Raw genomic sequence first — 98,315 nt, 5'->3', positions numbered from 1 at the left:
AACGCCAAGCTCATCCAGATGGGATTCTCGTCTCTCGCGGAGAGATACCACGCGCTTAAGTCTGAGTGAACCGCCCGGTGCGGACCCGCATGCCGGGTGGTGTGGGAGGCGGGGCCGGTAACGACCCCGCCTACCCGATTTTTGTCAAGCGGCTCAATCCGTTGACCCTGAGTGTGCCTGATCTCCCGCTTTTCGTCCTCACTGGCGTCCACCATTATCCTTGGGCGCAACGAATTGGCGGCCTCGTCGTCGTCGCACCCAGGCGCCGCGAATCGCTTGTTGCCAACGATAGAGAACGAGGTGGCGATCGGGGCGCCGGCGCTGTCCATCATGTAATCGGACCGCGAGTCGCTGCTCGATGAACACGGGCTCTTGCCGCTGTCGTACCGGAAACCGATCTACCTGAAAAGGATGCTGTCCCGCATGAAACTCCACCTGGTTGTCCCCGTCTTACTGACCTGGCTTACGGCCGGCGTGCCGGCGCACAGTCTCATCGTCAGTAGCCTGAGATGCGAGTACCACGCGAATCCTCAAGGCCTTGATTCCGCGCGGCCGCGGCTGACATGGACCCTGGCGTCCGAGCGACGTGGCGACGTCCAGACCGCGTACCGGATCCTGGTCGCCAGCCGCCCGGCGCTCCTTCGGCGGGGCGTGGGAGACCTCTGGGACTCGGGACGCGTGGCTTCCTCGGAGACTGTCCTCATTGCCTACGGCGGGCGTCCATTGCTGAGCCGGGAGAGGGCGTTCTGGACCGTCCGGGCTTGGGACCGCAACCGCCGCCCCTCCCCATGGAGCGCGACCGCGCAATGGACGATGGGCCTCCTGAAGGCGTCGGACTGGAAGGCGCGCTGGATCAGCGCGCCGGCCCCGCCGGAGAAGCCCGGGCCGGCGAATCCGTTCGCCGGCCTCCGCTGGGTCTGGATGCCGGGCGAGGATGCGCTTTCCGATGTCCCGGCCGAGACACGCTACTTCCGTGGCAGCTTCACGCTGCCGGCGGGACGAGTGGTCAAATCCGCCCGGTTCCTCATCACGGCCGATGACAGATTCCGGCTGTTCGTGAACGGGCGCGTGGCCGGACACGGGGACCTGTGGAGCCACCCGGAGAGGCTCTCCATCGAGCCTATGCTGCGGCCCGGCGTGAACACGCTGGCCATCGAGGCGACCAACAATGCCAGCCAGGCGGGGCTGCTCGGCCGATTGAGCATCGCGTTTTCATCAGGGCAACCGCTCGAAATCCCCGTAGACGAGACGTGGAAGGTCTCCCGCATGGCGCCTTCCGGCTGGACCGACGCCGGGTTCGACGATTCCGGCTGGCCCCGGGCGGCGGTCGTCGCGCCCGTAGGCGAAGGCCCGTGGGGCATCCCCGGCCAGCCAGCGGCGCTGCGCCTGCCGCCGTCCCCGCTGCTCAGGACCGGCTTTCAGGTTGACCGTTCCGTTCGGCGCGCAACCTTGTACATCACGGCGCTTGGCCTTTATGAGGCTCGAGTGAACGGACACGCGGTCGGAGGTTTCTCTTTCACGCCCGGTTGGACCGACTATCGCAAGCGGCTCAGCTACCAGACGTACGACGTGACAGCGCTGATCGGACGCGGCCGCAACGTGCTGGGGGCCGTACTCGCCGATGGTTGGGCATGCGGGTATGTGGCGTTTGGCCGAAGGGACTTGTACGGTGTCGGGCGTCCGCGCCTGCTCGCGCAGTTGGAACTGGAGTACGCGGATGGCTCGCGGCAGACGGTTGGCACCGGCCCCGCATGGAGGGGAGCGTACGGGCCCATCCGTGAGGCGGACATCCTGATGGGCGAGACCTACGACGCCCGTACTGCGCGGCCCGGCTGGGATACGGCTTCCTTCCACGATACGGCCTGGAAGCGCGTGGAGGTGCGACCAGCCTGGCCGGCGCCGCTGACGGCTTATGCGGGAGAGCCGGTGCGCCGAGTGATGGAACTTGCCCCCGTCCGCCGCACGCAGCCCAAACCGGGCGTCTGGGTGTTTGACATGGGCCAGAACATGGATGGCTGGGTCCGGCTGCGCGTCAAGGGCCCGAGGGGGGCGAAGGTCACGCTGCGCTTCGGGGAGTTGCTTAGCCCCGACGGTACGGCTTACACGGGCAACCTGCGCACCGCCCGCGCCACCGATGCCTATACTCTTCGGGGCGTGGGGACCGAAGCCTGGGAGCCGCGCTTCACGTACCATGGGTTCCGGTACGTGGAAGTCGCGGGCTACCCAGGGACGCCCTCATTGAACGCCATTCGCGGCGTCGTCGTCAGCTCGTTCAGCCGGGAAGCCGGTCGGTTCGCGTCCTCGAGCCCGGTGCTGAACAAGCTTTGGAAGAACATCGTCTGGACGCAGCGCGACAACTACATCGAGATCCCGACCGGCTGTGCCCAGCGGGACGAGCGCCTCGGCTGGACGGGAGATGCCCAGCTTTTCGCCCGAACCTCGACGGCCGCCATGGACGCGGCGCCGTTCCTCACCAAGTGGATGGTGGACCTCGACGACGACCAGCTGGCCAACGGCGCCTTCCCGGACGTGGCTCCGGACGTGATGGGCGGGGGCGGTTCCTCGGGCTGGTCGGACGCCGGGCTCATCATCCCGTGGACCGTCTATCAGGTCTACGGCGACAGGGACATCATCCGCCGCCACTGGCCCGCGATGCAGCGGTGGATCGCCGTGCAGGAGAAGCTCAGCCAGGGCCTTCTGCGCCCGGCGGCCGGCTATGGCGACTGGCTCAGCGCCGGTGAGAACACGCCGCTGGACGTGATCTCCACCGCCTGGTTCGCGCATGGCGCTTCGCTGATGGCGAAGATGGCCCGCGTAATCGGACGCCCGGAAGACGCGCTCCGCTACGACGCCCTCGCGGCGCGCGTTCGGGACGCCTTCGTCAACGCCTATGTCACCGCGGACGGTCGCGTGAAAGGTGAGTCGCAGACCGCCTACGCGATGGCGCTCGCCTTTGACCTCCTGCCGGTTGACCGGCGAGCCCGCGCGGTGGAGCGCCTTGTGGCGGATGTTCAAGCCCATAACGGCCACCTGACCACGGGTTTCCTGGGGGCTGGCCTCCTCGCGCCTGTGCTCACCCGCTATGGACACGCGGGCCTTGCCGCCCGCATGGTCCAGCAGCCGACCTATCCGGGGTGGGGCTACCAGATCCGCCAGGGCGCCACCACGCTTTGGGAGCGGTGGGACAGTTGGACGCCGGAGCGCGGCTTCGCCGATGCGTCCATGAATTCGTTCAACCATTTCGCCTTCGGGTCGGTGGGCGAGTGGCTCATCCGGGGGGTCGGCGGGCTCGACACGGATCCCTCGCAGCCCGGCTTCCGCCGCATCATCGTCCACCCGCGCATCGGCACGGGGGTGCGTGAGGCGGCCACCGCCTACGACTCGGTGCGCGGGCCGGTTTCCGTGCACTGGAAGGCTGAATCCGGCCGATTCCGCCTGGACGTCAGCATCCCGGTGAACACCACGGCGATCGTCACCGTGCCGGCCGGCCGGCCGGCCGACGTGACGGAGTCGGGCAAGCCCCTTTCGCGCATCGGGGTGCGCGCAGCGTCGTCGGGCCGCGGCGAAACGACGGTCCGGATCGGCTCCGGCACCTATCATTTCGTGGCGGTGCGGCGGTGAAATCGTGCCCGCGCCGGGAGGAGCGTCCCGTCCCGCCGCCGCCATCATGCCGCTCCGCCACAGCCGTGGAGGCCCCGCCCTGTAGTGTTGTTTAGTCCCACATGATGCATTCCCACGCCCGGCATTCGCGCGGTGGTCGATTCATTGTATAAGCGGCTATGATGGAATCCATAACGCAAACAAGTGAATCTCCTCCGGCCAGGGTGGTCTTTTCCGGATTTTCTTGCCAAGCGCCTGTCTCTTCCATGCCAAGCACAGCGGAAAGGAAATCCGTATGTACCCGAAATATCGTCTGCTCGCCGCCGGCCTCATCTTGACCGGTCTCATATTCGTTTGTCTGCCTGCCTCCGCCCAGGTACTCACCGGCCCCGCCGGAGTGAACATCCAGGGCCGTCTCACGAAGGCGGATGGCACCGCCCTGCCGGATGGTCCCCACACCATCAGCCTTTCTTTGTGGGACGCCGCCTCGGCCGGCGCCCAGAAGTTCACGGAAACCCTCACCGGGGTGTCGACCGTCTCCGGCCTGTTCAGCGCTCAGCTCGCCACGCTCACGCCAGGCGTCGTGAACGGGAGCCTGTGGGTGGAGTTCCAAGTGGATGCCGATCCGCCCATGGCGCCGCGGGCGCCTCTTACCAGTGCGGCCAGCGCCCTGAAGGCGAACACCGTCCCCGATGGCGCCATCGGCTCCGCGCAGTTGGCCTCGGATGCAGCGTCGCTGGCGAAAGCCTCCGGTGGGGCGCTGAACGCGGTCAGCGGCAACATCGGCGTCGGCACCACCAGCCCCGGAGCTCAGCTGCACGTCAATATAGCCGGGGGCCCTGGCGTGGGCATCTTTTCGGGCGACCTAGCGCCGTTTGGAGCCGCACCTTTCGAGACGAACCTGAGCGGACCTGCAACGCACGCATGGTACGCGGAGAAAGGAGCCCGGGTCTACAGCGTCACCGGGGGTGGACAGGGCTACTTCAAGGGCAGCGTCGGCATCGGAACGATATCACCCCTTCAGACGCTCGATGTCATCGGGCGCATGAACATCGCCAACGGTGTCATCCAGAAGGGCGGCGCCGCGATAGACACCACGAGCGACCTCGGCCTCTACTCGCAGGTCGGAGGGGACTCCATCCGCTTCGTGACCACGGCGGCCCCGTTCCAGTTCTACACCGATGGCGGCATCGGAACCACCCCGATCTTCAGCATCGCCGCCAACGGCAATGTCGCAGCCACAGGCTCCCTCTCCGCTAATTCCCTCACTATGTCCTCCGCCACCATACCGACGCTCAATGGAAACGTTTCGGTGACCGGCGCCCTCTCCGCGGGTTCCCTCTCCGTAACCTCCGCCGCCATACCCACGCTCAGCGGAAACGTTTCGGTGACCGGCGCCCTCTCCGTGGGTTCCCTCTCCATGTCCTCCGCCACCATACCGACTCTCCTTGGGAACGTTTCGGTGACAGGCGCCCTCACCGCGGCAGGCGGCCTTAAGGCGAACGCCGCGTCAGGGATCAGTGCCGGCAATACGCTCGAGTTCGGTGCGGGGGTCGCGGGCAAGGACGTGAACGCCGGCAAGATCGGCTACGAGACGTTCACGGCCGACTCCCTCGACATCGTCGGAGCCGGTACCACCGGCCTCAGCCGCAAGATAAAGTTCTGGAACGAGGGCGGGGCAACCTTCGCCGGCGAGGTCTTCGCGCCGGTGGTCACTATCACGGGCGGGTCCGACGTCGCGGAGCCCTACAACGTGGCCAATGCGGGCGATGTGAAGCCCCTGCCCGGCATGGTGGTGGCCCTGGATGCCGACCACATCGGTTGGATGCGCGTCGCCTCCAGTGCGTATGACAAGGCGGTGGCCGGGATCCTCAGCGGCGCCAATGGCATCGCACCTGGCATCACCCTCCGCCAGACCGGGACGATTGCCGATGGCGCCCTTCCCGTGGCCAGCATCGGCCGCGTATGGTGCTACTGCGACGCGGATGCCAACGGCTCCATTGTTGTCGGCGATATGCTGACCACCTCGGACACGCCGGGCCATGCCATGCGAGCGACCGACCGCGAACGCCGCGATGGGGCCGTCATCGGCAAGGCGATGTCACCGCTGGCATCCGGCAAGGGCCTCGTCCTTGTCCTCGTCTCGCTGAAGTAGAGGACATGACGATGACAATCAGGTACTTCCATCCTTCCATTGCGCTGATGGCGCTGGCGGCCCTGCTTTTCGGCGCGCCGGCCGCTCGCGCCGCCGTGTGGTATGTGGCCATCACGGGTAACGACGCCAATGCCGGCACGCTTGCGTCGCCGTTAAGGACCATCGGCAAGGGCATCGCCAAAAGTACCAATGGGGATACCGTGCTTGTGGCCGATGGCACGTACAACGAGACTAACCTGGACTTCGGGTCAACGAACCTCGTGCTGCGGTCCCAGAGTGGCAACCGTGCCGCCTGTATCCTGGACTGCCAGCGGCTCGGGCCGGCCATTCGCATCGCCGGCGGACAGGCCTCGGCGGCCGTCAGCAGTATGACCATCAAGAACGCCTACGCCACGACCAACCATATCGGCGCCGGGTTGTACATACGCTCCAGTACTGTCTCCGTGACCAACTGCATCTTCAGCGGAAACGAGTTCCACGTCTTGGGACTCGGCGCGGATGCGATCTATGTGGATTACGGGGGGAATGCCGCCATCGCGGATTGCGGTTTCTCCGGCAACGGCGGGTATACCGGGACCGTTCTTGCCCTTGCGGCCGGCAACACCACCGTGAAGAACTGCACGTTCTCCAACAACACCACGAGCGCCATCGGCCACTTCGGCGGCGCCTGCACGGCCACGAGATGCACCTTTAGCGGTAACTTCGGGAACGTTGGCGGCGCTATGGACATCCAGGGTGGCAGCATGACGGCCACCGGGTGTTTGTTTCTGAGCAACCAGTCAGTCAACTTCAACTCACAGATCTTCCTCTCCCCTGGCAGTCTGACGCTTAACGACAGCCTGTTCGTGGGAGCCACGAGTACGAGTATGGCGGCGGAAGTGCAGGGCGGTGCAGCCTCCTTCACGAACTGCACCTTTGTTGGAGCCAGCGCTCTCCTGCGGGTCCAGGTTAACGGCCAGATCGCGATGGCGAACTCAATCGTCTGGGGCGCCTCGGTCGCTGTTTCCGGAGTCTACGCATTGTCTGGAACGACAGCCACCGTCACGTACTCAGATGTGAGTGGCGGTTATTCCGGAACCGGCAACTTCACCCGGGACCCCGTTTTCGTGAATGCCGCCGCCGGCAACTACCGCTTGCAGTCCACCTCGCCCTGTATCAACGTCGCCTCCGCGGCCGCGCCCAACCTGCCCGCCATTGACCTGGACGGCGCACCTCGTATTATCGGGGCCGCGCCGGATATGGGCGCTTACGAGTTCCTGTCCTCCACTCCCCCTTTGTGGTTCGTCGACGCGGGCCTCGGCAACGACACCACCGGGACGGGCTCTCCGTCAGCTCCCTACAAAACGGTGACGAAAGTCATCAGCGTGGCCGGTCCCGGGCAAAGCGTCTACATCATGCGGGGCAACTATGGGTCGGACAGGCCCCGCATTACCAAGTCCCTGCGCTTCTATAACTGGTTCGACACGGGATGGGCGCGCATCGGAAAGCCGTGAATTTTGACGATCAGCGGGTATGCGCCGGCGCCTATTTCTGGTACGCCAGGCGAGTTGAGCCCATGGGGATGACATCGCCGGCATCCGGCGAGAGACTCGTCCTTGTCCTCGGCTCGCCAAGGTAAGGGGAACACTGTGATGAAACCATATATCAGGTATTCAACCGCGTTCGCGGCGATGATCGCGCTCGTGGCCGTGCCGGCATCAATGGCTGCGACGTACTACGTGGCCACCACGGGCAATGACGCCAACCCGGGCACCGCCGCGTCGCCGTTCCGGAACATCCAGAAAGGCGTCAACGTGGCCGCGAGCGGCGATTCCGTGCTTGTGGCAGGCGGCACCTATATCGAAAAAGTCTCCTGGGGCAGCAAGAGCCTTTCGCTGGCGCCAAGTGGCTCAGCGGCGCCGGTTCTGGACGGCGGAGGAGCGGTAACCTGCATGACTCTGAACAATGTGCCTGGTACGGCCAGCATCAAAGGGTTCACCATTCAGAATGGCAATGGAACCCTCGCCTATCCTTATCTCGGCGGTGGGATGGCGCTCTTCCACAGCAGCCCGGCGGTGAGCAAGTGCCTTTTCCAGTCCAATCAGGCCGGCCGCGGCGGCGGAATGTACAACGAAGACTCATCTCCCGCGCTGACGGACTGCACGTTCGCGAGCAACTCCGTACCGTTAGCGTCTACACTCCCGAACGGGGGAGCCGTGTACAACGATCGCACAAGCTTGCCACACGTCAATCGGTGCTCCTTCATCGGCAACTATGACGCCGACGGTGGCGCCGGCATCTCCACCACTGGTGCGCTTGTTACGGCCACCAGTTGTCTGTTCGCTTCCAATTTCGGGTCAGCGATAACCAACGTCTCAAATGCCTTGGCCGTGGTGACCAACTGCACCTTCACCGGAAACGGGGCCTACGCGATATACAATCTAAATGGCGGGAGCGATTACCGGACCACCGCGACGGTACTCAACAGCATCATCTGGGGGAACGGCGGCGGAATCCTTGACGACGTTATCGCCAACGGCGCCTCGTTTGTGAACACTTCGGATATCCAGGGCGGTTTCGCCGGAACAGGCAACATCAATGTCGATCCCCAGTTCATAGGCGGATTGAACTACCGGCTGCAGACCACCTCACCCTGTGTGAACAAAGGCAACGCTAACGCTCAGAATCTGCCCGCCACCGACCTCGACGGCGCACCGCGCATCCTTGGCCCGGCGCCGGATATGGGGGCGTACGAACTGTGGACGGCCGGTACGGGCGCCTGGTTCGTGGACACCTCGGCCGGCCTGGATACGAATACCGGCTCGCCACTCGCCCCGTTCAAGACAGTGGTGAAAGCCGTTGGCGTCGCCTACGCCGGAAACAGCGTCTACGTCATGCAGGGCAACTACGGCACGGACAAGCCGCGAATCACCAGGTTCCTGCACCTTCGCAACTGGATGAACACGGGATGGGCGCGCATCGGAAAGCCGTGAATCATCCCGATATGGGGGTATGCGCCCGGGCCCTTTTCTGGTAGACCAGCCGAATCGAGCCAATGGTGATGACATCGCCGGGTTCCAGGCGTGCGCTGGACACGGGACGGCCATTCACGATGGGGAGAGCACCGAGTGTCACATTATGCAATGTGCGCTCGGCTCCGGCAGTCTCGATGACGGCGTGCTCCGGCAGCAGCTCAGGGTCATTTTCGATGACGATCTCGCACCTGGCTGAAGAGCCGATGCGCGTGCGCGGATCCAGGAGTTCATACTGCGTGCCGGCCATCGGTCCCTGCGAGATCGTCAGCCATGCATCCCGCCGCTTTTCATTGGCCCATTGGATCGCGGCGCCTGTTGTGATCCCCATCAGGACTATCGCTGCTCCGCGCGCAGCCGTATCACTACCGAAGACCGCGAATACCGGATTGATGAGAAGGCCGCCGGCGATCCCGCCAAGAGCGCCGCCAATGAGACCGGCCGCCAATCGCGCTCTTCGCGCGCTCCCAAGCCGCTGCGCCAACCCGACGAAGGCGCCGGCCACCGCCCACGCCACGGCCGCGACAGGTATGAACGCCAGCGGACCGGACGCGTGAAGTCGATCGAGCGCCGAGATCGCGGTGTGGCCGATCCATCCCGAGAGGATGCCGCCCAGTGCTCCGAAGCCGAGGCCGACCGCGCCCCGGCGGGCCGCCTTGCGCCAGTCCAGCTCAACAATATGCTCTGCCGCACATAAACAGCACCCCAGGATCGCGAAACAGAGCGGCATCCATGGTCCGGACGTTAGAGTATCGTCGGTACGCCCCGCCACGGCTCCGTGCAGGCTCGACATCTCGGAGACTCCCCACGCTATCAGGCCGGCCGAGAGGCCGTGGAGTCCGGCCTGTCCCGCCGATCGCCGGGAATTGCTTCCCGGCCGCTCCCGGCGGGAGATCGGCGCGACGCCCCAGGGATCAATTCTCGATCCCGCGGCGTCTGCGCGGGGCGAAACCGGACGTGATCGATCCGACTCGCTTAACAGGTCATCGCGATTGACGACGAGACGCGCCCCGGTGCGCCGCTTCGTTCCCGGAAGCGGGCACGGGAGCAGAGGGTTCTCGTCATCCAGCTTTACCTCAACGCGATCGTCACTCATGATGCTGCTCCGAAGCCGCAACCAGGAACAGGACGCATTCGGTTCGGCATCTCACCGTATCGTTATGTCCAGATCATCCTGCCGGATGGTGAGGCCCAGGAAGATGTCCAGGTCCGTGGCTTTCTGCCGGCGGGCCGTGGCGTCGAAGGATATGTCCGGTTCCGCCTGCAGGACATTGAGGTTCCCGATGGGGAACAGATGTCGGTGTTCGGTCGCCCAGCGGCCCGCCGCCAGGTTCAACGCGCTTTGCGGGTTATACACTCGATACTGGATCATGTCACCGATCTGAACGATCACATCCACGAGCGATTCACCGGCGGCCCAGTGATCGCCGATGCAGATGTAGTTTCCGAAGTTGGGATGCCAGATCGGAGTTTTGAGCACGCATTTGGGTTTCTCGCGCGGGTATTCGGCGTGCAGGTATATCTCGGCCGTGTGGAGATCGGCCCGGATCGGGCGCTCCTCGTGGCTGTCCCATCGAAGGCCGGGCACGCGGTAGGTGACGACATAGCGCTCCGGCGGCACTTGTCGGGATGCCGGCTCCACCGTCACGTAGGGGTGTCCAATAAACTCGTCGCGGATTCTCTCATAGTCCGCCGTCAACCGCATCATCCGGGGGTTCACTTCGCGAATATCCTTCTACCTTCGTTCGTGCGCCATTTACCATCCTCTGCTTTCTATCGGCGCTGCGCGCCGGTAGTCAGTCGCCGAAGAGTGCGATGGCGCATTGGGGTCTGAAAGCCCCAGCGTATCACTGCCATTTTGATGGATATACATAATCCAGAAGGCTATTATTGCCACTACGACCATCGCCACCCACAGCAACCTGAGGTCGATACCCGTTGTACCGTCGGTGTAGCGCCAGGCGGGATGGTCCTGAATCGGCTCAGGGTCCGCGAACCGCGGCAGCGGGCGCGGCTCGGGACGGGCGGCGCTGCAGCCGAAAGTGGTGCACCCGCTGTTCCGCCGCCAGCACTCGGCGTGATGACTGACGCCGCATCGCGCACACGAGATCACCTCAGCGCGCGGCTTGATCGTCGTCTGGCAGTAGGGACAGGTCCGGCCGACGACCTTCGTGTCTGCCGCCAGTACCACTTCCAGTCCTGCGAAAGGGCTCGCCGGCGCGCGATAGATGCGTTCAATCTGCGCGTGCACATCCTCTTCCGATGCCTGGGTTACCTTCACCCGGTAGCGGGCGCGGAGCGGTCCAAGCGCCGCATCGACGACCGGGCTGGTCGCGTCGGCGGCAATCACGGCAAGGGTCAAGGAGACTGGCGCCAACATGTATGATTCGCAAAGAGAGGATCGCAACGCGCCGCGAAGTTCATCCGCATCCGTCGGTCCGGTTTCGGCCGCAGGGCCGCCGGCCAAAGGCACGACCGAGCGGGATGGGACCGGCGCTGGGCCCAGTGCGCAGCCCAACGTGGTGCACCCGCCGTTCTGCAACCAGCATTCCCTGTGATGGACGACACCGCAAAGGCGACATTGCAGCGACGGGTCGGACGACCCTATCGTCGACTGGCAAAACGGGCACGTCTCCGCGGCGGAGCGCGCGCCGGCCCGAAGAACTACTTCGACATCCTCTCGCGGCGGGCGCTCTCTCGCGGAATACACCCTTTGAATCTGAGCCCGGACCTCACGGTCGGGCGCCTGGACGACCTTGACCATGTATCGATCGCGGGCCGGGGCCAGCGCTTCTTCCACCGCCCGCCTTGTGGGATCCGTGGCGATAACGGTGAGCGTCAACGAAACCGGTGCGACGCGGCCGGCCTCGCAGAGAGAGGGCGACAACAGGTTGCGGAGAGCACTATCGCTGGATCGGATCATGGTCGTCTATTCGCGTGATGGCTGACGCAGGGCACAGGGTTTACTTCTTTCGTTTGGCGTCGGTGGAGCTTGCTGTTCCCTTGGTATCGGCTTTAGGCGCCGCTTTTCCCCCACCAAGCTGTGCAGCGCCCTTGCCCTTGGACCTTGAGATAACCGGATCTGGAACGAGAGCCGTCAGTTTCGTCTTAAGGTCAGCTTGAAATGGCTTCGGCGCTCCGAACGCTGAAGTCACAAGCGCGTCGCGCACGGCCAGCGCTAGGTTCGACTGATTACCAGCCTGACGAACGGCGTCGCCCAGGAGCGAGGAGGCCTCTTGCTTATACTCCTCCTGGGCGGCCATGTCCTCGAACCTGGTCTTCCGTTGGAGGGCGTTGATCTCACTTGCATACCGATCGAGGTCGCCTGGGTCCAGCAGTCTGGCGCGACGGTACAGCTTAAATGCTGCCTGCTGATCTCCAATGTACTGGAAGGTCTCCCCAAACTCCGCATACCGGTCTGCCTCGCCGCGGGTTGCGAGGACGCCCTGGACGACGAGCGTGAGCGCCAGGGCGAGGATGGCCAGCCAGACCGGGCTCGGAAGCAGCCGGCGCTTCGGTAGCGGCTTCAGAGGTGGTGGTTCGGCAGGGGCCGCCAGTTCCTTGAGGATCTTCTTTCGGGACTTCGGCCCGTAGACATAGTAGCCGGGCATGGGGCGAACCACATACTCCACCCAATGAAAGAGGCCGCGCGCGCCACTGAGGGGATCCACCACCAGGGCGAGGAACCCATCGTGCGCGAAGAAGTTGTTGTGGATGTACACATCGCGATCGGACATGAAAACGCCGAGGCCCGGATGCGTGTGGTACCAGCCGATGATCTGGAGCTCCGGGCAAACGCGGGCCCGCTCTTCGTCCAGTTGCATCCAGGTTTCGTGGGTGAAGGTGAGTTCCGCCCTGCGTTCGCCCGCCGTCCGGGCCGGCAGAACGCCTTCGACCTTGATCTGAATGAACCGCCGACGATGAACGACCGAGCCGAGGAGGATGCCGCCGATCTCCGCGTGCGGCGAAGAGGCGGCGTGCACCAGGATCGAGCGAATCGCTTCCTCGCTGAAATATGCCCTCCGGGTCAGCCTTTTCGGCTTTCCGGACGCCGCCGCGTAGACACCACCTTTGATCGAGGGTGAACGGGGGCCAGGCTCGGCGGCGCCGGTCCGCGTGCCACCCAGACTGATGTCCAACTCTTCGGGTTCGTTCATGGATTCGCAGCCTTGCTTGCCGGCTTTCTGCCGAGAAGCTCCTTTGCCAGATCGTTGCTTGGCAGGCGGAGGTGGTCACCGGGGTGGAGAAGGTTCGGGTCGGCCAGACGGTTCAGAATCCGCACGGATTCCGCGAACCGGGCGTCGCGATACCGGATCTCCGCGATGCGCGAGAGAGTATCGCCAGGTTGAACCACGTAATCGGTGGCCAGGGCGACAGGTTGTTGAACGTTGTTCACAGGCGCTTTCACCGGGTTGACGGGGGGCAGCGCAGAGCCGGGCTCGCCCACATGATGATGGGAAGTGACGGCGGCCGCGCCCACGGCCACCCCAAGGGCGAACCAGGCGGCGGTTGATGCGTACCGCCGCGCCTTTCCGGGCGGTGCGGTCGTGGGAATGTGCGGTGGGTGACCCGCGAGAGAACTGGTTTGCGCGGTATCCTCGGCCGTTTGGTCCACACCCACTACGCTGCCGTCTTCCCAGCGGAACAGCCCGCTCGTGCGGCTGATGGGGTCGACGACGTAGGCGATCTGCCATGGCAGGTTGAAAAAGTGGTGCTGGATGAACAAATCCATGCCCGAGAGGAAAATGCCGAAGCCCGGGTGTGTGTGGAACCAGCCGACGATACGGAGGTCCGGGAACTGCTCATCCTTCACGCGATTGATGTCGTTCCAGGTTTCGTGGGTGAAGGTGACCCTGCTCTTCGCCGAATTCGTGTGTTTTGCCGTGATCGCCGCCACAACGTCCACGCGCGGGTGCGGCCGGTCGTTGGCAAGACCGCCGAGGAGCACGCCTGCCAACTCCCTCGACGTATCCGTGGAGGCGAATCGCTCGATGTAGCGGGCTACGTCCGGCGCCATGTTGATCGCCGGCTTGTCACCCGTCTCGCACGGGTCGGCCGGCGCGACTTTGAGTTCAATCACGGGTTCATCGGACCGCATGACAGCCATACCGCCTCTGTTGAACGAGCCTGAACCTGCGCCGTTTCCCTCTACAGTCTTTACGCATGGGGCGATCCCATCACGGCGTGTTTGTCCCCCGTTAGTTCATAGCAGACTTCCTCCGTGCCGGAGCGAGCGCCGATGATATCGAAGGCCGGAATGCCGATTCCCGCCAGCGTGCGCTGAAGATAGGGCTCGTCGCCGGCGATCATATGTGTCGAGTCCACGGCGCGAACTCCGCCACAGGCAGGGCATCGTGCGTCCCGTTCGGTGATGCGACCCAGCGCGCGGAATACTCCCTCGGCGGTGTTGCATGCCTCACAGCGAAAGGCCACCGCGATCTCGCGGAAGAACGAGAGTGTGGCATCCGGCCCAAGGTCCTGCCTGGCGCGTTCCAGGGCCGCATTGACGGTGGTCTCCCCGGCCCTCCAATCGGTCTCGCGAATATCGGCGTGCGTCTCATGGCTGAGGCAACCTTCGCGGCGCGGGTAGTTTACGACGAAGGAGTCGTGGGTCACGCCATTGAAATAGAAGCCTCTGCCCGCAAGGACGGGGAGTTCCGGGCGTCCGTGGAGCAGTTTCAGCGCTTCCTGGCATTGCATGCCCGCGATCACAGCCGACGTCGTCGGCGTCGTGGGCGTCTTCCCCTCGAGCATCTGATCCCGGGAAAGGAGGTTGCAGGACTTGCGTTTCGCCAGCATGCGGTAGTCGTTTTCGTTCATCGTGCATTCATAACACGCGCTGTCCGGGGGAACGAAGACCCGGACAACGCCGTTGAGCACTTCAATTGCGCCGTCCACCCACGGCCGGTTGACGCGCCAGCAGCTCTGGTTTACCCAGAGCCGCGCCTCGCGATTGTCCAGTCCGCCGATGACAAGGTCCACCGCGCGGAAAACCCCCAGACCGACGTCGTGGACCACATCGCCGACGAAGGGGCGGACTGTGCAGTCCGGGTTCAGATCGGCGGCAGACTCAGCGACGACTTCGGCTTTGAATCGTCCTTCGTCCCGCGAACGGAACAGTACGGACCGCGAGAGGTTGGAGTTCTCGATGCGATCCATGTCCACGACGAAGATGCAGCCGATGCCAAGGAGGGCGAGGTTCTTGACGATCTCGTTGCCGAGCGCGCCCGCACCGACAACCATGACGCGCGCGTTCTTGAGACGTTCCTGATCCCACCACGGAATGAGGCGGAAGCGGCTGTAACGGTCCTCGTCGAATTTCCGGCCAGGCGCCGCCATTTGTTGTGCGGCGCCGAGGCCTTCCGCCGGCGGAGGGTCGCCGCGGAGCTCGATGTGGAGATCGTCGGTCATCGGCCGGCGGTAATCTCGGGCAGAAGTCGCAGCACGTCGTCGTCCCTGACTCCCGCAGCACGAAGGGTCTGCTCGTCGGCGAGTTGGGTGCCGGAGGCCTTGTGCTGGAACTTATAGCTGAGGATCTGGCCGCCAGGATCCGTGGCCGGAAGCTGCATCATATCCACCAGCCGGGCGATGATCCGCCGGACAGGGGCGTCATCGGGAAGAGTCGCCTGCTGTTCCTTGTTGCCGGTTGCGTCCAGTATCGTCACGTTAACTTTGCCCATCGGGTATTCTGCCTTTCAATCGGTGAGATTCAGCGCAATGTGATGTCCAGGTCATCTTCCCTGCGGGGTTCGGATGGCCTGAGCTTGATCGCCAGCTTCGGAGGTCTTCGTTTCAAAGAACGAGTCCGGACCCGGGCGGCGAGAAGAATGACCGCCGCGCCGATGGCGATGGATGGCGCCACCCATTGCGAGCGTGTTCCGTGTTCTAGCGCCGGCGCCGGACCGGCGGCGCGACTTGCCGAAGCGCCGGAGAGATCGATTCCGGCGTGCCGCAGCATGGGATATGCCGCATTGATGGGAACGGCGAACCCCATCCTTTCCCCATTCGTATTGACAAATGTGCGAATGCCAATAACATCCGCCCGCTCATTCAGCAGCGGTCCCCCACAGTCTGCGGTCTTGAGCGCGGCATCCGTCTGGATGTATATCTGGCCGCGGACGAATCGCGGTGCGTTCGACACGACATCGCGCCTTTCGGCGCAGGCAGGCAGAGAGTAAAGCGCCGTAACGATCAGCAGGAGAGAGCGCCCTCGATTCATGTCGGACCTCCCGGAATGTTGCCCAGGTCCAGGTCGTTCGTCTCCGGCGGGATTAGTGGCGTGAGGTCCACAGGCAGCATGGCGCGGTTCTGCTCCGCCCACTGGGCCGCGCGGGTATCCAGTGCGTCCGCGGCGCTGTAATTACGGTACTGAACCATCTCGCTGATACGAAGCAATAGCTGGTCCAACGTTTCCGACGGAGTCCATTGGCCGATGCAGACGCCGCCGTTGTGGTCCGGTGGGAGGATATTCGGGTGAAAGATGGGGGTGAGCCACAGGAGGCGCGGGGGCAGGCGCGGGTAGTCCAGGTGGAGGTATATCTCCATGCGGTGCACGGTCGTAATTGAGGGCGCCGGATCACCGGGCGGCCATACGAGACCGCGACAGCGGAACGTCACCTCGTAACGGTCCGGCACAGTGTTGAGCGGCCGTACTGCTATGGACGGACTGCGGCGCGATAGCTCCAGCAGCCGCTGGAAATCCGCCTGAAGGCGCCGCATCCTTGCGTCGATGCTCATATACTCGTCGCCCCGTGCTAAGCGGACCGTCTACGAACGGACGGCCATTCATCGTGATGTCCGGACCTCACTCAGGAGGCGACGCCATCGCGTCAGAAACACACGGCGGTCCCGGTCTCACGCTTCCTGCGTCAAGGGTCCGTATGTCCCAGGGGAAATTGAAAGTATCGGATAGCGAACCATACCCTATTCCTGATACTATATACTTTATAGCTGACGAGGACAAAGATTCGTCATCCTGGCCCCTGCGAAGCTCACCCGGCGTTACCGGCGGTCCGATTTGCCGGCCTGCAACTGTACGGTGCGCCCACTGCGCGACGAGGGCGCGATCACGAAGACATGGCGCTACTGCGACCTGCCGAAGCGAACCCGGCGAACCTTAAGGTCATCTTTTTACGCGCGCGGCTATGATGGCTATTACGATGTCCGAAGCTTGCGGGCGTACCCGCGGGCGCGATGATCTGAACTGGAGGAAAACAATGGCATTGGAAGAAGTTGGAGAGCGCCTCGAAGGAAAAGGGTGGTTGGGGCTGCTCATCGGCGGCGTGATCCTGGCGCCGGCGGTTCCGGCTGTCGCCAAGCATCTGCGCCCGGCAGCCAAGAAGGCGGTGAAGGGATACTTCACGGCCACGGAGAAGGCTCGCGAATGGTTTGCCGAGACGGGTGAGCAGTGGCAGGACCTGGTGGCGGAGGCTAAGGCCGAGCATGAGCAGGGCGACAACGGCGCCGAAATGATGACGCTGGAACCCGAGCCCGCCCCGAAGCCTGCAGCCCGCCGGCCGCGCGTCAAAGGCCGGTTCATCAAGGCGAAAGAGGAAACTCCGGAGGAACTGCACACCGAACCGGCGTGAGAGTTCTTCCGGCATCGGGTCGTGGGCGCGGTTCGCGTTCACGACCCGTATTCGCGCGCCGGCAACCCGCGGCGACTGATCGGGGCAACTCTATGCCCCAACGTATTATCTACGGACAACTACCATGCCCGACCTCATTTCGCTGATAGTCGAACACGAAGTTCCCGGGCGGATCCGGCTCCAATGTGTGGGGCTGAAGGGTAACCCATCGTTGGCGGAGAGTATCGCTTCGATGGCCGATGTGCTTCCCGGGATTGAAGGTGTCTCCATACGAGCGATGACCGGGTCGGTCGTCTTTCAGTACAGCCTCGAAGAGACATCGCCCCACCATTTTGTGGAATCGCTGCGGCGGCACGCTCACGTTCGGCGCCGACCGCACGCGGCCCGTCCGCCGGAGATGCCTGTCGGCGCCGAGATGATCCACGCTGTTCGGCGGTTCTGGACGCACGCGGACCATCGGCTGGCCGGCGCCTCTTCCGGAAAGGTTGACCTCCGCTCCACCCTGCCCTGGCTTTTCATGTTCGTTGGAATGCGGCAGTTGGCGATCAACCCCGACGTGGCAGCCCTGCCTTGGTACACGGCCTTCTACCATTCCGTGCAGACGATCTTCATGTTCCGCGATGAAACCGAGCCCAATGCGCCGGAAGACGACGCGCTCCTGGAAGAACTGGCCGTGTTGACCGAGGGCGAGTAGCGCCCTTACGCCTCCCAGCCCAGGCTTGGCTTATGCGCCGCCCAGGCGTCCTGATGGCGCAGTACGGGCAGCGTAATCCCGCGCGACCGGCCGAGCCCCCAGACGGTCGGCAAAACAGCGGCAACGGCTGCGATCGCGTAATCCACCAGTCCGAGCGGCGCCACATGCAACAGGCGCTGCGATGGGCCGAAGTGGTTGACGCCGATTTGAAGGGCCACGGTCGCGCCGATGGTGCCCCAGAGGGCGCCGTGCCGGCGGATGTTGTCTTTCTCCGACGACGCGCTCCAGACCGCTGCATATAAAGCCTCTCCGATGGTCACAGCGGCGAAAGCCGTCGTTGTGGCGGCGATGCCATAACCGTGGATACTCGCGGCGGCGAGGAAAGCCGAGAGTGTGCAGGCAGCCAGGACGCCCGCGTCCTGCATCAATCGTTTCCCCTCGTGCCGCCCGATGAGCGGCGTACCCGGGGCACGCGGGGGCTGGCGCATCACATCCTTGTCCGTCGGTTCCAGGACGAGGGCCAGCGCCGGGAAGACATCCGAAATCAGGTTCATCCAGAGAATCTGGATCGGGACGAACGGGAACGGGATGCCGACCAGCAGGGCCACCGCTGCGACAATAAGCTCCGAAACGTTGGACGCGACAAGGTAGCTCAAGGCGCGGCGGATGTTGACGAAGATGGCCCGGCCTTGTTCAATCGCTGCCAGGATCGAACCGAAATCGTTCTGGGTTAGCACGACGTCGGCCAGTTCCTTTGCGACGTCGCTGCTGCCTTCGCCCATGGCGATCCCAATGTCCGCGGCTTTCAACGCCGGGCCGTCGTTGATGCCGTCTCCCGTCATCGCAACTATGTGCCCGCTGGCCTGAAGCGCTCGGACTATCCGCAGCTTGTCCGCGGGAGACACGCGCGCGAATGCCGCGACGCGCCCAACGGCGGCGGTGATCTCCTCCGCGGACATGGTCTCCAGTTCGTGCGCTTCCATCACGGCTTGCCTGCCCTCGGTGAGGCCCAGGCTGCGCGCCACCGACAGTGCAGTCCCGCGCTGGTCGCCGGTCAGGATGATGGTTCGGATGCCTGCCGCGCGGCTGCGCTGGATGGCTTCGATGACCCCGGGGCGGATCGGATCCTCCAGGCCCACGAGACCGAGCCAGACAAGGTCACGCGGTTCTGCATCCGGAGACGCGTCGGCGGGCAGGCCGCCTTGAGCGAAGGCCAGGACACGGAGGCCATTTTCCGCCATGCTGCGGTTCGCGGCTCGGTATCGGTCCCTGTCGTCCGGCGAAAGGGGAACCGGCGCCCCGGAACTATCCATTTTGTGGGTGCAAAGGGCGAGTACCGACTCGGGCGCTCCCTTTACAGCAACCAGCAACCGGCCTTGCGGGTCCTTGTGCACGCTCGTCATACGCGTTTGCCCGGGCTCGCGGCGCGGCGCAAGTGCGAGCGGATACGATGAGCGCAGGTCCTTATACCAGTACCCCGCCGCATGCGCGGCCAGCAGAAGCGCGCCCTCGGTAGAGCTGCCGCTGACCTTGACCCCGTCCGGAGCGTTCCACAGTTTGGCCTCATTGCAGAGGACGCCGACCCGCAGCATCGCATCCAATGGCGTTTGCGATTGCGGGTCTACGCGATGGCCGTCCAGCGAAAACTCACCGGCAGCGTCCCCATTGCGGTAGCGGAAGACGCAGTCTTCCCACCAGTAGCACGACGCGGTCATACGATTCAGCGTGATCGTGCCGGTCTTGTCGACGCACAGGACCGTGACGCTGCCAAGAGACTCGACGGCGGGCAGCCTTCTGATGATCGCCTTCCGCCGGAGCATGCGGCTCATGCCGACGGCCAGCGCCGTTGTTGCGGTTGCCGGAAGACCTTCCGGAACCGCCGAGACCGCAAGCGAGATAACGGTCTGGATCGTCTGGAAGGGTGGCAGCCGGCGCAGCAGGGCGATTGCCAGGAGGCCGAAAGAAACCCCCATGGCGCCGATGGAGAGCACTTTGCCCAAACGATCGAGTTCGTCCTGCAGGTGCGTCCGTGGCGTTACAGCCTCCTGCACCATCCCCTGAATCCGCCCCAGCTCCGTGTCTTTTCCGGTAGCCAGGACCACCGCCCGCCCGCGGCCGTCAATCACGGACGTTCCCTGGAACACAACGTTCTGAAACTCGTGGACGTGCTTCGGCGGCGCAGTCGTATGGCTGTGCTTAGCCACTGGCTCGCCTTCGCCGGTGAGCATTGCCTCGTTGACGAGCACATGGCCCTCAATCAGCCGCGCGTCCGCGGGAACGATGAAGCCGGCCCGCAGACGAATGATGTCCCCCGGCGCCAACCCAGTGGCAGGCACCACCTTACGCTCGCCGTTGCGGACGACATGCGCCTGCGGGAATCCGAGTTTGCGGAGAGCCTCGATCGCGCCTTCGGCGTAACGCTCCGTAACGTAGCCGATGATGCCGTTGATCAAGAGCACGGCCCCGATCGCCAGCGCATCCGCCGCGAAACCGGTGGCGGCAGCGAGGCCCGCCGCGCCGCCCAGCAGCACCGTCGGGACCGATATGAACTGCTCCTTGAGTATCTCGCCGGATGGCCGCCGCCTGCCGATATCCAGGGCGTTATTCGCCTGGGCCGCCAGGCGCCGTGCGGCTTCCTCGGGAGCAAGCCCGGTCTGCCCGCGCACGTCCATCTCGAGCAGCACATCCGGAACAGAGGCGGCGGCGGCCCACTGGTATGTCTCCCGCGGCGGGCGGCGCCTCGCCCTTCCAGCGCGGCGCGGCGACGATCGGTCCCATCCCGGCGCAAGGGTTTGGCCCGGCGCAATCACCAGGTCCACGGGCTCGTCGAGGAGCTCTCCCATGGCCCGCACCAGCGTGCGGATGGTCTGTTCAACCGGATCAAACTCAATCAGCACGGTGCACAGGGCCGTGTTAACTTGAACCTCGCGAACGCCGTGCACGGATACGAGCCCTTCGCCAAGCCGTGCGGCCGCCTTGGGCCGGCGGCGTAGCCATTGGATGCGGAAGCGGGCGCGGCCGGGGACGGCGGCGTGGATGAGTTCCACATGCACGGCTTCAGAGGCGTGAAGCGTGGACGAAGGGTTCGAATGGCCGGGGCGGCGAGCGCCACCGTTGTCGGGATTCGGAATCCTCACGTGAACGGGCTGCGGCGGCGTTGGTTCGCCTACCAGCAAGCCGTGCTCGACGGCGATATCCCGGAGGACGGCATCGTCGAAGCCCACGGCGCAATGTACGACAAGGCTTCGGCTTGTCTCGCGATACTCTACCAGTTGGACGCCCTCCGCCGAGCGGACCCCGTCGAGGAAGCTTTCCGGAGGCGCGCCGGCGCCGGCCCAGCGCAAGCGCAAGCGCCCCGGCGATTGATGTGCTTTCTCCAGCAGGTTGGCGTGTCCGTTTATCACCTGTGTCTCCGGTAGGCGGCCCACGCCAGGGTCGCGCCCGCGGCGACGCCGCGGCCCAGCACTCGCGCGGTCGCCTTTCCACCGCGCCAGGCGCCGCGGGCGATGAGGCGTCCGAACCCCCGCGCCACGGTATTCATCGCGGAGATGTCCCTGTTCAGCTGCGCCTCGGATACGCCGTATTCAGACATCAGCTGTGCTGCCAGGTCTGGAGGGCAGTGCCGAAGCGCCGACCGGATGCCATACAGCAGGACACCAACGTCATCCAGTTGCCCCAGAACCGGTATAATGTTCGGAACCAGGTCGACGGGCGCCAACTGGTAGAGCACGCCACCGAGGAGCCCCGCTTTGTGCCGTCTCGGGATCTCGCTTGAGCGCGCCAATTTCCAGCCGAGGCGGACGTAGTTCGGCATTCGGATCAGGACTTTGGCGAAAACGCGCTTCCAATCCTCGGTGACCGGCGCCGGCTTGCCCCCATGGGTTGCCACGCGTTATACCCCCACGGTCTCAAGCGTCGATGCGTCATCGCTTTTCGCGTCCGCCTGACGGCGAAGCCAGTGGCGGTACAGGTCCATCGCGGTGATCACGATGAGCAGCACCGTGCTCAATCGAAACACGCGATTTACGAGAAGGTCTCGAACCCACGACAGCATCACCACAATAAGTAGCGCGGCTTCAACATCCTGCCACAGAGCGTCTTTGGCGTCATCCGAGCGCCTGGGCTTCGGCTCAAATACGGGCTTTGGCGGCGGCGGGTCTACAATCGTCACGCCAAGTTTGGCGGTGGCCGCCCTCACAGTGTCCGCCGTGAGGGACGAATCCCCGAGCAGCAACACGGAGCGCGTGGCGAAACGACACTGTACCTCACTGACGTGTGGAAGCGCCTCCAACCGGGCCAGGAAGGGATGAGGGGGCGCGTCGTCGCCGCGCCAGCGCAGCCGGATCCTCCCCGGCATGGCATGGGCAAGCTCCATTACGTAGGTATCGGTCATCATTATTCCTTGCGTCACTGCGACCGGCCTGGGCTGCCTAAGAACCGATTAAGCATTGCTTATGCCTGTTCCCCCAGCCCGTCGATGGTGGTATCTTAATTGTGGGAGCGGCGAAAGGCGCGTTCTTGCCCGCCGCAAAGCAATATGACAGAACTATACCCAAATAGGGCAGGCACCGACCATAAGGTAACTTCGGCCCGGCGGAACGGTCGCACAATCGCCGCTGACCGCGGCCGCCTTTCCGCTATCCCATCGTTTTCAGTGCATGCCGCCAACAGGTCGGACGATAGCGGCATCAACGGCGGCAACACCGGCATCCTGACCGGTGCAGCGGCGCCCGTTCGCCAAAACGATCTATTCGCAACCCGTCGCGAAACGCCATATACGCCGGCAGAACGCCAGTACAGCCAGATGGTCCAGGACACGCTGGGGAATCTGCTGGAGGCTAGCACCCGGGAGATCGTCCTGATGCGCCGGTACCACAAGGACGACAAGTTGGCTATGCTGCCGGCCGGAAAGAGCGTTGACCGGTCCGGCCTGCGGCGGCATATGGTTGAGCAAATCCTCTGCGCAACACTCGAGTTTGTGCGCGACACCTCGCCCGGTGGGCCCATCTACCAGCGCGAGACGCGCACGGGTCTGGTCGAAACCCAGCTATTCGGTACCCGTTACCCGCACATCGTTATCGAACGGGAAGACGCATACACCGAGGCGGGGAGCGAGCCCACATATACCGAGTGGCGCCTCCGAAGGACGCAGAACCAGAAGGCCGAAACGCATATGAACCGCTGGCTGGACACGGCGGACCTGGGCGTGAACCTCGTGAAAGCCTTCGCCGGAATCATCTGAGCGGATCACGCCTTCGCCCACCGCGCTATTTCGGGCAACACCATTGGGGTTGACACCCTTGTTCAAGGTCCCCGCAGCACTCGGTGTACCGCCGCCCGGCGTGGTCACGTGCCGTATTGCGCGCCACGGACCGTCCTCGGGCCCGCGACGCTATGCCGCTAAGACGATGAACGCAGGATGTCCGGCGTTCATCAATTAGAACTTCCCATTTCCCTTCAGGGGTTTGCCTCCAGCCCCGCCACCTTGCGCGCGATGCGGACGGCGTCCAAGAAATCGACTACGCCGGCGGGCGAACCGTCCACCACGTTCAAGCGCAATACTTCTGACGGAGTGGTGGGTGAAAGGCCGCCCGCGGCTTTCAGCGCCAGTACAGCGTCGGCGATCGTGAACGGCTGCAATGGTTGCGGCCCCTGGATGATCGTCACATTGTCACTTGTGTAGTTTGCGACGAAGATACGGCCGGTGGTGGTATTGAGAGCCACCGCGTACGGATTGGTCCCTGTCGGAAGGTTTACCGGCAAGATGGTATTGGTAGCGCCATCGATGACAGAAACGGTGTCGCTTCCGTAATTGGCGACATAGATGCGATTAGTGGAACCGTTCACCTGGACGGCATGAGGGTTCAGTCCGACGCCCAGCGTCTTCACCACCGTGTTGTACCCGGGGCTCAATGGGTCTGCATTGATTACGGAGACAGTGTTCCCCGGAGTATTGGCCGTCCCGTAATTCGCCGCGTACAACGTGTTGGTCCTGGAGTTCACGGCGATGGACCGGGGCTGGATGCCCACCGGTATGGTCTTTACCACGGTGTTGAGCGTGGAACTGCCTGGGTTGCCGTCGATCACGGAGATGCTGTTGCTGATATTCGTGTCTGTTCCGGCATCGGCGACGTAGACCTGGTTAGTCGTCGTGTCGGCCGCGATGTCATACGGATTCAGACCGACGGGGATGGTCTTGACAAAGGTGTCGTTGGCGCCATTGATGACGGTTACGCTCGCGCTTCCTTCGTTTGCGACATAGAGGGTATTCGTCGTCGGATTGAGGGTGATATGCCGTGGGTTGGATTCCACGATAATGGTCTTGACCACCGTGTGGAATGTCGCGCTGCCCGGACTGCCGTCGATCACGGAGACGGTTGTCCCCGGCACGCTCGTGGTACCGTAGTTCGCCACGTACACGCGGTTTGTCGCGGGGTTGACCTTAATCGTGCGCGGATGCGGCCCGACGGCGATGGTTGTGAGGACAGTGTTGTAGGTGGGGCTGCTCGGGTCTCCGTTGATCACTGATACGCTGTCGCCGAAGTAGTTTGTCACGTACACCATATGCGTCGCGGCATTCACCGAGACGGAGCGGGGGTGAATCCCTACGGAGATTGTCTTCATGACGGTGTCTGTTGTCGTTGCGCCATCGATTACGGACACCGTAGTCCCGGGCAGCGCGGTTGTGCCGTAGTTGGTCACGTAGGCGCGGTTCGTGACCGAATCCACCGTCACGGAGTGCGGCGCCGCGCCCACGGTAACGGTGGCGACAACGGTTTCTGCGCGCGCGATCCGAGTCTGCAGTATGCAGCCTGCCACCACCGCCATCGCGATGGTCAGGTGCTTCATGTATGTGCTCATTGGAGTCCCTTCGTTCAGAGAGCCCGGACGCCCGGGAGAGCCAGCCTGATCCAGGTGGCGATAGTCGGTCAGGGTAACGGGGCCGGGGGGGCCGGCACAGCCACGCCGGCAGATTTGGCCCCAAACTGAAGCCGATGTAATTTCGCATAGTGTCCGTTCATTGCCAGCAAGTCCTCCGGCGTCCCCGCCTCGGCTATGCGGCCGCGGTCCAGCACTATGATCCGATCCGCGAAGCGCACCGTTGTAAGTCGGTGCGCGATGATGAGGGTTGTGCGTCCCATCGCGGCCCTTTCAAGCGCCTCGATGACGATGCGCTCGGAACTCGCGTCCAGGCCGCTTGTGGGTTCATCCAGAATGAGAACCGGCGCGTCTCGCACGATCGCCCGGGCGATGGCGATGCGCTGCTTTTGCCCTCCGGAGAGCGTGCTGCCACGTTCGGCCACCATCGTTTCATACCCTTCAGGCAGACGGCTGATGAACTCGTCCGCGCTCGCAATAACCGCCGCCGCTTTGATCTCCGCATCGGTCGCATCGGGCCGCGCAAAGGCAATGTTCTCCCGAACGGTGCCGCGGAACAGCAGCGAGTCCTGAAGGACCATGCTGATCTGTTCCCTCAATGTGTTAAGCTGGTACTTCCGGATATCTTCGCCGTCGATCAGCACGGATCCGGAGGTCGGATCGTAGAGGCGTGGAAGCAGGCTGACCAACGTGCTCTTTCCGCCCCCGGTTGATCCAACAATGGCCACCCGCTCTCCCGGCTGTATGCAGAGGTTGATATGGTTGAGCACTGGGCGGCCCGGAATGTACTCGAAGCAGACGTCCTGAAATTCGATGGAGCCCCGCAGGCGAGGCGCGGGATGAGCGCCCTTGTGATCGGTCACTTCGCGCTGGGTGCGCAGCACGTCCGCAACCCTTTCGCCGCCAACACTGGCCTTGTTGAAGGAATAAGACAGACGCGAAAGCGCTTTCATGGGGCTGTAGAGGTTCGTAACATAGGCGAAGAACACAATCACGTCCCCGGTGGTCAGCTCACCGCTCAGCACCCGCGTGGCCCCGTACCACATAACGACGGCGAGCCCAATGGCGGCGAGCATATCCACATAGGGAGCAACTTTCGCCTGGTAGTAAACGCCTACTCTGTAGGCTTCCAGGCTGTTTTCGCTCTGGATGCGGAATCTTTCGTCCTGCTGCTCTTCCTGGGCCAATCCCTGCACCACACGGATCGACGCCAGGGTTTCCTGGGCAACCGAGGCGAGCAGGCCGTCGCTGATGCGACCCTGGCGCGCGGCGATCTTGATCCTGCGGGTGTAGCGGAACACCGTCCAGAACAGCAGTGGCGCCACGGAAAGCGCCGCCAGGGCGAAGCGCCAGTTCAGCCAGAACATCAACACGAGCATCCCGGCCAGCAGGCAGGCATTGCTCATGAGCGTGATCGCGCCGTTCTCCACCAGGTCCTGGATGGACCGCACATCGGATGTGATGCGCGTGATCAGGTCCCCCGTTCGCTGCCGATCGTGGAACCGGAGCGAGAGGCGCTGCATATGGGCGAAGAGATCCCGCCTCAAAATGTAGCCGAATCGTTGGCCGATATCGCCCATCGAGCGGGTATAGAGGTATGTCAAGACCCCGGTAGTCAGAGCGATCAGGAGGGTTGTAGCGCACGCGCCATACAGGATGTGCATCCTGTCAAGAGGAGCATGCTGGAGCCAGTGGCCGATGAACGGCACACGGGTGGCTCTGTGGGAGAGAACACGGTCGGTGACTACCTTAAGCGGCCACGGGCGCAGCGCCGTGACCATCGCGTCGCCCACCATCGCGAGTCCCGCCCAGAATAAGGGGCGCCGAAAAGGCCGCAGCAGCGGGAGGAGGTCCCACCACCACGGAGTCGCCGGGTCGCCTCTTGTCCATCTACGCAGCATTCACGGATGCCTCTTTCGTTATGGCGGTATCGAACGGGAGACGAAGAACGCCGCGGCCACCCTCGATGTTGAGCATTTGCCCCGCGGTTCCTGAAATCCCCTTAAGCCGTCGCAGCACGCTCTCGGCGCCCGCGCCTGTCAGCACCTTGGGCTGGTAGTCTACTCGGGGATCGCGATTCTTCACGTAGAGCGGATACACCGATACGGTGGTAGAAGTCGGATCGAACCGCAGCCCCACCAGCAGACCTTCACCCTTGCTGTTGCCGGATCCGAACGCAAAGTTTCCGACGCTGTAGAAAATGGGCCGGTCCCGGTAGACCTCGAATGGCTGGAGGACGTGTGGATGGCAGCCGATGACGGCGTCGGCGCCGCAGTCGATGACGAATTGCGCCTTGGCGCGGTCTTCCGCCAATGGCTCCCGCTCGTAGGGTACGCCCCAGTGGAACGCCACGACCACGCGGTCAACACGCCCTCGGAGGCGCCGTATATCATCCTCCAGCGATTCCGGCGTGTCCATGGCGCCGCCGGGGAGATCACCTATGGCGGCGCATCGTCGGTTCCAATAATAGCCGAGCAGCCCGATGGTGATGTCGCCCGAATCCATGACTACGGGCAGGTGCGCGGCTTCGGCATCCCTTCCGCCGCCGAGGGGCGCCACCCCTGCCGATTCGAGCGCATCCAGGGTCTCCAGGATGCCTTCCCGGCCGCAATCCGTCAGGTGATTGTTCGCAACAGTAACGACGTTTATGCCGGCCCGTGCGAGGGCGGATCCCGAGCGTGGGTTCGCCTTATAGGAGTAGTTGCGCGACTGCTTCTGCGCCTTTCGCGCCAGCGGCCCCTCCAGATTGGCCAGAACGACGGGGGAGCGGCGCAGGAGCGGGAGCACGGCGGCGAACGGGTGGTCGAACCCGCCGGTCTGGAGTACCGATTTGGCTCGTCCGCCCAGCATCACGTCACCGCCGGCGAGAAGGGACAACGGTGGATCCTCCCAGCGTGCCAAACGGTCCGCCAGGCCCTCCGCCGAAAGCAGATCCCCGTCGCAGGGGATTTCGTCTGCAGGCACGTGCTTCCGGAGTTTGTCTATCGGCGAAACTGCGGATTCAGGCTGCCCGCCCTCCTCGGACGCATGCAGGCGGGCGCGAAGCAGTACGTCTCTCGCGGGAGCGTTCCAGCCCGGATCGGGAGTGATCCCGCGCCGGGCGAACGCGGAGAGGAGGCTGTCGCGATACGCACCACCATACAGATCGTTGTCGGCCTGAAGCAGAGCGGCAAGCCCTGTCGCGAACTCCTGTCTGGCCCTGCATACGCCTTTCACGGTTGCCCTTTCCTTCTCCCCGTACCAGCGCCCCATAAGGTGGAGCGCTTGCAGGACAAGACGGTCGGCGCGACGGCCGTCCCCGGCCTCGGCGAGGGCGACGGCCGTTCGGAAATCCCAAAGCGCCGTTCCCCAGATCGTGCCGTTCGCATGCGCGTCGGCGGTCGGTGACGCGTCAAAATCGGCCATTGTCGCGGAGGAAACAAGGCTTCGGGCGTGAACCTCCTGTTCGTCGTGCCGGCGGTGCCACGCCCAGATGTGGGGCGTTTGAAGCATCACGGCGGCCCAGTAGTCGCACGTTCCCTCGTCCATCGCCGACTTTCGGTTGTTCTGGTTATCCGGCGCACGCAACGAATTCGCCCGGAAATCGGCGGTATGCCTTGTCAGATGGTGGCCGTATTCGTGGTACAGTATCCCGGCGTTGTGCGAGGCGTTGGCACGGTACGCGGTGCCGGCGCAATCCGGCAAAGCCCCGTGTGTCCACAACTGCCAGCCGGGACCGAGATGTATCTCACCATCAGGGGATACGGGTTCGTATTCCTGGATGTCGAACGTTCGGCTGGGCAGCCGGTAGTGTCCGCCCTGAAAAGGCAGCCAACCTTTGCTCTTCAGCACTCCGTCGCGAACCAGATCCGTCTCTGTCGCCGCATGATGGGCGTTGACCACCGCAACGATGGGCGGCAGGGATGGCATGCCCAATTCGTGAAGCAAGCCGTCCATGTACCCAGCGATGAGGTCCAGGTGATAATAGGTGTTCACCTCACCGAAGCGGGACGCTTCGATGTAGCGGGCCCGGCGGAGTGGCCCCGGGACCGGCATCTTGTCTACCCGTCCGCCTCCCCGCACCGGCTCGTACAGGAAATCCCCGTCGGCGTCCGGTTGCGCGCAGCCGACAGGTTCCGGTCGATAGGATTCCCCATCGGGCCCGCTTACGTTCAGCCAGCTCGCGTTCCTTACTCGCACGTATCGACCCCACAGGCGTGGGCGCCCTTCCTGAGAGGGTTCCAGCCGGGGAAGACGCACGATGGCCGACGCCACTCGACCGCCGAGCGGTCGGGTGGCGTCGGGAGCCCATTCGTACACGCGGCCGCGGCTCATACGGCCAGAAGCTCGTGCCGAGGGGAGTCGTCGCACTCAACGCGACCACCATGGGGTACCATGGCGCGAGGCAGGGACAGGAGGGTGTCATTCAGTACCCCGGCCTGGAGTTCCTGGGCGGTGAGACACCGCAGACCCGTCGCTGCCTCCGCTTCCTGGATACCGAGAGGGCTCATTGAAACCAGCCCGGAAACCGCGACTGGTTTCAGCCCCCACCCGTGCATAATCCCAACGCCACCGTGTACGGCCAGGGGGTCGCCGGCGGAGAATATCCACGCGTCCACGGTTGATGTAAAGCAGTGCGACTGAAGCAGCGCGGCTGTTTCACGCTCGAAGAGGCCGTCGGCGATCTCCATGACCACCCACTCCGCCCCGTGGGCGGCCGCCTCGGCGACCAAGCGGTGGTTCAGATCCAGCAGCTCGTCCAGTGAACACATGTAGGTGGACTCGAAGCCGCCATCTACGTGATTCAAAGCGACGCATGCTCCGGCGTCCAGTTGGTGCCAGGTATCTTTGCCGGCGGCGGTTCCTGTGAGTTTCACACCTGCCACTTCGTGCGTCTTTTTGAGGCCGATGACCAGGCTCATGGCGGCATGCGTCTTCCCGGAATCCATCGCCGATCCGCATACGACGACGACGCGGGGTCTTGGGCCGTCGTAAGTCGGCTCAACCGGGAAGTGCCGAAGCGAGGAGGGATAGCCGACCGAGTCGCCAAGCAGTCCAAGTAGTCGGAGCTTGGTTGGGCCGGATACGCCCGCGTGCTTGCTCTTTACCTGGCCGCAGAGGCCGCCGATGGACATCAGGTCACAGCCCTTTGATGTTTTGCCGGCGTAACCCTCGAATTGTTGGGTGGCGTATCTGTTGCCGAATACAACCGCAATCCGATCCCCCACGTGGAGCATTGCGTTGCGCCCCGACGTGAGTTCCAGACGGTTGTTCTTGCCGATCGTCTCCACCTCCGCCAACGCGATGTCCCCCGCATTGATCTTGAGGGGAAGCGGGAGCACGGTTGAGAGGCATTCGGCAGGTACGCGGCGAAGGGCGTAGGGTACTTTGATCTTCCTTTGTGTCTCACTATCGAGATGAATCATACGGGTCCTCCTAAAATCGAACTATTGCGTGCAGACAGCCCAGGAATGTTTGGCCGTTCATTGGAGAGCTGAAATGGTCTGGGGGAAGCCCATACGTCTAACTGACGGACGATCTACAGCCCAAGCTGAGTAGCCTACCGCCACGAAAGCGGTGTCAACGAAACGGCCCAGTGTGGACAGCCCAAACCGGGATGCGACGTCTGCTCCTTCGATGACCTCCCTCATCAATATTCAGTATTCTCTATATTTTCGACACCAATGGGACGATGTATGTTCCATGAGGCATTTCGACGGTGTGTTTCCCGGTTGACGGGCTGTAGACTGACCATATGCGGCAGAAACGCGATTGAACACTGGAGACGAACAATGAAGAGATTGCTGGCGATCCTCGTTATTGGAATATTGGCAGGGGCCGGAACGGCCGCGCGGGCGGATGAGATGGGCGAAGCCATCCTCCGCGGCCTGGTGAGGCGCGGTATCATCACGCAGACCGACGCGGACGCGATTCGCGCCGATGCCCTGAAGGAGGTTGCGTCTGCCCACGCGAGCGCAGAAGCTCCCGTCGGAGCAGTGGGGGGCGCGGCCGCCGCCGGCCAGAACCGCACAACCATCACCGGGTACATCCAGGCCCGCGCGACGTTTCAAAAGAACGTTCAGCCCTCCAGCAATTTCCTCGTGCGAAGGGCGCGCCTGCGTATCAGCCATCGGACGGAGAACGGGCGCTTCGTCCTGTCTCTTGATGGTGGCCAGAATAATACGAAGGTGCGAGATGCCTACTTCGACTGGCACATCACGCCGCGCCGGAACCACGTTGCTGGTTGGACCCTGCGCAGCGGCCAGTTTCTATATCCCTTCGGCGCGGAGATCGAGCGGTCTTCGGCTGACCGGGAATTCCCGGAACTCCCCGCGGGATGGTCCACGCTGTTCCCCCACACACGTGATCAGGGCTTCAATGTCTCCCGAGGACTGTCCAGGACGACGGATTTCGACCTGGCGATCACGAACGGGAGGTCGGTCCGTCAGGCCGGACGGCTTCAGGATACCGACAACTACAAAGACCTCATAGCCCGAATCCACCACTCGCTCAACCCCCGGGCTGAGGCGTCGATATCGCTTTACCAGGGCCAGCAAACCGTGTCCGGGATGCACATCGACCGCAAGCGATGGGCAGTGGCGGCCCATGCGGAAGATGTCGCAGGCGGCGAAGCCCGGGCCGAGTACATCGGTGCGCGCGATATGGCGCTCAACCTTGGGGAGGGGGACCCATACGGCACGGCTCCGGCGCGGGCCTGGTTCGCCTCTTACGAACACCCTCTGTCCAACAGCCTTTCGCTGGCCGCGCGGTACGCCTCATTCGATCCGGACACGGATAACAGATTCCGGCTCGATGGGGACGGGGAGATTCGGAGCTGGGGAATCGCCGCGATTCAGGATGTGGACGACCATATCCGCTTGACAGTGGCCTGGGAGTCACCGAAGCTCACCCTTTATGACCGGGCGTTGCAGCAGGGTCGCTCCCGCACCGACGATCTTCTCACGCTCCAGGGGCAGTATCGCTTCTAGAGCCGCGCGGGCGGCTCTCAGTCGTGCCGGCGGTGAAGTGGGCGTTGAGCCTGGGCTTACCCAGCCAATAGCAACCGCCCCCGTTTCATGCGGGGTAAGTGGAAGCCGGCGAAGCGCGCGTGGCATACTCAGGCAAGACCCGAAAGGGTTTTGCCTCATGCCATGCAAATATCGCTCAACAACGTAAGCAAGTCCTTCGACGGCAAGGTTGCCCTCGCCAACACCACTCTGGAGGTTCCGCCGCAGCGCACGCTTGTGCTCATCGGTCCGAGCGGGTGCGGAAAATCCACATTGCTGCGCCTCGTGGTGGGCCTCCTCACGCCCGATTCCGGCGCCGTCGCGGTCGACGGTGCGGCGATGACGGAGAAGACACGCATGGCGCTGCGACGGCGTATCGGCTATGTGATACAGGACGGCGGACTGTTCCCCCACCTCACGGCCGCCGGCAACATCGCCCTCGTCGCCAGGCACCTAGGCTGGGACGAGCAACGCATCGGCCAGCGCCTATCGGAGTTGTGCGACCTGGCGCGCATCGAGCCGTACCTTCTGGACCGCTACCCCGTGCAACTCTCCGGCGGACAGCGCCAGCGCGTGGGCCTGATGCGCGCCTTGATGCTGGACCCGAAGGCGCTTCTGATGGACGAGCCTCTGGGCGCGCTGGACCCCATCGTCCGCTCCGGCCTCCAGGAGGACCTGAAGGCGATCTTTCAGCGCTTGAACAAGACGGTCCTCTTCGTGACGCACGATATGGGCGAGGCGGGCTACCTGGGGGACGAGATCGCGATGATGCGGGACGGTCGCATCGTTCAGCGCGGGGCCGTCAGGGATTTGCTGGAGCAGCCGGCGGACCCGTTCGTCACGGAGTTCATCCGTGCCCAGCGCCCGCTCTGGAGCGATACCGCGGAGGCTGCCGGATGAGGCGCACCGCGGCGCTTCTGCTGTGGCTTCTGCTCGGCGCCGCCGGCGCCCACGCGCGGCCGGCGGTGACCATCGGCTCGAAGGCGTTCGCGGAATCGTGGATACTGGGCGATGCGCTGGCCCAGCTCGCGCGGCAAACCGGGTCGGCGGAGGTGGAACACCGAAAGAACCTGGGCGGCACGGAGATCGTGTACCAGGCGCTCAAGTCCGGCGGCATCGATATCTATCCAGAGTACACCGGCACGATCGCCGAGGTGCTCATGAAGTCCCGCGGAAGGCCATCCGTCGCCGAAATGCGCGCTTTTCTGAAGCCGCGCGGCATCGGCGTAAGCGATTCCCTCGGGTTCAACGACGGGTACGCGCTCGCCGTGCTGCCGGGTACACAGAAGAAATACGGCCTCTACAAGCTTTCGGACCTCGCCGCGCACCCGGACCTTCGCCTCGCGCTTTCGCACGAGTTCATCGGCCGCAAGGACGGCTTTCCCGGCCTCGCCGGCGTCTACGGGCTGCACATGCGCGACGTGCGGGGCATTCAGCACGACCTGGCCTATGGCGCGCTCGCCAACGGCGAGGCGGATGTGATGGACATCTACACCACGGACGCCCAGATCGCGAAACTGAACCTCAGGGTGCTGGAAGACGATCGGGGCTTCTTCCCCCGGTACGATGCCGTCCTCCTCTACCGGCTGGAACTGCCGCGCCGCGCGCCCGCCGTTTTCGCCGCCATGGGACGGCTCGCCGGCCACGTGGATGAAGCGGCCATGATACGGGCGAACGCCGCGGTCGTCCTGGGGAAGCGCACCTCGGAGGACGCCGCCGCGGCGCTCTTGCGCGATACGCTGGGCCAGGACACCGGCGCGGCGCCCGTTTCCAGCGTGGCGCGGGACATCGCCCGGAACACTCTCACGCATATGGAACTCGTGGCCGTGTCGCTACTGGCTGCGATCCTCGTGGGCGTACCGCTCGGGATACTGGCGGCCCGCTCCCGCTTCCTCGCCGGGCTCACGCTTTCCGGCGCCGGCCTGCTCCAGACGATCCCCTCGCTCGCGCTTCTCGCCTTCCTCATCGCGCTCTTTCACCGCATCGGCATCGTGCCTTCGCTCGTGGCGCTCTTCCTGTACAGCCTGCTGCCCATCGTTCGCAATACCTACACAGGCCTCTCGACCATCCCCGCCAACCTTTCCGAAGCGGCGGAGGCGCTGGGCCTGTCTCCGATGGCGCGGCTGGTGCGGGTTCTCCTTCCGATGGCCACGCCCTCCATCATGGCCGGCATCAAGACCAGCGCCGTCATCAACGTCGGCACGGCGACACTGGCCGCGCTGATCGGCGCCGGCGGCCTTGGCAACCCCATCCTCCAGGGCATTGCCCTGCGGGACAACAACCTCATCCTCCAGGGCGCCATACCGGTGGCTGTCCTCGCCCTGCTTGTCCAGGGCGGGTTCGACCTCCTCGACCGCGTCGTCATCCCGCGCGGCCTGCGCCTTCGAAGCTGAAAGGCAAGGAGCACCGATGTCCGAGCTTGACCGCAACAAAGAGGCCGTTACGGGCTTCTATGATTTGATGTTCAACCGATGCGAACCGCGCGAGGCGGTGGAACGGTATGTGGGAGCGGAGTACATTCAACACAACCCCACCGTCCCCGACGGCAAAGAGGCGTTCATCGAGTACTTCACGCGGATGGCTGCGGAGTACCCCGGAAAGCGGGTCCACTTCGAGAGGGTGATCGCGGAGGCGAACTTCGTGGCCGTGCATTGCCGCCAGGAGTGGCCGGGCGACGCCGACTGGGCGGGCATCGACATTTTCCGACTGGAAGATGGCAAGATCGTCGAGCACTGGGATGTGCTGCAACGGGTCCCCGCCACATCCGCAAACGGCAACACGATGTTCTGACGCCGCAGCGCCTCGCTTCAACCGTCCGCCCCGCCAAAAATAGCAGGGCGGACGTCGATCAGGCATCGATCCGGGGCCGTGCCTCAGAAGGTGAAGACCCGCGCATCGAGGACGCTTCCGGTCTCAACTCCTTCAACGCTTGCCACGTAGGCTCCCGCAACCTCCGCGGCCGGCATCCCGCCCGACGGGTCCATTCCCATTGCGGCCAGGGTCTCGCTCACCCAGGGAGGGCTGACGATGTTCACGCGGATGCCGCGCGGCGCCTCAAGGGCGGCCGCCCGGGCGAAGCCTTCCAGAGCCGCACCCACCATGCTAATGGCCGCGCTGCCGGGCGTCGGCTCGCCGGCGAGAACCCCGCTCGTCAGAGTGATGCTGCCTCCGTCGTTGATGAGCCCCATGGCGATACGGACCGCGTTCACCTGCCCCATCAGCTTGTTGGAGAGGCAGAACTGGAAATCCTCGTCGGAAAGCTCCTCGAGCGGCTTGAACCTCCCCTCGCCCGCCGCGATGACGACGGCGTCAAACGGCGCGACCTGTTTGAACAGGGTTTGAAGGGATTCGTTCGATGTGATGTCCGCGCGATGCTCTCCACTGGAGCGAGCCACGGGAACGATTTGATGGCGCGGTGAGAGCGCCTGAACCACTGCTTTGCCGATGGTGCCGGTGGCACCGATTACGATGATTTTCAAGTAACACCTCCGTGTTGATATGGCCGTTCCGGTGGCTGGTCCACCTTCGTGGCGACAAGGTATTGAACGCTGAACAGGCGGGCCGCGTCGGTCCAGACCCTGCGGACGGTGAATCCGGCTTCGGCTGCCAGGCCGGCGAAGCCTTCCAGGCTGTACTTGTAGGAGCACTCCGTGAAAATGGTCTCGCCCTCACTGAAAGACACGTCGTCCCGGTCGATGCGCACCGTCTGGTTTGCCAGGCTTTGAAGGTGCATCTCGATCCGGCCGCGATCCTCGTTGTAGAAGGCGTGGTGCCGGAACCGGTCCAGGTTGAAATCCGCTCCAAGTTCCCTGTTGATCCGGCGGAGGAGGTTCATATTGAAGGCCGCGGTGACGCCCCGGCGGTCGTTATAGGCGGCCTCCAGGACCTGTGTGTCTTTCCTCAGGTCCACCCCGATGAGGAGGGCGCCGCCGGGCCCGACCACCCGGGCTATCTGCCGCAAGAACCGGACCGCCTCGGGTCTGTGGAAATTCCCGATTGTGGAACCCGGGAAGTAGACGGACCACCGGGCATTCCCCCGGCCGAACGTGGGCAGGCGGAACGGCGCCGTGTAATCCGCACAGACCGGATGAACCGGCAGACCGGCGTATTCGCAGGCGAGACAGTCGGCCGACCGGCAGAGGTGTTCGCGCGAGATGTCGATCGGAACGTAGGCTTCAAGGTCCGGCAGGTTATCGAGCAGGATGCGGCTCTTGGTGCTGCTCCCGCTGCCATACTCCACCAGAACCACGTCCCGCCCCAGGAGAGTGGCCATTTCGCCGGCGTGCGCCTCCATCAGCGCCGTCTCGGTCCGCGTGGGATAGTACTCTTCCAGGCCGCAGATCTCATCGAAGAGCCGGGACCCTTCCTCGTCGTAGAAGTACTTGCACGGAAGGGTCTTGGGCGCCAGCGACAGCCCGTGGAGCACATCATCGAGGAAGGATTCCGTGTCCGGGTGGAAATCCAGCAGGGGGGCGTGGTGCATTATCGCGGTCATGAGGCGTCCTTCGCGAGGCGGATGCCGGTGAACTGCCATCGGGCGTCCGGCGGGAAGAAGTTGCGATAGGTTGCGCGGATGTGGCTCTCCGGCGTGGCGCACGAACCGCCCCGCAGAACGTACTGGTTACACATGAACTTGCCGTTGTACTCGCCGAGAGCCCCCTCGTCCGGCGCGTAGCCTGGATACGGGGCGTAGGAGCTCCGGGTCCACTCCCATGCGTCCCCGTACATCTGGCTCAGGCCGGCATCCCTGCCGGCGGGCGCCGGATGGAAGCGGCCGCACTCCGCGAAGCTCCCGGTCACCGGCAGGCCGGCCGCCGCTTGCTCCCACTCCGCTTCCGATGGGAGCCGGGCGCCTGCCCAGCGCGCATAGGCGTCCGCCTCGTAATAACTGACGTGACAGACCGGTTCATCTTCGTCCACCGGGCGCATCCCGGAAAGCGTGAAATGCCACCAGCGGCCGTCGCGCTCCTCCCAGTACAACGGCGCACTCCAGCCCGCGTCCTGCACCGCGTTCCAACCGGATGAGAGCCACCACTGCGGCTGCCGGTAGCCGCCGGCCTCCACAAAGGCGATGTACTCCGCGTTGGTGACGAGGCGCGTGGCCAGGGCGAAGCCCTCCAGGTATTCCCGATGGCGCGGGCCCTCATTGTCGAAGGCAAATCCGCCGCCATCGTGCCCGATCCACGCGATGCCGGCCGGGAAGTGAACCCACTTCAGGGGCGGCGCCTCAGCATGGGATTCCCTCGATCGGTCCCGGTACGCGGGCCGAATCGGGTTACCCGCCAGCGCGTTTTTCAGGTCGGTGAGAATCAACTCCTGGTGCTGTTGTTCGTGGTGCAGGCCGAGGGTGAGGACCGGCGCCAAGCGCTCCACCAATTCGCCCTCCGAGATCGCCAGGAGGTCGCGCATCGCTTCGTCCACATGCGCGCGGTAACCATAGACCTCCGCCACCGTCGGGCGGGAGAGCAGCCCACGCTTCGGCCGCGGGTGGCGCTCGCCGACGGCGTTGTAGTAGGAATTGAACAGGTATTCGTACAGCGGATCCGGGGAGCGATAGCCGGCAAGGAACGGCGAGAGGACGAAGGTTTCGAAGAACCAGCTGGTGTGCGCGAGGTGCCACTTCGTGGGGCTGGCGTCCGGCATGGACTGGATGACGTAGTCTTCGGTTTCCAGCGGTTCGCACAGTCGCTCGGTGAAGTCCCGGACCTCGCGGTAGCGCGCTGCCATTGTTCCGGCGGTTGCCACGGGCCTTTCGATGACCGGCATGGTCGGCATCAGTGTCTCCTCCTCACGCCATCAGGCGTCGCAATCAAGATGGTGGACGCCAAAGGAAACGCATGCGCATCCCGGATTGTTCCAATTGTAATTCATCATCTCTTCCGCGAAGAGGCGACGGCTTGCAGGTCCATGGCCGGCGTCTGTCAGTCCGCAGGAATCGGATGGTGCCGCCGTCCGCCAACCTTTCGCGGCCCAACTGCTATCAATGGGAGGCTGTGTTGAAGCACGGATTATCTGCGGCGTTAGGCGCAGTGTCGTTTGCCGCCTGGCTGGCGGCGCCCATTAGCGCGGCAATCCCGCAGGCCATCTCGTTTGAGGGGATTCTTGTCAACGCGGCGGGCCAGCCAAAGCCTGCCGGTACGTACAACATCACATTCCGGCTGTATGACGTAGCCAGTGGCGGCAGCCCGCTGTGGACCGAGGCAGCCAAGCCGGTGACGTTGACCGGCAGCCACGGCCTCTTTACGACGCAGCTTGGGGTTCCCACCCCGTTCGGATCGCTGGCGTTCGACAAGCCGTATTTCGTGGAGGTTCAGATTGCCGGGGAAGCGTCTGCAATGGCGCCGCGATACTCTCTGGCGAGCGTCCCGTACGCACTGAACACACCCTCGGCCACCCTGAGCCTGCCGCTTTCGGGCACGGCCAGCGTTGCGTCTCCGGACAACGCGATGTACGTGCGCAACTCCGGGACCGGGGCGGCCATTGAAGGCTCGTCGGACAACAACAGCGGGATCCTCGGATTGAGCATCAACTACGATGCGGTTGCCGGGTATTCGACCACCGGCAACGGCATCCGGGGAGGCAGCACGAGCAACAAAGGCGTGTTCGGCACGAGTACGGACGGTGTCGGAACCCAGGGCAGCAGCACCAACGGCATCGGCCTCTACGGCAGCAGTTCCAAGAGTTACGGCGTCTACGGGATCAGCACGAGCAGCGCCGGGGTGTATGGCGAAAGCGCAAGCTACGAGGCGGTAAACGGCGTGGGGCACGCCGGCGGATTACCGGCTATCTATGGCCAGAACGACAATTCAGCGGGTGACGGCGTCTGGGGCAGCGGCGCGCACGTCGGCGTCTGGGGCGACTCGGGCGCCGGTACGGGCGTCTACGGTTTGTCGGAGCAGGGCGCGTATGGAGTGATTGGCGAAAGCACGCAGGGGTACGCGGGGGTGTGGGGACACGGCGTTCACAACGGGGTCTTCGGCCAGACGTCCAGCTCGGCGGACAGTGGAGTTTTCGGTCGCAATGAGATGTCCGGCACAGGTGTAACGGGTTACAACGCGTTGACGCAGAGCTGGGGCTGGCTTGGTACGGTCATCAGCCCCGGACCGCCGAACTCACTCACGCCCTACGGCGTCGGGGTCTCCGGCGCCGGTCAGTACGGCGTCTACGGCTACGGGCACGACGGTCCCGGCACAAATGGCCACAACTACGGCGTCTTCGGTTACAACGACGCGTCGGCGGATACGAGCGGCATCCCCGGCAACAGCGCCGTGGGCGTCTCTGGTGTGAGCGTCAATGGGGATGGTGTGTACGGGTTCAGCACCAATGGGCCCGCGGTGGCCGGAGTATCGGGTCAGGGCGGCAGTTTCGGCTTCCTCGGCGGCTATCTCGTCGCACCCAGCGGTTCGAAAACCGGGGTGGGAGTCGCCGGACAAGGGGTCAACGGCGGACTCGCCGGGCGGTTTGAAGGGGAAGTTCAGATCAACGGTACCCTTAACGCCCTCACGAAGAACTTCAGGATCGACCACCCGCTGGATCCCGCCAACAAGTACCTTTACCACACGTCTGTCGAGAGTCCGGACATGAAGAACCTGTACGACGGTATCGCTGTCCTGGATGCTGGAGGCCAGGCCGATGTTCACCTTCCGGGGTATTTCGAGGCGCTCAATATGGACTTCCGGTACCAATTGACCGCCATCGGCGCCCCGGCGCCCAACCTCTTCATCGCCAGCAGAGTTCAGGGGAATACTTTCCGTATCGCGGGGGGAATACCCGGGATGGAGGTCTCCTGGCAAGTCACCGGAATCCGGAAAGACGCCTGGGCGCAGGGGCACCGGACCGTTCCAGAGGTGGATAAACCCGCGGGCGACCGCGGACGGTATCTGACCCCGGAAGCCTATGGCCGGCCGACCAGCGCGGCCATCGACAGTCTGCCGGGGCGATGAGCGCAGCTTTCCCGGGTGGGGCTGCAGGAGGAAAGAGGGATGGAGATGACAGATTCACAGGCCGCGACGGGGAACACGGACGCTTCCCGGGACGAAACCTGGCCGCCGCTGCCGCTTTCCGACTGGAAGGACACTTACGCCACACTCCACATGTGGACGCAGGTCGTAGGAAAAGTCCGGCTCGCGCTGGCGCCGAAGATGAATCACTGGTGGCAGGTGCCGCTTTACGTGACATGCCGGGGCCTCACCACTTCGCCGATGCCGTCCGGCACGCGTCTCTGCCAGATTGATTTTGATTTCATCGACCACGTCCTGCGGATCGAGTCCAGCACCGGGGAGGCGCGCACCCTCGGCCTCCAGCCCTGTGCGTGCGCCGATTTCTACGATCAGGTTATAGGCGCTCTCGAGGCGCTGGACATCCGGCCGCATATGTGGCCCGTACCGGTTGAGATCCCGGACCCTATCCCCTTCAAACGCGATCGCGTGCACTCGTCTTACGATCCGGACGCGGCAAACCGGCATTCGCGCATCCTGCAGCAGGCATTTCGCGTCCTCAGCGAATTTCGCGCCCGCTTTACGGGCAAGTCGAGCCCCGTCCATTTCTTCTGGGGCAGCTTCGACCTGACCGTGAGCCGTTTCTCCGGGCGCCCCGCGCCGCGGCATCCCAATGTGCCGGTGATGTCCGACCGGATAACCGTTCCCGCTTACTCCCACGAGGTGTGCAGTGTTGGATTCTGGCCGGGCGGGTATGGATATGAGGACCCCGCGTTCTACAGCTACGTTTACCCCACGCCGTCGGGGTATGCGGATGCGGAAGTGGAACCGGAGGGGGCCTTCTTCAGCCCGGCGCTCGGAGAGTTCGTTTTACCCTACGAAATCGTTCGCACCGCGGCGAACCCGGACGCGACGCTCCTGGCGTTCGCCCAGAGCGCCTACGAAGCGGCGGCGGATCTCGCGGGCTGGGATCGCGCGGCGCTGGAGGATCCGAACGCCCGTGAACTGATGGCGGGGGGGACGGGGGACTGAATTGCGTCCGGTCCGTGATGAAAGGGGCAGTGCAATGGCGAAACAGTGCGCACATGTGAATCAGATTCAGGCGGTCACCCCGAGCGGCGACGGCTGCAAGGAGTGCCTGGAGATGGGCGACCAATGGGTCCACCTGCGGTTATGCGAGACCTGCGGCCACGTCGGGTGCTGCGACAACTCCAAGAACAAGCACGCGACCAAGCACTTCCACTCCACGGGACACCCCATCATCAAGTCTTTCGAACCCGGGGAGGACTGGGGTTGGTGCTACGTGGACGAGGTCATGCTGGACGCCAGCGCGTGGCCATAACAGCACGCCCGCAACCGGAGCCCCCCTTGAAGGGTCAGTGGGCCAACGTGCGGGATTCTTCTTCCACTTCCCGCGGGCCCAGGAAATCGGCGCCCCATTCGACAACCACCCGGACGCGGTCCGACCAGTCGGGCAGCCGGGCCAGATGCGCCATGCGCGCGGCAAGCCAGCCGGGGAGCCCCCTCAGCTTCAGTCCCAGGAACTCCGACACCCCTTCAGCGCCGCCGAGCGTGGCTACCTCGCCCAGATGCTTGTAACGGAACGCGACCAGGGGGCCGCCGCGAATCCCTCCCACGATGTTCGCCGCGACGGTTCGCGCTTCCTGCAGCGCAGCCTGGGCCGTCCAGGGCACGAACTGTTCTCCCTCCCAGGGCGCTGCCGCGCAGTCGCCCAGCGCGTAGATGTCGGGATGCCCTTTCACCTGGAGGCTCTCGTCCACAAGGAGGCTGCCGCGCGGGTCTTTCGAGAGTGGAAGCCCCCGAACCAGATCGTTCGGCTGGATGCCGGCGGTCCAGATCAGCATTTCGGCCGAGATCCGGCCTGTCCGGCCGCTGGGCAGGTCTTTGACGAGGATGGCGCCCGGCTCCCGACCCGTTACCGCCGTGTGCAGCATCACCCGGATATGGCGGCGACGGAAGGCGTCCATCACACTGGCGGCGAGGGCCTCGTCATGGGGGCATAGAACGTGATCGCTCGCCTCCACAACCACCAGCTCGATGTCCCGCACCGGGTCGAGCTCGGGGTATTTCTGCCGCACGCCGTGCATGATCAGATGGTGGAGCTCGCTGACAAGCTCGACGCCGGTGCATCCGGCGCCGGCAAGCACGATCGTCAGGAGGCGGCGCCGCGCGTCCGGGTCCGTTTCGCGGCGGGCGCGCTCGAAAAGGCTCAGGAAGTGGTCGTGCATCTTCAACGCGTCGTCGAGCGTCTTCAACGGCATGCTCTCCGCCTGGACGTTGGGCAGACCGTAGTAGTTTGCTTCGCTGCCCAGCGCGAGGACGAGGGTGTCATATGGCAGCGGGCCGCCATCCAGCGCCACCACGCGCGCGTCCAGGTCCAGACTTTCGACCGTGGCGTTGTGGAATTCAATATCTTTCCCCACGAGGGTGGAGACAGGTCTCGCGACCTCGTATGGCTCCAGCAAACCCGCCGCCACTTCGTGCAGCAGCGGGGTGAAGAGGAAATGGTCCTCGCGGCTGACGAGGTGGATCTCCGCCTCCCCGGGCTTGAGGCGGCTCTTGAGGTGAAGGGCCGTGTACAGCCCGCCGAACCCGCTCCCGAGGATCACCACCTTCTGTGGACTTTTCCCCCCCGGAGTGGTCTTTTTGATGCTCATTGTGTTGACTGCCATGGCTTCTCGTTTCACTTCCCCGCCCGCTCGTCCAGGGCGGCCAACAGCGTGACCGCCATATGTTCGAACAGTGCCGCTTCCGGCGGTTTCGGTACACATGCGACCGCCGGGCGGTTCTCGTCCGTACAGTCCCGGAGGGCAATTGAGATCGGCACCTCTCCGAGATAGCGAACGCCAAGGCGCCGGGCCAGAGCCGGGACCGCGCCGGACGCTTCCGCAGCGTTCCGCTGCCCGCAATGGCGGCATTGGTAGTAGCTCAGGTTCTCGATAAGGCCAAGGATGGGCACGCCGAGTTGCCCGAAGTCAGCGACGGCGGCCTCGGTTACGCCTTCCTGCGCGCCCTGAGGCGTGGCGACTATCACAGTACCTTCCAGCTCAAGCCGTTGGATCAGCAACGCCGCGGCTTCTTTCAGGGAAGGCAGCTCGACGAACAGTATGTCCAGATTGTCCCATGCGACCAGGTGCGCGAACCGGTCAGCCAGGTCGGCGCCGGACGGCCGCCGGCCATCCGATCGTTCCTCTTCGCTGACCAGGTACGCGAGAGCCGTCACCTGGATGCCGTATCTCTCGACGGGGACCAGCCTTCCGTCCCGCCATCGAGGTTCAGCGGCGCCAAGCATTTCCGGGATGATTGGCCCACGGGGATCGGTGCCCGTGAGGCCCACACGCCGGCCGGTGGCGGCCACGGCAGCCGCAAGGTTGATGGCAATCGTCCTGCGGCCCGCGCCGGGGCGTCCACCGGCAATCCCTATAGCGATGGGTGCGGTTCGCGTCAATTCACGTCTCTCCGGGCGACGGTGAGCCCCCTGGGGCCACGCCGCATGAGTGCGCGCCGACGGGCCGGACCCCTGCCTGGAGTGCATCCCGCCGGCAGTGGGATAACCCGAGGAGTAACAGCCCCGTTCCGGGCCGCGGACGCCCGCGGCCGCTCTCAGGTCTCATCGCCCGCCGCGCGAAACGCCCGCCGTGGGATTACACACGGCGGGCGTTCCACGGGGAATTTCGATCAGGCTGTCCTGTAGGATTCCGTGAACTCCTCCGTTTCGGTTTCCGGTGGGAGTATGGCGTAGCGCCCCCGGGCCGCGAACATCCGCAGCGCGAGATAGACGATGGGCAATATTCCACCCACGATGAAGAGCATGTCTCCCGGCATCCGCAGCCACTCGAAGAAGCGCACCATCGGTTGGCTGAAAAACGCCGGCTCGCGCGCGTGCCAGTAGCCGTTGGTGAAGCTGTCGTTCAACTGGAGGATACCGATCGGCACGAGGTTCACGAAGAGCATCATGGCCAGCCCTATGTTCAGGCTCCAGAACGAGATCTTCATCGCCCGCTCAGAGTTCTTGTCCGGCGGGATGAAATAGCGGGCCACGAACATGAAAAAGCCGATGGCGAGCATACCGTAGACGCCCATCATCGCGCCGTGGGCATGGTTCGCGGTGAACTGCGTCCCGATCTCGTAGTAACTCACGATCGGCAGGTTCACGAGGAACCCGAAGACACCTGCTCCGAGGAAATTCCAGAATCCGACCGCGATGAGGAACATCACCGCCCATTTGTGCGGAAACGCGCGGCTCGTTACGTTCATCGCCGAGTTTGCCGACTCGGCGCTCCCCAACCGCATGAAGCGCCACGCTTCGTACGTCAGGAGCACAAGCGGAATGACCTCCATGGCCGAGAAGAAAGCGCCGAGCGACATATGGATGGCGGGCGCGCCGGAGAAATAGAGATGGTGCATTGTTCCGATGACACCGCCGACGGAATAGAGGATGATATCCAGGTACACCACGCGGGTCGCCGTGGGCAGGCGAACGACACCGATCAGGACGAAGATGTACGCGACCATGATCGTGGTGAATAGCTCCAGGAAATCCTCAACCCAGAGGTGTACGACCCAGAAGCGCCAGAAGTCCATCACGGCGAAATTGGCCGTCTTGCCGAACATCATGCCGGCCGCGTAGAAAAGCGGTATCGAGAGCGCGCTGTAGAGGAACAGGTAAGGCAGGTTGCCCGGATGCTCGTGGACGAGGCGGCTGCGCAGCCCCCGCACCAGGATGAAGACCCAGAAGACCATGCCGATGACGAGCAGTATCTGCCAGAACCGGCCCAGGTCCAGGTATTCCCAGCCCTGCGCGCCGACCCAGAACCAGGGGCCACTGCGCGGGATGTAGCCCTTGAGGCTGGCGGCCTCACCCAGCAGGCTCCCGACTACGACGAGAACGACAGCCGCGAACAGCGCAATGGCAAGCTTGTCCTGATGCTTCGGCTCCCGCCGGGCGATCATCGGGGTGATGAAGATACCCATGGCGAGGAAACTGGCCGAGACGAAGAAGAGTGCGAGTTGAAGGTGCCACATCCGTGTGAGATTGTAGGGGAAGTACGAGGAGATTCCCAACCCGTAAAAGCCGGCCGGCTCAACGTGGTAGTGCGCGTTCGCGCCGCCGAGAAGGCCCTGCACCAGGAAGAGACCCGCCACGACCAGGAAATACCAGGCGGTGGCGCGCTGGGATGGGGTAAGCCGTACCTCCTCCGGCGGGCGGAAGGTAACCCTCTGGCTTGCATCCTCGTCCTCGGCATGATGCCAGCCCAGAATGTCGTAACGCCCCACGACGAACATGATCAAGCCGATTCCGCCAAGCAGCGAGATGAGGCTCAGAGCGCTCCAAAGGAACGCCTCGGGAGTCGGTGCGTTTCCGGCCATCGGTTCCGGAGGCCAGTTGTTGGTATAGGAATACGTCCGGCCCGGCCGGGCAGCCGAGGCCGCCCACGCTGCCCAGGAGAAGTAGGCCGTCAGCCGCCGGACGTCGGCCGGGTCGGCAAGATGCGGACGCTGGAGCCCGACCTGACCGGAAGATGGCCCGAACCAGTCCCGGTAGAACACCGCCAGAGTTTCAAATGCGCGAGCCTGTGCGGCCGTGTACGAGAGCGTGCCTGTCGCGGGGTCATACCGGTTGGTCTTTAGGTCGGTGAGAACCTGTTTCTGGGCTGATGGGGCGTCCAAGCCGGCGGCCAGGTAAAAGGACGTCATGTCCTGCCCGGCTTGGTGCAGATACTGGGCCGTGAAATCCGGCCCCAGATACGCCCCATGGCCGAAGATCGAGCCGAACTCCATCAGTCCCAATTTCTGGAAGATGTGCTGCCCGGCCATGACATCATCGCCCGTGAAGAGGACTCTTCCGCCATCGACGACGATCCGACGCGGAACGGGGGGATGGTTCGTGATGATCGCGCGGGCAAGGAAACCCAGCACCGCAAAGCCGAAAAGGAAGGTCAGTAGAGCGACCTGAATCCATGGGGTGGGAACAGTGAGTCTCCGCACGTGCTCGTTCATTGCGACCTCCTGCGCGAAACGAGTGCGTGTGACCGTGCCTGGTCACGCGCTAAGCGGGCAACGTGCGTGCGTGTGGCGCGTCGCCCTGGTTGGAGCGGCCGTTATTAGGATTTGAGAAACGAGGCAGGCGTGAGCCGGCTTGTATATCGCGCGGTGAGCTTCCTGCAACCCGGCGATGGCAGCCATCTACCGCCATCACGGGCCGCTGGGATGCGCTGGAATTGCCATCGGTACACCCGCGCCCGCCCCATATGCGCGCTCCCCACCCCATCATGCCACGCACGTTTGTCATCCGACCACGTCCGTAGATCGAAGGGCGCGTGATCGGTACCTCTTGTCCACTTCGTGAAACGGCGCCGTCCCCAGCGGGTTGCGGTAAGACATCAGGTCCTGGCGGTTCGGATAGATTCCGCGAATTCAGGGGATATAAGGAAAGGAGGCATGGATCATGACTGCGATGAATTACCGGTACATTCTTGTGGGCGGCGGACTGGCGGGGGCATCGGCGGTCGATGGCATCCGCGAGGTTGACAAAGACGGTTCCATCCTGCTCCTCGCGGCGGAGGCAGCGCTTCCCTACAACCGCCCGCCGCTCTCCAAGGGGCTCTGGCTGGGCAAGGAGCAGGTATCGGACATCTTCGTCCACGACGAGGCGTTCTACCAGGGACAAGGCGTGGATATGGCGCTGGGGACTGCCGTCTCGGGCATCGACCCCGCCGGAAGCGCGGTCCACCTCGCCGATGGCCGCACGTTCTCTTACGGTAAGCTGCTGCTCGCAACCGGGGGCGCGCCGAGGAAGCTCTCCATCCCCGGAGGCGACCTTCCCGGCCTCTCCCATTACCGCACGCTGGGTGACTACGGGAGCATGCGCGCACAGGCCGGGGCCGGTAAATCGGCGGTCGTCATCGGTGGAGGGTTCATCGGTTCGGAGATGGCGGCGGCGCTGAATGAGAATGCCGTGGATGTGACCATGGTCTTCCCCGAAGCGAATCTCGTGCAGCGGGTCTTCCCGGAAGGTCTGGGGCGAGCGATTCAGGGCCACTTCCGCGCCAGCGGCGTACGAGTGCTGGCGGGTGATGCGCCCGCGTCAATCGAGAAGTCCGGCGAGGGGTTCGTGACCCACACCCGGAACGGCGAGAACCTGCCCTCCGACATCGTGGTCGTCGGCATCGGCATCGCCCCGGGCGTGGAACTGGCACAGGCGGCCGGCCTGAAGGTCGAGAATGGGATCGTGGTGGATGACAGGCTGCGGACAACGGACCCGGGCGTCTACGCGGCGGGCGATAACGCGAGCTTCCCGTATACGGCGCTCGGGATACGGACGCGCGTGGAACACTGGGATAACGCGCTCAACCAGGGGAAACAGGCGGGACGGAACATGGCCGGGGCCGATGAGCCGTACGATTACATGCCGTTCTTCTTCTCCGACCTGTTCGAGTTCGGCTACGAGGCAGTCGGGGAGGTGGATTCCCGCCTTGAGACGTTCGCCGACTGGCAGGACGAGAACGTCACGGGAGTCATCTACTACCTGAGGGATGGCAAGGTACGCGGCGCGATGATGTGCAACGTTTGGGAAAAGGTGGATGCCGCAAGGAACCTGATCCGGGCCGGAGAAACGGTTGCACCCGGTAACCTGCGCGGGGCTATTCACTAGGTTTTTCGCCGGAGCGGGCGCCACCCGATCGGCGTCCGCCCGTCTGCACCGCCCGGCATGACGATCATCTGGCACGCCGGCCTGTTTATGAATGGAAAGGAAGATTGGATGTCACAGCGAACGGATACGCGGGAAAACGCCAAGCAGCGGATGGAAGGGCCGCTGCACCAGTTCCAGATTGAAGAGGAAGTCAGGTCGCTCTATGGGGAGCCGGAATACCGCGACGGAGATCACGGTCAGATTACGCTCATCCACGAGGGACCTCTGAGGGTGGCTGTCTTTGCGTTCCATACCGGCAACGAGCTGCACGACCATCGGGTCTCCGGGCCGATCACGGTTCAGGTCGTGTCCGGGAGGATCGTGTTCTCGACGGACGACGGGCGGTCGATCGAAATGAAGAAGGGGAATCTGCTGTCACTTGAGGGCGGCATCACCCACAGTGTGGAGGCCCTCGAAGACAGTGTGTTCCTGCTGACGGTTGTGCAGGTGGGCGATCCGGCGAAGCAGGGAGACGAAGGCTAGCGCCTGAACAGCCCTCGGGGATCCTCCGCGAGCGTGAGCAAGGGGGCGGTGACGCTATCGTCGCCGCCCCCTTGAAGCCTCACTAACCTTACGGGTTGGGCTCGAGCCCTGTCAGTTTGCGGACGATGCGGCTGGCATCAAGCAGATCCACTTTGCCTGCCGAAGCGCCGCCGGTCTCCGTATTGAGGCGGCTGTCTGAAGGGCCGTAGGCGGTCAGACCACCCGCCAGTTGCAGAGCCCGTACCGCATCCACAAGCGTGAACGACGTTCCGGGGACGGCAAAGGCCAGGCTGAATTCCGACGTGTTGGCGCCGGAGTTCGTCGCGGTCCCTGTGACCCACTGCCCGGTCGCCAGCGCCGGCACGGACACCGAGAAGGAACCGTTTCCGGACGTGTCGGTTGTCACACTGGTGGTCGCGATATAGTGCTGGCCTTCTCCGTATCCGGACGGATCTTTCGAAGCGCTGCGGAACAGCTCAACGGTGAATGTGCTGCCCGGAGTGCTGTTGAGAGTTCCCGTGATGGTGGTGGCGCCGAGTACGGTGCTTGCGCCGGTGATCACGGGGAAGTTCTGCAGGGTGTTGGCGCCTCCGTCATCGTCGCCGAGGTCGTTCAAGGTGACACCGTCGCCACCGAGGTCGATTCCGAGGCCGTAGTTGAAGGCGATTGAGTTCTGCGTGATCCGATTGCCCGTGCCGCTCTCCACCCGCACGCCGCCATACGCCAGCCCCACCCCATTTCCAAGTTGGGATGCGCCGGTGATGTCCGTGCCAATGGAATTTCCGGCGATCACGTTGCCGGACGAAGTGACCAGGATTCCCTCGACCGCGTTGCCCGAGATGATGTTGGCTTCGGCGGCGTCGTTGACGCCATCCATATTGGAGCCTATCAACGCGCCGCCCGCGCCGGCCCAGATTCCGCCCTGGCCGTTGCCGAGCGCGATGGTCCCGCTCGGATCGGTACCCAGAGCGCAGCCATAGATCCAGGCGTTCGTGCCTGAGTTAAACAGGCCGATTCCGAAGGCATTGCCGGAAACGTTCAGCATCCGGTTGATCGCCAGGCCCCGGATCACGCAGCCGGCACCCTGAACGTTGAGGCCGAACGATGACGGAATGTTCTGCCCGTTGATCTCGATCAGCGGCGTGCCCGAATACGTTACGCCGCCCTGGCTCCATCCGTCGATGAATATCTTGCTGGTGATCACCGGCAGCCCGCCATATGTTGCGCTGAGCACAATCGTCTTCACCCCGCCGGCGCTGCCGATCGGCGCGATGGCGAACGAGATCACGGCGTTGTTAGTCGCATTCGCCTGAGCGATCGCCCAGCGGAGCGATCCGGGGGACGCGTCATCGGCCGTGCGGGTGACGATGAATCTCGGCTGATATTCAACGGCCCCGATGTCGCTCTTCGCACCGATGGGCCGAGGCACGCCTCTCTGATCCGTATCCGGGAACGTCGCCGGGCCGGCAACTCCCGACGGGCCGGTATCGATCAACGGACTGCCGACCAGGGGGTTGATTGTGAGCGTCGGCCCTCCATTGTCCGCCAGGGTCCCGAGATAGGGCTTGAGGGGTATCGCCGCCGTCCCGATCTGGTCGACCAGCTTGGACGTGATGACCGCGTCCTTGGGGCTGCCGATGAAATTGTAGCCGAGGTTGCTCACGAACTCTCCCGAGATATCCGGCCCTGTGGTTGCCGTGTTGGCGGCAATGACGCTGTTATCACTCAGCAGTCCGGAGTCCGGGAAGGAGGTTGATGATACATTGGCGATGCCGCCCCCGTCCGTGGCGGTGTTGCCGCTGATGGTGACGTTGCGCAGGTAGATTGACCCTGTGGCAGCGTAGATACCGCCGCCCTGGCCCGCTGAGTTGCCGCTCAGCGTGCAGTTGGTCATCGTGAGGATATCGGTGTTGCCGATGCCGCCGCCCGCTCCGGTGTTGGCATTGTTTCCGGACACGGTGCAGCCGCTCATTACCATGAGACCGTCGTTTTCGATTCCGGCCGCCTGGTCGGCGAAATTGCCGCTCACCGTCGAGTCCGAGAGGTACATCGTGCCATTGAGGTAGTTGACGATGCCGCCGCCGGAGTATGCGGCGGTATTCCCGGTGACGGTGCACCGATGCAGAGTCAGAGTTCCCTCGTTGAACACCCCGCCGCCCGACCCGATGCCCGTACTTGGAGCGAGGCCGTTGGTGATCGTGAGGTCGGACAGGTAGACCGTCGTTACAGGGAAGACCACCAGGGTGGTCCTTCGCGTTGCGTCGTTGATGCTCTGGATGATGGTGGTGGATGCAGCGCCGGGCGTTCCCTGCAGCGCCACGGATTTTTGGAGCACAAGGTTTTCGGTGTACGTGCCCGGCGCGATGGTGATAACGCCCGATAGAGCGGACCGGTTGATCGCCGTCACGATGTTGCGCAGCGGCTGGTTCGCCGTCACGCCCGTGTTGGAGTCGCTGCCGGTCGTGGCAACGAAGAATGCAACGGGCGCATCCGCCTCATAGGCGCCGATATCACCCTCGGGTATGTTGTCGCCGTCGCCACCATCCACGGGGCGAGCGGAATCCCTCTGGTCAATTGCCGGGAAATTGGCGGGCGCCGCGCCGGGAATGGCGTCGATGGCCGGACTGCCGGGCAGGAGCGCGACGGTGAAGGTGGCGCCACCGTTGTCTTGAAGCGGGCCCAGCCGGGGATCGATGGGGGCCGCGCTTGTCCCGACCTGATTGTGCGATGTCGCGCCGGTGAACGTTACGCCTGTGCCGTTGCCCACCAGGTTGTAGTCCTGCGATGCGAAAGGCCCCGCGGCGTCCGGGTTGCTCCCTCCCGTGTTGCCGGCCACCAGCGTGTTCTGGATCGTGAACGAATTGCTGTTCCGATTGTCCAGGCCTCCCGCTACGCCGTTGCTGGTATTGTACGCGACCGTGCAGTTTTCGAGCACAACGGTCCCGCCGTTGCTGATAGCCGCGCCACCGATGGTGGCGCCACCGGTGACGGTATTGCCGGCGATGGTGCAGTTCGTCATCGAAAGCGCGGCGCCGCCGCTGTTGTAGATGGCGCCCCCCGATGCCGCCGCGCTGTTGTGGCTGACGGTGCAGTTTGTGAGGGTCGTGTTTCCGGCGTTCAATATGCCTGCGCCGCGGTCGGTGCCTGACGTGAGCACGCCCCCGTCGATGGTCACGTGGTCAAACGACACCGTCACGCCGGCGCCGATCGAGAATACGCGGCCACCGGCAAGCGGCGGCGTGATAGTCACGTGGCCGTTCGTGGGCCCGGCGAAGGCCAGGTTCTTGGTGATGCCTCCGGTCATCGAGGGGAATGTGCCCGGCGATGAAAACCGGATCGTGTCGCCCGGCGTGGCGGCATTCACCGCATCCGTGATGCTGGCGTAGCTGCCGGGGATGTCGCGAATAGCGGCACGGCTGACCCCACCGAGCGTCAACGCCGCCGCCAACGCTGCCAGATATCCTAGTTTCTTATGAGTTCGTTTCACCTGATTTGTCTCCGTTTCAACCGGCGGGTGTCAGATCACTGCCCGGCGGGCGGTATTTCCGTAAACCTGGCTCCGGTGTTGCGGATAGCAGGCTTCGCCATAATGCTCGGCGGAGTGTACGCCGGGTAGCGGACAGGGTGTGCGCTGAGGAATGCCTGCCGGTCCCGCGCGTCGGATGCTGCCTGGTACCGTCGGAGCGCTGCGATATCGGCAACGGTCAGGCTCTTCAGAGCCGCACTCAGGGCTCTGGAGTCCGGGAAATACCGACGGATGTTTCTGTTCAGGCGTTGGGCCTTCGCTTCCACGTCGCGGGTCACTTCGTACCACGGCCGGTTGGTGATAAGCCGCGGGGCGCTGCCGATCATCTGCTCCTTCTTCTGGATGAGCAGATCGGCCAGGCCGGTGGTCGTGACACCGTACTTCTGAAGTTTCGCCACCAGCGGCGCATCGAGGCCGCTGGCTGCGGGCGCTGCCGTGCCAATGAGGAGGCTGTGCGTCTTCAGCGGCGTGTCCGAGAGGATGTAGGTCACCTTCCACGGCGCGGATGTGCGGATCAGGGACGCCTTGATCGCTTCGTTGTCCTGGCGCATCGTGGAGCCGATCGGCGGCCATGTTGGCGTCACCAGCCCGATGCCGTTCGGATCGTCGCTCAGGAGTTCCTGAAGGTAGTGATTGTCATCCTTCAGGAGAAAGGTCTCGAATGACTCGTGGTAGTAGGTGTTGGGAACGCCGCGGTCTGTGGTTACATCGCACTCCGAAACGATTCCGGTGCTCGTATCCTGCGACGTCGTCCGGGATCGGGTGGTCTCCGAATCGTGGGCTACGCTGACGCTCCCGCCTACCTTGACCACGTCCCAGTCGTAAGACGCCGACACCTTGATCGCCTCACCGATTTTGATGCCTTCCGATGTCTTCGATTCGTCCGATACGAAATGGTCCCACGTGTCTCCAACAGTGTTCGAGTCGGTGTACCCGAAATACAGGTGGTTTCCACCGCCGCCGGACGGATCGCTGGTCGTGGTCGCCCCGGAGAAGTTCACCGTGTTTTGCGCGACGAGCGCATTGCGGGACGCCGCGTCCACGATGTAGCTCTCCAGGTGTCCGGGCTGGCGCCCGTTGGGGTTCATCCAGTAGTCCAGCACCTGAATGGTGGGCGGACCGTCGGGCCATACCTGCGTGTACACCTGCGCGCCGGGAATCTGGTTGCTTCCGGCATCCAGGAACTCGTATGAGTACCCCCGGAAGGTCTGGTAGGCGCAATAGAGCGACCCAAGGGGGGTAACGATGACACGCCCGTTGGCGTCCGTGGTTGTCGAATTGGCGAACTTGGCGAACTGCTCGACGGTGTCGCCCGTCTTCCGGGAGAACGAGTCGCCGTGCGTCCACGCCACTTCACCGCTGAGCTCTACATCGGCGGAGAAACCCCCAACTTCGGCGCCCGCCGTGGCCTCCACACCCACGCTCAGCGAGGACGTATACTCGGAATCGGTCGCGACGGACGCGGTGCGCGTCCAGTTGAAGGCAACGTCGGATTTTGCGAAATCCCACGGCCGGGGATCGCTGGGCGATGCAACGAGGAAGTTCTCGTTGGGTATGGGCGGCGGGCCATCCACGATGCCAAGCACGGTCGCAACCGAGCCTGCCGTTGGAGACAGCGGCAGGCGGTGCGCTTGTTCCGAGGTGCTCTTCTCGTATGCCACCAGATACGTCGGGTCCACCCCGGACTTGCCGACGTCGTTCTTGACGATCATGTCCCGCACAACCGGAAACTTCACGTCGGTGTTTTCCGCCGGCGGGACGCCGGGAAACATCGGCCGATATATGAACGCCGGGAGGCTGTCCGTGTAGGGGAACAGGAGTTCACCCTGCCCCGCGCCCTGCCAGGTCGCCTGCTGTGTGCCGGTGTCGAACCCGGTGCGCGCGTAGAGGGTCATTCCCGAGGCCTCGCCGACCGCGGCCAAGAGCCGTCCGTCTACGCATGGGATGAGGTTCGTCGCGTTGTTGCCGTTGTTCACCGCATTGCCCAACGAGTGCCATTGGTTGTCCTTCGGCACAACGGTGAGGAAATACCGCGGATAGAATGTCGCCACCATTTTGTCGTTCAGGCGATAATCTCTCGTCTGGACGTAATTCCCTGTGACGCACGGATCCAGAGCCAGCGTGAGCCGGTAGGGATACCAGCGCGCCATGCGGTCGTAGTTTCGCGTAACCGCGCAGACGATGTTCCCGTTGTACGCTGCCGTCAGACCGGCGGGGAGGCTGAAGTCCTGCTGGTAAGCCTGTGTCAGCGAATACGTGTCCACGCTGGAGTTCCACTTGAAGTACGTCACCGTAAAGATCGACTTGGCCGGCTTGACGGTGATGGTGACGAAACCCGTGCCGTCCGGGAGGGCCGCCGCTCCAAAGGTTGTCGCTCCCTGCACGAGGCCCGTGACGAGCGTATGGACGACAGAGATATTGGTCTGGTTAGGTCCGGCCTGGTGCTCCTGCACCCCGTCGTTCACGAGCGCACACACCAGTTGCGATGCGGTGCCGTTCTTCTCCATCCAAAGGACGTATATGCTCTTCGTGAGCGTCTGCCGCTGCGACGTGATCGGCGGGGTGGCCGCGCTGTTGGTGTCCGTGACGATCCTGCCACCCTGAGCGATGGGGATCGCCGGCGCCTTGTCCGGGTTGCCTACATTGCTGGCATCGGAGCCTTCCAGCACCTGCCTGGAGTCGAAGCTCGTAAAGGCGCCGCTTGCGCCGCTGGTGATGTAGTTGAGCCAGAGTTGGTAGCCGTTGTTGAAATCGTTCGGAGGCTCAATGTAGGCGATCGCCCACACGTTGGAGGATGCCGTTCCGTTGGTCCGCGTTGAGTTCGTAACGTTCGGGTAGGCGTTTACGGAATGATTGGAGGTGAAGTTGAGGAACCCGTCGCAAAATCCTGGCGTTGCGATGGCCATCGAGACGATGAGGCCCGCCATGGCCTTACCCGCCACAAAGTATGAGTGCTTCATGCGGAAGCTCACTTTCTTGGAATAGATACCAGTCGCGAACCAGGCTGCTCAAAGGGGAATGCCCCGCTGAGCGCTTCCAGCGCGCGAACTGAAGTCCTCTGGTTGCCCCACTGTCACGCGACGAAACTGATCCCGCAATCGCACGGGTACCGCAATCGCCGGGTACGCCTGGCGTTGAACGCGGCGGCGCACGCGCAGTGGACCGACGGCCGGCTGAATGAGGGCAGCGGTTCAGGACGAAAGAGGAGTGCACCGGCCACAAACTGGGGTTCGGAGACGCGTAAATGATAAGCCAGAATGGTTACTCTTATGTCGGAACACCGATTATAGCGCTTTGTTGCCACGATTTTTGTGTTGCCTTCAGAGAGTTTTCCCAAGGGCGTAATTCCCATCGACTCACATCCGCTTTGACCTCTGACGAGGGACTGACCCGCCAACCTTGCCTCCAGCAGCCGGGCAGGCTAGAATCTGTCTCAGTCCTCGCGAATGCCGTCCTCCAGCGACTCTGGGCATCGAAAGGGACGACCTCCTCGCGCCTGATTGCGATCTGGAGGTTCTCTATGAAACTTCGTCCCATGCTTGCGGCGGGATTTGCGCTCCTGCCCGGTATCGTGTCCCTTGCGCGCGCCGACGTGCCGCGCCTGATTCCTTTCCAGGCACAGGTGAAGACCTCTGCCGACAAGCCGATGGCGACGCCCGCACCCTTCACCTTCTCGCTGTACGCTGTTACGACCGGCGGCACCGCGCTCTGGAGCGAGACACAGACACTGGCTCCCTCCAATGGCATAGTCTCAACCACGCTTGGCGCCATCACCCCGCTTCCGGTGCCACTGAACCAGCCGCTTTGGGTAGGTATCTCGATGGGTGCCGATCCGGAGATGACGCCCAGGCTGCCTCTGGCGAGCGTCCCATACGCCCTTACCATCGCGGACGGAGCCGTAACAACGGCGAAGATCGCCGACGGAGCGGTGACGGACGCCAAGATCGTTGGGATGGCCTGGAGCAAGGTGACCGGCGCGCCGACTATCCCTACCACCCTGCCGCCAAGTGGCGCAGCGGGCGGCGACCTCACCGGCACGTATCCGAATCCGGACCTTGCTACCGATGAAACCTCCCTGCTCAAGGTTTCCGGTGGCGCAATGGCCGCCGTGACCGGTAAAGTCGGCATTGGTGTTTCCGCCCCGGCCATTTCGCTGGCCGTCGGCGATACCGACACCGGCCTCAACTGGGGAGGAGACGGCATCCTGAGGCTCGCTGCCAACAGCGTGGATACGATGACGGTGAGGCCGTCAGCCGTCGGCATCGCCTCTCCAAATCCGAAGGACCCGCTGGACGTCGTGACGCACCCGAACGTGGCGGCCGGGGAATATGAGGATCAGGCCCAGAAGACGGTCAGCGGCAACTACCTGATTCCATCCAACTTCGCGTCACTTGGCCAGTCCTTCGCGGTAGGGATGTCAGGGACACTCACAAGGTTGGAACTCTATCTGGGAACCACTGATTGGTCAGCCTGGTCGGCAACGCTCTCGATCTATGATGGCGAGGGCCTGGGTGGGACCCTCCTCACCTCACAACGCATCTCCGGAAACAGCCTTGGCCATCTCAGCTTTCCGATCACTACCCCGCCCGCAGTTACACTGGGCCAGGTTTGTACGTGGAACATCTCCAACGTCACTACCATCGACAGCCTGCTTGTCCTACCGAATAAGTCTTCTGATAACTCGTATCCGCGCGGCACACCGTATCATGACGGCGTTGCCTCCGACTTTGACTTCTACTTCATAACCTATGTAACCGTGGCGGCCGGTGTGGCACCGAGCCACTCCCTGCTGGTGCGTGACGATACCGGCAACGTGGGCATCGGCACGATGACGCCGTCGTCCAAACTAACAGTGGCTGGGGTGGTCGAGGCCACAATCGGTGGCGTGAAGTTCCCGGACGGAAAAACGCAGACGACGGCCGCCGTTGGCATTGGAGCCACCGCGGGTGGCGACCTGACAGGAACATATCCTAACCCCACCATCGGGGCCGGCAAGGTTGTCACCGACCGGATCGCTGATTCAGCGGTGACCACAGGCAAGATAGCGGACGGGACGGTCGCGGCTGCGGACCTTGCCGCCAATGCGGTGGGCAGCGCACAACTCGCTTCAGACGCAGCATCGCTCGCCAAGGTAACCGCCGGAGCGGCCACAGCCCTCTTGACGAACATCGGCATCGGCACTACGACTCCCGATGCCGGACTGGAGATCGACAAGGCCGCCACCAACAACCTGGCGTTGAAGCTCACATCGTCCGGAGCGGGATGGGGATCCGGCATGCAGTTCACCAACACGGCAGCGACAGGCCGCAACTACGGCATCTACACCGCCAGCAACGGTTCCTGGAACTTCGTCGATCAGACGGCAAACGCGGGCCGCCTCACCGTTCTCCCGAGCGGCAGCATCGGCCTCGGTACCAGTTCGCCAGGATTTCCGCTGAACTTCCCGAACACCCTGGGCGACAAGATCAGCCTGTACGGCAACACGGGCGACCACTACGGCTTGGGTATCCAGGGCAGCCTGCTGCAGATATACTCCCAGACCGCCGGCACGGACATCGCGTTCGGCTACGGACAAAGCAGCGCGCTGACGGAGAACGTCCGCTTCAAGGGCAATGGAAACGTCGGGATCGGGCTGACGAATCCGACGGCTCGCCTTCAGATCGAAGGTGACGGCGTCGTTAACCCGCTCGCCATCTACCACACTCCAGTAACCCTCGACCAGGAGAACAACGCACTCCTGCCGAGCTACATCTATGGTACCGGCGCCATTTGGCAGTCCTTCACCGCAGCGGTGCCGACCGGGAGCACGGGCAACCTCGCGGGAGTTGCCATCTTCTTCGGCGCGAACGACGGATCGTCGAATTGGACCGCCAGCCTGCGCATCTACGATGGCGAAGGCACAGTTGGGACCATTCTGAGCGATCAGACAATCGGCGGCGCGGGCGACGTGGAGTGGAGATACTACCCGCTCGCCACTCTGGTCCCCATGGCGGCCGGACACGTGTATACCATCTCCGTCAACCCGGATATCAGCGGCCGATGGAGGGCCAACGTCACCAGCACCTACCCGGGAGGCCGGTCGAGTAACAATGCTGGCTGGGACTGCTGGTTCCGAACGTACCAGACCACATCCACGACCGCAAGCGATCCCAGTGTTGTGGTCCGTCCCGGGAACGGCTTCACCGGCTTCGGCGTCGCGTGGCCGAACTACCGTGTTCAGTTACCGAACATCTCCGATGAGAGCGGCAAGGGCCAGGCGAACGGCTGGATCACGTACTCATCAGCCAAATGGAAGACCAACGTCCGCACCATCGACAATGCCCTTTCCAAGGTGGAGAAGCTTCGGGGTGTTTACTATGACTGGAAGCCGGCGCAGGGTGGCGCGCACGACATCGGCTTCATCGCCGAGGAGGTGGGCAAGGTCCTGCCGGAAGTCGTCGCCTCCAACGGTGACGGCAGCGTGTCCGGAATGGACTACAGCCGCGTGAATGCCCTCCTTGTGGAGGCAATCAAGGACCAGCAGAAGCAAATCGAGGCGCTGAAGTCACAGAACGGGAGTCTCGAAGAACGTCTGAGCCGGCTGGAGAAATCGGCCGGGCCGGAGGCTCAGGGCAGGATGGAAGCAAGCTTCTAGCAGCGTCTCGCCGTGACCGGCCCCTTGATGCGGATTTCGGTCACGGCGCCGCCGACAAACGAACGCGGCCTGACCCGTGGTTTCCGGACGCCATTGTCACATGGATCTAGGTTCATAAGGGCGAGGGGCACATCTCAGCGAGTGAACGCGGCCGGCCCGCACGGTGTCTAAGATGAAATGATGAAGTCGGTTCAGACGCCAATCCGCCGTAGAGGCGAGGCGTCGCGTAATTTCAGATGCAGTTACCCCTCTCAACCTGGATGATGGGGCTTCTGCGGCCATTCCGGGTAAGGCTGTTGACACTGACGGCGCTCTTCGTGCTGTCGTCGTTATTGGGCTTGCTCGTGCCCTGGCCGATGAAGTTCCTCGTGGACAATGTATTCGGCGGGCACCCGTGGCCGGCATGGCTCGCCGCGTCCGTTCGGTCCCTTGGCCAAAGCCGGTTCGCGCAGGTCGTTGCCGTGGCGCTCGCGACGCTGCTCATCCGCCTTGTGACGAGCGGATTGAACACAATCACCGTTTACAGGCAGGTGGAACTGAACCAGCGCCTTGTCCTTGACGTGCGCCGGCGCCTGTTCGAACAGTTTCAGCGGCTCTCGCTCGCCTTTCACGAGCGGCACAGCGTTGGAGACACGCTGTACTCCCTGGGCGAGGATGCGTATGCGCCCGCGAGCCTGCTTACGGAAGGCATTATGCCGATTGTCACGGCGTCCATCACCCTTGTGGTCATGTTCACCGTCCTGTTTCGCATCAGCCCTTCCACCAGCCTGGCCGCGCTGGGCGTGATCCCTTTCCTCCTGTTCTGCATACGGTACAACACACACTACCTGGCCGCCCACTCCGAACGCGTGCGGGAAAAGGAATCTGATGTTTACTCCGCCATCCATGAGGCGTTCAGCGCCATCAAGCTGGTGGTCGCCTTCGCACGGGAGAGAGAACAACAGCAGCGGTTCGAGGGGCGCGGAGAGACGGCTCTGCAGGAACGCCTCGCCCTCACGCGGCGCGAGATGCTGTTCACAGTTACCCTGGACCTCGTACTGACGGCGGGGACGGCGGTGATCATTACGGTGGGCGGCTACGGCGTTCTGAACGGGCGGATGACGGTCGGTCAGTTGCTCGTCGTCATCGCTTACCTGGCCTCGGTCTATGAACCGCTGCACACCATCAGTTCCACGGTGGGTGGGCTGCAGAGCGCCCTGGCCGGCATCCGCCGGGTGCGGGCAGTCCTGGAACGCGTCCCCGAAGTGGTGGAGAAACCGAACGCCTCCACGTTGCGACCGCCGCTCGGAACGGTCGTTTTCGACGATGTGCACTTCACCTACCCGGACGGCGACGAAGTCCTCCATGGACTCTCGTTTCAGGTGGCGCCGGGAGAGACCGTGGCCATCGTCGGACCGACCGGCGCGGGTAAGAGCACCATCCTGAGCCTCCTGCTCCGCTTCTATGACCCGGAGCAGGGAAGCGTCTCCCTTGGCGGCCGGGATCTGCGCGACCTCACGCTGACATCCCTGCGCGAGACGATTGCCGTGGTAACGCAGGACACCCTGCTCGTACCGGGTACGATAGAGGAGAACATCCGGTACGGGCGGATGAGCGCCACGTTGCCTGAGGTCATCGCGGCGGCGAAGATGGCGAGCGCGGACCAGTTCATCGCAGACACGCCGGAGGGCTACCAGACGGTGCTTGGGGAAGGTGGAGCGGGGCTCAGCGGCGGGCAGCGTCAGCGTATCGCCATCGCCCGCTCATTCCTGAAGGCCGCGCCGTTGCTGCTACTGGACGAGCCAACGTCCGCGCTGGATGTAACCACGGAGCGGGAGGTCGTGGCGGCGTGGCGCGAACTCATGCGCGGCCGGACAACCGTCATCGTGGCGCACCGCCTGAGCACCGTGTTGGAGGCCGACCGCATCATCGTGGTGCAGGATGGCCGCATCGTGGAGGAAGGCACTCCGCACGACCTTCTCGCGGCGTCCGGCCTTTTCGCCCAATGGCATAGCATCGCTTCGGCGGACGAGCCTCCGGCATGACCGCCGGCGCCCCGAGCCGCGATCCCAACGTGTACAGGATGTATCGTTCAACCTACCGAGTGGCACGGACAGAGTCCCGATGGTAGAATTGATAGTGTTCCAATTCAGCCTATCCGCTGCGCCGCCCGCCGCACTCATCTGATTACGCTTCGTCAAGTGATGCTGCCATCTCACGAAACAACCAGGCGCGCGAACCAGGACACACGACCGGAAGTGTGGGGCAAGTTCCTGCGGGTCAACGGCCGGCTGTTCCTCGTGAAGGGCGTCACCTACGGCACTTTCGCGGAATCGGAGGACGGGTACCGTTTCCCGGATGAGGCCACGGTTCACCTGGACTTCCGGTTGATGCGCGAAGCCGGCGTCAACACGATCCGCACCTACACTGTCCCCCCCCGCTATTTGCTGGACGCCGCGCGCGAGCACGGGCTGCACGTTATCGTCGGCACGTTCTGGGAAGCGCGCCGACTCATGTACGACAGCGCGACGGACAGGAGCGCCGCAAAGGCCGAGGTGACCGCAGCGGTCCGCGCGTGCCGTAATCACCCCGCCGTGCTGATGTACTGCATTGGCAACGAAGTGCCGCCGGACATCATCCGCTGGTACGGGCAGACGGTTATAGAAGGCTTCCTTCGCGAATTGACCGACCTCGTGCATCGTGAGGATCCCGGCTCGCTCGTCACCTTCGCCAATTATCCGCCCGCTGAATACCTGGATCTCTCCTTTCTCGACGTCATCACCTTCAACGTCTACCTGGAACGCGAGCCGGAGTTTCGCAGTTACCTGGCGCGACTGCAGTCGCTCGCCGGTGACAAACCCATTCTCCTGGGCGAATCGGGCCTGGACTCGATGCACTCCAGCGAGGAGAAACAGGCGGAGACCCTCGAATGGCTGGTGAAGGCCGTGTTCCAGAAGGGCCTTTGCGGCATAACGCTGTTCGGCTGGACCGACGAGTGGGTGGTGGGCGATCGAAGGGTCGAAGACTGGAGATTCGGGATCGTGGACGAGGCCCGGCGGCCGAAGGCGGCGTACGCGACGGTACAGCAGTTGTACACCGGGCCGCTGTATGCGATGCTGCCGCGCCTCCCCCGCATCTCCGTTGTCATCGCCGCTTACAATGCGTCGGATACGATCGCGGAGTGCCTGGATTCATTCGCTCGCGTGGAATACCCGGACTATGAGGTGCTCGTGATCGACGACGGCTCCACAGACCAGACGGCATCGATCGCGGGAACCTACGCGGAGCCTATCCGGCTACTGCAGCCTGGCCGCGGCGGCCTGAGCTTCGCGCGCAATGCGGGAATGGACGCCGCGACGGGCGAGATTGTGGCCTACACCGATGCCGACTGCGTGCTGCCTCCGCACTGGCTCTTCTATCTCGCCGCCAGTTTCACCGAGGGGGATTGGAGCGCGGTGGGAGGCCCCAACCTGCTGCCTGAGAACGACAATGCCGTGGCGCGTGCGGTGGACCGCTGCCCCGGCATCGCAACCCATGTCCTCATGGACGATGAGGAAGCGGAGCACGTACCCGGATGCAACATGGCGTTCAAGACGGACGTGCTGCGGTCTCTGGGCGGCTTCAACACCATTTACCGTACGGCCGGCGACGACGTCGACATGTGCTGGCGCGTATTAAGCGCCGGTTATCGTATCGGTTTTAACCATGGCGCCATGGTGTGGCACCATCGCCGGCCCAACGTGAAGCGATACCTGGGCCAGCAAAGGGGTTATGGCTTCGCCGAGGCATTGCTCCACGAGAATCACCCCGATCGCTTTAACGCGCTTGGCGGCATCAAATGGCTGGGAAGCCTTTACGACGGTCCGCTCCATCGCCTCAAAGTGGGCCGGCGCGTTCATTACGGCGAATTCGGCGCGGCGATGTTCCAGTCAGTCTATTATCCGCACTGGACCAACTGGGCCGGGCTGGCGTTGACCCCCGAATGGTATGCCGTTGTGCTTGCAGCCGCGGCGTTGGCGGCGAGCGTCTTCATGGTGGTTCCGTACGTCGCGTTGTTGTTTGCCTCGGTGGCGGTGTGCGGCCTCGCAGGAACGATTTTTGTGGGAGCCCAGGCCGCCTCCGACGGCGCCCGCCGCGAGCGCGGGGGCAACCGGGAAAAGGCATATCAGTGGTGGCTCGTTTTCCGGCTCCATCTGCTGCAGCCGGTCTACCGAAGCATCGGCCGGCTGAAGGGCACCCGGTTCCGTACGCAGGCACGGCGCAAGAAAGCCGCCACGCCGTCGGATGGGTATTGGGCTTCCTGGATCGACCGTCCCGCGTTTCTCTACAAGGTCGCCTACCATCTTCAGCAGATGTATCTGGACGCGTCATCGGGTGACGGGTGGGAACGATGGGACCTCAAGGTCAGCCGCCTCGCGTTTGTCACCGCCTATGTAGACACCGCAGTTCACGAACAGACGGTGCTGCGCACCCGGGTTACCCTGGCGCTCACTCCATGGTTCTGGCTGCTGCTGGGCCCCATCCTTGCCGTCACCACCTTCGACATCGACGACCCGGCCGCCGCGCTTGGAGTGAATCTCGGCATACTGGGTATCTTCGTGTTGATGGCGTGGGGCCAGGCGCGGCTTTACCGGCGCCTCATCGCCTACGCGGAGGACCAGGCCGCCCACGAAATGGGTTGGGTGCCCCTTCGCTACGGCGGGGATCCCGTTCCGGCGGAGAGCGCCGCCGCGGGAAACGCCGGCTGAGAGCGGATCGGTTCGCGTCACAGTACGTGCAGAGGAGACCACGGGATCATGATGGAAACACAAAGGCCGTTGCGCGCAGACTACCTCATTTTCGGCAGCCCGCGTATAGAAGAGGATGAGATCAACGAGGTAGTGGACAGCCTGCGTTCGTGCTGGCTCGGCACCGGTCCCAAGGTCGCCCTCTTCGAGCGGATGTTTCGCGAATACGTCGGAACACAGCACTCCCACGCGCTCAACAGCTGCACAGCGGGCCTGCACCTCTCCATGCTGGTGGCGGGGGTGGGGCCGGGGGACGAGGTCATCGTGCCTGATATGACGTTCGCCGCCACCGCCAACGCCGTCGTCCATACCGGCGCCACGCCTGTATTCGTGGACGTGGAATGGCCGTCCTCAAACATCAATCCGGCTGCCGTCGACGCCGCTGTGACGGAGAGGACCAAAGCCATCGTGCCGGTCCACTTTGCCGGCCGCCCCTGCAACATGGATGCGATCATGGCCATCGCCCGCAAACACGGACTCAGGGTGATCGAGGACTGCGCGCACGCTATCGAAAGCGTGTATCACGGTCGCAAATGCGGGACGATCGGCGACATGGGCTGCTTCAGTTTCTACGCCACCAAGAACGTGACGACCGGCGAAGGCGGCATGGTCACCACCGATCGCGAGGATTGGGCAAGGGACCTCGAGATTTGGGGCCTGCACGGCTTGAGCCGGGGCGCATGGCAGCGTTACAGCGACTCGGGCTACAAGCACTACCAGGTCGTGGCGCCCGGCTTCAAGTACAACATGATGGACCTCCAGGCCGCCATCGGCATTCACCAGCTGCGGAAAGTGGATGACTGGGCGGTGCGTCGCCGGGAGATCTGGGCCCGTTACAAGGAGGCTTTCGCGGACCTGCCTCTGGACCTGCCGGCCCCGGAAGACCCGGACACTACCCACGCCCGCCACCTCTTCCAGGTTCTATTGAAGCTCGATGAAGTGGATTTCACGCGCGATGAGTTCCAGGAGCGGCTTCACGAGATGAACATCGGAACGGGCATTCATTATATAGGGTTACACCTACATCCGTACTACCAGGAGCGGTTCGGCTTCCGGCCGGAGGATTTCCCCGTGTCTCGGATGATCTCGGACCGCACGCTGTCGCTGCCGCTTTCAGCGAAACTGACGGAGGGAGACGTGGAGGACGTGGTGTCGGCCGTGCGCATCGCCGTGCTGAGCTGACCAATCGCAAGCACAAAAGTGGGATGCAAGACACATGAAGGCGACGATTTCGAGTTTGTTGCAGGGATTGGCCGCCGCCTCTCTGCTGGCCGGGTTGGCATCCGGCGCACTCGCTGACTTCCAATCCCTGTGGACGGCCGGCGGCGTCATTGCCGCGCCATCTCCCGGGCTCTACCAGGGCGGCATCAAGGCACTACCGGACGGGGCGAGCGGTGTGTTCCTGGTGTGGACGGAGTATGCGCACTATACTCCGAGCATAGGTTGGACGGGCGGCGACATCAGGGCGCAGCATCTGGACAAAAACGGCAATCCGTTGTGGGGCGCGTCCGGCGTGGCAGTGTGCGCAGCCGATGGCGAACAGGACAGTCCGACCGCGGCGAGTGACGGCGCGGGCGGGATCATCGTCGCGTGGGCGGATTCCCGGGCGGGGGCCACAGACACCAATATCTACGCCCAGCGCATTCTGTCGGACGGCAGCCCTCAGTGGATAGCGAACGGCGTGCCGGTCTGTTCTGCGCTCAACATCCAGCAACACCCGGTCATCTGCACCGACGGGGCGCACGGCGCCATCGTCGCCTGGGAGGATTTCCGGTCTTCCCTGGGGCCGATCACCGAAGAGGACATCTACGCTCAGCGCGTCCTTGCCGACGGCTCGATGAGCTGGACGCCGGAGGGCGTGGCCGTGATGAAAGCGGCCGGAGTACACTTCGGCCCTCTGATCGTCAGCCAGGCTGGCGGCGGCGCCATCGTCGGCTGGACCGATAACGGGACCACCAACGTGGCCGACGTGAAAGCGGCCGAGGTGTCGGCCACGGGGTCTGCCGGTTCCCACGTGATTGTGTGCAACGCGGCCGGCGACCAGGTGCTTAACGACCTGAAGCCGGATGGACAGGGCGGATACCTTTTCGCGTGGTACGACTACCGCAACGGGACAACGAACGCCGACGTTTATGCCCAGCGAATGAACGCTTCGCTGGCCCCTCAATGGGGGGCGAACGGCCTCGGCGTGGCGACAGAAACGTTCGACGAGTACGAACCGATACTGATCCCGAACGGCGACGGCAGCGCCGAACTGGAATACCTGGCCGCCGGCAACGGTGTAGATGTGTTGGGCGCGAAGGTGTCCTCAGCGGGCGCCGTGTCCTGGACCGGAAAGCCCATTTGCAATGCGATTGGTGACCAGACAGCGCCGTCGGCGGCGTCCGATGGGGCCGCCGGGGTCATTACCGGCTGGCAGGACAGCCGGACGAACAGCCCCGACGTCTACGTGCAGCATTTCACCGGCACAGGCGGAATGTTGTGGCCTGACAACGGCTCTCCGGTAGCCGCATCGGTGTACTACGAACAGTCTCCTTGTGTGGTGACCGACGGGGCCGGCGGAGCGATCGTAGCTTGGGAAGATTGGCACGATATCAGCGCCGGACAGGTCTATGCGCAGCGGATAGCCGACGCCTCCGGCGGTCCTGACACAACTCCGCCGACAACGCCGATCGTAACGCTCTCCGCGGGCTACGCGAACAATGCGTCGTCCGTCACCATCTCGTGGTCATCCACCGACCCGGAGTCCGGGATAAGCGGGTATGAATACGGGGTTGGCACAACGTCCGGCGCGACAGACGTGAAAGCGTTCACGGCGATGGGGACGGCAACGTCCACCTCGCTGTCCACGGCCGGGCTTGCCGAGGGCAGCTACTACGTTGCCGTGAGGGCAACCAACGGCGTTGGCCTCACCAGCACCGGCGCATCGAGCGCGCTGGTGATCGATAACACGCCTCCCACAGTCAATATTGCTGCGCCCGCGGTCGGCGCCTTCGTGATGGGGAACGTCGCAGTGACCGGGACGGTCTCTGACGCGCATTTCGATCACGCCACGCTGGAATCGGGGGCCGGAGCGAGTCCTTCAAGTTACACGACGATTTCCACGCTGTCCTCGCCGGTCTCCAGCGGTTCGCTTGGCGCGTGGAACACGTCCCTGCTGTCGCCGGGCGTGTATACCCTTCGGCTGACCGCCGTGGATAAGGCCGGAAACACGGCTCAGGCGTCCCGCAGCGTAACGGTTTACCTGCCGGGCGACGTGGACGGTGACGGCGCCGTCACCATTCACGATGTCGCGGCGCTCCTGGCAGCCGCCGCGGGTCTTACACCGGCGAACGGACTGATGATCGCGGCCGGAGATATGGCGCCCAAGCCTTCGTCGTCTCCTTCCGGGTATGGAGATGGCAGCATCAGCATCCTTGACGCCTTGCGCGTTCTGCGCGCGGTGCACGGTTTGGACTCGCTGCCATGAGGCTCATGTGGAACAGATGCGCCGGCTGCAGAGTCTCGCATAAGTGATATTGATACACCTGATGGATGCGGATTCATCCATGGTAGACATGGTTGAGCCGGACATTCCGCGGGCGAGTGACCGACCCGCGATAACTAACGAGGAAGCAAGATGAGGTTGGACTACTACTGCCGCAAGAGCCGACTGGCCGGGCCGGGCTTCACGCTGCTGGAACTGCTGGTGGTCATCGCCATTATCGCCGTTCTGGCCGCCATCCTGTTCCCGGTCTTTGCGCTTGTGAAGCGAAGGGCGTACGCCACGACGTGTGTCTCCAATCTGCACCAGCTAACCGATGCGATGACCGCGTATGCCGATGACAACGACTCGCACCTTCCCAGGTGGTGGTTTCAGGATTCCGAAACCACCTGGGACGCTGCCATTTTCGCCCAGGTGAAGAGCGTGAAAGCGTTCGACTGCCCCGCGAACTCGGCACGGCTGCAGATTCCGATAGGCGGAACGATCCGGGGGTATGCCTTTCCGCGCAATGTGTCCGGCCTCGCCGTTACCGAACTCAAGCGCCCGGCGGACACTGTCCTCTTGTTCGAGAAGGGCGCACAACTCGTTTTCGACTGGAACGACTCCACCGCCGAGTTTTTCTCACAAATGTGGGCGGAGGACGACAATCTGAAAACGTACCCGCATGGCGAGGGAAAGAACTTCGCCTACACCGATGGACACGTCGCCTGGTCCAAAACGGATAGCGGGCCCTTCGCATACCGTTTCCCCAATGTGGACTCCCACGGCTACTGGCCTGTGGCATACTGCGGAAACAAGCACGACCCGCTGGGCGTCATCTCGAACAATACCGACCCCGGGGCGAACCTCCCGGAGTAGCAGCGCAAAGGCGGGCCAACCCGGCGCACGGCCCGCCTCGCACCTTTTCGCGCCAGCCTGACAGCACCCTTAACCTACCATGCGTATCCTCGTTACCGGCATCATCGGACAATACCCCGTCGCAGGCGTCACATTGTGCTATCTGCAGTACGTGCTGGGCCTTCGAGATCTTGGCCACGACGTGTTCTATGTGGAGGACAACGGCACGCCTCCGTACAACCCCGTGACCCAGAATGTAGACATCGACTACTCGTACAGCCTGCCCTATCTCGCAAAGGCCATGGAGTCCGTGGGATTGGGTGACCGTTGGGCCTACATGGACTACGAGCACGGATTCTTCGGTTTGCCGAAACCGGCCGTGGATGAGCTGTACCGCACCGCGGACCTCTGGCTGAACCTCTCGGGCGCCACCGTACTGCGCGAAGAGCACATGCAGATACCTCGACGCGCCTTCGTGGATACCGACCCCGGCTTTCAGCAGATCGCCGTGGCGAAAGGCGACGCGGACACCATCGACTTCATCGGCGCCCACAACGTCTATCTCACATACGCCGAGAACATCGGGCGGCCGAACTGCTCGGTGCCCGGCGATCATTTTGCGTGGCAGCCATGCCGTCAGCCCGTGTACCTTCCGCTCTGGACGCCGGATCACCGCCCCGATGCCACGACTCTGACGACGGTGACGAACTGGAGCGCCTACGAGCCGACCGAGTACAATGGTGAGACCTACGGCCAGAAGGACATAGAACTGCGCCGTTTCCTGGACCTGCCGCGCCGCACGTCGCAGCCGCTGGAACTGGCCATTGCCGCTTTTGAGGATGTGCAGGCCCTGCTGCGCGAACACGGCTGGATCGTGACAGACCCCCGTGACGTGACGCGCGACATCCCCACGTTCCAGGAGTACATCGCGCAATCGCGCGGGGAATGGAGCGTCGCGAAGAACGCCTACGCCAAGACGTGGAGCGGGTGGGTCAGCGAACGGGATGCCAACTATCTCGCCGCCGGGAAGCCGGTCCTCAGCCAGGACACGGGTTTTAGCGAGAATATCCCGGCGACGGAAGGTTTCGTCGCCTTCCGAACGATGGAGGAATGCCTGGCGGGCATCGAGGCGATCAACGGCGATTACGCATTCCACTGTCGCCGCGCGCGGGAGATCGCGGAAGAATACCTGAGCGCTTCGGTCGTCCTGCCGCCGATGCTGGAACGGTGCATGGCGTGAAACCGATTTTCGTGGCCGGGTATATGATCCGCTACCCTTTGGGCGGGCAGATCGCCGCGCATCTTCAGTACGTCCTGGGACTGGCGCGCATGGGTTACGACGTGTTCTTCGTCGAGAACGCCGGTTGGGAGAACGCCTGCTTCGATCCCCGGCAAGGTGTTTCGGGTGACGATCCCGCCACCGGTGCGGACATCATCGCCGGCCTCTTCAGGCGCCACGGGCTGGATGGACGCTGGACCTTCGTGGACGTTCACGGCAGCGTTTCCGGCGCGCCCCGCGACACGATAGCCCGCCTTGCCCCCGAAGCGCCGCTCATCAGCCTGTCCGACGTCACGTGGCTCCCCGAGTTCGAGAAATGCCCGGTCCGCGTTTACATTGACGAAGACCCCGCGTTCCCGCAGATCGGCCTCGCGGGCGGCGACTCCGATCTGAGGGCCGTCATGGACCGCTATACCGTACATGCCACTTATGGCGAGAGCATCGGAAAGCCCGGGTGCCTCCTCCCCACATGCGGGATGGACTGGGTCCCAACTCGCCAGCCCATCGTCCTCGACCTCTGGGAGAATCAGGCCCCGCCCGGAGAACGCTGGACGACGCTGATGAACTGGACCAGCTACGCCAACGTCACCCTGGACGGCGTGGAATACGGGCAAAAGGACGTCGAGTTCCGGCGGGTCATCGACCTGCCGCGGCGCACATGGCAATCTCTGGAGGTTGCCATCAACGCGCCGGAGAATGTGCAGAAGACGCTGCGCGACAACGGATGGGCCGTCACGGACGCCGTTGCCGCAAGCCGATCGCTCGATTCCTATGGGGAGTACATCGCCGGCTCGCGCGGGGAGTTCTCCGTCGCCAAGGAAGCGTACGTCAAAACGCGGAGCGGCTGGTTCAGCGACCGCAGCGCGGCATACCTCGCCAGCGGGCGGCCCGTCGTCTTGCAGGATACGGGTTTTGCCGATCACCTTCCGACCGGCGACGGACTCTTCCAGTTCTCCGACGCTGCCTCCGCCGTCGATGCGCTGGCCCGTTGCGCGAGCGACCTTCGCCACCACGCGTCCGCCGCCAAAGCCGTCGCGACAGAACATTTGCGGCACGACCTCGTGCTTCGCCGGCTTCTCGACAAGGCCGGAATCGAATGAGGATCCTCGTCCTGGCCCCGGAGCTTCCCTATCCGCCCGTGGGGGGCGGCAAACTCCGCGCCTACCATCTGCTCCGCGGCCTGGCCGAACGGCACACGCTCGACATCCTCTGCTTTCTTCACGATCCTTCAGAGCGGAAACTTCTGAAGGATGTGCGGCAGTGGGCCGGAATTACGCCTGTGCTATGGACCATGCCACCGGTGTACGCCGCGCTGTATGAAGGGGCTGACCCTGAGGACGTGGAGCGCGCATCCGATCTGCCGCTTCTGCCGGCCTACTTCGAATCGGAGGAGATGCAGGCGCGGATGGACGAAGCCCTTTCTACGGCGCGGTACGATGCGGTCTATGTGATCACCTCGATGATGGGCCAATTCCTGCCGGCCGGCCTCAACGTGGCGGCGGCCGTGGACCTCTGGAACCTGGAAACGCTGGTGCAGCAACGCGCGTGGGAGCGATCGGGCGAGGAAGCCGACCGGATCCAATGGGAAAAGATGCTGGCCTATGAACGGAGCGTGTTCGAACGTTGCGCCGCCGTCTTTCCCGTCTCCTCCAAAGAGCGCGAGGAAGTCATCCGCCTGTTCGCCCATCCCAACGTCGTCAACATAGACAACGGTGTGGATACCGGCGCTTACGATCCCGTTCCGATCCCCCAGTTGCCTCGCATCCTCTTCACGGGCACGATGAACTATCAGCCAAACGAGGAAGGCATCCTGTACTTTCTGAACGACGTCTGGCCTCTGGTACGCGCCGGCAACCCGGATGCCACGCTGGCCATCGTGGGGCAGGCGCCTTCGGAGGCGGTTACCGCCCATCACGGCGGCCCCGTCACCGTTACGGGTCTGGTGCCGAAAGTGCAGCCGTACTTCGACGCGGCGCGCGTCTGCATCGTCCCGCTGCTATCGGGCGGCGGCACACGCCTGAAGATTCTGGAAGCGATGGCGGCGGGGCGCCCCGTCGTATCCACGTCGCTGGGCGCCGAGGGGCTCGAAACCCGCGACAGGGAGCACCTTCTCATCGCCGATACCTCATCCGACTTCGCGGAGAGCATCTTGCAGATACTGCGCGACGACGCGCTGGCCGCCTCTCTGGCACGCTCCGCGCGCGCGTTGGTGGAGGAGCGCTACGACTGGGGCATTCTTGTTCGCCGGCTTGAGCGGGAGCTGTCAACCATCAGCCGATAGAGTGCGCGGTTTCGGCACAATGGAGTCAGGGCCGCCGGAAGAGGTTCCGGCGGCCCTGTCCATCCTCACGGATTCAGTAGGCCGCGAGGTGCGGGATAAGGAGATCCGCCTTCGGGCTGCCGATGCCGGTCACCTGGTCGTAGCCGGCGCCGGTGGGCAGGCCGTTGCTGCCGGATGTGATATCGTGGAAGTCGGTGCCACTCAGACTGTACAAGGCCGTGTTGACGCCGTTGAGCGTGCTGGCGCGCTGGGAATTGGCGATGGCGATGATGCCGGCCCACATCGGCGCGCCGGCGCTCGTGCCTCCTACGGTGAACCAGCCCTTCTGCCCGTTGTAACCCGTGGTGTCGTAAACCGAGACACCCGTGTTCGGGTCCGCCACCAAGGCCACGTCCGGGATGCTCCGGCGCCCGTACCGGAGCGATGACTGGAACGACGGGACCGCTTCATATGCGCTGGTCCCGCCGCCGCTGCCGCTCCAACCCGATTCGCTGACGTATGTACCGCCCGACTGTGTGATCAGCGTGGTTCCGCCCACCGCAACAACGTACGGGGAGGCCGCGGGGTACTGCGCCCCTGCTCCGCTGTCACCGGATGAAACCGTAAAGCTGACGCCGGTCCTGTTGAAATGAGAGTCGTACTGCGTTTCGCTGCTGAACTCGCCACCGCCCCAACTGCAGGATACGACTCCGGCGCCGTGTGCGACGGCATAGTCACACGCGGAGAGCAGGTTCGCGAAACTGGCCGACTTGGCCTCCACCAGAAGGATATTGGCCTGGGGCGCTATCGCATGCGCCCACTGAACGTCGAGCGAGATTTCGAGCGCCCATCCGGAATCGGTTCGCGGTTTGCCTTGCGGGGTGGCCTTTGTGAAAGTAGGCCCGCCGACGTTGAACTGTGGAAGGGGGCTGCTGAACGTCGTGCTGAATACATTGACGTCACTGAGAGCGCTGGGGTCGTCGTAGGCGTCTACGATGGCAATCGTCTGGCCCTTTCCGTCTCCTTTGATCCCGTACGCGGTCCAGATCTGGAGAGGAGTGAACCCCGTGGGACCGGAAGTGGCGTTCGATTTCACGTGATGCGGCGGATGGGCCTCCCACCCCGCGGGAGGCGCGGCAAAGACCACTGTCGCGGAAAGACCCGCGGACGCTGCGAGGAGGATTCGTTGAACCCTGGAGAGTGATAACATGCATGTGCTCCTTTGCGCATGGCGCGGATTCCGAAGCCGGTAATCAGCTTGCGGATCGTATGTGTTTCGATGTTATCAGACAACAGCCTGCGGACGCAACGGGTGAATAGGCCGGATTATGGCCCTACTGATGGCCGGGAACCGAAGCGCGCCGATGCCTAGAACGCTCTTGCCGGCTCGGGACGGAGGACGCCGATGCCGGCCGCTCCGACGATGACGTGCACCGAGTTGGAGCTGATGACGATCTGCTGCGGTATGAAGCTGGTTCCCGAGCCCCATACGGCGAGCGGGCCCTGCGCGGGGCCGCTCCAGTTGCCGCTGTAATAGCCGTCCGGCGTGCGGGCCGCCGTGTAGATCGATGAGGCGGTACGGCGTAGGGCGTCGGCGTGTTCCGGCCCGATACCCGGCAGCGTGAGCACTTCCGCGACCCAGTCCGCCATGTAAAACCCTTCCACGTTGGCGTCCCGGTCGTTCATCAGCAGGCCGCCGCCGTCGTTCTCGACCGCCAGAATGGCATTGGCGGTGAGGATGGCCTTGTTCAGGTACGTTACGTCATTCGTGGCGCGGTACAGGCGGGCAGCCGCTACCGCCATCGCCATGTTTCCCGCCAGCATCGTGTCGCTGCTGGCCTGTCTGGGCGGCGCGTTGTTCCTGGCGGGTCCGTTCACGTTGTAATCAACGTAATAGAGGCCGGTTCCCCGCTCGAGGTGGGAGGCGACCCAGTTGTAGAGCAACACGGCTTTATCCTTGTAGGACGTCGTGCCTGTGATGTCGTACAGACGCAGCCCGGCCAGGATCTGGGCGATCTGGTAGACCGATTTCTGGAGGTGCTCGTCGGTGTACCACAAGCCTCCCCCGTACGTGCTGTCCGCCCACCGCGCGTAACAGTTGTTGAACAGATTCTGCGCGTCGGTAAGCGCGGCGGCGTTGTGGTTGGCGCGGTAGACATCCAGGTACATGAGCATGGACCACCCGGCGTCGTCCGACCAGTTCATGTTCGTGCCGGCGCCAACGCTGGTGAGGGTGGCCGCGCTGAATTTGCCCAACACCCACGACCAGTCGCTGGTGATCCTCTGCAGCAGCACCGGATCCGGCGCGACCCGGTAAAGGTCCATCAGTGTCCGGAGCATCTGGGCGTGTTCCCACATGCTCCCGTTCGGGAAACTGGTGTTGTACTGCCCGCCCCAAGTGGGCAATACGTGACCCGTTGCGGCGGTTCCTACCCAGAAATGCGTGTAAAGGTCATTCACGGCTGCCTGGGCGACGTCCAGATAGCCCACTCCGCCGCTCGCCAGCCTGAGCGATGTCAACACGTCGGAGAAGGAGAGCGCGCCATCGCCGTGCTGATGGCCGGCCGTGCCTGTGTACGGGTAGACGTCCGCCCGCGTGCGCGCAAGCGGGTCGGACCCGTTGAGACCCGTGAGCAGCCTCGCAGTGGCGACGGTATCCTGAATATCCGTCACGCCGTCATCGTTCACGTCACCCGGCGTGACGGGACTCACCGAGACTCCATCCAGCATTGGCCCGCTGGTCCCCGCCGTGACGGGCTGGAACGTCAGCCTGACGGTGCTCCCGGACGCCGGGGCAACGACGAGGTATTGGTGTGGCTGCCACCCAAGGCTCTGCATGGTATGGCCCGTGGTATCAAAGGAGAGGGTGTCGAGAACAGCCGTCCCCCATAGCACCTGCACCTGTTTCACCGCCGGCGTGGTGAGCGGATTGCCGGAGAGGCTGAACCGCAGGTCGTACTGCTGGTTGGGAGATACCGGGATATCCTGCTGGATGGCGCCGGAGAGGTCGATGCACTGCTCCCCGCTCACGGTCTGCCACGCCTTCCGCAAGGTGACGGTTCCGGAGGCCACCGCCCATCCGGACAGGGTGGAGGGCGGGCTGTACGTGCCGGAGGAGCTTACTGCCGGAAGCTCGAAATCCCCGTTGCTGAGCGTGCTTCCCGGGTCGGTGGAGTAGAGGGTTACCCGTACGTTTCCGAGCGCCCAACTCGCGGTCCCGGACAAGCCCTGAACGGCGAAATCCAGCGCCAGGCTGTCGCCTCGGTGCGGAAAGGTCCGCGTGATCCGATAGGCCGTGTCACCCGGCGAGGCGAAGCCCAGGCTGTTGGCCCAGGAGTAGCCCGTCCGCGGTGCGTAATCGCTGTAGGGGCAGACCTCGGGATAGGATTGATGCGTTGCCGTGTTGCTGAAGCTCGTCTGGAGGAGCGTAAGGCCGTCCGCTACCTGGACCGTGAACATATCCGGGCCGTTCAATGCGCCGTTGCCGTCCCAGTTCTGTATGGCGTATGCGTCGAACGTGACGGCGGCGTAGGTATGCGCGGGAAGCGATGACAGGGAGAGGCGCACGGATTCGTTGCTGAACCGGCCCAGGTATGTGGTGGAGCCGTTCGGCGCTTTTTCCGTTCTAGGGCTGGACCATTCCGGCCCGGCGCCGGTCGCGAAGCGCGATGCATAAGCCACCTGCGCCTGCGCCCGAACGGACACGAGGAAGAACACTGCGGCCAGCAACGGAAGGCCGGCCGCGATCCGGCCGGGACGGCGCCTTGAGGGTGCTTTCATTAGGGCTCCAGTTTGATGAGGGGTCCGCATGCTCAGGCGCCGGACTCATTCCGGCCTTGGCAGATCACCCACGACAGGCCGGTTTTCGCCGGCCCCCCAAAGCATTATGAACGCGCAATGGGCCGTCCGGGCAAAGGCATTGGTACCCGGCCTGCGGCGGCGCGAATTCCGGGCGGCGTTCCGCTGGTGTCCCATTGGGACGCCGCCCGGCCGCTCTATGCAGTCACAACGATCGTATCGCCCGATCGCAACCGAATCGGCGCGGCAAAGCGAAGCGTCGTCAGACCGTCCTGGACCGCCACCGTCGCTGCTACCGGCTTGCCGTTTACGCGAACCCGTATGCCGCTGCCGGTCAGTGACACGCGCAGGCGTTCCAGCGCCAGTTCACCGCTATGGAGCGAAACATCCAACCGACGCGGCTTCTGAACCATCGCGCCCCACGCGGTCGAGGAAACCCAGGGCGCCCGGATTTCGGCCTGGCGGCGCGGCGGCGCGATCGTCAGCATCCCCACGGAGGCATCGACCTTGAAGCCGGTGGCCGCCAGCAGGACGGCCCAACTACTCATCGCGCGATAGTAATGGTCACCGCACTCCGTGTGATTCCAAATTCGGCCGGCCCGGAGGTAGCGTTGGTGCACGCTCTCCACGATCCTCCTGCCTTCCGCGACGAGGCCGTAGTCGATGAGCATGGACGCCACCGCGTACTCAATGCCTGTCCAGTTCGCCGTCGCCTGGGCGTTTTGATACGTGGCGAAGTACGCGGGCCTGGCGTCCGGGAACGAAGCGTTCACGAGGCCCTGTTCCGGCGTGAAATTGCGCCGGACGATGGCGGTCAACGCGGCGACCACCCTCTTGTCGGGCATTCCGGGACCAACACCCATCAGGTGGGTGAACCACTCGCCGCTCAACTGATCGGACATGCAGCACTCGTCGCGATGATCGGATGCCACCTGCAGGCTGTAATACTCGCCATTCCACAGGGTCTTGTGGAAACTGGCCATGCCCCGTTGCAAGCCGTCATCCCATTTGCGGGCGGTTGCGTCATCTCCGATTTCGGTAGCGATCCGCACGCCTGCGCGAAGGGCTCCGAGCCACAGGCTGGCGATATAGGCCGGGGTGCCGGAGAAATTCCACTGGTCGTAGGTGTTGCGCCGCGTATCGCGGTCGGGCAGCCCATCGCCATCGCCGTCCAGAAGCGCCGTGCTGGCCATCGCCCGCTGAACGTGCGGCCACATGGCGGCAAGGTACTGCTTGTCGCCGGTCCACAAGAAGTCGCGACATACGAGCATGACAAACTGCGGGTTCATATCCACCCTGTCGAACCCGTTGTCCACGTGGAAGAGGTCCGGGGTGAAGAAGTGGTGAACGCGTCCGTCGGCGCGCTGGAACTCCGCGCCCATCTTCATCTGGCCCTTCTGGAGTTCCGGGAAGAGCGCGAGGATGCCGAACGAGCCCTGGTAGGTGATGTCGGTGGTGTGGAAGCCGCAGCAGCCGAGCCCCTCCCACACGGCGAACCGGCCGTCGCGCGTCCACCACGTGCATTTGACCAGTGTGGAGAGTTGGGCGGACCACGCCATGGCCATGGCTGTCCCGAGTGTGGTATCGAACATGGCGTTGGCAAATCCCAGCGATTGCGAGCGTTGAGCGTCGTATTGGCGCACGAGGAAGCGGTTCACGGCTTCGGCGTCGTCAAACCAGGCCTCGTACTGATGGCCCATCTCCGCGTCCGTCTCGCTGAAGTGGTGCGGGAAATGCCATCCCAGAGTGAAGCGGATCTCGCGCTCCTCGCCGGCCGCAAGAGTCAGCGTGGAGCAAAGAGCGCCGGCGCCCCAGTCCTGGCGCGCGCGGTCTTCACCCGACCACGCGTTCAGCGCGGCGGCACACTCCTGGAGAAACGTTGTGAGGGATTCGGGGGTGGCCAGGGCGTCTCCCATGACCCGCTCAACGCGCCGCCGGGCGGCCGCGAAGGAAGCGTACGCGCACAGGCGCTCGGCCAGCGCCTTCTTCTCGTCGAGCTGAAGGCCGGCGATCTGCTGATTGTTCATCTTCAGCAGGCTCTGCGGAGTTTCCGCCCCCGACAGGCGGGGCAGCCGGCCCTGTTCGCGAAAATCCGTGAGGAATGACGGCACGGTGCTGCCCTGTCGGGTGGATAGCCAGCCGCCGTTGCTGAGATAGTCTTCGAACTCCCCGGCGATCCAGCTCGATTTACCGCCCGTTACCGAGAGGCCGATGGAGCCCAGTGTCGCCTTACGCGGGGAATCCGCATCGGTGCGCATCGTCAGGAACGTGGTACCGCCATCCTCGCGAACGGCATTGTGCAGTTTCCGGTCCGCCGCGCCCCACGCGAGGGGATTGCGAAGCGTGCCCAGCAGCGAGACTTCGACGCGCTTACGGGACCGGTTCTTCACCCGGAATACCGCGTGAAACCCCGGGGTGCCGCTGGCGCGGGCATCGTGGGGCGTGAACGGTGAGAAGAAAACGCCTGTCACCTCTACCGGCAAAGTACCGTCCACATATGTAAGCGTTGCCGCAGGGAATCGGCCGTCATACCGGATCGCCTCTACGCTTTGCACCCATGAACGGGAGTAGAGCTCGTTCTGGTCCGGACGAACGCCTAGTCGGCGGACCTGTGGTTCCGCGCCGCCCTGGCGCGTTCGAAGGAGAAAACTGAAGGCTGACGGCGGCATGCCCGGACCTCCGCCGCGTTCGTGATCGGGCTGTCCGCCGGCCCAGCCGCCGTTATTGAAGATCAGCCAGTCGTGAAAATAGCCATCGGGACGGATTTCGATGCTTCCGGCGCCGATCCCACCCAGCGGGATCCCGCTTTCATGGTCGGGGCGGCAGAAGATTGCCGTACCGTCGGCGTTATCGGCGGGTAATCCGGCTTCGCGCCGAGCTGCGGACACCGGCGCTGCGGCGCCTGAGGATGCCGCTATTCCGGACAAGGCGGCCGCGCCCATCGTTTTGGCGGCGGAGCCGAGGAACTCTCTGCGCGGCATAGCCTGCCGTTTCGTTTGGTCATTCATGAGAACGATGGCCCTCCACGGCCATTGTGGGAGCGTAGTGACGCGGTTGGATGCGCCAAGCCTCCGTGCGGCGCCCGGTACATGCGCGCCGTTTGCAGGAATCGAAGCCGGTTGCCGGGGTCGCCGGCGGGCGGCCCAAGACCAGGAGTCGCAGGGGCTCCCACCGATTTCGTTGATTTCATCCTAGCACTTCACTTAAACTGAATGCAGAATTAACTGGATGTGTCAAAATGGTTGAACTGCGCGGCGCAGAAACACTTTATCAGATGGTTTACGATGATCTGGAGCGGAAGATCGATACCGGAGAGATCCGGTATCTGGATCGGCTGCCGTCCCTGCCCGACCTGTGCGTGATGTACGGCGTCAGCAGCGCAACCGTGCGACGCGCGCTGGCCGATCTTCAGCGCAAGGGCCTCATCATCAAGCGCCGCGGCCGCGGCCAGGGCACGTTTGCCATCAAGCGCCTCGCGACCATGTCCGTGCGCGTGCTCTTCATCGGCGGCGCGGACCTGCAGAAAACCCCGATCGAGTGGTACCACGAGACCTATGACATCCTTGCCGGAATCACTGTCGCGGCGACCGAGGCGGGATGCAATGTGGAAAAGGTGTCCACCAACGGTTTCGACAACCTGCCACCCCCGCCCCCGAATACCGGCTATCTGATCGTGGGCCTGAATCCGATGGATTACGAGATGGGTGTACGCTACGCGCAGCAACACCACGCTCCCTTCGTGCTCGTGAACTCACCCGCGCCAGGGCACCCCTGCGTACGCGTTGACATGGAGCAGGGCGGTTTTCTGGCGGCGAACTATCTCGCCCAAATGGGTCATACGCGGATCGCTTATGTGGGACCGACAACCTCCGCCTGGTTCGAGCCGCGCATGCTGGGATACAGACGCGGGCTGGCTCAGAACCGCCTGCCCATTGACCCGGTTCTCATCCGCGAAACGGACCCGGTGGATGCCGCCGAACACGCCCGGGCCATGGACGCCTTGATGTCGCTCGCGTCGCGACCGACCGCCATCGTCTGCAGCTCGGACTATCTGGCGATGCACCTGTTGACGCACTGCAAGCGCACCGGCGTGGCCGTCCCGCACGATCTATCCATCTGTGGTTACGATGACATCGGCGAAGCCGCCAGTATAGAGCCGGCGCTTACTACGGTCCGCCACCCCCGCAGGGAGCAGGGCCAATACGCCATTGAGGCATTGCAGTCGCTTCTCGACGGCGGCGTTCCGGATGTGATCGACCATGTTCTGGAGCCCACGCTGATCGTTCGAGCCTCCTGCGGGATTCCGCCGCGCTGAGCGCCGCCCGCGGCAGGCTTCAGACGTGAAAACGCGCCACCCAACCGGGCGGCGCGTTTTCACGTCTTCCCCGGAGGGACCCTGATGGGCCCCTCCGGGTGGCCGAGGCTCGTTTACTTGGCCTGCTTGGCAAGTGCGACGACATCCGCCATATCGATGACGGTGGCGGACGTGCCGGTGGTAACCACGTTGAGCGGGGTCATGTCCGTGCTGGCGGCCTTCAAAAGGCCGGCAGCGATCTTCAGGGCTTGTTTGGTGAGGGTGAACGGCACCGGCGGATTAGCCGTGACGTTCGCAAGTTGGAGCTCCCAGATACTCGTCCACTGCGTTTCATTCCACTCGACGTGGATGCGCACATATTGCGCTGTCGTCAACGGCAGGGTCTGAACGTCAACGAACTTGCCCGCACCAAGCGTGTAGCCGCTGTAGTTGGAGTGATTGGTCAGGATGGTGGTCCAGTTGGTGGCGTCAGCCGATGTCTCGATCAGGTACCAGCCTCCGAAGCCGTATTCCCAGATTATGTTCGCCTGGTTGAACGTCTTCGGGGTACCGAGGTCGTACACAAACGACATGGTGCTGCCAACTCCCGGTCGAACCTGTGCGCCCAGGTCCGTACCCCATCGGGTTGTCAGGTTGTGATCCGAGCCGGCTGTGGCGGGGTTTGCGGTTTCGTCGATGGACGGATCGGAATGGGTCGGCGTATTCAGCGGGACGAGGTTGGTGACGGGGTCAGCGACCTTGATTGTCGGTATCGCCGCGGTTGTGAAAGCACTGGCCTGGGCGTCGAGCGGGTCGGTGATGGCGACCACGTTGTCGCCATCCGGCACGTAGTGGGCCACCAGGCCAACGATGTTGTTGGTCGGCAGAGCGATCTTGTATGCGCCGGTTCCGTCCGTGGTTCCGAGGCTCACCATGGAGCCTGAACCGCCTCGGAATCCGACGAACGCGCCGCTGATGGGGGTGCCGTCGAGTTTGGTCACCTTGCCGGTGACGTTGGCCGCCGGGAGGTCAACGCGGAACTCGGAGAAGCCGATGTTCGCGTCATTATTCCTGTCCAGACTGCGCAGGATCATACGAACGTAGCGCAGTTTGACCGGGGTGGCCAGCGTGATGGCGGAGTGGGTGTTGCCGTTGCTGTCTGTGTACCCGAGGCTGCCGGTGCCAACGGCCTGGTACGCCAGCGTGTAGGTAGACCCATCTTCGGATGTCAGAACGTCATAGGACTGGGGTCCGCCGCCGGACCACGCCCATACCCATGTGAGCTGCGATGTGGTGTAGGCTCTTCCCAGGTCCGCCGTGATGGTGATGGGCAACTGGGACGTGGTGTCAATCGGGTTGATCGTTCGCCATTGCGACCACTGGCCGCCGCCACGGTTGACGTTGGAACCGTCGAATCCGAGGATGTCCGCGACGGAGAGGAAGGCTTCCGGCGCTTCACCAAGGGCATCGGTGGAGCTTACTTTGGCCGCCACAGCAACGTCGATCGCCGGGGTTGCCGGCGCAGTCAGCGTGACAGGCGTAGCCGGGGTGTAGGAAGTGGCCGTGTTCAGCATCGTCTGGGCGCCGGCGATGAAGTTCGGCTTGTAGGTCTGGAGGCTGAATGCGCCCTTGTCCCAAAGGTTGAGGGTGAAGGCGCCGACGGAACCTGCCGCTGAGGATGATGCGGTGGAGACGGCGGGTTCAGTCATGCCGGGGCGGCCCAGGTTGGCGCCGACGACAATGCCGCCAACCCCTGTCCCGGAGCCGTCCACGACGGTGCCGGTGATGGTTCGCGGAGAGATCGCCTTCACGGAAACGTCGTCGAAGTAAACCACCTGCGGCGCGGTGCCTTTGCCGGTGTAGTTGCCGTAGAAGCGGACGTTCATGAACGCGGCGGCGGACGGGGCTGTGATGATCGCGCTGAATTGCTGCCATCTGCCGCCCGTGCGGTCGGCGTTGAACGTCGTGTCGGTGCCGGTGAACACTACACCCGCGGTGCTGGCAGAGATGTTGGTGGTATGGAAGCGTACGCGCGCCCGGACATACATACCCGGGATGCCTTTCGCCCATAGGGAGACACGGTACCGCTGGTTGGGCGAAGTGGGAATGAGGCCGCCGGTGTCGCACATCCATTGCACACTGGTGCTGCCGATGACGGTTCCGTCGGGGGCCTTCGTGCGCTTGATCGCCACGCAGTGCGTTCCGGTGCGTGCGAGCGCGGCGCTGTTCAGGTAGAAGGTCTCCGTGGTGTCGATCGCATCATTCAGCAGGGCGACGTCGTTGGAGATGGGCGCGGTAACCGCGGTTGCCTGCTGGTCCCACGTGGTGAAACCGGCCGGCCGCATCGCGCCGGGGTAGCCGGCGGGGTCTACGACGGGCGCTTCGGTTTCAAATCCGCCGTTCGCGAGCAGTTCCGGAGCGACGAGTCCGAAGTCCTTGGTAACAACCGTTCGGAGGGGGAACGTTACGCCGGTCACGGTCTGCGGCGTGTAACTGCCGGCGATGACAGCGACGTCGTATGTCCCAGCGGCGTCCATGTCCAGGCCGTAGCGTCCGGCGGAGTCCGTGGTCGTAGTGAAGACAACGGTGGACGTGCCGGGTGTGAGCAGGTTGACGGTGGCGCCTACCACGCCGCCGTTGGTCTGGGTATCGTAGACGATGCCGGTGGCGCGAGAGCCGAATGCGATCGGCACATTCACCGTGTAGACGGTGTTCTCAACCACTGACTGGGTGGCCGATCCCTTGGAGCCGGGCTTGACACCGGAGATGGTAACGGTGGCCGGTGTGGCGGTTGCAGCGACCACGTAGCGATAGCGGCCGGTTGAGTCGGTTACGGATGTCGCGAGGACGTTGTTCGCGGCGTCCTTGAGCGTCAGCGTGATGCCGGCAATCGGCGCGGTGACGCCGACTGAGTCGTCATACGCCACGCCCTGGATCACGGCCATCCCGGGTCCCGGCGCGGGCGCGGTTTCTGCCGCTGCCAAGCTGGTCGCGACGCGCTCGGCAAACCCGCCCGGCACGGCGCAGACCCATTTGAGGAACGCGCTGTTGCTGTGATGCATCCACGCGATGATGCCAGGAGGCACCGGCTGAGCGACAACGGTCGAATCCGAAGCGGAATCCCAGGTCATCGTATAGCCGCCGACGGCCGGGTCGGACGCAAGGGTCGGATTGGACGGAGGCACCTGCCAACCCTTGCCGCCCAGCATCGTAGCACCGCCGGTATCCCAGCATGACGTGACAAAGAACTGCCACTTGTCGGTATCAACCGGGTTCGGCGTCCATGTGTGATTGGTGAACTGGTGGGGCAGCGCCGGTGTGCGGCCGTTCGTATATGGCGTATCGGCCGGCGTGTAATATTCGGCCGTCAGGAAACCGCCGGCGCTGTAGTTCTCACCGAACTGGAACCCAACGGAGGAAGTCCCCGGCGCCAGGGAGAGGTAGCTCAGACTATTGGAGTCGGTGAGTGTAACCGGGTTGAATCGCATTGCGGGGAAGCAGGCGTAGTCCCAGTCGGGCCGGCGCGCTTTCCAATACACGGTTTGATCGCCGAGCGGGGTCATGTTGCTGGGTGAGAACCAGGGATGATTCCCGGTGGTCGGGTCCTCATCGTTCGGGTCGGACGCGTCCATATACAATGAGCTGACGCCGTCAACATCCGTCACGATCTTGCAGTCCGCGTTGTTCACGAGGTCCTGATGGCTGCGCCAACTGTGTTTCTGGCCGTCGCTGAAATCCCAAGACTGCACCGAGGCCGGAGCCGTGGGTCCGGTCGATACGGACGGGCCGTTATAGTAGAGGCTGAAGGTCTGGGCAGGTGGAACCGGGAGGGTCTGCGTATACGCGATGTCGGCATGGTTGCTGAGATCGGCGGAATCCGGATACATGTCAGTCGGGAAGTGGATGATCCCGGTTCCGCTTGTATCGCCCTCCACTCCGTATGACATCTCGGCGTATCCACCGGGGCCGCCCGTCGCCGAGGAGGTTGGATGCACCGTGTCACTGTAAACGAACCTGATATCGCCGTTCGGGTAGAGGATGACCGCGAATTTCGCGATGACAGTGCTCTGCCCGGACTCCGCAACCTCCCAGCGGAACACAGCCTTCGTTGCGTCCGCGAAGAAGTACATGTTCGCGCCGGCGGGGCCGCCGGTGGCGCTCACGGTGTAGTCAGAAGTGAAAGGGTAGATGCCCGGGGTGTTCGCGTTGCCACGGCCGTAGAGGCTGGTGGGCTGGGCTGAACCCGGGACCAGATAACCGTCGATGCTGAAGAAGACGCTCCTCGTGGGGGGAGCCTGCCCAAACCGGAAATCGAACGGCAGCGTCATCGTTGATCCGCCGTCATCGCCGTTGATGTTCGTCGGCGTAACCACCGTCCCGGCCGGCAGGTTGGTGTATCCTGTCGAGCCGGCGGAGAGGTTCTCCGTGACGCTCCACGGTCCTAACGCCGCAAGGGCGCCCTGGAGCGGCAGGATGGCTTTCAAAGAGCCGCCCATGGGCAGCAGCTTAACGGGCACGGCTGTGGCGCCCTGGTAGAGGGCAACGTCGGCGCCGTCCGAACGGACGCCGGTGAGCACGCTGGCCGGCAGCGTGGCGGTGACCAACTCACCACTCGCGAAAGCGTGCGAACTGTAGTTGCTTACAGTAATGGGCACGCGGTTTGCGTACCGCTGGTCGGCCCATTGGGCCGAGGCGCGCGGAGCAATCGCCAGGCTGACCATGCAGGCCAGCGCCGCGAAGCCGATCCGCGCCGCGATTTTTGAACAGGTCATACAGGACCTCCAGAAATGGCGCACTACGTGCGCAATGAGTAAAGAAGGCAGGCCTCCACGCCTGATTCAGCGCGCGAGACCAGCCGGATTACAGGAATAGAAGAACAGGTTGATGTGAGGGCCTTGCAGGCCCTTCCGCTGCGCGGATCGTCGCCGATGGGATCGACCCATCGTACGGCGCGGGCCGCGATGTCGCGGGTTGGCTCTTTGTCGCGGGTGAAAGTCGGGATACGATTCCGGTTGTCCCGGAGGCCCTCCCAACTCCCGCGTTACCGGGATGGCCGGCGGCAGGTGGATGCCGCCCCTCTTGGTCGTCGGTATGATTGGCCGGCGCCATGCCAATCTGGCGCCGGTTGTTGAGGCAGGTTGAGTGCTGCGCCATTCTTTGCGCGCTTGCGAGGGCCGGGGTCAGAATGGCTGTCGGACTGGTGATGATGGCGGCAACCGCCAGCATTTCACTCGAAAAGGTACCTTTGCGCGCGCGTTCGTGGATTACCATCAGGTATGTGCTCCAAGCCGGACCGCTGATCCGCCGGCGGCACGTGGTTAGGGGAGGCGTGAACCACGACCATTGGAATGTCAAAAGTGTATCCACTTTATACTCGATTTTCGCCTCTTCTGTCAAGTCCATCCAAGATTGCTTGCTTATTTCGTCCCGGGGTGCCGATAATCGCGTTGCGCGGCCCGAAACCCCCGCCCGTGATCCCCTCGGCCCGGGCTACCGACTTGGCACGATATCTAGGTTCACGACCTGGAACGGAGCCAGCAGGAACGCGTGTGGCTCTCCGGCCCGCAGCACAATCGGTTCCTTCTCCGCATCCGCGGCCCACGGGCTCCGGCCGGAGTAAACCGCGGGCGCTCCGTTCGGCAGTTCGAATGCCTTCGAGACATCCAGCGCAAACTCCTGCGGTTTGTCACTGGGATTGCGGAGTGTCAGCACCGCTTTGTGCGGAGTCCAGGACGCCCATCCATACACCTGCAGTTTGGCGGGGTCGCCGCCCACCCAATGGGTATCGACCAGGACGTCCGCGTTCGCGCGGGACCATTTCGCCGACTCGGCAAGCACGTCCCAATCCTCCGGCCTCAGCAGCGCCGGTGTGATGTACATCTCCTGCAACTGGGTGCCTGTGCCGAAGTAGGAGTGAACTTCATCGGCAAAATCCCGGCCCCGATCGGTTCTCAGCTTGCCATTGTGCTTGGCGTAAATGATGCCGTGGAGCATCAGTGAGGTTAGCGGGAACAGCGGGCCGCCCTGAACGATTCGCTCATAGGTGTCGGCATCTCGATAGGTGATCCATTGCTGGCGATTTGAGCCGACGCCGATGGTGCTGTCATCCCATCCGCCGCGCCAGATCGTGTCGGCGTAAACGAGCCAGAACGGGCTGGGCCACGTTCCGGTAGTGATGTTCACGAAGATGTCCGGCTTCTCTGTGCGCATTTCGCTGATGAGGTGGATCGCGGCTTCAAAATCACTGGCGAACTCGCTTCCGGGAGTGACGGACGCCGTATCGCCGGTGCCGTCAATCTTGAACTGGTTGACCCCGTATTCCCGGATCATATTCAGGCACATGTCGCGAAAACGTTTGTAGTACGTCGGGCCGGAAAGCGAGAAGCCATCCGCGTTCGTTTCGAAGCCGTTCGCCTTCCCGAACTTCACGCGTTCGTCGTGGGGTTTGCCATAGCCACCCCACGGAGACACCCATACGCCCGTGCCGGCGCCGTATTTCCGGGTGGCCTGGCGAACCGGCGTGAATCCCTGGGGAAACCCGCTGTTGAATCCCCAGAGGGAGTTGGGATCGTCCCAGCCGTCGTCGAAGAGGTAGGAGTCCAGCGTGACACCGCGCTTTTCGTGCAGTTCGTGTCCGAACACGTTGACGACATCCAGCGCTTCCTTCTCGCCGAACATGTTGAAATAGCCGATGTCGTAGAAGGAGTTGTAGTGCAGAAACGTTCTATAAGGATGGGCGCGTTCGCGTTCGAGGTAGTAGTTCACCGCGCGGCGCATCTGGCCCTCCGGCGCCAGGAGGACGACCGATGAAGCCGTGAACGACTGCCCTGACTTTACGGGCAGATCTTTCGGGAGGGAGCACGTCGTATGACCGTCCTTCACCAGGCTCGCGGACATCGGGTGTTCGAGCCCGATGAACAGGCTGCCGGCGACCACCGGCGACCCTCCCACCGTCCCGACCACCTTGGCCCCAGGGAAATCGCCATCCACGAGGGTAAGGTTCGTGAGGGCGAGATCCCCCTGAGTCGGGCGAACCGAGACTTCCTGGCGCAAATAGTTCGATCCATCGCGGAGGATGCCACGCCACGTGAAGTCGATCCCGCGGGCTTTGTCCCGCAGGCCGACGGTAATTTCGCGGCCCCCGAAACGCTCGGACAGCCGGGAAGCGTTGCGATTGGCTCTAAGGGGCGCAGCGGCCGGCTCCGCGCTGACGCTCAGGGAGGAGGCCTTGACCACGGTCCCGTCCTTCAGCACCAACGAAAACACCTCGGGCGATGCGGGCAGCGCCGAACCGTCCCGGGAGTTCAACAGCGTGAGCGGACGGAGGGAGCCGTTTTCCACCGTCCATCTCGCCTCAATGGCCTTGTTGGACAGGGTGAAGGTGCTGCCGGAGACCATCGCCGCGGCGCGGCCCGGCGCGGGGCCGGGAAGGAGCGCTCCGGATTCCGCACAGGGGGCGGCCAAAGGCGCGCACAGCGGGGCGATCATAGCCATTCCCAAAATGGCCGGATGGATTCTTGATGACTGCATGGCAATTCCTTCATGGGTGAGCCTTGCCCGGGGCGCCGTCGCGGCAAAGAGCAATTGTATATAATGTGTATACTGTTATTTGGCTTTTTGTAGAGTATACACGATTTTTCCGCGATGTGAAAGCCTCCGGCGGACCAAATTCACCACCCCCCGACCAAATGGGGGGCATAACGATGCCTCCCGCTCCCGGATCGATGCGCCCTATCGGCTCTTGTCGTTGAACAGGCCGAACGCCTGGATTGTGGGACAGGCGCGGGCGCGGTCTATGACCAGGCGGACCCTTCGCGCGGTTACCGCAGGAAACCGGTCCAGTTTCTTGAGACCGATGGTCGTGCCACTGATTATCGGACGCCAGGTACCGCCGTCCAGAAACTCGATGTGGTACGCTTCCACCCGTTGGCCGAGCGACACGAACTCCTGGAGGCTTGCGACGTTGAAGCGCGTTGGCTTCCCAAGGTCGATCTCCATCCAACCGGACGTGATCCCGTCGTCGGTGGCCCAGTACGTGGCGTCGCTGCCATCGAGGGCTTTTCCGGCGCTGTAGAAAGCCGATCCGCCGCGGGTGTTGCTCGCTTTCGCCGGCTTGCCGCGCGCAACGTCGGTGCGGAAAATGGCATCCAGCCGGGCGCGGAAACCCTTCAGGCGTTGAACGTCTAGGTCACCCAGGAGACCGGCTTGGTTGGCCGGGACGTTGAGCAGGAGGACCGAGTTGCGACCAACGGAACCAAAGTAGAGGTCCACCAGGTTTTCGACGGAACGCAAACGTGTGTCTTCCTGCTTGTGCCAGAACCAGCCGGGCCGGATCGAAACGTCGCACTCTCCGGGGCGCCACGTCGTGCCGTTCTTGTCGCCGTGCTGCAGGGCGTCCGTGGTATCGCTGCCCGAAATCCCCGGTGAGGGTACCCGGGCCGGATCGACCGGGGCCCAGTTCGGATCGCCGGCAAGGCCTTGCTCGTTGCCGATCCAGCGGATATCGGGACCCGCATCCGAGAACACCACGGCGTTCGGCTGAAGCCTGCGGATCAGGGCGATATAGCTCTTCCAGTCGTATTCCTGCCGCTTGCCGTTCGGCCCTTCGCCGCACGCGCCATCGAACCAGATCTCCGAGATCGGGCCGTAATCCGAGAGCAACTCCGTCAATTGGTGACGGTAATATGCGTTGTACCGGGGGGAATCGCCGTAGGTGCTCTCGTGACGGTCCCACGGGGAAAGGTAGAGGCCCAATTTCAAGCCTTCCAGGCGGCAGGCCTGAGCCAGATCCCCCACAACATCACCCTTGCCGCCCTTCCACGGGCTGTTCTTCACGGAATGTTCGGTGTATCGGCTTGGCCACAGGCAGAATCCATCGTGGTGCTTTGCGGTGAGGACGACCATGCGGAATCCGCCCGCTTTGGCGGCGCGCGCCCACTGCCGCGCGTCCAGGCGGGTGGGATTGAAGACGCTTTCGGGCTCCGTTCCGTCCCCCCATTCCCGGTCGGTAAAGGTATTCACCGTAAAGTGCACGAACAGATTCGTCTCCATGCGCTGCCAGGCGAGCTGGGGAGGACTCGGAATCGGGGAGACGGGACGCGGCGGTTCGACGGCCGCTGAAATCGAGGAAGATGGTATCATACTGATAGCGGCCAACCGGACGATGAGGCGAACACGATGTAGCATGGGGAGGCTTCCTTTGTCTGGCACACGATGGGACATCCGAAGGACGGCGGTGCGCTTGTATCGGGCGCTTCGAAAATTCCTCTCGCATCCCGCCGAAAAATATGATAGCATGGAGCCAGAATAACTGTATAATGTTTTAATCCAGCGGGTGGCGCCACCGCTTTTCGAGGAAAACCGGCGAGACGCACCCCGGCGAACGACTTTTGTTTTTGTGCGTGCGGCGTTCCAATGACCTGCACATTGTCGACGGGCGGCGGCCGTCAGTTTCCGCCCAACTTCATCACCGTCTGAAGGGGAGAGCACTTATTATGATCCGCAAGCGATCTGCTTTCACACTGATCGAGCTTCTGGTCGTCATCGCCATAATCGCCATCCTTGCCGCCATCCTGTTCCCGGTCTTCGCCCAGGCCCGGAAAAAGGCACAGCAGACGACGTGCATCAGCAACCTCAAGCAAATGGGCCTCGCGCTTCGCCAGTATCAGGACGATTACGACAATCGATTCATGCCCGCCGCGGGGTTCCCGGGGTTCACAGGCGGTTCTTTTGTCTATATCCTCCGGCCTTACGTGAAAAGCCACGAGCTGTTCTACTGCCCGTCCGCGTCGAAATGGTATGCAAACACGCATGGCCACAGTTACGACCAGAACAACGCGAACAACCCCGACTGCCTGTGGTTGTGGACCGCTTCGCCCGCTCTGACGGCCGTACAGCAGAAGGAATGGCCGCAGGAGTCCAGCTACGGCATGAACCTCATCACCAGTGGAGGCGGCCTCAATGACAACTGGCAGCGCACCGTTCCCAAGGAAACAGACGTCAGGAACCCGGGCCAAACCCTGTGGATGACCGAAGCTACCTGGGTGGACCTGCTGGGCAGTTCGATAAAGAGCGCGAACGTCTGGCCGGGACGCATAGGCCAGGCCCGCTTCCGCCACCAGAGCAAGACCACCAACTACGGAACGACGCTGATCGGCGGGGTGACCGACGTGCTGTTCACGGATGGTCACGTCCGATCCGTTCCCGGCGACAGAGTTCTGTACGATCCTGATGCCCAGTACCTGAAATGGGAGCTCCGCTGACGGTCGCGAGGCGACCCGCTGCGCTCCCTCGGTGGCGAGCGCCCGTTGGTCTTACTGCGCACACGACGAGAGTGAAACGGGCAGTTCCATGGCGTTCGCTTGCTTACGGCTGAGATGGGTTTCTGTGTTATTGCTGCTGGAGCCGATGGCGCTTCCCATGCCTTCCAGCGCACAACGAGTGGCCGGCAAGACGTCTTCTGACGGCGTTCAGCGGACGGCTCTCCTGCCACCCGGTCCCGGCAATCCGCGCAACAGCGAGGGCGACTTCGTCCGCCTTAAGAGCGGCCGCATCCTCTTCGTCTACTCACGGTTCACGGGCGGAAGAGGCGATGACGACGCGGCATGTCTGGCGTCCCGATATTCGGACGACGGCGGCCGCTCCTGGTCGGGGAAGGATGAAATTGTCGTTTCAGCGGGCCGCCCCAATGGGCCGCTGAACAACATCATGTCCGTCTCGCTCCGCCGCCTCCCCGGCGGTGACATCGGGCTCTTCTACCTCCGCAAGAACAGCGATTCCGACTGCCGCCCTCTTCTGCGCCGGTCGAAGGACGAAGGTACGACCTGGGCCGAACCTGTAGAGTGCATCACGGATGAGGTCGCGTACTACGTGATGAACAACGACCGGGTGGTGATCCTGCCCAGCGGGCGGATACTGCTTCCGGTGGCGCTGCACAAAGGCCGCAACGGCCGTTTCATTTCACGAGGCCGCGCCATGTGCTATCTCTCCGACGACGGTGGCCGATCCTGGCAGAGAAGCCGTACGGTCCTCGAACTGACCGACCGCCCGAAGGACGGGACAGGGCTCCAGGAGCCCGGTGTGGTGCAGCTCCGTGACGGCCGCCTCATGATGCTGTGCCGCACGGACATCGGCTTCCAGTACGTGTCCTACTCGTGGGATCGTGGCAACACGTGGAGCCCTGCCGTCCCCACCTCCATACGGTCCCCGCGTTCTCCGGCTTCGTTCGAACGCATACCCCGGACCGGCGATCTGCTCCTCGTCTGGAACGACAATCCCGGCCCCGGTCAGGCGCGTACGCCGTTGACCACGGCGATTTCCCGTAATGACGGGAGGACCTGGGAGCGCCGCCGCGTACTGGAAGGCGATCCCACGGGCACATATTGCTACACCGCGATCTCATTTGTGAACGGGCGGGTCCTGCTGGCGTACTGCTGCACCGGCGGGCTGGAGACCACGCAGGTGACTTCATTCCCTCTGGCCTGGCTCTACGGCGATGATTCTGCCGCGAAGCAGCCCTGATGCTCTGTCGCGGCGTTGACCGCGCACGTGAAGGGACAACCCCGATGAAAACGTCTGCCTGGCGCGTCTGCTGCCTCCTTGCATCGTCGATGGCGTCAATCGCCGCCGGCGCGTCCGGGGCTTCATCTTCGAAGCTGAGCATGCCGCTCGCCGGCGCGTGGCGTTTCAGTCTCGATCCCGGCGGGTATGGCCTGGCTAAGCACTGGTACAACACCAGATTGCCGGGGACGATACATCTGCCGGGAACCACGGACGAGGCCGGATACGGACCCCGCACCGTGGGTTCGGACCACGGCGTCCTCACCCGCGTCCACAAGTACTACGGACCGGCGTGGTATCAGCGGGACGTCGTCGTCCCCGCCGCGTGGAGCGGGAAGCCCGTTGACCTGTACCTGGAACGCGTCATATGGGAGAGCACCGCGTGGTTGGACGGTCGCCGCGTCTCCGCTCTGGACTCACTAAACACGCCTCACGTCCACCGGCTCGGTGTGCTCAAACCCGGTCGCCACACCCTGACGCTGCGCATCAGTAACCTCCCCATCCACCCAATCTCCAACATGGGGCACAGTTACACCGAGCAGACGCAGACCATCTGGAACGGGGCGGTGGGCCGGCTTGAGTTGCGCGCCCACGAGACGGTCGAGTTGGGCATGGTCCGCGCGTTCCCCGATGCCGCCCGGCATCGCGTTTCCATCGAGGCGTCGCTGACTAACAACTCGCGGCGGCCCCGCAACGGCGCCTTGCGATACGCGCTTCGGGAGCGAAGAAGCGGGAGAGCCTTCGCGTCCGGCACGATGCCGTTCACTGTATCGCCCGGCGGGCGAATTGTGCGCGCGTCCCTCGCCCTCCCCCGCGCACCGAGGCTATGGGACGAGTTTTCGCCCACTCTTTACAGCCTCGAGGTTGCGGTCAAGGGCGAATCGGAAGTCAGCACCGTTCCCGTCGGTTTCCGCACCGTCGCCCGCAATGGCCGGCACATCGCCGTTAACGGCCGCACGATCTTCCTTCGCGGAAACCTGGACTGCGTTCACTTCCCGTTGACGGGTTATCCCGCGACCACCGTGGGACCGTGGAAGCGCATCTTCCGGATCTACCGCGCCCACGGGTTGAATCATGTCCGGTTCCACTCCTGGACGCCCCCGGAGGCCGCCTTTCAGGCCGCGGACGAAATGGGCATCTACATCGAGTGCGAAGTCATCTGGACACAGCGCCACATCGGCAAGGACACACCGGGGCCGATGGAGAACATGTCCAGAGAGTTCCCGCCAAAACTTCTAAAGCACCCCGGCACCGTGGATGCCTACGCACGCGCCGAGATAAGTCGCGTGGTAGACGCATATGGCAACCACCCCTCGTTCCTCATGTTCTGCATCGGGAACGAACTGGGAAGCATCGACATCCCGATTGCCGGGCAGTGGATACACGAGGAGAAACAGCACGACCCGCGGCATCTTTACGCCGTGACGACCGCACGCCAGATTTCGCCTTTCTGCGACTTCAGCGTTACGCATGCCGTCCCCGACATCGGGTGGGTGCGGGACCGCGTGGACCCGTACAACGACTGGGACTACGAAGCACTGTATTCCAGAGCGCCGGTTCCGATCATCGCGCATGAAGTGGGCCAGTGGCCCACCTACCCCGCGTGGAGTGAGATAGCCAAGTACACGGGTGTCGTTCGCGCCCGCAACCTGGAGGGGTTCAGGGCACAAGCGCGTCGGAACGGGGTGGCCGAGCAGGACAAGGAGTTTCGGGCCGCCTCAGGCGCCCTGGCAATGCGCCTGTACAAGGACGAGATCGAGAGCCACCTCCGAACGCCTTCGTGCAGCGGATTCGACCTGCTGAGCATGCAGGACTTCAGCGGGCAGGGAGAGGCGCTGGTCGGCTGGCTGGACTCGTTCTACGACTCCAAAGGCATCGTGACCCCGGAGCGGTTCAACCGCTGGTGCGGGCCAACCGTGCCCCTCGCGCGGCTCCCCAGGTACGTGTACACAGAAGGCGAGACGGTAACAGGCAGATTGGTCGTCTCCCACTATGGCGCAGGAGCCCTGCGCCACGTCGTCCCGGAGTGGCGCCTCCTGAGCTCGGGGGGCCGGGTCCTGGCGTCGGGTCGCTTGACGGCGAAAGACGTGCCGACCGGCGGCGTCACCGACCTGGGCAGTTTCGCCGTACCGCTGACAGGATGCGTTGCGCCTTGCCGCGTTCGCCTCGAAGTCTCACTGAAGGGCGCCAATGCGGCGAATGACTGGGATCTGTGGGTGTTCCCGAAGGGCGTCCCCGCCGAGCCGTCCGACGTACTTGTCTGCCAGACGCTTGGCGAAGCCGTGCCGGCCCTGAAGGCCGGTCGCAAGGTGCTCCTGATTGCGAATAGATTGGGCGACCGCCGGAACGCGCAACTGGCCAACTGGAAGCCTGCCTACTGGTCGGCATCGTACTTCCCCTGGAGCGAAACCCTCGGCGCCCTGGTTCACGCCGGGCACCCTGCCCTTGCGGCGTTCCCCACGGATCGATCGCTGGACTGGCAGTGGCAGGATCTCTGCCGCGGCGGACGCGGCTTCGTGTTGAATAGTATGCCGGCGGCCTACAAACCGATCGTGCAGCCCATCAGCGATTTCCACTTCAACGACAAACTCGGGAGCCTGTTCGAGTTGCGGACGCGCGAGGGGGGCCGGTTGGTCGTCTGCGGTTATGATATCGCGAGCAACCTTGCGTCCCGTCCGGCAGCGCGGCAATTGCGGTCGAGCGTGCTCAGGTACATGGCAACCCCGTTGTTCGCGCCGAAGCAGATGATCGGCGACGATGCTCTGACGGCCCTCTTCCCTGTGGTCCGCGATGCGACGATTTCGGCGCCGCCAGGAGTCGAAGGCTCCGTTCTCTATGTTAATGCGGGGGCGAAGCATACAGACAACGGTGACGTGCCGTGGAGCGCGGATGTGGATGAAGTGAAGGCGCAGGAAAGCGGGTTCTCCTACTCCGTGCAATGCGACGCCGTGTGGCGGGATGAAGGCGGGGCCGCGTGGCACGGATCCCCCGGCATGAAGGTGATCGTGCAGACGCCTAAGGCCAACCTGTACGATCTGTACGTTCATTTCGGTGACTGGAACAACCTTGGGCGCACCGGGACCATTGTGTTCGAGGGCCGCAAGTTCAACCTCGGGGAACACAAAGGTGACGGCCAATGGGTGAAGCTGGGCGTCTCCCGGGAGGACTGCCGCGACGATCGTCTTGTGCTCCAGACATCGTGCGATAATGGCCCGAACCTCATGATCACGGCCCTGGCTCTCGTGCCGCGAGGGTAGGGCTGTTAGCTGGACTCATCTTGTTCTCGGCACATCCGGCAGAGGCCGTGACGGAGGCTTATCGATGAAAACCGTGAATTCGTGGTTGGTGATCGCGCTGGTCGTCCTTACCGGGGGCGATGCCTTCGGGAAGACGCCGGCTTCCGGAGGCAGATACGTGCTGAGATATGACAAACCGGCGGAGCAGTGGGCATCCGAAGCCCTGCCCCTCGGAAACGGGCGCCTCGGCTGCATGGTCTTCGGCGGCATCGATCACGAGCGCATCCAGTTCAACGAGGACAGCCTGTGGACCGGCGATGAGAACCCGTCCGGGAACTACGACACCATGGGCGCCTACCAGAACTTCGGCGACCTTCTAATTGACACGCCGGGCGAAACAGGCGATTCGCCGGCGGGCTATTCGCGTTCGCTCGACCTGAGCGAGGGCATTCACGAAGTGACGTTCCTCCGGCGCGGCGTGAAGCAGCGCCGGACGATGTTTGCCAGCCATCCCGACGGAGCTATCGTGCTGCGCCTCACCGCCAGCCGCCCCGGTTCCGTATCCGCGACCTTCCGGTTGCAGGGCGCGCATGGCGAGAAGTCGTCCGTAGCGGGACGCGAGATACGCTTTGCAGGCAAGTTGGACAACGGCCTGGCGTACGAGGCGCGCGCCCGTATCGTGGCGAAGGGAGGCACGGTGCGGGCAGCGGCCGATGCGATCGAGTGCCGCGGTTGCGATGAAGTCGTCGTTCTGCTTGGCGCGGGCACGAATTATGTGATGGACTACGCTCGGGGCTGGCGCGGACCGGACCCCGGTCCCCGTATCCGCAAGCAAGTAGCGGATGCGGCCAAACGGCCGTACGAAGCCCTTCTTAACCGCCATCTCAACGATTACCGAAAGCTGTTCGGGCGCGTTGACCTGTCTCTGGGCGCAACGGACCCTGCCGTACGCGCGCACACGACCGACCGGCGCATCCGGGACTACGGCAAGGGCGGCGCCGACCCCGAGCTTGAAGCGACCTTGTTTCAGATGGGACGGTACCTCCTCATCTCGTGCTCACGGCGGCCGGGCCTGCCGGCCAACCTCCAGGGCCTGTGGAACGACAGCAACAAGCCGGCCTGGAGTTCCGACTACCACTCCAACATCAACGTCCAGATGAACTACTGGCCGGCCGAACCGGCCAACCTCGCTGAATGCGCGCTGCCCTTTTTCGACATGGTGATGGCCGAGCGTGAGCCGAGCCGGAAGGCTACGCGCGCGGCGTTTGGCGACGTACGGGGGTGGACGCTGCGAACCTCGCACAACATCTTCGGCGGGATGGGCTGGGAATGGAATCTGCCGTCGAGCGCGTGGTACGCTCTCCATTTCTGGGAGCACTACGCCTTCAGTGGCGACAAAGCCTACCTGCGGGACGTCGCCTATCCGATGGCGAAGGAAGTGTGCGAGTTCTGGGCGGACCGGCTCAAGGCGCTGCCTGACGGGACGCTGGTGGTGCCCGATGGATGGTCGCCGGAGCACGGGCCGCGCGAGGACGGAGTGTCCCACGACCAGCAGATCGTGTGGGAGCTCTTCACGTTCACCGGCAAGATGGCCGATGACCTGGGCGTTGACCGCGCGTTCCGCGCCCGCCTGGCCGCCATGCGGAACAAGCTGGCCGCCCCGAAGATCGGCAAGTGGGGGCAGTTGCAGGAGTGGATGGTCGATCGGGATGATCCCAAGGATGACCACCGGCACACGTCGCATCTTTTCGCCGTCCACCCGGGCAGCCAGATCTCGGTCACGGGCACCCCGGCCCTCGCCAGGGCCGCCGCTGTCTCGCTCGAGGCCCGAGGCACCTCGGGAGACAGTCGCCGCGAGTGGGTATGGGCGTGGCGCTGCAATCTCTTGGCGCGATTGCGCGACGGGGAGAAGGCCTACGCGATGATCCGCAACTTGTTCACGTACAACACGCTGCCGAACCTCTTCGGTGTCCATCCGCCGATGCAGCTTGACGGCAACTTCGGGATCACGGCGGGCATGTGCGAGATGCTGCTGCAAAGCCACGCCGGCGAGGTGCACCTCCTGCCGGCGCTGCCAAAAGCGTGGCCGGACGGCCGGGTTAGGGGCCTACGGGCGCGGGGCGGGTTCACGGTGGATATGGAGTGGAAGGCCAACCGGCTTATGACGGCGACCGTGCGAAGCTCGACCGGACGCAAATGCAGGGTGCGTTACGGGCAGAAGACCGTTGACCTCACGCTTGCGCCCGGGCGGGCGAAGCGTTTGGGGGCTGATCTGCGGGCGGCCGGCTGACGGCTCCGGGGTGGCTGCCGGGCCGTTTGCCCGACCTGTTGCCGGATCGCGCGTCGCAGAAGGCTCGTCAGCCTTTCAAGCCCGTCATGGTGATCCCTTTCACGAAGAAGCGCTGGGTGAACAGGAAGATCAACAGGCACGGGATAAGCACGATCACGGCGGCCGTCATCTGGAGCGGCCAGTTACTGCCGCCGAACGCGTCCTTGAAGACCGCCAGGCCGACCTCCAGCGTGTGCATGCTGGTGGAACTGGTGTAAATGAGGGGGCCGAAGAAGTCGGTCCACGTGCCGATGAAGGTGAAGGCGGCCAATGTGGCCAGAGCGGGGCCGGAGAGCGGCAGGGCGATGCGCCAGTAGATGGCGGCCTCGCTGCAACCGTCCAGGCGCGCGGCGTCGTCCAGTTCCTTCGGCAGCGTCATGAAGAACTGCCGCAGCAGGAAGATGCCGAACGCGCTGCTCAGGCCGGGCACAATCAGCGCGTAGTAGGTGTCCAGCCAGCCCAGCGAACGCACGATCAGAAACACGGGGATCATCGTGACCGCGCCGGGGACCATCATGGTCGCCAGGAACGCGTAGAACAGGAGATCGCGCCCCTTGAACTCCGTGCGGGCGAAGCCATAGGCCGCCATGGAGTTGAACAGCAGGCTGCCGGCCACCACGCTGATGCAGACGAACGTGGTGTTGAAGAAGTAGCGCGCGATGGGCGTGTCCGGCATCGTGAGGACGGTCCAGTAGTTCTCCCAGTGCCACCTATTCGGGAAAAGGTGGCTAGGGTCCGGGAGGACGCCTTTGGAAGGGTGCAGGCTGGTGATGACCATCCAGACGAACGGCGCGATCATACACACGGCCAGCGCCACCATCAAGATGTAGGACACCGTGGCCGAGACGGCCCCGGCGCCTTTCAGCCCGCGCTGCTTGCCGTTTTCTCCCGGTCCGCCGTCAACCACGCCCAGCACCTCCTTGGGAGGGAGGGGAGCCGAAGTGATCTCGGCACCGGTTCCGGTTGCCGGCACCTGGCCCCCGGCACCTGACCCCTGGCCTCTATCCACCGTAGTCCTCCATCCGGCGGTTCACGAGTTTGAACTGGATGATGGTCACTGCGAGGATCACCAGAAACAGGACGTAGCTCTGCGCGCTGGCGCGGCCCATCCGGAACTGGCGCCACGCTTCGGTATAGATGTGGTAGCCGACCACGTCCGTCGTCCGCAGTGGTCCGCCCTTGGTCATCATGTAGACCGGCGTGAATACCTGGAACGCGCCGATGCTGCTCGTCACCAGCACGAAAAGGGTTGTGGGCATCAGAAGCGGCAGCGTGATGCTCTTGAACGCGCCCCACTTGCCGGCCCCGTCCACTTCGGCGGCCTCGTAGAGCGCGGCCGGGATGCCCTGCAGTCCGGCGAGATACAGGATCATGCGGGGGCCTAGGGCAGTCCAGATGCTCATCAGAATCAGCGCGGGCATCGCCCAGTGCGGATCGTTGAGCCAGTCGACCTGACCGCCGCCCGGAACTCGCAATGCGTTGAGCGCCCAGCTCATCAGGCCGCGCTCCGGCCAGTACACCCACATCCAGACCATCGAGATCGCCGCGCCGCTGGAGATGGCCGGCAGGTAGTAGATGGTGCGGAAGATCTGCACGCCCTTCAACTTCTGGTTCACCAGGATGGCTACGGCAAGGGCGGCGGCCATCCCCAGCGGAACGCTGAACAGCGCATACCGCGCCGAATTCCACATCGCGTTCCAGAAATACGGGTCGGCGGCCACGCGCTCGTAATTCGCCATCCCGATGAACGGCTTGTTCGGCTTCAGCACGTCCCACTTGTGGAAGCTGAGGTAGAGCGCGAAGAAGATGGGTATGACGAGGAAGACGATGAGGTGAACGAGCGACGGCACGATGAAGAGGAAACCGGCCGGCAGCCGGATCCGTTTCTTCCGGCGGATGGGTGTGTGAGTTAACGTGGCCATGGTTGCTTGGACTGCTGGGGGACGAGGTGCGCCCCTCCTCTATCATATCTCATCCGGCGGCGGTCCGAGCGGCCCTTCGCGCGAAAACTCTGGAACAAGCCCAGGTCAGCACGCAGGCGGCCGCAACCCTCGGCACAAACACCCAGAAAAGCGACGCGCCCAACGCTGCGAACAACAGCGTGTCCTCGATGAGGGCGTGCGCGAGGCCGAGGAACACGCTCACCAGAAACGCCTGCCGTCCGTGGAAGTTGTCGTTCTCCGTGGCGTCGATAATCAGGCCCGCCCCGTAGGCGATGCCGAGGATCACGCCGGCCCAGAACGGGAGCACGCTCTCGCGCTCCAGA

Annotated in this window: 64 protein-coding genes; 30 read left to right on the top strand and 34 right to left on the bottom strand. The window is 63.7% G+C overall.

Going from position 1 to position 98,315, the window contains the following annotated elements:
* A partial coding sequence (locus VGM51_06865; protein ID HEY3412763.1) for a hypothetical protein occupies positions 1 to 332 on the bottom strand: 332 nt, incomplete at its 3' end.
* 91 nt (positions 333 to 423) lie between these two features.
* Here VGM51_06865 and VGM51_06860 point away from each other — a divergent pair.
* From VGM51_06860 to VGM51_06845, 4 genes are all read left to right on the top strand, one after another.
* Entirely contained in the window at positions 424 to 3,621 is a 3,198-nt protein-coding gene (locus tag VGM51_06860; GenBank protein ID HEY3412762.1) for a family 78 glycoside hydrolase catalytic domain, read from the top strand.
* A 274-nt stretch (positions 3,622 to 3,895) separates the two neighbouring features.
* Positions 3,896 to 5,755 (top strand): hypothetical protein, encoded by a 1,860-nt coding sequence (locus tag VGM51_06855; GenBank protein HEY3412761.1) that lies wholly within the window; start codon positions 3,896 to 3,898, stop codon positions 5,753 to 5,755.
* A gap of 11 nt (positions 5,756 to 5,766) precedes the next feature.
* Entirely contained in the window at positions 5,767 to 7,248 is a 1,482-nt protein-coding gene (locus VGM51_06850; protein ID HEY3412760.1) for a DUF1565 domain-containing protein, read from the top strand.
* 138 nt (positions 7,249 to 7,386) lie between these two features.
* Positions 7,387 to 8,727 carry a DUF1565 domain-containing protein gene (locus VGM51_06845; GenBank protein ID HEY3412759.1) on the top strand — a complete coding sequence of 447 codons (1,341 nt, stop codon included), beginning with the start codon at positions 7,387 to 7,389 and terminating at the stop codon, positions 8,725 to 8,727.
* A 1-nt stretch (position 8,728) separates the two neighbouring features.
* Here VGM51_06845 and VGM51_06840 read toward each other — a convergent pair whose 3' ends face one another.
* Genes VGM51_06840 through VGM51_06800 form a run of 9 tightly spaced genes read right to left on the bottom strand, consistent with a single transcriptional unit; the run spans position 8,729 to position 16,503 of the window.
* Complete coding sequence (locus VGM51_06840) at positions 8,729 to 9,862, bottom strand: FHA domain-containing protein (GenBank protein ID HEY3412758.1); 1,134 nt, start codon at positions 9,860 to 9,862, stop codon at positions 8,729 to 8,731.
* 51 nt (positions 9,863 to 9,913) lie between these two features.
* Entirely contained in the window at positions 9,914 to 10,486 is a 573-nt protein-coding gene (locus VGM51_06835) for a ubiquitin-conjugating enzyme E2 (protein ID HEY3412757.1), read from the bottom strand.
* Between the two features lie 36 nt (positions 10,487 to 10,522).
* Positions 10,523 to 11,689, bottom strand: a complete 1,167-nt coding sequence (locus VGM51_06830; GenBank protein ID HEY3412756.1) for an RING finger protein — start codon at positions 11,687 to 11,689, stop codon at positions 10,523 to 10,525.
* Positions 11,690 to 11,729: 40 nt separating this feature from the next.
* Positions 11,730 to 12,923, bottom strand: a complete 1,194-nt coding sequence (locus VGM51_06825) for a Mov34/MPN/PAD-1 family protein (GenBank protein HEY3412755.1) — start codon at positions 12,921 to 12,923, stop codon at positions 11,730 to 11,732.
* Positions 12,920 to 13,873: a LysM peptidoglycan-binding domain-containing protein gene (locus tag VGM51_06820; GenBank protein HEY3412754.1), complete on the bottom strand. Its 954-nt coding sequence runs from the start codon at positions 13,871 to 13,873 to the stop codon at positions 12,920 to 12,922. The genes VGM51_06825 and VGM51_06820 overlap by 4 nt, the downstream gene beginning before the upstream one ends.
* A 50-nt stretch (positions 13,874 to 13,923) precedes the next feature.
* Positions 13,924 to 15,177: a ThiF family adenylyltransferase gene (locus VGM51_06815; protein HEY3412753.1), complete on the bottom strand. Its 1,254-nt coding sequence runs from the start codon at positions 15,175 to 15,177 to the stop codon at positions 13,924 to 13,926.
* Complete coding sequence (locus VGM51_06810; GenBank protein HEY3412752.1) at positions 15,174 to 15,446, bottom strand: EsaB/YukD family protein; 273 nt, start codon at positions 15,444 to 15,446, stop codon at positions 15,174 to 15,176. The genes VGM51_06815 and VGM51_06810 overlap by 4 nt, the downstream gene beginning before the upstream one ends.
* Before the next feature lie 29 nt (positions 15,447 to 15,475).
* The gene (locus VGM51_06805; GenBank protein HEY3412751.1) at positions 15,476 to 15,985 is read right to left on the bottom strand and encodes a hypothetical protein; all 510 of its coding nucleotides are present in this window, start codon (positions 15,983 to 15,985) and stop codon (positions 15,476 to 15,478) included.
* Positions 15,982 to 16,503, bottom strand: a complete 522-nt coding sequence (locus VGM51_06800) for a ubiquitin-conjugating enzyme E2 (GenBank protein ID HEY3412750.1) — start codon at positions 16,501 to 16,503, stop codon at positions 15,982 to 15,984. The genes VGM51_06805 and VGM51_06800 overlap by 4 nt, the downstream gene beginning before the upstream one ends.
* Before the next feature lie 479 nt (positions 16,504 to 16,982).
* On the opposite strand from VGM51_06800, the gene VGM51_06795 reads away from it, so the two are divergent.
* On the top strand, positions 16,983 to 17,354 hold the full coding sequence (locus tag VGM51_06795) for a DUF5132 domain-containing protein (GenBank protein ID HEY3412749.1): 372 nt from the start codon (positions 16,983 to 16,985) through the stop codon (positions 17,352 to 17,354).
* 124 nt (positions 17,355 to 17,478) lie between these two features.
* Positions 17,479 to 18,048: a hypothetical protein gene (locus tag VGM51_06790; protein HEY3412748.1), complete on the top strand. Its 570-nt coding sequence runs from the start codon at positions 17,479 to 17,481 to the stop codon at positions 18,046 to 18,048.
* Between the two features lie 5 nt (positions 18,049 to 18,053).
* Here the strand turns inward: VGM51_06790 and VGM51_06785 are convergent, their stop codons facing one another.
* The 3 genes from VGM51_06785 to VGM51_06775 are packed head-to-tail and all read right to left on the bottom strand — an operon-like array spanning position 18,054 to position 22,444.
* Positions 18,054 to 21,452, bottom strand: a complete 3,399-nt coding sequence (locus tag VGM51_06785; GenBank protein HEY3412747.1) for an HAD-IC family P-type ATPase — start codon at positions 21,450 to 21,452, stop codon at positions 18,054 to 18,056.
* The gene (locus VGM51_06780; protein ID HEY3412746.1) at positions 21,449 to 21,937 is read right to left on the bottom strand and encodes a YkvA family protein; all 489 of its coding nucleotides are present in this window, start codon (positions 21,935 to 21,937) and stop codon (positions 21,449 to 21,451) included. Before VGM51_06780 ends, VGM51_06785 begins: the two co-directional genes overlap by 4 nt.
* A gap of 3 nt (positions 21,938 to 21,940) precedes the next feature.
* Positions 21,941 to 22,444 (bottom strand): hypothetical protein, encoded by a 504-nt coding sequence (locus VGM51_06775; GenBank protein ID HEY3412745.1) that lies wholly within the window; start codon positions 22,442 to 22,444, stop codon positions 21,941 to 21,943.
* A 141-nt stretch (positions 22,445 to 22,585) separates the two neighbouring features.
* On the opposite strand from VGM51_06775, the gene VGM51_06770 reads away from it, so the two are divergent.
* Positions 22,586 to 23,290 (top strand): hypothetical protein, encoded by a 705-nt coding sequence (locus tag VGM51_06770; GenBank protein ID HEY3412744.1) that lies wholly within the window; start codon positions 22,586 to 22,588, stop codon positions 23,288 to 23,290.
* Between the two features lie 215 nt (positions 23,291 to 23,505).
* Here VGM51_06770 and VGM51_06765 read toward each other — a convergent pair whose 3' ends face one another.
* The 4 genes from VGM51_06765 to VGM51_06750 all read right to left on the bottom strand — a co-directional run bounded on the left by VGM51_06765 (position 23,506) and on the right by VGM51_06750 (position 30,332).
* Complete coding sequence (locus VGM51_06765) at positions 23,506 to 24,909, bottom strand: YncE family protein (GenBank protein ID HEY3412743.1); 1,404 nt, start codon at positions 24,907 to 24,909, stop codon at positions 23,506 to 23,508.
* Positions 24,910 to 24,977: 68 nt separating this feature from the next.
* Positions 24,978 to 26,828 (bottom strand): ABC transporter ATP-binding protein, encoded by a 1,851-nt coding sequence (locus VGM51_06760; protein HEY3412742.1) that lies wholly within the window; start codon positions 26,826 to 26,828, stop codon positions 24,978 to 24,980.
* Positions 26,818 to 29,106, bottom strand: a complete 2,289-nt coding sequence (locus VGM51_06755; protein ID HEY3412741.1) for a CapA family protein — start codon at positions 29,104 to 29,106, stop codon at positions 26,818 to 26,820. The genes VGM51_06760 and VGM51_06755 overlap by 11 nt, the downstream gene beginning before the upstream one ends.
* Positions 29,107 to 29,237: 131 nt before the next feature.
* Positions 29,238 to 30,332, bottom strand: coding sequence for a DUF1611 domain-containing protein (locus VGM51_06750; protein ID HEY3412740.1), 1,095 nt, complete (start codon positions 30,330 to 30,332; stop codon positions 29,238 to 29,240).
* Positions 30,333 to 30,698: 366 nt separating this feature from the next.
* Here VGM51_06750 and VGM51_06745 point away from each other — a divergent pair, with 366 nt between their 5' ends.
* The 4 genes from VGM51_06745 to VGM51_06730 all read left to right on the top strand — a co-directional run bounded on the left by VGM51_06745 (position 30,699) and on the right by VGM51_06730 (position 34,703).
* Positions 30,699 to 31,895 (top strand): porin, encoded by a 1,197-nt coding sequence (locus VGM51_06745; protein ID HEY3412739.1) that lies wholly within the window; start codon positions 30,699 to 30,701, stop codon positions 31,893 to 31,895.
* A 162-nt stretch (positions 31,896 to 32,057) separates the two neighbouring features.
* Positions 32,058 to 32,813, top strand: coding sequence for an ATP-binding cassette domain-containing protein (locus tag VGM51_06740; GenBank protein HEY3412738.1), 756 nt, complete (start codon positions 32,058 to 32,060; stop codon positions 32,811 to 32,813).
* Positions 32,810 to 34,306 (top strand): glycine betaine ABC transporter substrate-binding protein, encoded by a 1,497-nt coding sequence (locus VGM51_06735; GenBank protein ID HEY3412737.1) that lies wholly within the window; start codon positions 32,810 to 32,812, stop codon positions 34,304 to 34,306. The genes VGM51_06740 and VGM51_06735 overlap by 4 nt, the downstream gene beginning before the upstream one ends.
* Positions 34,307 to 34,322: 16 nt before the next feature.
* A complete protein-coding gene (locus VGM51_06730) occupies positions 34,323 to 34,703 on the top strand; it encodes a nuclear transport factor 2 family protein (protein HEY3412736.1) in 381 nt (126 codons plus the stop codon).
* Between the two features lie 83 nt (positions 34,704 to 34,786).
* Here the strand turns inward: VGM51_06730 and VGM51_06725 are convergent, their stop codons facing one another.
* The 3 genes from VGM51_06725 to egtB are packed head-to-tail and all read right to left on the bottom strand — an operon-like array spanning position 34,787 to position 37,688.
* A complete protein-coding gene (locus VGM51_06725; GenBank protein HEY3412735.1) occupies positions 34,787 to 35,392 on the bottom strand; it encodes a short chain dehydrogenase in 606 nt (201 codons plus the stop codon).
* Complete coding sequence (gene egtD / locus VGM51_06720) at positions 35,389 to 36,408, bottom strand: L-histidine N(alpha)-methyltransferase (GenBank protein ID HEY3412734.1); 1,020 nt, start codon at positions 36,406 to 36,408, stop codon at positions 35,389 to 35,391. Before egtD ends, VGM51_06725 begins: the two co-directional genes overlap by 4 nt.
* Positions 36,405 to 37,688: an ergothioneine biosynthesis protein EgtB gene (gene egtB / locus VGM51_06715; protein ID HEY3412733.1), complete on the bottom strand. Its 1,284-nt coding sequence runs from the start codon at positions 37,686 to 37,688 to the stop codon at positions 36,405 to 36,407. The genes egtD and egtB overlap by 4 nt, the downstream gene beginning before the upstream one ends.
* Before the next feature lie 221 nt (positions 37,689 to 37,909).
* Between egtB and VGM51_06710 the strand changes: the two genes are divergently transcribed.
* Genes VGM51_06710 through VGM51_06700 form a run of 3 tightly spaced genes read left to right on the top strand, consistent with a single transcriptional unit; the run spans position 37,910 to position 41,192 of the window.
* The gene (locus tag VGM51_06710; protein HEY3412732.1) at positions 37,910 to 39,856 is read left to right on the top strand and encodes a hypothetical protein; all 1,947 of its coding nucleotides are present in this window, start codon (positions 37,910 to 37,912) and stop codon (positions 39,854 to 39,856) included.
* Positions 39,857 to 39,901: 45 nt separating this feature from the next.
* The gene (locus VGM51_06705; GenBank protein HEY3412731.1) at positions 39,902 to 40,882 is read left to right on the top strand and encodes a DUF5996 family protein; all 981 of its coding nucleotides are present in this window, start codon (positions 39,902 to 39,904) and stop codon (positions 40,880 to 40,882) included.
* Between the two features lie 34 nt (positions 40,883 to 40,916).
* Positions 40,917 to 41,192, top strand: a complete 276-nt coding sequence (locus VGM51_06700; protein ID HEY3412730.1) for a UBP-type zinc finger domain-containing protein — start codon at positions 40,917 to 40,919, stop codon at positions 41,190 to 41,192.
* A gap of 34 nt (positions 41,193 to 41,226) precedes the next feature.
* Here VGM51_06700 and VGM51_06695 read toward each other — a convergent pair whose 3' ends face one another.
* The 3 genes from VGM51_06695 to VGM51_06685 all read right to left on the bottom strand — a co-directional run bounded on the left by VGM51_06695 (position 41,227) and on the right by VGM51_06685 (position 45,871).
* On the bottom strand, positions 41,227 to 42,543 hold the full coding sequence (locus tag VGM51_06695; GenBank protein HEY3412729.1) for an NAD(P)/FAD-dependent oxidoreductase: 1,317 nt from the start codon (positions 42,541 to 42,543) through the stop codon (positions 41,227 to 41,229).
* 11 nt (positions 42,544 to 42,554) lie between these two features.
* Entirely contained in the window at positions 42,555 to 43,319 is a 765-nt protein-coding gene (locus VGM51_06690; GenBank protein HEY3412728.1) for a P-loop NTPase, read from the bottom strand.
* A gap of 230 nt (positions 43,320 to 43,549) precedes the next feature.
* Positions 43,550 to 45,871, bottom strand: coding sequence for a cbb3-type cytochrome c oxidase subunit I (locus VGM51_06685; GenBank protein HEY3412727.1), 2,322 nt, complete (start codon positions 45,869 to 45,871; stop codon positions 43,550 to 43,552).
* A gap of 448 nt (positions 45,872 to 46,319) precedes the next feature.
* On the opposite strand from VGM51_06685, the gene VGM51_06680 reads away from it, so the two are divergent.
* Both VGM51_06680 and VGM51_06675 read left to right on the top strand, forming a co-directional pair.
* Positions 46,320 to 47,525 (top strand): FAD/NAD(P)-binding oxidoreductase, encoded by a 1,206-nt coding sequence (locus VGM51_06680; GenBank protein ID HEY3412726.1) that lies wholly within the window; start codon positions 46,320 to 46,322, stop codon positions 47,523 to 47,525.
* Between the two features lie 108 nt (positions 47,526 to 47,633).
* Positions 47,634 to 48,047: a cupin domain-containing protein gene (locus tag VGM51_06675; protein HEY3412725.1), complete on the top strand. Its 414-nt coding sequence runs from the start codon at positions 47,634 to 47,636 to the stop codon at positions 48,045 to 48,047.
* Positions 48,048 to 48,135: 88 nt separating this feature from the next.
* On the opposite strand, the gene VGM51_06670 is transcribed toward VGM51_06675, so the two are convergent.
* Entirely contained in the window at positions 48,136 to 51,534 is a 3,399-nt protein-coding gene (locus tag VGM51_06670; GenBank protein HEY3412724.1) for a right-handed parallel beta-helix repeat-containing protein, read from the bottom strand.
* Positions 51,535 to 51,569: 35 nt separating this feature from the next.
* Complete coding sequence (locus tag VGM51_06665; protein HEY3412723.1) at positions 51,570 to 54,533, bottom strand: hypothetical protein; 2,964 nt, start codon at positions 54,531 to 54,533, stop codon at positions 51,570 to 51,572.
* Between the two features lie 560 nt (positions 54,534 to 55,093).
* Between VGM51_06665 and VGM51_06660 the strand changes: the two genes are divergently transcribed.
* From VGM51_06660 to VGM51_06620, 9 genes are all read left to right on the top strand, one after another.
* Complete coding sequence (locus VGM51_06660) at positions 55,094 to 58,207, top strand: tail fiber domain-containing protein (GenBank protein ID HEY3412722.1); 3,114 nt, start codon at positions 55,094 to 55,096, stop codon at positions 58,205 to 58,207.
* A 236-nt stretch (positions 58,208 to 58,443) separates the two neighbouring features.
* Positions 58,444 to 60,231, top strand: a complete 1,788-nt coding sequence (locus VGM51_06655) for an ABC transporter ATP-binding protein (protein ID HEY3412721.1) — start codon at positions 58,444 to 58,446, stop codon at positions 60,229 to 60,231.
* A 213-nt stretch (positions 60,232 to 60,444) separates the two neighbouring features.
* Positions 60,445 to 62,934, top strand: coding sequence for a glycosyltransferase (locus VGM51_06650; protein ID HEY3412720.1), 2,490 nt, complete (start codon positions 60,445 to 60,447; stop codon positions 62,932 to 62,934).
* Between the two features lie 48 nt (positions 62,935 to 62,982).
* On the top strand, positions 62,983 to 64,155 hold the full coding sequence (locus VGM51_06645) for a DegT/DnrJ/EryC1/StrS family aminotransferase (GenBank protein ID HEY3412719.1): 1,173 nt from the start codon (positions 62,983 to 62,985) through the stop codon (positions 64,153 to 64,155).
* A gap of 34 nt (positions 64,156 to 64,189) precedes the next feature.
* On the top strand, positions 64,190 to 66,442 hold the full coding sequence (locus VGM51_06640) for a hypothetical protein (protein HEY3412718.1): 2,253 nt from the start codon (positions 64,190 to 64,192) through the stop codon (positions 66,440 to 66,442).
* 150 nt (positions 66,443 to 66,592) lie between these two features.
* Complete coding sequence (locus VGM51_06635; GenBank protein HEY3412717.1) at positions 66,593 to 67,315, top strand: prepilin-type N-terminal cleavage/methylation domain-containing protein; 723 nt, start codon at positions 66,593 to 66,595, stop codon at positions 67,313 to 67,315.
* Positions 67,316 to 67,394: 79 nt separating this feature from the next.
* Positions 67,395 to 68,534 (top strand): hypothetical protein, encoded by a 1,140-nt coding sequence (locus tag VGM51_06630; protein ID HEY3412716.1) that lies wholly within the window; start codon positions 67,395 to 67,397, stop codon positions 68,532 to 68,534.
* Positions 68,531 to 69,673, top strand: a complete 1,143-nt coding sequence (locus VGM51_06625) for a hypothetical protein (GenBank protein ID HEY3412715.1) — start codon at positions 68,531 to 68,533, stop codon at positions 69,671 to 69,673. Before VGM51_06630 ends, VGM51_06625 begins: the two co-directional genes overlap by 4 nt.
* Positions 69,670 to 70,854 carry a glycosyltransferase gene (locus tag VGM51_06620; protein ID HEY3412714.1) on the top strand — a complete coding sequence of 395 codons (1,185 nt, stop codon included), beginning with the start codon at positions 69,670 to 69,672 and terminating at the stop codon, positions 70,852 to 70,854. Before VGM51_06625 ends, VGM51_06620 begins: the two co-directional genes overlap by 4 nt.
* A gap of 73 nt (positions 70,855 to 70,927) precedes the next feature.
* On the opposite strand, the gene VGM51_06615 is transcribed toward VGM51_06620, so the two are convergent.
* The 3 genes from VGM51_06615 to VGM51_06605 all read right to left on the bottom strand — a co-directional run bounded on the left by VGM51_06615 (position 70,928) and on the right by VGM51_06605 (position 77,612).
* Complete coding sequence (locus VGM51_06615; GenBank protein HEY3412713.1) at positions 70,928 to 72,043, bottom strand: S53 family peptidase; 1,116 nt, start codon at positions 72,041 to 72,043, stop codon at positions 70,928 to 70,930.
* A 158-nt stretch (positions 72,044 to 72,201) separates the two neighbouring features.
* A complete protein-coding gene (locus VGM51_06610; GenBank protein HEY3412712.1) occupies positions 72,202 to 74,613 on the bottom strand; it encodes a glycoside hydrolase family 76 protein in 2,412 nt (803 codons plus the stop codon).
* Between the two features lie 215 nt (positions 74,614 to 74,828).
* A complete protein-coding gene (locus VGM51_06605; GenBank protein HEY3412711.1) occupies positions 74,829 to 77,612 on the bottom strand; it encodes a GH116 family glycosyl hydrolase in 2,784 nt (927 codons plus the stop codon).
* A gap of 257 nt (positions 77,613 to 77,869) precedes the next feature.
* On the opposite strand from VGM51_06605, the gene VGM51_06600 reads away from it, so the two are divergent.
* On the top strand, positions 77,870 to 78,946 hold the full coding sequence (locus VGM51_06600; GenBank protein ID HEY3412710.1) for a GntR family transcriptional regulator: 1,077 nt from the start codon (positions 77,870 to 77,872) through the stop codon (positions 78,944 to 78,946).
* 113 nt (positions 78,947 to 79,059) lie between these two features.
* Here VGM51_06600 and VGM51_06595 read toward each other — a convergent pair whose 3' ends face one another.
* The 3 genes from VGM51_06595 to VGM51_06585 all read right to left on the bottom strand — a co-directional run bounded on the left by VGM51_06595 (position 79,060) and on the right by VGM51_06585 (position 88,111).
* Entirely contained in the window at positions 79,060 to 83,697 is a 4,638-nt protein-coding gene (locus VGM51_06595) for a discoidin domain-containing protein (GenBank protein HEY3412709.1), read from the bottom strand.
* A gap of 718 nt (positions 83,698 to 84,415) precedes the next feature.
* A complete protein-coding gene (locus VGM51_06590; GenBank protein ID HEY3412708.1) occupies positions 84,416 to 86,455 on the bottom strand; it encodes an enterotoxin in 2,040 nt (679 codons plus the stop codon).
* Between the two features lie 201 nt (positions 86,456 to 86,656).
* Entirely contained in the window at positions 86,657 to 88,111 is a 1,455-nt protein-coding gene (locus tag VGM51_06585) for an alpha-L-fucosidase (GenBank protein HEY3412707.1), read from the bottom strand.
* A 308-nt stretch (positions 88,112 to 88,419) separates the two neighbouring features.
* Between VGM51_06585 and VGM51_06580 the strand changes: the two genes are divergently transcribed.
* From VGM51_06580 to VGM51_06565, 4 genes are all read left to right on the top strand, one after another.
* Entirely contained in the window at positions 88,420 to 89,187 is a 768-nt protein-coding gene (locus VGM51_06580; GenBank protein HEY3412706.1) for a prepilin-type N-terminal cleavage/methylation domain-containing protein, read from the top strand.
* 124 nt (positions 89,188 to 89,311) lie between these two features.
* A complete protein-coding gene (locus VGM51_06575; protein HEY3412705.1) occupies positions 89,312 to 90,445 on the top strand; it encodes a sialidase family protein in 1,134 nt (377 codons plus the stop codon).
* A gap of 44 nt (positions 90,446 to 90,489) precedes the next feature.
* Positions 90,490 to 93,741, top strand: coding sequence for a glycoside hydrolase family 2 (locus VGM51_06570; protein ID HEY3412704.1), 3,252 nt, complete (start codon positions 90,490 to 90,492; stop codon positions 93,739 to 93,741).
* Positions 93,742 to 93,805: 64 nt separating this feature from the next.
* Positions 93,806 to 96,010: a glycoside hydrolase N-terminal domain-containing protein gene (locus VGM51_06565; GenBank protein HEY3412703.1), complete on the top strand. Its 2,205-nt coding sequence runs from the start codon at positions 93,806 to 93,808 to the stop codon at positions 96,008 to 96,010.
* Positions 96,011 to 96,077: 67 nt separating this feature from the next.
* Here the strand turns inward: VGM51_06565 and VGM51_06560 are convergent, their stop codons facing one another.
* The 3 genes from VGM51_06560 to VGM51_06550 form a co-directional block, all read right to left on the bottom strand.
* Positions 96,078 to 97,058 (bottom strand): carbohydrate ABC transporter permease, encoded by a 981-nt coding sequence (locus tag VGM51_06560; protein HEY3412702.1) that lies wholly within the window; start codon positions 97,056 to 97,058, stop codon positions 96,078 to 96,080.
* Positions 97,051 to 97,971: a sugar ABC transporter permease gene (locus tag VGM51_06555; protein ID HEY3412701.1), complete on the bottom strand. Its 921-nt coding sequence runs from the start codon at positions 97,969 to 97,971 to the stop codon at positions 97,051 to 97,053. Before VGM51_06555 ends, VGM51_06560 begins: the two co-directional genes overlap by 8 nt.
* A gap of 49 nt (positions 97,972 to 98,020) precedes the next feature.
* Positions 98,021 to 98,315 (bottom strand): nucleoside recognition protein (locus VGM51_06550; protein HEY3412700.1); only part of this gene is annotated, 295 nt, incomplete at its 5' end.

The sequence above is a fragment of the Armatimonadota bacterium genome, from assembly GCA_036504095.1.
In the GTDB taxonomy this organism is placed as follows: Bacteria; Armatimonadota; DTGP01; order JAKQQT01; family JAKQQT01; genus DASXUL01.
The sequence above is the reverse complement of the archived record's forward strand: the minus strand, read 5'-3'. Positions and strand labels throughout refer to the sequence as shown.

Excerpts from the sequence above, each read along its gene's own strand:
- VGM51_06860 (HEY3412762.1), top strand. The coding sequence starts at position 424 with ATGAAACTCCACCTGGTTGTCCCCGTCTTACTGACCTGGCTTACGGCC.
- VGM51_06855 (HEY3412761.1), top strand. The coding sequence starts at position 3,896 with ATGTACCCGAAATATCGTCTGCTCGCCGCCGGCCTCATCTTGACCGGT.
- VGM51_06850 (HEY3412760.1), top strand. The coding sequence starts at position 5,767 with ATGACAATCAGGTACTTCCATCCTTCCATTGCGCTGATGGCGCTGGCG.
- VGM51_06845 (HEY3412759.1), top strand. The coding sequence starts at position 7,387 with ATGAAACCATATATCAGGTATTCAACCGCGTTCGCGGCGATGATCGCG.
- VGM51_06840 (HEY3412758.1), bottom strand. The coding sequence starts at position 9,862 with ATGAGTGACGATCGCGTTGAGGTAAAGCTGGATGACGAGAACCCTCTG.
- VGM51_06830 (HEY3412756.1), bottom strand. The coding sequence starts at position 11,689 with ATGATCCGATCCAGCGATAGTGCTCTCCGCAACCTGTTGTCGCCCTCT.
- VGM51_06825 (HEY3412755.1), bottom strand. The coding sequence starts at position 12,923 with ATGAACGAACCCGAAGAGTTGGACATCAGTCTGGGTGGCACGCGGACC.
- VGM51_06820 (HEY3412754.1), bottom strand. The coding sequence starts at position 13,873 with ATGGCTGTCATGCGGTCCGATGAACCCGTGATTGAACTCAAAGTCGCG.
- VGM51_06815 (HEY3412753.1), bottom strand. The coding sequence starts at position 15,177 with ATGACCGACGATCTCCACATCGAGCTCCGCGGCGACCCTCCGCCGGCG.
- VGM51_06810 (HEY3412752.1), bottom strand. The coding sequence starts at position 15,446 with ATGGGCAAAGTTAACGTGACGATACTGGACGCAACCGGCAACAAGGAA.
- VGM51_06805 (HEY3412751.1), bottom strand. The coding sequence starts at position 15,985 with ATGAATCGAGGGCGCTCTCTCCTGCTGATCGTTACGGCGCTTTACTCT.
- VGM51_06800 (HEY3412750.1), bottom strand. The coding sequence starts at position 16,503 with ATGAGCATCGACGCAAGGATGCGGCGCCTTCAGGCGGATTTCCAGCGG.
- VGM51_06795 (HEY3412749.1), top strand. The coding sequence starts at position 16,983 with ATGGCATTGGAAGAAGTTGGAGAGCGCCTCGAAGGAAAAGGGTGGTTG.
- VGM51_06790 (HEY3412748.1), top strand. The coding sequence starts at position 17,479 with ATGCCCGACCTCATTTCGCTGATAGTCGAACACGAAGTTCCCGGGCGG.
- VGM51_06775 (HEY3412745.1), bottom strand. The coding sequence starts at position 22,444 with ATGATGACCGATACCTACGTAATGGAGCTTGCCCATGCCATGCCGGGG.
- VGM51_06770 (HEY3412744.1), top strand. The coding sequence starts at position 22,586 with ATGACAGAACTATACCCAAATAGGGCAGGCACCGACCATAAGGTAACT.
- VGM51_06765 (HEY3412743.1), bottom strand. The coding sequence starts at position 24,909 with ATGAGCACATACATGAAGCACCTGACCATCGCGATGGCGGTGGTGGCA.
- VGM51_06760 (HEY3412742.1), bottom strand. The coding sequence starts at position 26,828 with ATGCTGCGTAGATGGACAAGAGGCGACCCGGCGACTCCGTGGTGGTGG.
- VGM51_06750 (HEY3412740.1), bottom strand. The coding sequence starts at position 30,332 with ATGATTCATCTCGATAGTGAGACACAAAGGAAGATCAAAGTACCCTAC.
- VGM51_06745 (HEY3412739.1), top strand. The coding sequence starts at position 30,699 with ATGAAGAGATTGCTGGCGATCCTCGTTATTGGAATATTGGCAGGGGCC.
- VGM51_06740 (HEY3412738.1), top strand. The coding sequence starts at position 32,058 with ATGCAAATATCGCTCAACAACGTAAGCAAGTCCTTCGACGGCAAGGTT.
- VGM51_06735 (HEY3412737.1), top strand. The coding sequence starts at position 32,810 with ATGAGGCGCACCGCGGCGCTTCTGCTGTGGCTTCTGCTCGGCGCCGCC.
- VGM51_06730 (HEY3412736.1), top strand. The coding sequence starts at position 34,323 with ATGTCCGAGCTTGACCGCAACAAAGAGGCCGTTACGGGCTTCTATGAT.
- egtD (HEY3412734.1), bottom strand. The coding sequence starts at position 36,408 with ATGACCGCGATAATGCACCACGCCCCCCTGCTGGATTTCCACCCGGAC.
- egtB (HEY3412733.1), bottom strand. The coding sequence starts at position 37,688 with ATGCCGACCATGCCGGTCATCGAAAGGCCCGTGGCAACCGCCGGAACA.
- VGM51_06705 (HEY3412731.1), top strand. The coding sequence starts at position 39,902 with ATGACAGATTCACAGGCCGCGACGGGGAACACGGACGCTTCCCGGGAC.
- VGM51_06700 (HEY3412730.1), top strand. The coding sequence starts at position 40,917 with ATGGCGAAACAGTGCGCACATGTGAATCAGATTCAGGCGGTCACCCCG.
- VGM51_06695 (HEY3412729.1), bottom strand. The coding sequence starts at position 42,543 with ATGGCAGTCAACACAATGAGCATCAAAAAGACCACTCCGGGGGGGAAA.
- VGM51_06685 (HEY3412727.1), bottom strand. The coding sequence starts at position 45,871 with ATGAACGAGCACGTGCGGAGACTCACTGTTCCCACCCCATGGATTCAG.
- VGM51_06680 (HEY3412726.1), top strand. The coding sequence starts at position 46,320 with ATGACTGCGATGAATTACCGGTACATTCTTGTGGGCGGCGGACTGGCG.
- VGM51_06675 (HEY3412725.1), top strand. The coding sequence starts at position 47,634 with ATGTCACAGCGAACGGATACGCGGGAAAACGCCAAGCAGCGGATGGAA.
- VGM51_06665 (HEY3412723.1), bottom strand. The coding sequence starts at position 54,533 with ATGAAGCACTCATACTTTGTGGCGGGTAAGGCCATGGCGGGCCTCATC.
- VGM51_06660 (HEY3412722.1), top strand. The coding sequence starts at position 55,094 with ATGAAACTTCGTCCCATGCTTGCGGCGGGATTTGCGCTCCTGCCCGGT.
- VGM51_06655 (HEY3412721.1), top strand. The coding sequence starts at position 58,444 with ATGCAGTTACCCCTCTCAACCTGGATGATGGGGCTTCTGCGGCCATTC.
- VGM51_06645 (HEY3412719.1), top strand. The coding sequence starts at position 62,983 with ATGATGGAAACACAAAGGCCGTTGCGCGCAGACTACCTCATTTTCGGC.
- VGM51_06640 (HEY3412718.1), top strand. The coding sequence starts at position 64,190 with ATGAAGGCGACGATTTCGAGTTTGTTGCAGGGATTGGCCGCCGCCTCT.
- VGM51_06635 (HEY3412717.1), top strand. The coding sequence starts at position 66,593 with ATGAGGTTGGACTACTACTGCCGCAAGAGCCGACTGGCCGGGCCGGGC.
- VGM51_06630 (HEY3412716.1), top strand. The coding sequence starts at position 67,395 with ATGCGTATCCTCGTTACCGGCATCATCGGACAATACCCCGTCGCAGGC.
- VGM51_06620 (HEY3412714.1), top strand. The coding sequence starts at position 69,670 with ATGAGGATCCTCGTCCTGGCCCCGGAGCTTCCCTATCCGCCCGTGGGG.
- VGM51_06615 (HEY3412713.1), bottom strand. The coding sequence starts at position 72,043 with ATGTTATCACTCTCCAGGGTTCAACGAATCCTCCTCGCAGCGTCCGCG.
- VGM51_06610 (HEY3412712.1), bottom strand. The coding sequence starts at position 74,613 with ATGAAAGCACCCTCAAGGCGCCGTCCCGGCCGGATCGCGGCCGGCCTT.
- VGM51_06605 (HEY3412711.1), bottom strand. The coding sequence starts at position 77,612 with ATGCCGCGCAGAGAGTTCCTCGGCTCCGCCGCCAAAACGATGGGCGCG.
- VGM51_06600 (HEY3412710.1), top strand. The coding sequence starts at position 77,870 with ATGGTTGAACTGCGCGGCGCAGAAACACTTTATCAGATGGTTTACGAT.
- VGM51_06595 (HEY3412709.1), bottom strand. The coding sequence starts at position 83,697 with ATGACCTGTTCAAAAATCGCGGCGCGGATCGGCTTCGCGGCGCTGGCC.
- VGM51_06590 (HEY3412708.1), bottom strand. The coding sequence starts at position 86,455 with ATGCAGTCATCAAGAATCCATCCGGCCATTTTGGGAATGGCTATGATC.
- VGM51_06585 (HEY3412707.1), bottom strand. The coding sequence starts at position 88,111 with ATGCTACATCGTGTTCGCCTCATCGTCCGGTTGGCCGCTATCAGTATG.
- VGM51_06580 (HEY3412706.1), top strand. The coding sequence starts at position 88,420 with ATGATCCGCAAGCGATCTGCTTTCACACTGATCGAGCTTCTGGTCGTC.
- VGM51_06570 (HEY3412704.1), top strand. The coding sequence starts at position 90,490 with ATGAAAACGTCTGCCTGGCGCGTCTGCTGCCTCCTTGCATCGTCGATG.
- VGM51_06565 (HEY3412703.1), top strand. The coding sequence starts at position 93,806 with ATGAAAACCGTGAATTCGTGGTTGGTGATCGCGCTGGTCGTCCTTACC.
- VGM51_06555 (HEY3412701.1), bottom strand. The coding sequence starts at position 97,971 with ATGGCCACGTTAACTCACACACCCATCCGCCGGAAGAAACGGATCCGG.